Below are 93,875 nucleotides of genomic sequence, written 5' to 3'. Positions count from 1 at the left end.
AAACAATGTAATTAATGTCAGAATAATATTATTTTTATTATTTTTTTTCAATCTGTCCACTCCTCTTACTGATAGACTTCATCCTTAAGGATTCCAATGTAAGGTAATTGTCTATATTTTTCGTTAAAGTCTAAGCCAAAACCGATTACAAATTCATTAGGGATTTCAAATCCGATGAAGTCCGCGTAAACATCTACCTCACGACGTGAAGGCTTGTCTAGTAATGAAATTACTTTGACGTCATTAGCCCCTTTGTTTTTAAGTAATTGAATAATCGCTTTAATTGTATGTCCTGTATCGACTATGTCTTCGACTAAAAGAATATTCACGCCCTTAATTGAGCGATCTAAATCTTTTAAAATCTTAATATCGCGTGATGATTCAGTTCCTGCATAACTTGACACATCCATGAAATCATATTCCATGTCTAAATCCACATGGTTAATGAGTCTTGCCAAGAAAGGTACTGATCCTTTTAGTAGTGCAACAAGTACAATTGGTTCTTGTGCATCTTTGTAGTGGTCAGTGACTATTTGGCCCATTTCCACACATTTTTCATTGATTTGTTCTTCACTAATTAATATTTCTTTTACGTCCTTATGCATCCTAAAAACTATCCTCCTGCGATAACTATAATTCTATCACAAAAATATTGTTATTGTTAGCGTAATGATGAACATCACAACCCAATCCCACGACAAATACAATATGTTTCGCAGAATTTTCAACTACAAGCCATTTTTTTCGCTGAAATCGCGGAATTTTGCGATCTATGAAGAATCGGTTGAGTTTCTTGGTGCCATATTTCATCATTATTTCATCTTCAGGCAATGCATAACGCACTGTTATGGGAAAATCATCATCTTTTAAGCAAACTGCTTCAACTCGTTCTCCGGACTTTGATATCTTAAATTTATCATAGGTCTTAAACTCAAGCTTGTCGATTTGCATTTTGAATTCTTCATGGGGACTCACGTTCATATACCCATAACTCACTGACAATTCCAAGTTATCAAAAGTTGCTTCATAGGTCCCTTTTTCTATACCTTGCAATATGGCGCCAACATGTTTTTTACTCATCGCATGGACATCAACACCTTGATCATTTAGCCAATAGCGCAATACATCTTCTGGATACTGATGTTCCAAAATTTGGGTTGTATCAATCGTACTTCCCAACGCCATAACTGTTTCCTTAAGTTTCTCTTGTTTATCATTATTTAGAGAGCGCTCATAATTGAGTTCTTCAATTAAACGGTTCCACTGTATCGCATCACTATGTTGTAGATTTTTTCGAACACGATTTCGAGTATATGTATCCTCGAAATTACTTTCATCAATTCCATACTTTATTGAGTTTTGTGATGCATATGCTAGAATGTCATTTTTACGCCACGATAAGAGTGGGCGCCACACGTAGACTCCCAAAACAAGAGCATTTGGAGCAAGCCCGACAAAAGCACTTTTCATATTTCGGGATTTCTGCATTACATATGTCTCGACATCATCGTCAAGATGATGTCCGACCACAACTCCGTTCGCATTATACTTACTTACAAGCATTTTAAAGAATGCATAACGAAAGACTCGTGCATTATGTTGGAAATTATTATTATCATTCGAATCATCACTATAGTTGATTGTTTCAAAGGGAATACCGTATGTCTCACAGTATTCCGCCACAATTTCTTCGTCACGATCGCTTGTTAATCGTTTCTTGTAGTTGACATGCGCAACCACTAATTTATATTTTTTCGTTCTCAGTGTATCTAATAAAACCATTGAGTCTGGGCCACCTGAAACAGCCACTATCCATTGTTTCTTTTTATCCATGCTACTCACCCACGTATTATTCTATCATATGTGGTCCAAAGATTATTTCCTTTACACATGTACGTATTTTATCAAAAATAGGACCTTTTGGACAAATATGACCATTAATCGATATTATCCTGCCTGAATTAATAAACTTACAATCGTTCAAAAATAACACCGAAGGTTTATTTAAGCCTTCAACCTTACCAATATAATACAGGTGACCTTTGGTAGGATCGTGTTTGTTAACGGATTGACTGATTGTATTAGTGTTGGATGTCATTGGAACTACCAGTAATTTATGATTGTATGTTGCAATCACGAGTCCAAAATGCTGATAACCTGCTTCATTGATATATGCTTGTCCATAATCGATATAACAAATATCGCCGACACTAACATCGATACCTAGAGATGTGGATGACCAAAATTTCATGCGTTTGAATCGGTTGTATCCGCTGACGCATTCTCGATTCTGTTGTGACAATGGCATACTTAATATAAATGCTTCATATTCCTTGAGATATTCTTGAATTAATTCATCGGTAGGTGCCTCCCGACATTCAAGATGTTTCGTTAGCGACTCTTTGTATTTCATAGTGTTTTTCAACCTCCTACCTGTAAATTACGATATTTTCCTTAATAATCCTAACACTTTTCGTAAAAAACGCTGATTTTCGTCATTTTTTTACCACTTATACATAAAACACGAAAAAAAACAGGCTTTATTGTGATTCACAATAAAGCCCATCTTTATCTGATATTCTATTAATTAAAGACCCATTGCTTCGAGGTTTTCAAGCATAATACCTGTTCCCTCAGCAACACAAGTCAACGCATTTTCTGCAACATATACCGGAATACTTAATTCATGTGAGATTAGTGAATCCAATCCATGAAGTAATGCTCCACCACCTGTCAACACAATACCGCGTGTCACGATATCAGCTGATAATTCAGGAGGCGTTTGCTCGAGCACTGTACGGCATGCACGTACAATGTCCTGAAGACTTTCATGCATTGCATTTGCTGTTTCATCTGCACGTAGCGTAATTGTATTTGGAAGTCCTGTGACTAAGTCACGACCACTTACTGCAAACGTTTTTGTTTCCATTGTGTCAACAGCTTCAACACTCGCTGCTCCAATATGAGTTTTGATTTCCTCAGCAGTACGATCACCAATCAAAAGTTTATATGTATCTTTAACATACTTGATGATATCGTGATCCAAACGGTCACCCGCTACTTTTAAAGAAGTGCTTGTAACGATCTCACCTAATGATAGAATTGCAACGTCTGTTGTTCCTCCACCTATGTCAAGAACCATTGAACCTGTAGGCTTCGAAATATCCAAGTTTGCACCAATAGCTGCAACTTTAGGTTCTTCTTCGATATAAACACGTTTTGCCCCTGCACGGTATGCAGCATCACTAATCGCTTTACGCTCTACTGATGTAATGTTTGATGGGCAGCAAATAAGGATTGTAGGACGTGAAAATACGCCTTTTAATTTTAATTTACGAACAAAATATTGAAGCATCATTTCTGTCACTTCAAAGTCAGCGATAACACCGTCTTTTAATGGACGAATTGCAAGAACACGTCCCGGTGTACGACCTAACATATCTTTAGCCGACTGGCCAACTGCTAGGCATTTTTTTGTATTTGCGTCAATAGATACTACTGATGGTTCGTCAAGAACTACGCCCTCACCTTTAACATAGATGAGGATGTTTGCAGTACCCAAGTCAATTCCAACTGCTTTTGAAAACATAAGTATTCCTCCGGTATTTTTTTATATGAGATAGTTAGTTGATAATCCGAGTAAAAACTGTGCTACGGCATATCCTAATGCCAATGCCAATAGAATATAGAGCACTTGCATATGCATTTCTTTTCCCTTACGGGTAAACTTGCGAAAATCCACACCGTATAATGCGTACGCTGATATAAAGAAAGACATTAAATATAGTATTATTCTTGGATAATCACTCATTTTCTTCACCTATATTACTATACCAAATGTCATGATTAATTTCCAATATTTCCTTTTATTATCATGAACTTCACACACATACCCTTAATCCATTAAATCTACGGTTCTTTTTCGCATATATAATGTTGTTAGTGGTGTGGATAAAATGATTGCCGTTACACCAGTTACAAAAATTAAATTTCCGTATGGCATCCCCATCGCAAGAGGAACCGATGCCAATGCCGCTTGAACTGTAGCTTTGGGTAAATAAGCGATAGAGATGTATCTTTTTTCGTTTGCATTAAAACCACCATCTTTAATCGACAACCTAATTCCAACAATTCGTGACATAATTCCTATTGATAAAATCACAAGGATTAGCCATAAATTTTCTGCGGCAAATGTCTCAATTGAAATCATCGAGCCCACAACTGAAAACAGTAATATTTCGGCGATAATCCACAATGATCCAGCGTCTTTTTGAACTTGTAATGTATCTTGCTGTTCACTCAATGTTATTCCAAATGTCATGACACTGATAAGTGCCGATACCGGCAACAACAAATCGCTATAGCCAAGTAGCAGCGCAATTAATGCAATTAAAATCGTCTGTTTTGGTCGTATGATTTTCGCAACTACGACACCAAGTAGACCGCCCAAGATAATCTCGATTGGAATCATGATTAGTGTTTGGAGAATTTCATTCGATTGTGTTGCCATACCAGAGAATATCGAGAAGATGGTTATTGCCGCAATATCATCAAGGGATGCGGCACTCATGATCATGGTCGGAATATGTTTCTCGGTTCCGATATTTCGTTGTTGGAGCCAAATCATCATCGGAATTACAACAGCAGGCGACACGGCTCCTAGCATAAATCCCATCATTCCCGCTTCCGCGACACTCATTCTCGTTAGCAATAACGCCATTCCCAGCACAGCCAACCCTTCAAATAATGCCGGAACAAAACTTAAGAATGCCGTTTCTTTCCCAACTTGCTTCAATGTGCTTAAATTAATCCCTAATCCTGATCGCAGCAGAACTAGCACCAAAGCAACATGACGTATATAATCACCATACGGTAATGTCGTAAAGTATGATAAAACAAATCCGACAAGCATATAGAATAATAACTGTGGAATTTCGAGTTTCATTGCTATCTTTCTGAGTAATAGACCAATTCCAATTGCAAGTATGTAAGCCATTTATAGTTCCTCCATAAAAAAACTCCTACAAGTCAAAAAGACTTGTAGGAGTCATCAGCAATTTCTTGCGGTTTGGGCGAACTCCATCGCCATTTCTTTAATTTTATCAAGTTATCTCATGCTGTGCAAGTTCAAATAGCAGATTTGATATATGATTGTAAATCCGGAGTTTGCTTATATTTTTGGGAAGCTTGTTTATCCTTTTCAAGGAGTGTCTTTTCAAAATCGATATCGTTTACAGCTGCGATCGCTATCGCATAATGAACAACGTCTACAAGTTCGTCTGCAAGTGAACTTTCGCCATCATCATATTTTCTTCCCGTTTTTTTATTTATTGCTTCTGCAACTTCGCCTATTTCTTCGACCAATTTCATAAAGAGTGCTTGGGTATGGCTAGCATCTTCATACTTTTGTTTAAGATAGTTTTGATAGTCATAAATATTTACGCTTTTCTTCATCATGTCCTTACCCTTCACGTTTCATGAGAACTTCCATAAATGTTTTAAGTTTCTTCGCATCAACGCCTTCGTAATCTCCGGATTGATCGTATCGGTATGATACTTTTGAACTTGATGTTGTTGGGTCATCAAACCATCCTTTGAATGACGAATGAACTTGGGTCGCTTTTGTTTCATCAAGAATCTCATTGATATTCTCTTCATTCACTCCCGCACCAACACAAATTTCAATTTGCGTACCGTAGTTTTCTTGGAGCATTTTCAACGTTGGAATCCCTTTATCCGCTGTGGTTTCTAATCCACTCGTCAGCACCCGATCAACGCCGCATCGAATCAATGCTTCAATTGCTGCTTGTGCATCTAGGGTTCGATCAAACGCACGATGATAGATTGCTTCGATACCATGTTCATGCGCAAGGTCGACAAATACTTTAGTCCAAATCTCATCTATTGTATTGTCGGCATTTAAGAAACCAAATACAATCCCATCTGTACCATACTCAATGAGTATTTTCGCATCTTCAAACATCGTTTTCATTTCAACATCAGTGTAATGAAAACCACCAGCACGAGCACGAACCATTGTGATAATTGGAATTGCGACATGCTTTTTCGCTTCGGTTAGTGTTGCTACACTTGGGGTCAATCCCCCAAGAAACAATGCATTATTTAACTCAATGCGATCGGCACCTTGCGCTTGAGCGGTGATACAGTCTTGTACCGACCCTGCACACACTTCAACTTTAATCTTCATTTTAAATCCCTCTATGTACTTTCTACTATACCGCTAAGCATCAATAGCGAACGGGTATAAATCTCCATATTACGGCGTAGCAACTCTCGTGTATCTTTTGTATCACTATGTCCGCTACATTGAATTAACCTTGGTCCAAAACTCACAGTATTCTGAATTAATGATGCGTAGGTTAACACGTCGGATTTTCTCGGCTCAATACGTTCGCCAGTAACCTGAGCATAACTCTTTGTTAGTGGTTCAATGTAATGACTATGCATGGATGCCACAACGTGCTGTGGCATTGGATGAAATGTATCAACTTGATTTCCTAACATGTTTATTTCAACGAATGACTTAAGATCACTGCTATTGATTGTTTCCGGATACGAAAATTCGACATTCATGTGGTCTTTCGCCTCATAAATTTTCGTAATATTAATGCCATAAATCGGCATGTTCTTTTCTAAATTCTTATGATTTCGCATATTTAATTCTAGGATTTCTCTTATAGTTTCAGTATCTAGATAATTCGTAGATTCTTTCGAGTTTTTGCTTTGAATCCTTATCTTGGCGTGTTGGTACGTTGGATATGTAACACTCCATGTTGATGTCGGCGTCCATCCAAATAGCGGTACAACCTCAAGTCTGAGATAGTCTTTAATATGCTCAAATTCGCCATCTTGATCCATCGTGACAACAATCCGCACAGGCACATCAAACGTTATTTTAAGTTTCTTGAGTGCGTAGAGCGCAAAAAGATTTGTTATCATGGCACTTGTATTATCGGTAAACGTTGGCAATGAATTTGTTACATGATTTACAGTCTCAACATTCGTGCCAACATTCCCGAATATTCCAATATAATCATCCGATTCAGCACCTTCGCCATATTGAATATACCCTACCCCTTGGGTCACATTTTTGATTTTAAAACCAAGTTCTGCAGCTTTATCCAAAATATAGGCAAGTGTTGCTTGGGATGCGGATTCTTTTGAAGATACTGATAGATTTTCACTTTTAATGGTCTGAATTATTTCTACTGTTTTAACTAACTCAGAAGTCAGACTATTCAGAGTAGCTTCTAGTTCTATTATTTCCATCGTGAATTCCTCACTATTCCGTAAACTTTCTTATTTTCTTACAACACCCATTGCAACAGCTTTCTCAGCTACCGCTCTAGCAACCACATCCGCAACATCTGCATCTAGGATATACGGAAGAATATTTGTATCTGTCAGCTCATTATTGGGAATCATCGACGCAATGCCATAGGCAGCTGCAATCTTCATCTCTTCGTTAATTTCTGTTGCCTTAGCTTGAAGGGCACCTTGGAAGATACCTGGGAAAGCCAATACATTATTCACTTGATTGGGATAATCAGAACGTCCTGTTCCAGCGATACGGGCTCCTGCTGCAATCGCATCATCATAAGATATTTCCGGTACCAGATTGGCCATTGCAAAAACAACAGCATCAGATGCCATCACGCGAACATCTTCTTGAGTCAGAACGCCCGCAGCAGATACTCCAATGAAAATGTCAGCATTTTGCATCAAATCATGCAATGTCGTTTCATCAGTGATGGGTTCAATATAATTGCATATTTCCTGAACAACTGGATCGTAGAATTTTGCATGTCGAATATCCACCGGTCCATCAATATTAAAGGCATAAATATTACTTAAACCATAACGATGGAGCATTCGAATAACCGAACTTCCGGCAGCTCCTGTTCCTGAAACAACAACTTTAGCCGTTTTCAAGTCTTTATCAATAAGTTTAAATGCATTCATTAATGCCGCTAAAACGACAATTGCGGTTCCGTGCTGATCATCATGAAAGACAGGAATATTCAAGCGTCGTTGAAGTTCTTGCTCAATATACACGCATTCTGGTGCCTTAATGTCTTCCAAATTTATACCACCAAAAGTTGGTGCTATTATTTCAACGGTTCGAATCAGTTCATCAGGATCTTTAGTATCCAGCACAAGTGGAACCGATCCAACATTCGAGAACGCTCTAAAAAGCATGGATTTCCCCTCGATAACCGGAAGGGCAGCATTTGGGCCAACATCTCCTAAACCGAGGACTGCAGTACCATTACTTACCATAGCAATCGTATTTTGCTTCCATGTATAGTCGTACACTGTCTCCGGGTTCTTTTGAATTTCACGCGTTGGTTCCGCTGCTCCAGGAGAATACAACAATCCAAATATTTCACGAGAGTCAATTGGCATCTTATTCGAAATTTCAACTTTGCCTTGCAAATCTTTATGAATCTTCAGTGCTTTTTCTTTAAGTGTCATATTACCGCTCCATTCTATACGCTAATCTTATCACTTTCTCCAGTTTGATAATTGCGATTCTTTCGCTTTTCAAGAATTGGACACAATTTACCAGTACATTTTTTGCACTTTGTTCTATGAATGTTTCATGGAAATACTTAATTCCACATCGCATTGTTTCTTTTATTCGGTATAATTATGTTATATAGAGAAGGAGTTCTTATGATTAGACATTTTATTTTTGATATGGGCAATGTTTTGATTGATTTCAACCCGGATTATATTTTATCCCATTTTACAACAGACATTCACGAGCTCGGAAAACTAAAATCATACGTATTTGGTGGCGATACTTGGCTAAAACTTGATAACGGTGATATCTCTATGGATGATGCTTACTATGAAATTGCAGCACGTGCACCGGAACTTTATCATGAAACACTTCACGAAATCGTACATTCATGGTCTGACTATACCCCTAGTCGCGAAGCGATGATTGGTCTTATCGAAAACCTCAAAGAACAAGGCTATTCATTACATCTGTGTTCAAATGCAGCAAATACTTTCTACGACTACAAACATAAAATTAAAGCCCTTGAATTATTTGACAGTATCACGATATCAGCAGATATTAACATTTCAAAACCACAACCCGGTATTTATGAGCACGTACTCATGGAAAACAATCTCAGCCCGCTTGATTGTATTTTTGTAGATGATTCTATGGCGAATGTTCAGGCAGCGTCGAAACTTGGCATGCACGGTTTCCACTATACCGGAAGCCCTGATATCCTTCGCAAATACCTTACAAATCTAAAACTACTATAAAAAAAACTCGCATAGGCGAGTTTTTTATTTTGTACCGTAAATACGATCACCAGCATCTCCAAGACCTGGTTCAATATATCCGTTATCATTTAATTTTTCATCAAGTGCTGCTAAGAAAACATCTACATCAGGGTGATTCTTTTTAATAAATTCAACCCCCTCTGGTGCTCCAACAAGACATACGAGTTTGATATTTTTAGCACCACGACGTTTTACAATTTCAATTGCGGCGTCAGCACTACCACCAGTTGCGAGCATTGGGTCAAGAACAAGAATTTCTGCATCTTCTAAATGCTCAGGAAATTTCGCAAAATATTCGTGAGGTAAAAGCGTTTCTTCATCACGATAGACCCCAACATGACCAACTTTTGCAGTTGGAATAAGATTCAAGATTCCTTCAACCATTCCAAGTCCTGCTCGGATGATTGGAACCAGAATCACTTCTTTTTGAAGTTCAAATGTCTCATATGGTCCACTATGTGTTTCGATGGTTACTTGTTCCAGTTTGATATCACGTGTAATTTCGTAAGCCATCAAACCTGCAATCTCATCAAGGTTTTGACGGAAGTCTTTAGTTCCGGTATTAATGTTACGCATTTGTGTGAGTTTATGCGTAATCATTGGGTGGTTAAGTACTGTAATCATTATTGTTTTTCCTCTCTCATTGGAAAGTTACGTGTGAATGTTTTAACGGTCTCATTGATGCGTGCAAGCGCTGCATCATCGTCACGATTCGTAATCGCATCATCTATGAAATGTGCAACTTTACGGAAGTCTTCTTCTTTGAAGCCACGTGTTGTCATTGCAGGTGCACCGATACGAATACCGCTTGTAACCGCAGGACGTTCTTTATCAAATGGAATCGCATTTTTATTAAGTGTAATGCTTACTTTTTCAAGAATCTTTTCAACATGGGCACCCGTTAAATCTTTGCTCCGTTTCACATCAACCATGATTAAATGGTTATCAGTTCCACCACTTACTACACGGTAACCCATTGTTTCAAATTCTTCTGCGATTGCTTTGACGTTTTTAAGCACTTGTTCCTGATAGACTTTGAATTCTGGTTGAAGCGCTTCATGGAAACAAATTGCTTTCGCGGCAATCACATGCATAAGTGGTCCGCCTTGTGTTCCTGGGAACACCGAACGGTCAATTACTTTCGCATATTTTTGCTTACACAGAATAATACCACCACGAGGTCCACGTAATGTCTTGTGGGTTGTGGATGTTACAAAGTCTGCATATGGAACTGGGCTTGGGTGAAGACCAGCAGCAATCGGTCCTGCAATGTGTGCCATATCTACCATAAGATATGCGCCTACTTCATCCGCTATTTCACGGAATTTCTTAAAATCAATGGTACGTGAGTATGCGCTCGCACCTGCAACAATTAATTTTGGTTTGACTTCTTTCGCAATTTGCAGAACAGTTTCGTAGTCAATCATTTCTGTATGACGATCGACGCCATAACCAAAGAATGTATAATTGACACCTGAAAAATTCAGTTGATGACCATGTGTTAAATGTCCACCAGCATTAAGATCCATTCCTAAGACAACATCGCCATGTTCTAGGATTGTCATATAAACTGCCATATTGGCTTGAGAACCACTGTGCGGTTGTACGTTCGCATGTTCAGCCCCATAAAGTTCTTTCAATCGCTCAATTGCTAAATTTTCTACGACATCAACATATTCACATCCACCATAATAGCGTTTTCCAGGATACCCTTCTGCATATTTATTGGTCATAATGCTGCCTTGTGCAGCAAGTATATCTTCAGAAACAAAGTTTTCTGATGCAATTAACTCAATATTTTCCAATTGACGTTGTTGCTCGTTTTGAATTGCTTCAAATACTAAAGTATCTCTCATTAGCGTCCCTCCATGGTTTCAATATCTTTAATTTTATTAATACGACGTGAATGACGATCGTCTTCACTAAATGGTGTTCCTAACCACGCTTCCACAATATCTTTATTTGTTTCGAATGGTGTTGTGCGTCCTGCCATTGCCAAGATGTTTGAATCATTATGTTCACGAGTTAATGTTGCGACTTCTGGACTTGTAACGAGGGCCGCACGGATTCCACGAACTTTATTCGCAACGATTGACGCCCCTATTCCTGTTCCACAGAGGATAATTCCACGTTTGAATTCACCATTTGCGACAGCTTTCGCAGCTGGATAAATAACATCTGGATAATCCACACTATCAGTTGATGGTACACCAAAGTCCACCACCTCATATCCCAATGCTTCAATTACAGGTTTCAATGCTTCTTTTTGTTCAAATCCACCTTGATCACTTGCTAATGCTATTTTTTCCATTGCTCTGCCTCCTTCTGAACCGCTTCAAGTGTGACGATTCCTTCTCTTAAGCATACTATTTTATCACCTGTCAGGTCAAACACACTTGACGATATTCCACCACTTATTTCGCCATTAATGACACCATCAATTTTTCCATCAAGTTGCTCTAAAACCATATGTGATGACGTTGCTGTAGGGAATCCTGATCGATTCGCTGAAGGAAGCCAAATTGGATTCCCTACTTTCGTAATCATAGCCTGTACCCATGGGTCATCGGCCATTCGAATTCCGAGAGTATCTTGGTCCTTTAAGAATTGAAAAACGTCTGGTTTGCGTTTAAAAATGAATGTGACAGCTCCCGGCATAAATGTATGCATCAAGTGCCGTTGTAACTCAGTTACATCAGCCACCGATTCAATTTGTTCCAAACTGGAAACCATTAATGGAAATGGTTTATCAGCAGGACGTTCTTTAACCATTTGGAGTTTTTCGTACAGTTCATCATCGTGACTGCTAGCAGCCAGACCATAAACGGTATCCGTTTTTATGGCAACGAAGCCGCCTTCTCGAACCGTATTCGCAACCACCTCTAAATCCTCTAGTTCATATATGTTTGTTTTCATCATTCTAACACCTCGATTTTTACTATTTTATCATAAAAAAAGATACTAATCTTCAATAAGATTAATACCTTTATACACAAAAACCATACGATCTAATCCATTCATGTCCTGACGTAAGATAACAGTAGCGTCGCTGAAAAAAGACTGTGCTAATGCCACAACTGCATCCCCAATATCAAAACCAATTTCAAATGCGATCATTGCTTTTTCATTTAATACCTTATGCGCATTGGACAATACACTACGGTAAAAGAAAAGTCCATCTTCACCACCAAACAATGCAACATGAGGTTCATTATTGAGAACCGCAGTCTGGATATGTTCAGTATTTTTGATGTATGGAGGATTACATACCAGAACGTCAAGTTTAATATTTTGGTCAATAAGCGATTGGAGCATATCGCCTTGCATGATTGTCATATCGGCATCGTTTTGTTGTGCATTTTCACGTGCAACAACCAATGCTTCTTCACTTATATCGGTTGCGTAGACATGCGTACCTAAATCTTTAGCCAGTGCGAGTCCTATTGCTCCACTTCCACACGCTACATCAGCAATCACGGGATTTTCAAAGTAACTGTCGATATCTGCTAAGACATTGCCAACTAATTCTTCTGTTTCGCCACGTGGAATTAACACACCCTCATTTACGATAATCTTATAACCATAGAACCATTCATAACCCAGAACATAGCCTAACGGTATATCTTTTGCAAGTTCTTGAATTTTTTGTTTGAAGTCGGTAGCAACAGCTTCTTGAGCTTCGTGCTCATATTCTGCGTACATATCTATATCTTGTTCACGTAGGAGTTCAAGCATTAAAACGCGAGAAAATCCCGCGTAAATATCTGCTTTTTCTAATATATCAATACCTTCATTGACTAAGTCTCTATACGTCATTTAATTATACGCCTTGTTCAAGGATTTCACGTTGCTCTTCTGCGAGAAGTGCAGCGATAATTTCATCCATTTTACCTTCCATAATAATATCTAGTTTTTGTAAAGTTAATCCAATGCGGTGATCACTCACGCGGTTTTGTGGATAGTTATACGTTCTAATTTTTTCTGAACGATCGCCTCGACCAATTTTTGATTGACGATTTTCGTTTCGTTCTGCTTGAAGTTGTTGTTGATGGTGCTCGAATACTCGCGCACGAATAATACGCATCGCTTGATCACGGTTCGCATGTTGAGAACGACCATCTTGGACCTTAACGGCAATACCTGTTGGCTTGTGAACAATACGAACAGCAGAGTCCGTCTTATTAACGTGTTGTCCTCCGGCTCCAGATGAACGCATTGTATCGATTTCAAGATCGTTTGGATCAATATCAATTTCTTCTTCTTCAACATCCGCGAGTACGAGTACTGTTGCTGTTGATGTATGAATACGGCCTTGCGTTTCTGTTTTTGGTACCCGTTGAACACGGTGAGCCCCAGATTCAAATTTAAAGTGACGGAATGGTTCTTGTCCTTTAACGATAAATGAAATCAGAGTATAACCACCATTTTCAGATTGTGATGCTTCCACAACTTCATATTTGTAACCAAGACTTTCTGCATATCGTGTATACATACGGTAGAGGTCTCCCGCGAAAATATTTCCTTCATCACCACCTGCAGCACCACGAATTTCAATAATTGCATCGAAATCATCTGATGGATCGCGTGGAATCAGAAGTACACGGAGATCTTCCGTTAATTTTTCAATTTTTTCACTGTTTTCGGCCATTTCCATCTCGGCCATTTCTTTTAATTCAGATTCGGATTCTGTTTCGTACATTTCTTTTGCTTCTGCATAGAAACGTTCTGCAGCTTCATATTGTGCAAACGCTTGAACTGTTTGTTGTAGTCCAGATTGTTCTTTTCCATACTTAGCCATCAATTTATGATCTCCCAATACTTCAGGAGACATCATAAGTTCTGTTATTTCAGCGTCTCGGGCTTTAATCCGTTCAAGCCTTTCACGCATCGCGCTATCAATCATTATTTACCACCTTTACTATATCCATTAATTCCTGGTTTATTGTAGACGATATGGTCGTGGCGGCAACGAGCCTCATAGGCTTCACTTGCTCCGACCATTACAATTGGGTCATCATACGATGCAGGTTCTCCATTAACAAGTCTTTGTGAACGTGTCGCCGGACCACCGCATACGGTACAGACCGCTGTTAGTTTTGTTACAAACTCTGCTGTAGTCATAAGTTTGGGAATAACTCCGAATGCTTCGCCTCGGAAGTCCATATCTAAACCCGCTGCCATGACTCGCTTCCCACTGAGTGCAAGATATTCACACACTTTGAGTATTTCATCATCAAAGAATTGAACTTCATCAATTGCTACGACATCAATCTCTGGTGTCACAATGTCCAAAATTTCTCGTGCATCTTTAATTACATAAGAATGAACGCGTGTTCCTGCATGGGAAACTACTTCATTATCACTATAGCGATTATCTATTTCCGGTTTAAATACTGCGATATTCTTATTTGCAAATTTTAACGTGTTAATCCGTCGAATGAGTTCTTCAGTTTTCCCTGCAAACATGCATCCTACGATTACTTCTATATACCCCTCTTGATATTGATGATACATCATATTCCGTCACCTCTTGCTTCTAATTCTATCGTATTTTCCCAAAAAAAATAAGGGGAGAGCCCCTTATTTCATACCATATTTTTTGTTGAACTTGTCAATACGTCCAGCTGCGTTAGCAAAACGTTGTTTTCCTGTATAGAAAGGATGGCAGTTTGAGCATGTATCTACACGTAGATCTGCTACTGTTGAACCGACTTCGATTTCTGTATTACAAGAAGTACAGACAATTTTAGTTTGATGGTATTCTGGATGAATTCCTTTTTTCATTTGGTTTGTCTCCTTCCGCCTAAGACGATTGGCTCATCTTAGATAAGTGCGTAGTAATAATATCATAAAGCATGTAAATACGCAAGCATTGGTGCTTGTCTTTATATTGATGTTTGTTTAAAGTATGGCGCCTGCCATTTTTGTGTCTTCTGTGCGCTAGAATTCAGTTCTTTTTCCCATGTTGGATAAATACGAATTCCCATTTTACCGGCTTTCTCTTGGCTACGGAGAATGCCTTGTTTAAGCAACACTTCTTTAGGAAATTTGAAGTATCCGCATTGATGCTTATCTTTGACGATTATGATAATAAACGTTGGACTCGTTTCATAAACATATGCCTGATTGGTGTTTGATTCATTTTTCTCCCAGAAAACTACAAAGTAACCATTCTTTTTGGGCGTCTTTTTCGCAAGACGACTCCGGTAGCTAACTCCATCAGCCTGGAAACAAAAACCTTCATAATCTGCATTTTGAGTTTCTAGTTCGATGTCGCTAATTCCTAGAATTAATGCTTCACTGGTTAGGTATTCAATCGATTGATTTATCATGATTTATGACGCTTTCTTATTGAGTTCGCCATTGAGAATTCTCATCACAAGACGATAGAACACCTCAATCATAACAATCGCAAAGGCCATGGTCATTGAGATTGTGAAGGTCTTCATCAGTAATTCAACGCCGCGGATGTACTCGGCACTTACAAAGCTTTGGATTGCCTGGTAAGCTGAAATACCTGGAACTAACGGAAAAATACCTGGCAGATTAAACACTGTTGTTGGCATTCTCAATTTTCTTGCGAACATAATCGCACAAATTGAAACCGCAACGGACCCCGCAAATACGGAAATATATGTATTATAACCGATAAGGAGCAAATACCAATTCACGATCCAGCCAACCATACCTGTAATGCCACAGTGGATAAGCACACGACGTGGTGCGTTCACAATTATTCCAAAACCCAACGAACTTACGAAACTTGTTACTACTTGAATTAGGAAAGCCATTAGAACACCACCCCACTCATAACACCCGCACCAATCATCGCAGCAATCATCATCGCTTCGACCAAGAAAATTGTTCCTGAAATAGTGTTTCCAACAAGGAAGTCACGAATCGAGTTCATAATTTGGATTCCTGGTACAAAAATGATGATACTTCCGATTATTACTGTGTCTACATTATGAATAATTCCTACCTTCGCGCATACATTCGCAACGGTTGCAACCAAAAATGCTGCTAAAAATTCTTGTAAGAATCGTACTTTGAGGTAACGGTTTGCCATATAGTAAAAAGCGTAACCAAGAGCACCAATCACAAATGTTAATCCGAAATCTTTCGCAGATCCTTGGAAAATAATCATCATGCATGCGCTTATTACCCCAGAAACGATTACCCGTAGCCACAACGGAAAATCGGTAACAGAAGTACTTATTTCTTGCATCCGATTATAGAACTGAGGCACATCATAAATACCACTGCTGAATTGGCGGGAGGCTTCATTGACTTGGGCAATTTTCTCAACGTCTTGTTTTCGACTACTAATTCGTTTCATTTTTGTGCTTTCACCTTTATGTGTCGTCACAAAAATACCGGTTGGGATTACAAAACTCATCGCTTCGTTTGTACCATACTCTACAGATAGAATGCGATTCATTGTATCTTCAACACGGTGCATTTCGGCGCCATTCTCCATGAGAATCTTACCAGCAAGGACACATGTATCTAATAGCATTTTTTCTTCATTTGCGTTCATCCTATCCACCTCTTCTTACCGCTATTCTAACACTTTTTGATTATTTTTAAATAACTACCTTGCGTTACACAGTACTGTGTGATACATTGTTGTTAAGGCGGTGATGATATGAACACACAGTTCAAAAAGGGTGTTCTTGAATTATGCGTCCTTGCTTTATTATCGAAAAAGGAACATTACGGTTATGAAATCGTAAGTCGCGTTTCGGAAACAATTGAAGTTTCAGAAGGTACAATTTATCCTTTGTTACGTCGCTTACGTAATGATGGTTACGTAACGACACGTCTTGTTGAATCAACACAAGGGCCTTCTCGAAAATACTATACACTAACATTGCAAGGTCAAGCATATACGGAAACAATGATCAACGAATGGCTTTCATTTACGGGCCACGTTAACGAAATATTAGAAGGAGATATTGTATGACACGAAATGAATATTTATATATATTAAGAAAGAATCTACAATCACTCCCAATTGATGAAATTGATGACATTATTAATGATGTCGCCAGTCATTTTGACTTTGGGGTGGAGGAAGGAAAGAGTGAAGAGGAAGTCGCAAAGCAATTAGGTGATCCAGTTGATATGGCGCGCCAATTTATCGGAGTTACCCCGAAACAACAATCTTACACTTATACCCAACCATCAAAAAGTTCGATTCCCGTTTGGTTGAAGACATTAATAACTGTTTTCGCAGTTTTATTTCTTGCACCACTGGTCTTAAGCATCTATCTCTTGATTTTATCTTTTATTCTCGTGGGGATATGCTTAATTATAGCTGCAGTCTTACTCTTACTTGCACCTGTCTTGGCACCTCTTGCACCTGCATTTGTCTCAATGCCATTATCTTTTGCTAATGTAGTTTTACTGGTTTTAGGATTCTCATTATTAGGAATCGGAACCGCTTGGCTTTCGGTGTTTGCCTTCCGTGGCTTTACAGCCTTAATCCGAAAAGGATACGCAAGCCTCTCCCTTAGTTTGGAGGCGTTATAGATGAAACGTTCTGCGAAACGTCTTTGGATTCCTGTGGTCATGGTTATTGTTGGACTGATATTTACAGGAATCGGGATGACATCACTAATTACTGGCGTCGTGAATACTACATTCAAACCCGAAATTGTAGATGCCAATTTCCAAACTGAAACATTTCAGCTTAGTGCACTGGACACAAACTTTATTATAAAAACTAATAATATCAATAATGTCCGGATAACATTCGATGATTCGAAACCATATGGCGGAGAAGCGATTGGTGATTTGAGCGAATTTAAGGTTACAGAATCTTCAAATACAACGACGATTCAAACCGCACGTGATATTTGCGCAATTACTTTCTCAGGGTGTTTCAAATCCAATTTTGATCAGATTACATTAAATCTTCCAGAATCATATACTGGTTCAATTACTGTAAATGGTCTTGCACAGAATGTGTCTGTCCACTCACAATCATTGACGACATTAAGAAGCCTTGATATAAATACACTCAACACGCGTGTTGAGCTTCAAAATATTGATGCTAAAACTGAATTAAACGCCATGAATCTAGATGTTTCTTTATCTAATGTTTCTGGTCGTACCGAAGTAAATAGTATCAACAGCAAAAACGAAATTAGGGAACTTCAACGACCACTCTTTATGGACGTGAATGGAATGAACTCTACGGCAACAATATCTGACCCAACTGGTGAATTGGGTTATCATGTCTCTTTCGAGAGTTTAGCAGCATCTTTCTCAGATAAGCAAGCAGGAATAGAACGTGATCGATTCTTCAGTTCAGGACAACCGATTATTAAAAACACTTCGAATAACTTGTTAACGCTTGAACTCGATGGCCTCAACCAATCTGTCGTTGTACGGTAAAAATAAAGAACGCCTTGAATATGGCGTTCTTTTTTAGTGTTGGTCTCGATTTAAATAATTTGTTTTAGTTTTTTGGGGACTTTCTATGTTATTCACTATATATATTGCGTACATCACAGACGCAACACCTATCATTGCAATCACACTATTGCGAATTGTTGCATTTTCTACTCTTAAAACATTTGTTGCAGCAATTAATATAAAACACAATGGGATAACTGAGATAGCATGCTTATCTGAAAATAATCTTATTTGTATTTGCCCTCGAAAGAACCCTCTCACAATTATCAGAAGCATCAAACTTACAATCACCGACGAAATCGTGATTTGGTTAAAACTCTTAGGAAATACAAACCATACTATTCCAGCGATGCTTATGGCAACTGTTGTTTCTATCTGCGTCACGTAGCGCATCGTCAATGAGAGCATAGATTTCTTCGATAGTCCCTGATTTAACCACAGTGCCTGCATTTCTCGGGATAACCTTGGACCGACGAGATTTTTCATTGCCCGCACTAACATAAGGTACATAATCATTACCACAGTCAACACCAAATATGGCACAGAATACTGAAACCGTGCAAAATCATCGTAAAAAATTTGAAATGGCCAGATCAATAGTGATGTGAATACTGCTGGGAGCAGTAAGAACCCTATTCCAAAACGAACTGGATGTATTTTTATGTATCGATTAAAATGTTTCTCCATAGATGCAATACACTCCCCTTATTTGCTAATTATTTTCAGAGATATAGTTTGCTTCAATATCGTATCGAAGTCGTAATTTTGAAATTATATAAAGAAGATATGAAAACATAATTAAGAACATAACTATTAGAATCTGTTGGCGCGCCATTATGAACTTTAAGATATATTGTACTCCTGAAATAACTATCAACACATATAATGGGGATATACGGATGAGTTTCTCCTCCACTAACACCGACAAGAGAATCCAACGAAACACCAGTAACCGTAGTAATAAAATGCCGCCGACTGTAATCACAATCATTTTAGTGTCGATGATTGTGACTATTCCGGGATAGAATAACAACGTAGTTATGGTAAAAGAGAGCAATTGCGCCCATTCAAGCCAATATATCGTTAATTTTAGTTGTCTGTAAATTTCAGTTTTTGTGAACCCCTGATTGATGAGCAACTCTTGCATGCCCTCAGTCAGTCGTATTTTACCAAAATTCACAACAGAGGATGAAACAACACTATATCCCACCGCAAAGACACAAATTATCGCGATACTCAGAAACGGAAACGCAGGTACATTCAGAGCTACAACTTGAAAGGAAGCAACAAACACTAACGAAAGTATAAACATGATGCCCATAACAAGTGATGTACGACCAATTCTTCCAGTGTTAAAGTAGTGAGATAGCCTTAATTCCTTTCCCATAATCTCCTCCTAATCTACATCCATTCTAACAAACGCATCCTTCGACACTTTCCCTCGAATTGCTAACTTCACGGTAATTGCGAGAATAATAGCCCCATAAATTAAAGGTATCATGATGTGTCGTTGAGCATCCGTCAATTTTAGAAACTTGCCAAGATTGTTCAAAACCTCATATCCAAAGAATAGAATTACTACCGCCCCTGCTTGCAATATTTTTTCGAAGGGTGATTTATCATCTTCAGACTTAGTTCCATCTTTAATTCCAAACATAAAGTAAGGAATAGACATGAACACTAAAAGCGTTGATAAAACAATGACAACCACACCTGAAAATAGCCGTTGTTGAATCGGTACATTGTAAAATAGTAGAAAACCCAAACAAGTTGTCGGAATTAGTGCTAAAGCAAGTTTTTTTAAATATACCTCGGCTGCGTGGTACATATCTTCTTTTTTCATCCCGACACTTAACAGATATGCTTGCATTTTGGGTTGAAGACTTGAAGAGAAAATCATACCCGCTGCTCTTTGCACTAATAGAAATGGAATTCCAATTGATAGAAACATGATTAAATTGTTCCCTTTGATTTCAACCACTTGATTTCCGACAATTTCATAGTCTTTAAACGATGATACCAATCCCAATAGGAAGGACATCACCACAGACATGATTACCGTGAACCCAAACAAAGCGATGTGGTATTTCTTTAAATATTGTTTCATATCAATCTTCCTTTCTGTTAAGAAATATCGCACTTAAGATATAATTCTTTCGGGTTTAAACTTCGTTTCATTCTTTTAACAATTGTTCCAAGTAGGACTACCAACATGATGATTATCATGGAAATTGCCAACACATTTCGATCAAGGTTATATGTTTCAATCAGAAATGTTATGCCATAGATTACCAACATAGTTACAATATATGCGGCGACCCCATACCATCGATCTTGACCTGAAACTGTATCTTTAGCTATCTTTCCATTAGATAAGTCATTACTTCCGTAATATCGATACGCAAACCCCAATAGTGATGAGAGGATAACAACAATCATCGTCCCCTTAACTCTCAGCATCGGTTCTACGTCATAGAGTAATCCAAAACATATCCCAGTGACTATAGTTGATAGCCAAAGTAAGCGATTCATTTGCCACTGATATGCGGAATAGATATCCTCTTTAGAGTGTCCCGCGCTCATAAGGTAAGACTGAATTTCTAATGTTAGACTTTGGGATATAACATGTGTACTTGCTATCATAAGCACAAACGCTGGTATTACAATCGCCATATACAACATTACGAACGAATTTCCATCACGAGACATACTCGAACCTAATCTAAAAACCATCATTAATACTACTATTCCGATACTACTTCCAAAGAGTAAGAATGGATGCATCATACTCAAATATTTTTTCATAATGTACTCTCCTTTCCTTAACCAATGTCGGTATCTAGATAGTTCTGCTCTGCACTCATTCCTCTTCTGATGCCCTTTAATATGCAATAAATGAGATATACAATCGCTACAAACCAAATAATTATCAGCATGGCTTGGTATCCTATGTTTGCATAGCGGAAAATTATTGCAATCAAACCCAGCATTAGAAGTGTAACAACTGAACATCGCTGATTCTGTTGGTCATCACTTGGTGCACTGATAAGATTACCTATTACTGCATTCGCCAATAATAGATGAAAGGCACCTCGCACAATTAACATTGTCACCGCAAGCATGATTCGCTCAAAATTCACCGGTCCGCCATAGGAGAATAGAAGGAGCATACTGTTAAATCCACTTGATATCATTGCAAGCACGTAAATGTATTTGCGTAACTCATCTACAATTTCTTTTTTTGAAAGTCCTGCCCCTACTATGTAATTCTGCATATCTAGCGTCAGTGATCGTTTACGTACACTTTCGCACATCGCATAAACGATAAACGGTGCGACCAAAGCCTGTCCAAGCATTTCAAAAAAAACTCCATGTTCTCCTGCATAACTTGAAGGTATACTTATCAAAACCAAAAGTTGTGTCATCATCGCAACCACAACTGTAAATGGGATGATGAACAAGACACTATAGGGATGACGATTTCGGAGATAAGAGTACATAGAAGATCCCCCCTGTCATTGCGTCGTAAATCGACGTGTTGGTTTTCGTTCTAGAAAGTACATTATTTTCTCTAGAGATAACAGTTCAAGGTTTTCTAGGGAATTATTTATATGTGTATCGATTAATGCTTGAGTTCCAAATTCTTGGCGCCATATATTAATAACACCTTCCGAAGGAACGTTATCAGCATCTCCTTGCCAAAGCTTGAATCGCTCGATAATTTCGATCGGAGCTGCATCAAATTGAATCTGGCCTTCTTTGAAGTAGATGATACGATCTGCAATCCGCTCAAAATCTTCAACATTATTGGTGGCAACCACCACTGTTTTTGATTCATCAATGAGGTAATCCTGAATTCCTGTAATTGTGTCATTTAAGGACGTAGTGTCCAACCCAAGCGTTGGTTCGTCTAAAAGCCAAACATCTGCATTCACTGCTTGAACTGCCGCAAACATTAGCATGCGAGACTGACCTTTTGATAAATCACTTACTTTGATGCTGATTGGTATCTTATAGTTAGCTAACTTCTCATACCAAATTTTTTTATCGTACGTTCGATAGATTACGCTTAACATATCGTGAATTGTATAGGAATTTGATTCACTAGGAAATGGTGTTTTATCCGGCATATATGCCACGGTGTGATTTCTTATATATTCTGAATAAGCGAGACCTTCATATGTAATACTTCCACCATTTGGCTCGAGTATCCCTGCCATGACTTTCAGCGTCGTAGACTTTCCTTTGCCATTTTTTCCTGCAAGTAATACAAGCTCACCCTGATGTATCTCAAGGTTAAGCGGGCCAATTGTAATGGCATCTCTTTCTTTAATTAGTTCATTCAGCTTGATCACGTTGAATTCCTCCTTGCATAAGTTCAACAAAACCTTCTACAGTTATCTTGTCGTACGTCACATTTCTTAGTGCCAAGATATTTTTTGCTTGATCTTGAAATGACTCAATATCAGTAAACATAAGCATTTGACCTTGTTCTACATATGAAACAAAATCAATCATAGAACTCAATTCCCGAACTAGGTGTGTTGAAATAATTGCGGTGGCCTTATGTTCGAATACGTAATCATAGAGATCCTCCATGATTTCTAACCGAGTAGCAGGATCAATTCCAGTCGTGGGTTCATCGAATACAAGTAATTTCGCATTGTGAGATAGTGCAAGTGCCATCAAGAAACGTTGTTGCAATCCATATGACAACGTTTTTATTTTCTTGTCTAATCGCAATTCATATTTCTGCGAGTAAAACTCAAAGGCTGTTTCGTTCCACGTATTTTTATAAACAGATTTCATGATTTTTAGGACTGCATTCCCCGTCAGGCTTTCGTTGAATGGAAATGAATCTGGTATATACGATAAGGTCTCTCTGAAGTCTACGACCTCATCAAACGTCACACTCCCTTGCTTATTATCTCGATTGCCCATAAGCATCTTGATGATTGTAGTTTTTCCAGATCCGTTACCACCAAAGAGACCAAGGATTCCTTGTGGTAATGTAAAAGATACCGGTCCAATTTGACTAAATTGGTATTCTTTTTTTATGTCGTGAACTACAAGCCCTTTATTCATATTTGTTTCCCCCTTTGTTCCAAACCTGATATCGATTTTCTTTCCATTGCATATAAACTCCAGCAATTAGCGCCAAAGTCCCAATTACATAATTACGTGTCATCTGGAGATTCATGGTCTTAATATTGAAGAGATACATAGTAATCACAATAATAGCTACGATTACAAATGTTCCCTCTAGTATTTTTCCTAATGTATCATTTTTTTTAACGTGAGTTTTATACAGACTCATCGATAAAAAGAAATAACCAAAGAAAACGAATAATTGATTAAAAGAATTGAAGTAGTAACTAAATCCGAAGTAAATCCACGGTAGTGCAATTAGGGATGTCATTATGAGCGCAATTACCGCCGAAAATACAGCAGTGCCCAGGATGCGATTACAAAGCGAAATTGGCATTACTGAGTAAAAATCATCACTCGGTGGAGTCATATATATTCCATACAAGATCAACCATTCGCCTGCGCTTGTATAATAGTCTATTAATGATTTTTCCTGCTTAAAGAACAAGGGCACTAAGTGCAATACGTTGATTACTAACACAATGATGACTACTTTTCGCCACTTATGCTTACTTTGAAGTAAATACTGTATTTGTCCGCTCATTATCTTCTCCTCTCTATTGCATAAATTTCGTAAAATTGTTTCTTTTATAGATGTAATAGAATCCATATAGTATTACAGTGATAATAATCCCTGCCCCAAAGATTTCAATACTGTTGAAAATCATACCTAGAAAAGCAAACACGAAGAATGCAACGAAACCAAATGCCACTTCATTTTCACTACTCTTTTTCTTAACACCTGTGATACTAATGTATGAACCTTCAACTAAGGACCAGCCAAAGATTATTCCGGTCATAAAGAATGTGCTTGTTGAGCCATTTCCTGTAAAGGATAGTATTAAAAAAACAAATAATCCTTCTACAAGCGCTATTCCCAGGGTTACCAACGTTCGATCACGTGCCGTTATTGGAAGTGCAAAATAGGATAGTTGTCCTTCTTTTCTAAACAGACGCGTTGTTAGCCCAGAAAATGCAATATAGAATGGAAAATAACTCGCATCATTGTTTCCGCTCATTGTACGTAGAAAGATAAAAATCGAAAGGGTGATACGAATGAGGATTGTTCCCCATCGTTCTCTTATTTGAATATTGAGTTCTCCTACCATAGCTATTCTCCTATCTCTTCCTCTAAAATCCGCAACATTTCATAAACTTCCTTATAATCTATCGCTGCCGTCTTCGCAAGAATTAATGCTTCCTCCAACTTTTGTTGAATTTCTGATAGGTACTTTTCTTGGATAAAATCCTTGTTTTGCTCAGCAACATAGCTTCCTTTTCCAGGAACTGTTCGGATTAGCCCTTCACGTTCTAACTCTTCATATACGCGCTTCGTCGTAATCACACTTACTTTTAACTCTTTCGCTAAATGCCGTATTGAAGGCATCGGCGTTCCTGGAGTCAACGACCCGCTCGCAATCTGGTCACGAATTTGAATCACAATTTGCTCATATATTGGTCTGCTATCGTTATTCTTTATATATATTTGCATGATACCCTCCTTGTATATACATTATATACACAGTATATATACACAGTATATACACACTGTCAATACACGTTATATACAGTTGTGGAAAATATAATAAAAAAACTTACAGCATTGGACGAGCCCATATGTTGTAAGTTTTTCGATTTCTTATGCATTACTACGAATTGTCGCTACTTTCTGAATTAAGTATTCTTGTAACTCCATTGCAGTATCTTTGTTCATTGCAGGTACACCATCAAGCGGGTACTCTTTATCAATCAATTCATATTTATTAACACCCATAGTATGATATGGCAATAATTCAATACGCTCAATATTATTCAACGGTGCAATGTAATCCTCAAGTTCGTCCATGTATTTATAGGTATCATGGAAACCTGGCACAATCACAACCCGAATCCAAATAGGTACATTGTGTGCCTGTGCTTTCTCCAGAAATTGTTGGGTTACCCGAAGTGGCGCACCCGTCATTTCTCGATATTTTTTTTCTTCTAAACCTTTAATGTCATAGAGGATAGTATCGGTAACACTTAAGATATCATCAAATGTATCTGGTCTTCCAAATCCTGATGTATCTAAGCATGTGCTGATACCTTCAGCTTTGCATGCTTTCATGGCTTCGTATAGAAACTCCGGTTGATTGAGAGGTTCTCCACCACAGAATGTTACGCCCCCTTCTTCTCCATAGTAAGGTTTATAACGTTTGAGCTTATCGACTAACTCATCGACTGTGATTGCATCTTTTGGGTCTGTTTTCCACATATCTGGATTGTGGCAGAACAGACAGCGAAGGGGACAACCGGATAAGAACGCAATCGTTCTTATCCCAGGGCCATCCACCATCCCCATTGTTTCAAATTTACGAATGTAGCCTGTGCGACTAGATTGTTTCATGGAAGGTACGGCTGATAACTTCACGTTGTTGTTCTGTCGATAGACGGTTGAAGTTGACTGCGTATCCTGAGACACGGATTGTTAATTGTGGGTATTTTTCTGGATTTTGCATTGCATCTTCCAACAACTCACGGTTCAATACGTTTACATTTAAGTGGTGTGCTTTTTGGTTAAAGTAACCATTCATTACACCAACAAGGTTATTTACACGTTCGTCTTCACTCTTACCTAATACTTGAGGAACGATTGAGAATGTGTTTGAAACACCATCTTCACAAACATCTGCATATGGAATTTTCGCAACAGAGTTCAATGAAGCAAGTGCTCCTGAACTGTCACGTCCATGCATTGGGTTTGCACCCGGTGCAAATGGTTCTCCAGCCTGACGTCCATCAGGTGTTGATCCTGTTTTCTTACCATAAACAACATTAGATGTAATTGTAAGAATTGATAGTGTATGTTTTGCATTGCGAATTAACTCATGTTCTTTGAGGTATCCTGAGAAACGTTCAACGAGGTCGACTGCAATTGCGTCAACTGCATCGTCATCATTTCCGTATTTTGGATAATCACCCTCAACTTCAAAGTCTACCGCAATTCCTTCTTCGTTACGGATTGGTTTAACACTTGCATACTTGATTGCTGAAAGTGAGTCAACTGCAACTGAAAGTCCTGCAATACCAAATGCCATGAGGCGTTCAACGTTTGTATCGTGAAGTGCCATTTGACCTTTTTCATATGCATATTTATCATGCATGTAGTGAATTATGTTCATTGTATCAACATAAACAGCAGCTACTTCTTTTAAGACATCATCATAAACTGCCATAACTTTGTCATAATCTAAGATTTCATCTTTCATTTCCGGAACATTATCAATAACTTTAATACCCTTAACTTCATCACGTCCACCGTTCATTGAGTAGAGTAAAGCTTTTGCTAAGTTTGTACGTGCGCCAAAGTATTGCATTTGTTTTCCAATTTCCATAGCTGAAACACAGCATGCAATTCCGTAATCATCGCCAAAGTTTGGACGCATAATGTCGTCATTTTCATATTGGATTGCTCCAGTTTCGATTGACATTTTTGCACAGTAACGTTTGAATCCGATTGGTAAATCTTCTGACCAAAGCACAGTCATATTTGGCTCTGGTGCTGGTCCTAAGTTTGTAAGTGTGTGTAAGTAACGGAATGAGTTTTTAGTTACAAGTGTGCGACCATCTTGACCCATACCACCAATTGATTCAGTAACCCATGTTGGATCACCTGCAAATAAGTCATCGTATTCTGGTGTACGTAAGTGACGAGCCAAACGTAGTTTCATAATAAATTGATCAATGTATGCTTGTGCTTCCATCTCTGTAATTTCGCCTGCAGCGATATCACGTTCGATATAGATATCTAAGAATGAAGAAGTACGTCCAAGTGACATCGCAGCACCGTTGTTTTCTTTGATTGCTGCTAGGTATGCAAAATAAGTCCATTGAATCGCTTCTTTTGCGTTAACAGCTGGTTGGCTAATATCGAAACCATATTTTGAAGCCATTGATTTAATCTCTGCTAATGCACGAATTTGTTCGTTTACTTCCTCACGTAATTGGATGCCTTCTGCATTAATTTTACGAATCTTAGCTAAGTCTTTTTTCTTCTCAGCAATTAAGAAGTCAATACCATAAAGAGCTACACGACGGTAGTCACCAATGATACGACCACGTCCGTATGCATCAGGAAGACCTGTAAGTAATCCTGTAGTACGGTATTTACGAATTTCTGGAGTATATGCATCAAATACACCTGCATTATGTGTTTTTGTATAATTATGCCAGAAATGGCTTGTTTGATCATCAAGTTTGCGGCCATAGATATCTAGGATATTGTCCACCAAACGGATTCCACCATAAGGGTTGATAATACGTTTTAAAGGAGCATCTGTTTGAAGTCCGACAATTTCTTCGTCTTCTTTGATGATGTAACCAGGACCAAAGTTGTCGATTCCTGACATTTCGTTCATTTCGATGTCAAGTACGCGAACTTTAACCTCTTCTTTTAACAGCTCTAAACTCTTATTCCATAAACGATCTGTATTATCGCTAATTGGTGCTAAGAATTTGTCATCGCCTTCATATGGTGTAACGTTTTGTTGAATGAAGTCTCTAACATTAATTTCCTCTTGCCATGAACCTGGCTTAAATCCGTTCCATGCTTTTGTCATAGTAACATCTCCTTTGTTTCTACCCCTATCTTACCAAAGGAATAATGGGTTTTTCGTGTGTTGATGATTATTTTTTATCATTTTCGTATTTTTGATAATCAGACATCAAATCTATGTTTGATTTACACGCATTTGATAATAAAGTTTATATTTTCACAATGTTTCTTTCAAAAGGCGGTGATACCGCTTCACAACTGGATATTACCGCCTCTATGCAATCCACTTGTATATCTAAATCACAAACTTTAGCATATTGGGTTATGTTGTCACAGATAGCGTTTTCTTATATAATAAGAGCACATGAATGGAGGTAGTGTCGATGTCTGTTGACGCCCGAAAATATTTAGAAACTTTTATTCCAATGATCGATTTTTTAGCTGAGTTATTAGGAAAAAATTCAGAGATCGTATTACACGATCTTACCAACCTCGACTCATCGGTTGTTGCTATTCGCAATAATTACATTACAAAACGTGAAATTGGTGCTCCAGCGACAGATTATGTGTTGCGTGCCCTGAAAGCAGGTATTAATGATACTGTCGACTACACGATCCACTATCGTGAAGTCAGCAATCGCGAACACAAACAATTACGGTCTGCATCTTATTACTTGCGTAAAGACGGTGAGTTGTTTGGTATGATATGTGTAAATACTGATGAAGCTGTGTTCAAACAATTAAATCAGAGTATGGACGCTATTGAATTACTGCTTCGTACATACAAGCAACACCAACCTGAAGAACAATCCGCAATCCCCGAATCATTCTCACGCTCAATTGAAGAAATGGCCGAGAACACAGTTCTTGAGTTATCAGTAGCAAAAGGTATTCCCGTTGACAAATTTAAACAGGATGATAAATTTGAAACTATCGAAGTTCTTTATGATAGTGGCTTCTTCTTGTTAAAAGGTGCGGTTCCAGAAATTGCGCGCATACTTAAAATATCTGAGCCCACAGTCTACCGTTACCTACAAAACGTTAAGGCTAAAGACCAGTAAGCACAAAGGCACTCAATGAGTGCCTTTTCATTTATCCAATCATAACGATTACAATTCGTAAAATGTACACAATGCATGTAAAAATCATCAGGATAACACTTATTGAATTCGCCAAATACTTACGCATGCATATTAGTATCATGAAAGTCGCATAGTACAAAGTATGCATTAATACAGTTCTCACTAACATTAATGTTGTCATCACCAATTCATTTAAAATTAGTTGGAGAACGATTAAGACGGCCATGGTTTTTATACTTCTTCGAAAGATTAGAGCTAAATACGCCTCTTCATTCAATCTAATCTTTAGGGATAGTTCCATTTGGACATACTGATACACCGTATCCGCATAGCATAACCCTACGAACAAAATTGCACAAAGTATCACAAGTGTGTCAATTGGTAATTCGGAAATCCCAAAATTAAGCAACTGAAATTGCCGTGCAACTTCTGACGAGAATAGCGTATAGAGACTAATCGAAAGAACGAGCAAATATGATTTATATTTACTAAACTTATATCTCACGAATTTCCCCATATTCTAACTCATACACGGCATCAAAATGAATATTTGATACGCCATCATGGGCACAAATTATACAAGTCTTTTTCGCATCTCGTAGCGACTCAATGATTTCATTAAACACCGCTACGCTTTTTCGATCCAAACCGCGAGTAGGCTCATCTAGCAGTATCAAGTCTTGATTTTCCATGATTGCTTGTATGATTCCAAGTTTTTGACGCATTCCTAAACTGTAACTCTTGACAGGTTTTTTGTTTGATATTTCGAGATCAAACTGTTGCATAAGATCTCGGGTTTTTTCCCAATCAAACGTTCCCGTTAATTCAGCCAAAAATTGTAAGTTGAATAAAGCAGTCTCATGTTCAATGAACATTGGATTTTCAATCAGACCACCAATTTTTTGCGTCTTTTCTACATAAACACTTCCCGAATCAGGTTCAATAAGTTTTGCAATGAGCTTCAAAAGTGTTGATTTCCCAGACCCATTACCACCTCGAATATGAATCAGCGCTCCTTTTTTCACCTCTAAACTTAACCCATCTAATACGATCATTCCTTTAAATGATTTTTTCAAAGACCTAACTGCTACACTTTTTTTCATTGAATTTCCTTTCTTATGTCAATCTAATACCGGACAAAAACTCAACAACTTTTACATTAATATTCGAATAATGAAGCATTAGACTCATCACAATAGGAATCGTAATCACTATTCCTGATACAATCCCTTTGAAAGATATAGAAACGTTAATGATAAGGCACCATAAAAACATACTAATCGCAATCCAGCCTAAGAATATAAATACAAGTTGTTTCTCATATATTCCATCCCAACCAATTATGATAAGTGGGCCAAATCCAGCGACGCAATATAGCATCGTATCTACAACTGCTTGTACCCGTAACGACCGATCCAAAGCATCCTTCCCGATTCGAATTTGAATAGAATCACGCATTCGTTTAATCAGACGTGCGTTGTGGATGAGGTAAATGAAAAACGTTGTTGTCACTAACATAGGAATAATATTGGAACTCATAATAAAGCTTTCTACTTTTAGTTTTTCTTCCACTTTCAAAGTCGTACTGATGTGGGGGTAAAGGGTATACATCGAATAGGACACTGCACACATGTAGATAACAAGGTATCGTGATTTTTTTATTTTAATCCATGATTTACCCATTGAAGCTTCTCCGTTTCAATGTAAAGTGATAGAGAATGTACGACAAAACACCATAGAGTGCCGCAGCTGATAGGAAACTTTGAAGCACATACCCATAGTGTGTCCCCGGCGATAAGATTGAGGATGGCATAATGCTCGATAATATTGCTTTCATCGGTGTTCTCTCACCGATGTTAGGGATCATCGTAACCATAGATGTAAAAGCTGCAATGTATATAAATATACTCAAGAATTTTTGAATTATTGGTACAAAAATATAGACATACGCATTGCGAATGTAATCTGCCATTAGGAATACAAATACAACGTAAATCCCAGTCCCTACCGACGCAAGTATCCAATGTGCCAAAACAATACCTATATTCGCATGATTAATCAATTCTGACATCGTCCATAGTGATTCAATCTGAAACGGTTCCACTGTAAATGGGTTCCACCAATGTACTGCCGCGATGTTTAGAAGTTCAGTTAAAAAACGAATGATACACGCACTCATAAATATCTTTACGATACTACGTCGATACAGATGCTCCCACCCCATTCGTATTGCCATACTCGATACCGCTTGAGAATGAAATATTCCATAGATAGGATACAAAGCAATCCCGATCGTGACCCACATTATTAATGGGTACAAAACAGTTGTCGCACTTTCCTGCAGCACAACGTATTGAAATGGACCATTTCCGGGGTGCGGACTCAGCGAAGACGTCCAAAAACTTACGTTAAAACTAACAGCATTTATAAGAACAAGGATACATCCAATCTTGATGAGTTTGAATCTCATTGGCTTAATCTCCATTTTCATTGATATACTCCGTGTAATCTACGGGTAGAACCAATAGCTAACTTGGTTTGGAAGTGGCTCCCAATTTTCCGACGATATTCTTCCCATATGGTAACTTCCCAACCCTCCAAATGATTCATTATAGTACAGAGTTTGTCTAGTTCCATCTAACAATATGTAGTCTGTGACCGAACGCGTTCCCGTTACAGGACTAACTAGGTCTGCATAAATATTCATGGCAATTGATTGGGTATTTTTTTGAATCCACGCAGTATGCGCATAATTATCTTTTTGTACGCCGCGGGATGTCTCTGACCATTTCCCAAAACGTGGTACACTAACCCATATAAGTGGACTCCATGCTGCACATATAGAACTTGTGCAGAGCATCAGTAAGATTAAAAACAACAATAACTTATTTGTAGATTGTTTCATTATTTTACCTCCTAGTCGAATTATGACATCACCATCCTTGCATAGTTTTATTTAGTCTTCAATCTTCTATGGTTTAGTGGTCGTATTACACGCCCTATCGGTTTTGTTACTTCCATTCAAGCATAAAAAAACCTACATTCATCGTTGAATGTAGGGTCAAAAATTAGTTTTAGATTGTTTCTCGCCAGAATTTAGCGCCCAATGCTTTGAGTTTACTATCAATTTCATCATAGCCACGATCAATGTGATAAATATCATGAATTTCAGTAATACCATCTGCCATCAGACCGGCAATTACCAATGATGCTCCAGCTCGTAAGTCAGTCGCTGTTACTTTATTACCAAATAATGGTGTAACACCTGTAATGGTTGCCTGTGCAGTCCCTACGCTAATTGTAGCACCCATACGTTGGAGTTCTGCCGTATGTTTGAAACGTTCCGCATAGATTGTTTCTTTAACGGTTGAAGCCCCTTCCGCACGCGTCAGCAGCGTTGTCATTGGTTGTTGAAGATCTGTAGCAAAGCCTGGATACGTTTGCGTCGTAAAATCTACAGCCTTCAACTCTTCTGATTTCAAGATACGAATTGAATCAACACCAATTTCCATATTGACTCCCATCTCAATTAATTTAGACGTCAACGCTTCGACATGTAATGGGATAATGTTTTCAATGGTCACATCATCAGCCATTGCAGCTGCCATAATAATGTAAGTCCCAGCTTCAATACGATCAGGGATAATATCATGAGGTTTTCCACTCAATGAAGTAACACCTTCAATGGTGATTTCATTAGTACCTGCACCACGAATGTTTGCACCCATTTTAGTCAAAAAGTTTGCGAGATCAATAATTTCTGGTTCTTTCGCAGCATTTTCAATCACTGTTCGACCTTCCGCTAATACAGCCGCAAGCATGATATTAATTGTCGCTCCCACTGATGCAAAATCAAGATAGATTTTAGCACCAACAAGATGGTCTGCTTTTATCGTGTAGTATCCTTGAGAATAATCAACCGTTGCTCCCAAAGCCTCAAATCCTTTTAAATGTAAGTCAAATGGACGTGGTCCTAAATAGCATCCCCCTGGCATAATCATTCGCACTGATTTAAACTTGCCAAGCAATGCTCCCATAAAGTAATACGATGCACGTAAGCGTGTGACTGCATCAATATCCAAGTCAACATTTTTCATATTTGAAGTGTTAATTTTATAATGGCCAGACTCCGGAGATTCAACTGATACTCCCAATGATTCAAGAATCTCAGTCAATGATTCAACATCTGAAATGTTTGGAACCCCATAGATATTGACATCACTGTTATCCGCTAAGATTGCTGCAGGTATTAAAGCGACCGTTGCATTCTTTGCCCCACCAATTGTTACTTTTCCGTTTAGACGTTTTCCACCTTCGATTTTAATAATTTCTACCATTTGTACAACTCCTTTAGTCATAGTAATTATACCCCAAATGGTCAAACAATTATAGTCTAAGCACCGCATATAAAAAGAGTCTTTTGTGAAGACTCTTATTTTACTGGCTTATGGCGCGCTGCAAGTGTGTAAGCAAGACCCACTAAGACACCACCACCGATAATATTACCAAGATATGCGAATGTAAAGTTGAAGATAAACCCTCCAATTGATACACCACCCATTACATTACTTGCAAGGAGCAAGAAAATGTTCGCAACACTATGTTGGAATCCAAGTAATGCAAACAACATAACCGGGAACCAAATACAGAAGATTTTAGCACTCATATCTTTAACCCCAACGCTCATCCACGATGCGAACCCAACAAACCAGTTACACATCACGCCTGAGATAAAGATTTGAAATGCAGTATAGTGCATTTTTCCTTCCGCAATCGTATGCAGCTGATCCACATACGGGTTAAGCATACCTAGAATTTGTACACCAACTAAAACCACAAATAATGAACCTAAGAAGTTCCCAAGCGTTACAACTGCCCAGTTTCCTAAGAGTTCTTTAATTGACACTTCTTTGTTAAAGAGCGCAGTGGAAACAATTGTCATATTTGATGTAATCAGTTCTCCTCCAGCTACTAGAATCACAATGATTCCAACTGGGAAAATTGAAGCACCTATTAATACCCCAACTAATCCCGGGATACGTGCTGTCACGATAATGTAGGTTAAGTAGGCGAACGCAACTAGTGCCCCTGCCAAAAAACCTAAAATTATTTTCGCCATAAATGGTTTATCAACTTTTTTACGGCCCAGTTCAGTTACTTTTTGAACTGTTTCTTCCATTGAATACATATTCTCCTCCAAAAAACTTTCCTTTGATATCTTATCCATGCGGCGCACTTTAATCAAGATGTTTTCATCACAAGACTGTCTTTTTGAGGTATCTTACATTCTTTTTTCGATATTTGTTGTTACTTACGTGAATTTATTCCTTCTTACGCATAAAAAAAGAAACCGCCGAAGCGATTTCTTTAGAAGTTCAATTAAGCTTTGTTAGCTGAACCGAAGATTTCGATTTTTTCTTTAACAGCTTCTTTCATTGCTTCAAATCCTGGAGCTAAAAGTTTACGAGGATCGTAGTTTTTACCTTCAAGGTCTTTACCAGCAACGATGAAGTCGCGAAGTGCTGCAGCGTTAACTAATTGTAATTCTGTGTTAACGTTGATTTTTGAAACACCTAAATCGATAGCTTTTTTGATTTGGTCTTCAGGGATTCCTGAACCACCGTGTAATACTAAAGGAATGCTTCCTGTAGCTTGTTTAATTGCATCTAATGTTTCGAAGCTTAATCCTACCCAGTTTTCTGGATATTTACCGTGGATATTTCCGATACCAGCTGCTAAGAAGTCAATGCCTGTGTCAGCCATTGTTTTACATTCTTGAGGATCAGCTAATTCACCTGTACCGATGATTCCGTCTTCTTCTCCACCGATTGATCCAACTTCTGCTTCAACTGATGCACCTTGTGCATGAGCGATTGCAACGATTTCACGAGTTTTTTCCAAGTTTTCATCGATTGCTAAGTGTGATCCATCGAACATTACAGATGTAAATCCAGCAGCAAGCGCTTCTTTAGCACCTTCAAAGCTACCGTGGTCTAAGTGTAATGCAACAGGAACAGTAATGTTCATTTCTTCCATCATACCTTTAACCATACCTACAACAGTTTTGTAACCTGTCATATATTTTCCAGCACCTTCTGAAACTGCAACCAAGATTGGTGAGTTCATTTCTTGTGCTGTTGAGAGAACTGCTTTTGTCCACTCTAAGTTGTTGATATTGATTGCTGGAACCGCGTAATGTCCATCACGTGCGTTTTCCAGAATTTCTTTTGCTGAAACTAATGCCATAGTTATGCTTCCTCCTAATTTCTCTTCTATTTTACTCTCTTTTTAGAATTTTGCAAAGAGGCTGCCACAAATCCTTTGAATAAAGGATGCGAACGGTTCGGTCTTGACTTAAATTCAGGGTGATATTGTGAAGCAACAAAGTGAATATGGTCTTTCAACTCTACAACTTCAACTAATTGCCCGTCAGGACTCAAGCCACTAAATACGACACCTGCTTTTTCAAATTGTTCACGGTATTTGTTATTAAATTCATAGCGATGGCGGTGACGTTCGAAAATAACATCTGATCCATAAAGTTCACGTGCTTTGGTACCTTCTTGCAATTCACAAGGATAATCACCCAAACGCAACGTTCCACCAAGGTTTGTTTTATGAATTTGATCTTCCATAATATCGATAATTGGGAATTTTGTATCTGGATTAATTTCCGTAGTATGGGCACCATCCATACCTAAAACATTACGGCCAAATTCAATCATCGCAATTTGCATTCCTAAACAAATCCCGAAGTACGGTACATTGTTCTCACGCGCAAAACGAGCAGCTGTAATTTTTCCTTCAACTCCACGTTCACCAAATCCACCCGGAACTAAAATACCATCATACTTCGCAAGCATATCGTCTTTATTTTCCTCAGTGATTGTTGTTGAATCAATCCAGTCAATATTAACGCGACTGCTTACTTCATATCCTGCATGCATTAATGATTCTGCAACTGAAAGATATGCATCTTTTAATTCAACATATTTACCAACCAACGCAATTTTGACATCGTCTTGAAGATGTGATGCGCGATCAATCATTTCATTCCATTCTGTCATATCTGCTTGTGGTAAATCAGTAATGCCAAACTTATGAACAATATACTCATCAAGTCCTTGTTTTTGGAACATCAATGGTAATTCGTATAAATTTTCAACATTACGTGATTCGATAATGGCATTCTCGCGAACATCGCAGAAAAGTGCAATTTTGTTTTTCATATCGCTTGTAAGTGGCTCATCACAACGTGTAACAATAATGTTTGCTTTGATTCCATGTGACATTAGCTCTTTAAAGCTGTGTTGAGTAGGCTTCGTTTTGTACTCTGAACTCGCAGGTACTTTTGGGATTAAAGTTGTGTGGATAAAGACAACATCTTCAGTAGCATTTTCGGCATGAACTTGACGAACCGCTTCAAGGAATGGGAGTGATTCAATATCTCCTACAGTTCCTCCAATTTCGGTGATTACAACATCTGCACCAGACTCTTCAGCCGCTGCATAAATTTTATTTTTAATTTCATCTGTAATATGTGGAATAACTTGTACAGTCGCACCATTATAATCACCACGACGTTCTTTATTAATAACGTTTTGGTATACACGTCCAGTTGTAATGCTTGCATTACGTGTTAATTCCTCATCGATAAATCGTTCATAATGCCCAAGGTCTAAGTCTGTTTCGGCACCATCACGGGTTACAAAAACCTCGCCATGTTGGTATGGTGACATGGTTCCTGGATCAACGTTAATGTACGGATCAAACTTTTGCATAAACACTTTCATACCACGGTTTTTAAGTAAACGTCCTACTGATGCTGCAATGATACCTTTACCGATACCTGATACAACACCACCAGTGACAAAAATATATTTTGTTGTCATATTATCTCCTTCTAAAAAATAAAAAAGCTCCCATCGCTGGAAGCCTACTGCCCTTTATTATTCTATCAAACTCGTTATGGGTATTCAACCATAAAAATCGAGACACTACAAAAAGCCACTTATATAGCGGAAAATTTACACTTAGGGTTTAAAAACCTGCATTCGCTAAAATGCAGGTTTGGGTTATTGTATTAATTACTCGTCGTCTGAAACGCTGAGTTCAATTGGGTAATCTTCAAACTCTTCTTCATAGTCATCATAACCATCAAGAAGATCCGGGTCAATTTGTAAACTTTCAAGGGTATGACGTTCACGAAGGTCCCATTTGTTTCCCTCTAACGAGATGAAACGTGAGTCCATCATTAACGCATTGTAAAACGATGCAACTTTTCTTTTAGCTGCTTCTTCGGGTAGCTTAACTTCTTCTGAAACTTCTGCCCATAATTTTTGGAAAGTAGTTTCTTTCTTTTTCTTTTGTAATTTATCAAATGCAATATCGCTTAACGATTTAGATGCCATAATGTTATACCTCCGGTTCCCACCAACATTCAAACTCAAGTGTGTCAACACGCTGACCTTCTTGGTCTAAATGATACCTAATATAAAATACATTGTTGTCAATCTTCATTTCATCTACACTTACATCAAATACAATTGTTCCATGTTCGTTTTTAACGAGCATTTCTGTCGATTCATCTCGGCGAAATAGACCTTGTGTTAGCCAACTGTCTTGGCGTTTGAGCGAAATTTCATGGTCCGTAATGTCGAGTATCACAACTGCGCCATTTTTTTCGACATAACTAATACGCTTGTACACACCTAAATCTTGTAATGTTGCGTTTTCATCAACTGTCTTTGCATTCGCTTCTCGTGATTTTTGTATAACTGTAATTTTCAAAACGGATAGATTGCCCCCTTACTTATTTACCATTGCATTATATGAAAATACGGTACAATGTCAATACATTTTAACAAAAAAAAATGAAAGTGCACGGATATCGTTGCACTTTCATACAGAATTCACATTTCTTATTGTTTGCTTTCGAAGTAAGCTTCGATATCTGAAACCTCACGGATTATTTGTGGGGCAAGATCTTCGTTGCTTTCTTCAGTTACCAAGACATCTGTTTCAATACGGATTCCGATGCCTTCTTCAGCGATGTAAAGGCCTGGTTCATTGGTGATAACATTACCAGCTTGGAGCGGCTCCTCACGGTCAATCCAGACATCGTGAGTATCTAACCCCAATGAGTGTCCAATACCGTGATAGTAGTAACGTGAGACGTCTTGAGGGTCTTCTATGAGCCCCAATTGGATACATCCCTCAGCAAGATACTCTTTTGCAAGATCATTCAATGTTTTAATGCTAATGCCTGGACGAATTGCTTCATTAACTGCATGGAACGTATCCAAGACAACTTGATAAACATCACGTTGACGATCTGTAAATTTACCGTTGATTGGGAATGTTCGAGAAATATCTCCACCATAGCCATTAACACGGATTCCTAAATCGAATAAGACAAGGTCTCCATCTAATAGTTCTTGATTATTTTCGATATAGTGGAGGACTGTTGCATTTTTTCCTCCGGCTAAAATCGTATCAAACATCAAGTCACCGTGTTGCTTCATACCTTCATAGTAGAAACGAGCGGCAACATCATTTTCATTATTTCCTGGTTTCACTTCTTCAAGAGCACCCATGATGGCATCATTTGTAACAACAAGTGCATGCTTAATCGCTTCAACTTCTTCTGGAAGTTTGACCATTCGTAGTCTAACAAGTTCTTCAAAGATATTAACAACGCGATCTTCACTCACAAAATCCACAAATGCCAAACCAGAACCGTGGAATTCTTCTGTTATTGTATCGTGATCAAAATCCAGACCGATTTGTACGTCTCGTTCCATGACCGAATTTACAAAAGCATCAAATTCATCGAAGTATCGAATATCTTCAATTCCAGAAATGAGTTGTGCCTCTTCTTCAGTCATGTAGTGACCGACCCATTTTTCCATATTAGGATCAATTTCGCGAAGGAACAACGTCACATCTTGGGTAGTCTTATCAAATACAACTACAGCCTCTGGTTCTTGAATCCCTGTTGCATAGTAGAAATTACGGTTTGCTTGAAATGGATACTGTGCATCTGCTGATTTGCGCACACCTTTACCACTAAATAAGAACGTTACAGTATTTTTGGGTAGTGCGTTCATAATATTTTCACGAATTGTGATGTATGTTTGACTATTCATATACAATCTCCTTTGGATAGAAAACCTTTCGATCTTCTTTATCTTCCCCTTGCACAAATCCCCTTACAATCGATGATGCTTCAGATAACTCAACGAGGTCACCTTTGATCGATACATAAATTCCTGAATTTGTGTCTTCTTTGCGATATGGCTTTTGATACAAGGTCTGTGTTGTGAAATCCTCAACAACATAATAACTCGCATCATATCCATTCTGTGTCGTTGCCCGACGAATTTTTTCAAGTTGGTTCGTTCCCGTTAAATCTTCATATTGAAAGAGAACTCGATTTAAAAGACGTAACGCTAAGTCTTTTAAAATTGGATCATCACTGTCTGTAAGCACAGTGAAACCATGGGTAACCGCTGGCTCATCAAGTTTGAAATGGTCTTCAAGTGATATTTCTGTATTATTCAAAAATGGCTTGAAGAACGCAACGCAATCCAATAATTCTGGATTGGTTGTCATCAAATCACGCATTCTTAAGAAGATTGAAAGTAAAATTCCTTCAAAACTTCGTGATGCAGGGTGAAGATAAACTTGCCAGTACATTTGATACCGCGCCATGATGTAATCTTCAACCGCATGAATGCCACTTTCTTTCATGACGATACGATCGCCTTCCAACTTCATAGTTCGAAGAATTCGTTGTAGGTCAAATTCTCCATAACTAACGCCTGTGAAGTATGAATCACGCAATAGATAATCCATACGATCGGCATCAAGTTGACTTGAAATAATCTGTGTTAATAATGTTCGTTCATGGCGATGCGCAATAATATCACTCACAATGTCCGGTAGATCAGGACTCGCCTGTTTTAAAATCCGATTAATTTCAGACGGCTCACGGATAATTCGATCTGTGAATGTTTCATGGTGAACCGAGGTTACGGATTCAAACGCATGCGAAAAAGGACCATGGCCAACATCATGCAAAAGCCCTGCACAAAGAAGGGCAATTTGCTCTTCTTCGGACAGACTTTCTTTCAGACCACTAACTTTTTCAATCATTTGGCGTACGACTTCATAGACTCCTAATGAGTGAGAAAACCGTGAGTGTTCCGCAGTATGATAAACCATGTAGGTACCGCCCAATTGGTGGATTCGACGGAGTCGTTGGAATTCTGGTGCGTTAATCAGATCCCAGATTACTTGGTAATTTACATGGATATACCCGTGAACCGTGTCACGCATCACTTTCTGTTCAGCACAGCGTTTATTAAGCGTTGACATAAGTTTCTAAACGTTTTTTAACCACATCATAACCTGTTAAGTATAACGCACTCATGAGATCAGGTCCGTGTGATTGATGGGTAGCACTGACACGAAGGCCCATAAATAATGGTTTTCCTTTAAGTTCAGTTTCTTTTTTAGTTGCGTTAAATGCTTCTTTAAGTGCTTCAACTGACCACGCTTCTGGTAGGTTTTTCAAGAATGATGCAGCCACTGTTTTAGTTGTTTCCCATGAAAGCACTTCTTCTTCAGCTTCTGTAATAACTGGCTCATTGAAGAAACTATCAATCAAACTTCCAATTTCTGAACCATATTGCGTTTGGTCTTTATAGAGTAACAAGAGTTTCTCGACCCATGCTTCATCTTTTGATGCAAGATCATGACTTGCAGCAGCATAAGGTCTCACAAATTCAAGCCATTCAGCATCTGATTTTTCTTTTAGGTATTGGTGATTCATCCATGTTAATTTGGTGACATCAAACATAGACGGTGCTTTTGATAAACGGGATTCATCAAATTCAGCAATTAATTCTTCTTTGGTGAAGAGTTCCTTCTCACCTTTTGGTGACCATCCAAGAAGTGCCATAAAGTTAAACATTGCTTCTGGAAGATATCCTTGATCTTTATATTGACTGATAAACTGCATCACTGAGTTATCACGTTTTGAGAGTTTTTTGCCGTTCTCGTTAACGATAAGTGTCATGTGACCATATCGTGGAATTTCCCAATTGAACATCTCAAAAATCATCATTTGTTTTGGTGTATTCGAAATATGCTCTTCGCCACGGAATACATGTGATATTTCCATCAAGTGATCATCAATTACAACAGCAAAGTTATACGTTGGAATCCCATTTGATTTAACGATTACCCAGTCACCAATATCCTTAGATTCAAAAGTGATTTCACCACGTACCATGTCGTCAAACGTGTACGTTTGATCTTCTGGAACATGGAGACGAATTGAATGTTGGCGTCCTTCAGCTTCATAAGCAGCTTTCGTAGTTGCATCAAGATGTAAGCATTTTTGATTGTATCGTGTTGATGCATATCCAGCTGCTTTTTGACGATTATAGTCTTCTTCGAGTTCTTCTGAAGTACAGTAGCATTTATATGCATGTCCACTTTCAAGTAGTTTTTCTGTATATTCTCGATAGATATCCAAACGTTCCATTTGACGGTATGGCGCATATTTCGGGTTGGGTTTATCAGGAGACTCATCTGCTTCAATCCCTAACCAATTTAAGAAATATGTTTGTGACGCTTCGCCACCTTCAACATTACGTTCTACATCTGTATCTTCGATACGTAATACGAAATCTCCCCCATAGTGTTTTGCAATTAAATAGTCAAACAACGCTGTACGCGCGTTTCCGATATGTAAAAACCCAGTTGGGCTTGGTGCATATCTAACTCGAACTCTTTCCATATTTTTACCTCTTTTCAAAAACATTGCATTTATTATATCACGTTCTGTGTTTTCCCTACAATTTAAGTATGTGCTTTTACATGGTTTACCTTGTATTTTCACGTGATATGTTTGTATATTTCAACGAAAACAAAAAGATTGATACATTGTGAAGTTGTCAAACAAAAGTAGACAGACATAAAAACTAGAAGCCCTTATCCAATTTATATTGGATAGGGGTTTTATAATTAAGACAATATGCTGGTCTTTCGTTGTTGAAGTATTCTACATATTTCTCAATGAAATTTTCAAAGTCATTAATTTTCCAGTATTGGAAGTCACATGCCATTTCTGCTTTAATCCATCGATTTAAAGATTCAATAATTGGATTATCTGTAGGTGTTCCGGAACGCGACATTGATCTTTTTATGTTATAATTTTCATGAGCTTTAAAGTATGCTTTAGAGTGATAGACAGCTCCTTGATCTGTGTGAAGTATCGTGGGAGTTGTCTTTTTATGTTTCTCTATAAGCTTAAGAAGATCATCTAAACATTTATAATATGGCTTTGGGTCGCCTGCCGTACGTGACAGAGCAGAGCTAATAATCTCATTATTAAAAGTATCTATCATGAGTGTCCACTCGTAGTTAACGCCTTTATTTCTTATGTGAGTCATATCTGACACAATAATCTCGAGTGGTTCAGATGCATCCCAATTATTCTTCACTATATTTGGATAAATGAGACTTTCATCGCCGGATTTCTTATATTGATAATGTTTTGCTTTTGATTTTATACTTAGTTGTTTGCAGCATTTATGAACGAGATTATCTGAAAAATAAAAATCCAATTCATTATTTTTTCGAACGACTGAAGCAATATCATGATACCCATAGCTTGGATAACGATGATGACAGTCGCTAATACAAAAATTTAGAATTTTGCGATTGGCTTCATATCTATTATAAGTACCTTTTCTTCTGAGCCATTTATAGTAGCCCGACCGATTGATGTTCATGATTGATAGAATAAATGTAATAGGGTATTGATTTGATAAATTATATGCTATTTCATATTCCAGTCTTTTGAAGTAACGAACTCCTTGTTTGCACCAACTCCTTTCACTAAATACCCTTTTTTTAACCGTTCGATCTCTATGTCACGCCTCAATATTTCTAATTCTAAGCGTTCGACTTCTGTAAGTGACTTACTCGAATGTAGAGCAGCAAATTGGTTACCTGTTTTCTTCTGATTGACTAGACCCTCTTCACCTTTTTCAAGGAATCTATATATCCACCCCCGAACAGTGCCCAACGGAATATCCTTTTTATTTGCGATTTGAGGCATACTCAAGTGTTCATCCAAATATAAAGATATTACGTGTGCTCGATCTTCGTAAGTCCATTTTCTATTTTTACCACCCTTGGGTCTTCCCATAAGAAATCCTCCTATATAAATATAATTATTACACAGAAAAAGTAGACATGTTTTTTTTACATGTCTACTTTTAGTTTACAACTTCAACATTGTACCAACCTTTTCTTATTGATTGTTTTAACGGTCCAACAGCATCGCAACGCCCATTCCACCACCAATACATAGTGATGCAACACCGCGTTTTGAGTCGGATCGAAGCATTTCATAGATAAGTGTAACCATAATACGTGCTCCAGAAGCTCCAATTGGATGCCCCAAAGAGATTGCACCACCGTTCACATTAACTTTATTAGCATCAATGTTTAAATCACGAATAACCGCTAATGACTGTGCGGCAAATGCTTCGTTTAATTCAAAACGATCAACACTGTTTAAATCAATCTTTGTTTTTTCAACGAGTTTTGAAACCGCAAGATAGGGTGCATATCCCATAATTGAAGGATCCATACCAATTTCCGCAAACCCATTAATAGTTGCCAGAATTTCAAGATTCATAGCTTCTGCTTTTTCTCGGCTCATAATAACCAACGCAGCTGCTCCATCATTAACTCCAGATGCATTTCCTGCAGTTACAGAACCACCCTCACGAAAACTTGGTTTTAATTTCTGAAGTCCTTCAAGTGTTGAGTTATGACGAATGTATTCATCTTCCTCAAAAATCCCTTTTTTTGTTTCTACAGGTACAATTTCTGCTTTAAAGATACCTTCGCGTTGTGCTTTGCTTGCACGAAGTTGAGATTCCAATGCAAATGCATCTTGGTCTTCGCGGGTCACATTGAATTGATCCGCAACATGCTCTGCTGTCATTCCCATTAATTCTTGTGTAAAGGCATCCGTAAATCCATCAACTGTTATCGTGTCCTGTGTTTCAAGATTCCGCATTTTCGAACCGAATCGACCGTTTTTTACAATATGTGGGGCCTGTGATAGGTTTTCAAAACCTCCCACAACTGCAATATCACTTTCTCCCAGCAAAATTGACTGCATTCCAAGATGAATTGACTTCATCCCAGAACCGCACATTTCATTGATTGTCATCGCTGGTGTGCTGTATGGAATTCCCGCATGAACGGATGCTTGTCGCGCTGGGTTTTGGCCCAACCCCGACTGAATCACGTTTCCCATAACAACATAATCAACGTCTTCCGGCTTGATTCGTGCACGATTCATCGCTTCTTTTATTACGGCAGTCCCGATTTCTACGGCTGTGGTTCCAATGAGGCTTCCCCCAAATTTCCCAATAGCAGTACGGGCCGCGCCTACAATTACTACGTCGCGCAAATAGATCACTCCTTTTTGTTTTATAGTGTTAGCCTGTATATTATACCTTTTGTTTAATCCAAAAACAAAACTTTTCGTATTCTTTGCCTATTTGGGCAAATCTCCGTATAATAGTTTTACTATTAAAAGGAGTACTTTATGAAAATAGGTATTGATAAAATCGGGTTCTATTCTCCAGAATATTTTCTGGATATGGCCGATTTAGCTACAGCGCGTAACGCTGACGTGAACAAGTATACCATTGGACTTGGACAAGATAGAATGGCAATGCCTCCTATCACACAAGATACCATAACCATGGCTGCGAATGCCGCCGTTGGAATCTTATCTGAAGAAGATTTAGAAGCAATCGACTTGGTTATCTTAGGTACCGAAAGTGGCACCGACCAGTCAAAAGCAGGTGCGACTGCAATCCACCATTTATTGGGTATTAACCCCTATGCTCGTGCAATCGAAATGAAACAAGCTTGTTATGCTGCAACGGCAGGAATTCAACTTGCAAAAGGTCATATTGCACTAAACCCTACCAAAAAGGCTCTGATTATCGCATCAGATATTTCCAAATACGGCTTAAATTCAGGTGGTGAACCGACACAAGGTGCCGGTGCTGTTGCAATTTTAATTGCTGCAAATCCACGCATTATGAGTTTGGATAATGATGCCGCATATTTTACCGATGATATTTTGGATTTCTGGCGTCCAAATTACAGCGATTATGCATTTGTCGATGGGCAGTATTCGAACGAACAATATCAACGCTTCTTTGAAGCAACATTTAATCGCTATATGGAGAATACAGGTCGCACACTTGATGATTTCAGCGCATTGACATTCCATATTCCGTATACCAAACTAGGACTTAAATCACTACGTATGGTCGCAGATATAGATACTCGCCCCGATCTGTTTGAGAATTTTAATTACGCTACTTACTACAACCGAACGGTTGGAAATATTTACACAGGTTCGCTCTATTTGAGTCTTATTTCATTACTGGAAAAAGGGTCATTAGCCGCAGGTTCGCGAATTGGATTGTTTAGTTACGGTTCAGGAGCCGTTGGAGAATTCTTCAGTGGTGTTCTTGAGGACGGTTACAAAGACCAACTTGTTTCAGATCATCAAACCATGATTGATGCCCGCAAACGCCTATCGATTCATGCCTATGAAGTGATGTATAATGTATCGTTAATTAAAGATGGTTCCCACCAAATCTTGGATACAACCCACGAAACATCACCATTCTATCTTAAAGAAATCAAACACCACAAACGCATTTATAATAAATAAGAGGAGCTTTCGCTCCTTTTTTGTTTGTTTTTTATTCGTTATGTTGTGATTTTATCACCTTAATACACAAAGTTTCATGTGTTATGGCTCATTGATATAAGCAATTGTTAGTTCAATCATCGTTTGCGCAAGCATTATCAATACCCGTTCATCAGCTTCAAATTTAGGATTATGTAAAAAATATGGAGATGGCGTTGCCGACGATCCTACAAATAGAAACGCACCTGGAATTTTTTTTAAATACGTTGCGAAATCTTCTGAGAATGGTACAGGTTCAATTGCTTCAACCGTATCAAGAAAGGCTGCTTTTTTAAGAACTGGAATTATCTTCGATACCACTTCAGGATGATTTACAAGTGCTGGGTATCCTCCTAAATGATTCATTTGGACCTCTACCTTGTACATAGCGGCAATACCATGACACAGTGCTTCAAGTTCTGATTCAAGAGATTTTTCAACACTTTCCTCGAAATAACGCGTGCTTAAAGCAAGATGAACATGCTCCTGGATGACGTTATCAGCGCCTTTCCCTTCAAACGATCCGATGGTAATTACGGCTGGTTTTTGAGGATCAATACGGCGAGACACAATGCTTTGGCTCGCTACAACAAATTGACTTGCAGCAACAATGGCATCATTCGCTAGATGTGGCGATGCCCCATGACCACCTAAACCAGTAATATCAACTGTGATTGCGGCATTACCGGCCATCATTGATGCCTTCGCATAGCGGATGGTTCCGAGCTTTTCATCAGGCATAACATGTGCTCCGTAAATACGAGTTACGTCATCAAGAAGTCCGGAATTCATGAAATCTACAGCACCCCCTGGAGGTGTTTCTTCGGCATGTTGATGAATAATCTTGATAGTAATCGGTAACTGGTCACGTAGCGTGATGAGGCTATCAGCAGCGATCATAAGAGCTGCTGTATGTAAATCATGACCACACGCATGCATAATACCATCATGTTGAGACTTAAACGAACTCTCGACTAACTCTTGCATTGGCAAGGCGTCAAAGTCTGCTCGCAATGCGAGGACGCGTTCTGATTTTCCTGGGTTAATCGTAACTACAAAACCGTGACGCTCTGAAATCGTATCTATTTGTACAGGTTTTCCCGCATAGAAGTTTTTAATGTATGCTGCTGTCTCAACTTCTGCGAATGATAGTTCTGGAAATTGATGGAGATGCCGACGGATTGCAATCATTTCATCCATCCGGTCCTCAATCATTTTTAATAATAATGCTTTCATAACGTCTCCTTAAATAAAAGTACCGCCGCAGCGGTACTTGATTATAGTTTGTGGAATGCTTCGACATCTACAACAAATACTGTTGCACCACCCACTTGAACTTCAACTGGGAATGAGGCATAGCGTCCGATGTCATAAGATGCTGTGGAAGGAACCACTTCGGTGCGTTTTTTACCTTCACGACCGATAATCTCTAAACAAGAATCAACACGATCATCATCACAACCAATAATTAGAGTTGTGTTACCTGCTCGTAGGAATCCTCCTGTCGTTGCAAGACGTGTTACTTGGAAATTCTCTTTGTTTAGCGCTGTTGAAACAGATGAACTATCATCGTTTGATACAATTGCGAGTACTAATTTCATAAGTATTCTCCCCTCTTATTACGTTTATTATAACACAAAGAAAAATATCACAAGTCAATGACTTGCGATATTTGGTGAATTTTTTGTTAAGTTTAGTTATTAAAGCGGAAATGGACAATATCGCCATCTTTCATGACATACTCTTTACCTTCCGAACGTAGTTTCCCAGCTTCTTTAACGACTTGTTCGGAACCGAGTTCCACAAGATCATTAACATGGTAGACTTCCGCACGAATAAATCCTTTTTCAAAATCAGTATGGATTACTCCAGCACATTGTGGTGCCTTCATGCCTTCAGTAAATGTCCAAGCACGAATTTCTTTCGGACCTGCTGTAAAGAAAGTGCGCAAGCTTAGAATATCGTAGACGTTTCGTACTAAAACGTCAAGACCACTCTCTTCGACACCAAGTTCACTTAAGAACTCATCTCGTTCTTCATCCGCAAGACTTGACAAGTCTTCTTCTACTTTTGCACATACAGTAACAACACGACTATCTCGTGCCTCAGCATATGCTTTAACTTTTTGATACATTTCATTTTCTTCAACATTTGCGATACTATCTTCATCAACGTTCGCAACATAGATTACAGGTTTGATCGTTAGAAAGTGGAATGTACGAATTAACTTCATTTCATCATCGGTTAGTGACAAATCAGAAAGCGGACGGTTGTCTTCAAGCACTGCTTTACACTTATCAAGAACTTTAAGTTCGTTCTGTGCATCTTTATCGTTTGATTTCGCTTTACGGCCGACACGATTTAATCGATTTTCAACTGATTGTAAATCGGCAAGCATCAATTCAATTTCTATAATTTCGATATCAGAGATTGGATCTCCGACAACCCCGTGTTCATGCACGATATCTGGATTTGCAAAGCAACGAACGACGTGCGCGATTGCATCCACTTCACGAATGTTTGAAAGGAACTGGTTTCCTAAACCTTCCCCTTTTGATGCACCCTTTACAAGTCCTGCAATATCAGTAAATTCAAATGTTGTTGGAATAATTTTTTCAGATTCAATTTTACTTCGAATATCTTCCAAGCGTTTGTCGTTTACTTTAACGACACCCACGTTGGGTTCAATTGTCGCAAACGGATAGTTCGCTGCTTCAACTTGTGATTTTGTAATTGCGTTAAATAGTGTTGATTTTCCAACGTTTGGTAAACCAACAATTCCTGCTGTTAATGCCATATTTATGCCTCATTTCTTTCAATTATTTTTTTGAGTTTCTTTTCAAATTCGTGGCGTTCCATCATGATGACAGCACCACAGCCTTCACATTTTATTTTAATATCCGCACCCATACGTGTAATTTTGAAGTATTGTGATTTTTTACAGGGATGGTCTTTTTTCATCTGAACGATATCACCAAGGCCATATTCTTTTTTAATCATAGGGTCTCCTTATTATTGCGCATGATGCGCACGGTATGCTTGCAGTGTGTTTTCCAATAAACTTGCGATAGTCATCGGACCAACACCTTTCGGTACTGGTGTCGCATAAGCAACTTTTTCATATGCTTTTGGATCAACATCTCCCACAATCTTGCCATCAATACGATGAATTCCAACATCCACCAATACTTGATGTGATTGAACTTGAGATGCCTTAATGAAGTTTGGTTGCCCAATCGCTACAACTACAATGTCACTATCTTGAATCAACGCATCGAGATTTTGAGTGCGAGAATGTGCTAGGGTAACTGTTGCATTTGCATGGGTTAGGAGTGTCGCAATGGGTTTCCCCACAAGACGACTTCGCCCAATGACAAGCGCTCGTTTGCCTGTTACATCAATATGATACCAGTTCAATAAGCGCATAATCCCTTTGGGTGTACACGAAACGAACTGAGGGCGTTTAATTTCCAATAGGCCAACATTAAGTGGATGAAGTCCATCAACATCTTTACGTGGGCTGATGGCATCCACAATTATGTCTTCATTGATATGTTTTGGTAATGGCAGTTGGACGAGAATTCCATCTACATCTGCATCATCGTTTAAGGCATGGATATGACGTAGTACATCATCTTCAGACGTATTTTCTTCTAGGCGAATGGTATTGGAAATCATCCCAACTGCACTCGCTTGCTTCATTTTCGAATTTACATAGGTTTCAGAAGCTGGATCGTTCCCTACCAAGATAACTGAAAGTGATGGGGCGCGGTTTCCTAGCATCGTAATCTCAGAAACTTCTTGTGCAATTTGTTTTCGAATTTCTTTCGAAACATGCAAACCATCAAGACGTGTACTCATACTTATCCCTCCTTAGCGATTTCCACCCATAATAATATCACACCTTAAATGACCTTACCATCTTTGATCGTTAGAATCACGGTAACCGGTCCATCATTGTCTAATATGACGTTCATATGGTGTTGAAACTTGCCTGTTTGAACCTCAATCCCATGCGCTCTAAGTTTCGCATTAAACTGTTCAAAATATTCATTTGCCAACTCTGGACGCATTGCACCAATAAAACTGGGGCGATTTCCTTTGCGGGCATCGGCTGCAAGTGTAAACTGTGAGATTGATAGAATTTTTCCACCGACATCTTGAATGCTCCGGTTCATCTTACCGTCGGTATCTTCAAAAAGGCGAATTTGCGCAATTTTATCCGCTGCTTTTTGGATATCACGTTCGTCATCATCGACTTCAATCCCTACCAGTAACATAAAGCCCTCTTGAATCGCTCCAACACTTTCCGAATCAACAATAACTTTTGCTTCTTTAACTTTCTGAATTACTATTTTCATGGTGTCACCTCTATGCCTTATTTTACATGAATCATGATACAATATATACAAGGAGATTTGTATGAATAAACCTTTAGCACATACTGTGAGACCACAAACTATTGATGAAATTGCCGGCCAAGACCACTTACTCGGGGAAGGTCAAATTTTACGCAATCTTGTCACCAACAAAGAAATTCCATCCATGATTTTTTTCGGTCCTCCGGGCACTGGAAAGACCACTACAGCGATGGCAATCGCAAACACTTTAGGACGTCCGTTTCGACTTTTCAATGCGGTCACTGATAATAAGAAAAAATTAGATCAGTTATTTGTTGAGGCCGAGATGAGTCAAGGACTTGTTGTGATTATTGACGAAGTCCACCGCCTCAACAAAGACAAACAAGATGTCCTTTTACCTCATATTGAAAGTGGGCTCATTACGATGATTGGAGCAACAACCGCCAATCCTTATTTTTCGATTAATCCAGCAATCCGTTCACGTGTTCACTTATTCGAATTTAATCCGATTGATACCACGCATTTAGAAGCTGTTCTTAAACGTGCTTTCAAGCATTATCCGGATAAATCGATTGATGATGATGTCATTGCAACCATCGCTAAAAGCGCAAACGGTGATGCTCGTTATGCTTTAAACGCCTTGGAAATTCTGACCAAATCAACATTAGATACAGACCTCACAGCACAGCATCTTAACGCACTTTCTTTATCCATGAATATTTCAATGGATAAAGATTCTGATAATTACTACGATACTTTAAGCGCCTTCCAAAAGTCGATTCGTGGAAGCGATGTTGATGGTGCCTTATATTATCTCGCTAAGTTAATCCAAGTCGGGGATTTTGATTCCATTGAACGCCGCTTGATTACGATTGCCTACGAAGATATCGGTCTAGCTAATCCTGCATTATGTGCACGTGTCGCTGAAGCAGTTGCTGCCGCACGCAGAATCGGTTTTCCAGAAGCACGGATTCCGTTAAGTGTCGTCGTTATTGAGTGCGCCTTATCCCCAAAATCCAAGAGTGCCGAACATGGCATTGATCGTGCCTTAGATACAGTTCGTAATACCGCGTACCAAGTTCCTAAATATTTGCGCTTGAATGCTGTCGGGGTCGATCCGATTGATATGTACGATTATGATCGTGCCGATTTATGGAATAAAATCCAGTACTTGCCCAATGAACTTAAAGATACTGAGTTCTATATCCCTGGAAATGAAAACTCTGCCGAGAAAACCTACAGTGCCAATCGCACTGCACTTAAGAAGATTAAGCGTACGAACAATTTACGTAAGTTGAAACAAAAAGTATGAGATTTGACTTTTTCGTTATCCACTTGTACACTTATTTTGACTAGAGAGGTAGCACATCGCTAAACTGGTGAATCAATTGGGACAATTTCTTATTATTTAAAATCAAATATTTAATAAGGAGGAGTTTTCTAATGTTTACTTTTAGTCTCAACACTAAGACAAAAGAAGGACGTGAACTTGTCACGTCTTTTTCTATGTCTGTAAATCAACATGACCGCATCGCTCTCATCGGTGAAGAAGGCAATGGCAAGAGTGTCTTTTTAAAAACACTTATCCAGCACCCTGATGTAATGGATCTTGAAATCCAACGGTCAATATCACAACCAAATCTTGTTTTTGGCTACGTATCCCAAGATGTATCACTGGGCGATCTTGATCTCAGTGTACTCGAATTCGCATTAAATAATCAGTGGGATCGTTACGCCGTATTTCTCAAACTATTTCATAAACTTTTACCCAATCTTACGGAAGAAGATTTTGACCGTACACTTGCCACCTTAAGTGGTGGTGAGCGTGTCAAGTTACAGTTGGTCAAACTCATGCTCGAAGATGTCGATGTTTACGTTCTTGATGAACCTACCAATAATCTCGATGTCGATACCTTGCAATGGCTCGAAGCTTGGATGCTAGAACAAGATGCGCCGATTCTCTTTGTATCGCATGACGTTACACTCATCACTCATACTGCAAATCGTATTATCCACTTTGAGTTACTCAACAAAAAGACCACGCAACAAATCACACTCTTTGAAGGATCGTACGCAGATTATTGGGATATTCGCCAACGAAAAATTGCCCATCATAACCAAATTGTCGCAAGTCAAGAACGTGAACACAAAAGACAACTTGATACGTGGCAGCAACAGTATCAAAAAGTAGGACATCAATTGCAAAACGTCAATCGGGCAGACCCAGGACTTCAAAAGAAAATGAAGAATCTTAAGGCCCAAAAGGCACGTTATGATAAACAGCCACATATCGAACAGCGTACTGTCGAGTCGCCAAGTACTTTTGTACTTGATACTGTCGCACCGATTTCACAGCGTCATCTTGTCGATGTGGATGTGTCTCACCCGATGATAGCTACGCCCATTCATTTTTCGATGACGAGCACCAGTAAGATTGCTTGCACAGGTTCGAATGGAATTGGAAAATCTACATTCATTAATTTATGGATCGAATCGCTCGCAACTTCCTCAATTACATATCAAGTCGTGTATCAAGATATTTGGAAAAACTTGGATTTATCGTTAAGTCCTTTGGATCATTGCGCACCCAGTGGCATGCGTGATGCCCTTGAATCAACACGAAATGCACTCTCACACTTGCGTTTTTCGCGTGAAGAAATGACACTTCCCTTGCATAAACTATCGGGAGGACAACGCACAAAGGTTGCCTTGCTCCATGCTATGAATCAATCACCCCAACTCTTAATTCTTGACGAACCAACGCGCAACCTCAGTCCAGACACGCAAAAGGAAGTCACCGGAATGCTTGAAGCATTTCCTGGAGCAATTTTTTGCATTACACACGATCGTGGATTGATGGCAGCCATTTTTGATACCTGTTTTACGCTAACTACCGAGGGATTCACGTCCTCCTCCACAAATTTTTAACCGCTTTATCACATTGAGAATGCTATAATGACTAAGATGTACAAAGAGGAGACATGTATGAAAAAACTGAGTGTATTGCTGATTCTCGGCATTTTGTTGGTGGGGTGTTCATCCAAACCCAAAGAAGAACCTGTTTCACCACCAGAAACAAAAAAAGAAACCGAAACAAAAACTAATTATAGTAAAGAGACCAATCCAGTTGCTACAATTACAATGACTAATGGCGATGTCATCACCGCTGAATTGTATCCTGAGGTTGCTCCAAATACCGTCAACAACTTTATCACGTTGGCAAGTAGTGGCTTTTATGATGGCGTTATTTTCCACCGGGTAATTCCGGGATTTATGATTCAAGGGGGAGACCCTGATGGAACTGGAATGGGTGGACCGGGTTATGGTATCAAAGGGGAATTCGCAAACAATGGCTTCCCAAATGATTTAAAACACAATCGTGGAGTGCTTTCAATGGCACGTGCGCAAGATCCAAACTCTGCAGGTTCACAATTCTTCATCATGCATAAAGATTCACCACACCTAGACAAAGACTATGCTGCATTCGGTATGGTCACTAGCGGCTTAGAAGTTGTCGATAAAATTGCTGCATTGGATCGTGATCGAAGTGATCGTCCAACAACAGACAGTGATAATGTTATCGCATCAATTACTGTCGATACTAAAGGTGTAACATATCCTGCACCTGAGAAAAATTAAAAGCTCCATACGGAGCTTTTTTTAGAGTAATAAGCGATTTATGTAAATCCCTGGATTTAATTCAAAAATCATCTACACGTAAAAACAAGCCCGAAGGCTTGTTTTTTATAATTATTTAACGATTGCGATAGCTTTTTCGTTGTTAACTTCAATTGGTGATAATAATGGTGTTTTACCCATTGTTACTGATGATTTAAGATCTGCATCTGCACCTTTTTTGACTTCTTCTGGTGTTTTTCCGATAACATATTCGTTAAATGCTGCAACTTGTTCGTACCATTCTTTCCCGATTGAACTTGCAATCTTCATACCATATTCATCTTTTTTCTGACCTTTTGTACGTTGAACTTCTTCGTTCAATGTAGCAACACCGTTTTCAACTTTTCCGGTAACTTGTGCTGCATCGATGAATGAGTACACAACTTTTCCATTTGGGTCGTATGCTGTTGCTGCTACTGTTGTTGTTAGGTCAAGTTTGTCAGCTGCGCCTGTTGTGAATGAAACATTTCCTACTGTTGCTGCATTCTTTACGTCAACTGCATTTTCAACTGCTAATTTTACAATTTCTAAGTAGTTTGAAACATCAATTGAAACTGATGATGTTAAATCTGCATTTGCAGGTACAGCTGGGTGAGCTGCATCTTTTTCTACTGTTTCCATTGCCAATACTTCAGCAACTGTTTTTCCTGTCATCCAAGTTTCAAGATTTTCCATTTGTTTGTACCATTCTTGACCGATTTTACTTGCTTTGACCATTCCGTATTCATCGCCTAAAACTTTCTTTGAACCGTCAAATTTGAATGGTTCAATTGAGTTGTCTGCGTTGTACGCTTGTTTGTTTTGAGCAACGTCAATTTGCACTTGAGCAATTTTGTCATCTTTCAATACAACTGTTCCGTAGTATACGTTTGTTTCGAAGTTTCCTTTTTTGTCCCCTTCTGGTGCTGCGGCTTTTGCCTTAACAGTAACTGCAGTTCCAATTTTTACATCTTGCCCTTTTGGCTTTGATGCGCCACATCCTGTTAATACAAGAAGGCCAACTAATAATAAAGCAACTAATTTTTTCATTGCATATTCCTCCCGTGTCTGCTCTTCCATTGTACGAATTTTATGTTTATTCGGTCAATTCATATTATTGAGATTGTTAGGTTATACCCATACTTTTCACAAGTTACATCATTTTTTTTACTAACTTGTGAAAAAATACATAATATTTACTAAGGTATTTTTAAGTGCTTTCATACACATCGTATTCAATGTGCACTTTCAATTCCCGTTCATAAAATCTCAGATTTCATTCATTGTCTCTAATTCACTTTTCACAAGCGGTCGCCAAATACCAAACATTCTCTTTTATAGATTATCAATTACAGTCGATTCGTCACTATCAGGTAACTGTTGACCACAACATGGACAATATTTATGGTGTGGTTCGACTTTAAGTTTTGGTGCTTTTTGCGCTTCTAGTTTTCGTGACTGTTCGATAAATCCAGCGGATACAATACCAGTCGGAATGGCCGTTAAACCAATTCCTAAAAAGGTAATAATTGCACTTAAGATTCGCCCTGCCGTTGTAATTGGATAGATGTCGCCATATCCCACAGTTGTAATTGTTGACATTGCCCACCACATCGCCGAAAATGCGTTTTTGAATTTATCGGGTTGAGCTTGATGTTCAATGTCATACATTAACATTGAAGCAATAAACATTAGCAAAAGTATAATTACTATCGATGATAACAATTGTGATGCTCGTGTTTTGAGGACGTTTCCAATTAAACTTAATGATGACGTATAGCGATTAATCTTGAACACACGTAACAATCGAAGCAATTTGATGCCGCGCATTGCTCCCGCACTGAGCCCAAACATTGGCATGTAGAATGGTAAAATCGACAATAGATCAACAATTGCCATACCACTCTTTGCATATTTTAGTCGTGCTTTTGTGGGTGATAGTTCTGGATACATTAAATCAGCAGTCCAAAGTCGCACGGCGTATTCTAACGTGAAGAGTACGACAAACACCATTTCCATAGTATTGATCGCTGTTGTGTAATGGGTTGGTAAATCAAATGTGCTGATAAACGCAACGACAACACTCACTAAGACAACAATCATTAAGAAGGCATCCACAACGTTCGCGAGTGTAGAATGTTCATCTTGGCGAATCAAGTTATAAATTTGATGTTCGAGATACTTGTTGTACTTTTTATGATGTTTTTTCTCCACAGTACTTCCCCCTTTTGTCACTTATGCACATCATACCATGTATTCATAAATATGCGCTGAATTACTTCCACAAAAAAACTCATAGTGAACCTATGAGTTTTGATTTTACTATTTTCCGCGGTCTTTACGACGGTCATTGTCGTAACGACGTGAGCGTGCTTGTTTGGAGTCTGAATCTGACCCACGACGACGGCGATCGCCACCACGGTTTCCGCGGTCACGGCCTCCACCACCATCACGACGGCGAGAATCTCCGCCACGGTCACGACGACGTGGTTCACGAATTGCTTCAACCTCTAACATCTCCGTATCGAAGTTTTTGCCTTTAATGGTTACTTTTTTCAAGTCTTCCATTATTGAGGCTGCATGTTCACGAGGAACTTCAACTGTGGAAACAGTATCGTCAATTATGATGCGTCCGATATCTTTTCCACGAATTCCTGTAGCTGTTGCAATTGCACTAACAAGGTGTGATGCCGAAATACCTTGGCGTCCTCCAATTGTTAATGCGATTTTTGAGAATTGGTCACGGTTTTGAACACGTTTGCTTGCTGCTTCACCTTTAATTGCTGCTAAGTTATTTTCTGCAACAGATTTGTTGATGAATGCAATAATGATTTCTTCTTGTGTGAAGCCTTCTTTTGAAAGACCTTCATATGCTATATCAAAGAGTTTACCACGTTCTGCCGATGACCATTGGCGAATATCAGCTGCAAGTTTTTGCACCAATACTGCGTTAAGTTGTTCTTTAGTAGGAAGTGGTGTTTCTTTAATTTCTGAATTTGAAAGACGTTCGATTTGACGAATTGCGTAGCGTTGACGGCGTGTTACAAGTGTAATTGCCAATCCTTCTTTACCCGCACGTCCAGTACGTCCAATACGGTGTACATAGTATTCAAGTTCTTGCGGTACATCATAGTTAATAACAACATCCATGCTGTCAACGTCGATTCCTCGAGCTGCAACATCTGTCGCGATAAGCACTTTAACCATGCCTCGCTTGAAGCGTCCCATAACCATGCTTCGCATTTCTTGTTTCATGTCACCATGTAATCCTAAAGCGGGGAATCCAGCTTTATTTAATTCTGTTGTGAGCTCGTCAACCATTTTCTTCGTATTACAGAAGATCATGATTCCGTTTGCGTCGTGAATTTGTAGTAATTGTGTTACTAAACTAATTTTTTGGTTTGATTCAACTGTATAGTAACGTTGCTCGATGCGTGAGACCGTTAGGTTATTGCGTGATAATGCAATACGTTCTGGCTCAACTAAGAAATCATCACTTAAACGAATAATTTCTTTAGGCATTGTTGCAGAGAAGAAAGCCATTTGACGTTCTTCAGGAAGATATTCGAAAATTTCACGAATATCATCAACAAAACCCATGTTCAGCATTTCATCGGCTTCGTCTAAAACAATTCTTGTTGTGTGATTTAAGCGAATCGTACGACGACGGATATGATCCATCAAACGTCCCGGTGTTGCTACCACAATATCTGCACCACGTTTCAAATCTTTAATTTGACGGTCAATTGGTGCGCCTCCGTATATACTTACGACACTAAGTTTTTTGTATTTAGCAAAGCTACGAATTTCTTCGGCAACTTGCATACTTAGTTCGCGTGTTGGACATAAGATCAAAGCTTGTGTTTGTTTATCTACATGTTCAACTGCAGTCACGATTGGTAATCCAAACGCCGCAGTTTTACCTGTTCCTGTTTGAGATTGCGCTAATAAATCATGACCATTTAATAAAATAGGGAGTGCTTGCTGTTGAATATCGGTTGGATTTTCATATCCTTTTTCCGTTATCGCGCGAGCGACTTCCTCTGATAATCCTAATTCTAAAAATGTCATTTATTTTCCTACTTCTTTTCTAGTACACGCGTTAAAGTATAACATAAATAGAAAGGCTTGTCATTTTCTGTACTTATTATAAAAAAAGAGTAGAATCCTACTCTAGACTTGAAGTTCTAACATGACCGGACAGTGATCACTTCCAACAACTTGATCATAGATATCCGCACCTACAATCGCATCACGCAAGCGCTCTGAAACAACAAAATAATCAATCCGCCACCCTACATTTCGACTCCGCGCTGCTGCACGGTAGCTCCACCACGAGTAGCGATCTGTGACATCTCCGTGGACATGACGGAATGAATCAAGGTAACCTGCATCCAACAAATTCGTAAATTGCCCACGTTCTTCATCTGAAAAACCAGGATTTTTCCGGTTTGTACTTGGATTTTTGAGATCGATTTCTTTGTGCGCAACGTTGAGGTCACCACATATAACAACTGGTTTATCTGCTTCTAGTGTCGTAATAAATGCACGGAAGTCATCTTCCCACTTCATACGATATTCTAAACGTTTTAGTTCTTGCTGACTGTTTGGGGTATATACACACACTAAGTAGAACGCATCAAATTCGCATGTTATGACACGACCCTCTTGATCGTGCTCAGAAATTCCAATGCCATATTTGACCGATAGTGGCTCTTGGCGCGAATATACAGCAGTTCCTGAGTACCCTTTTTTCACCGCATAATTATAGTATGCGTGATAGCCCTCAGGATGATAGTCCAATTGACCTGCCTGCATTTTCGTTTCTTGAAGACACAACACATCTGTATCTAAACTTTCAAAAATACCTACAAAATCTTTTCCCATTACTGCTCGTAATCCATTCACATTCCAAGATACCAATTTCATGTCTATTGCCTCCACATTTCACTAAATGGTTTGAATTCAATGCTTGAACTCATTTGTTTAGCACTCTGACGGTGCTTCTTAATATCATTTTCATTTTCATTGATTAAGGTTTCGCGGTCTATCATATATTGAACGTAGACCATTTTTTTTATGAGATACCAGGATGCGATTGCATCGTGAATCCGTTGTGCACGTCCTTTCGGATCATTTTCAAAACTTAGTTCGAGAGTTTCTTTAATGCTTTGGCTCTTCGCATGACTTTGTACCAATAATTCTTGCGGTGTTGTAAAGTAGCGTCGGTCCTGCTCTCGCTGGAGCACTGAGCATCGTGCCTTTCCCTCAAACAGCAACGTATACAAGGCTACGATTCGTTCTGAATCGGACGTATCCATCACCATAACATTATCAACAAACGGCTCCAGCAATGCATCGCGCTCAGTCAAACTGAAGAAAATACCTTTTGCTTCATAATAGTTACGATCGACCAAAATCATAGCAAACTCGCGACCTTCTATTTCTGTATATAGTATAAGCGGTGCTTTAATATACCACTTTGGAATTTTATGAATATCTTTGTAACTTATAATTTTATTGGCAATCACTTCTTTATTAATAAAAACACTAAATGCCTCAATCACACGCACTTCAGAATCTATTTCCAAAATGCCCTCCAGCGTGTCGCTAAATTGTACATTGTCCCGGTTCAGATAATCTTCTACATATCCGTTGAAAGCACAGTCTTTAGCACCTACGCGGAAATCTTTTATTTCCTTCAAAGTAGTGTACAGACTCATTTATATATTTCCCCCCATGTACTCTTATTTTGGCACATTCTCAAAAGAAATGAAAGTGTGTCACACTCGAATGTGATTATGATTTATAATGGTGTATAAGGAGGCATTTATGAGACAAACCTATATTACTGCTTCTCATCTTGTTGATGATTATCGAAAGGCACTTTTAGAAGGTCGCGAGTTCGCACTTGGTGTACAAGTTCGTCCTTTTAACTTTGCATTTAGCGAAGCGTCTTTGGACCGTAAATCAATTGAAGTTGCTATTTATCATGCCTTAAAAAAACAAACATTTACAAAATTAAACGACGTTTTGAATTACCCGAAAACAATTCAATCGTTTATGGCTCTTTTGGATGAAATGGATGCCTATGGTGTATCCTTGAGTGATTTACCCAAAGCGACACCATTACAACGTGAAATTGCACAGGTGATGACAATTGTTCGCACTATGATTCCTGAACCGATTATAGGACCGCAATCATATATCGCATATGATCAAGGTCTCTCACATGCGCATCGTGCATTTTTAGCGCGACACGAGATTCCCCTTGCATCACGTTTACCAATGGAGCCTACTTCCATCCGCTTTCGAGTTGCTTTAAACATTCGGTCTGAAATTGAGAGTGTCATCCAGGATATTCTCGAAAGAGACATTAAAGACGCTGTCGTTGCAATTCCAAATTTTAATGCTCATCATGCATTGATTGAAGCAACACTCGCGCGTTATGGTTTACACCAAAAATTTTCAGACAAACGCTTTGATCTTGCGAAAGCACAATTTCTTGCTATGGTTACTCTTGCTTTAGATAATTCAGTTCAATCAGTTTTAGCTCTTATTGAAGCGAATCCATTGAAATTACAGTTTATCGATGACCTTGTTTATTACATTCAACATTTTGAATTAACGTACGCACAGTTGTTTGAACCGTTTAATCATGCGCAAGCACATCCTGATTATCCGCAAATCTATCGCCTACAAGAGCATATTCAATCTGATGTACTTACGTTACAGCAATTTTTGCTTGATCTTTCAACCAAAGATTATGTTGGCGCCCTAACCTTTGCCTACGATACCCTTGCCCTTAATTCGCGCATTGACATTCGCCCGATTAAGTCTTTCCTAGAATCTCACATGCATCTCTATGACGCTTCAACACATTTATTCTTTATGAATCACTTTAAAAGTGTTCAGAGTCGTGCATTAACACAACACGTCATTCGATGGATTGATATTCGAGAATTGCCGTATCTCGCACCACAGCATCTTTATGTTCTTGGTTTGAGTGCGAAGCAATTTCCGGCGATTGCTTCTCGAACAGGCATTTTGGACGAAAGCTACGTTGCCCAAATACAAAACTTTCCGAGCCTCGACGTTCGTACACAGTATCTTTTAGATCAACAAAACATAATCTTCACACACAGCACGCACCTCACATTGTCCTACCATGCGTCATCGTATGAAGGAAAGGGTATTGAAGTTTCCTATCCAATTGAACGTTTCTGTGCTGATCGTAACATTCAACTTGAACCGTGGACATTAAAACAAATTAGCGAACGAACACCCGCACTCCGCTCACTAAGTCCTGATCTTGCACCACAAATTTATTTAAAGGATGGAAAGATTGTTGGATCTATTTCGGCATTCCAAATGTATATCAACAACCCTTACCAATTTTTTGTAGAACGCGGGTTGGCATTACGAGAACCTGAAAAATTTACCTTTGATCCTCGTGTTATTGGAACGATCAATCATCGCATTATGGAAACAATGCATAAACAACTTCCTAATGATGCATGGGATACAATCGGACGTGTGTTCCCGCAAAATTCTAATAGAATCAAGATGATTCAACGGCGTAACGAAGCACTCATGACCATGAATATAGATTTTGTGAAGGAATCCATTGCAACGTCGACTTTTGATGTCGCCGATACTGAAAAGTGGTTTGAGGCCGATTCATTGTTCAAGAATATTCACCTGCGCGGTATTATCGATCGTATCGATTTGAACGATAACCATGCACTTATCGTCGATTATAAATCGACAGCTCAATCGCTAAGTCAAGGTTCGGTCCAATCGGGACAGCAACTCCAACTTTTAACGTACGCTATGATTTGCGAAACATTGTTCAGTAAATCTGTCCTGGGCGTCTTTTACTTTGGACTTCGTAACAGTAATATTTCACTTGCACCACTGTCCTATAATATTTCAAAAGGCGTTATTTACAACGAAGAACTTCCCGAAGATCTTTGGAAAAAGCAAAAGAAATATAGTGGCTGGATGTTTGACTTGCCCGAAGAAATGTTCGAAACGGATGCCTACTATGGAGGACTGCGTCTGGGTAAAATGGGTATGGGATTATGGCGTAAGCCGTTTGATATGGACAAAATCAGACCCCTCCTCCACCATGTTTACGATACCATTCAGTTTCATATCTTATCGGGTATCTTAGATCCTGAAGCAATTACTATTGATGTCGATAAAGACCTTAATCTAAGAAAGGATGATGACGCATGACAACGTTTAACCCGCAACAACAGCTTGCCATTGATGCATTGAATCAAAATGTTATTGTTTCCGCTTCGGCTGGAGCTGGAAAGACAACTGTGTTAATTGCTCGATTAATGAAACGTATCATCCATGATAACGTTCGCATTGATGAAGTGTGCGCTATGACCTTTACGGAGGCTGCTGCTTCGGAAATGAAAACACGATTACTTGCAGCCCTTAATCAAGAGTATGAAACGCATGCAACACCATTTATTGCCGAACAAATCGCACTCGTCGAGACAGCACAAATATCAACCATCCATTCCTTCTGCCTGACGATTATCAAAAACTACGGTTATATCATTGGTATGAATCCTGAACGTGCTGAAAACATCTTAGACGATGCATCGGTTACATTACTTCAAAATCGCGCTTTAGATGCGACTTTGGATGGGTGGTTGCAAACCAATCCTGAAGCAACAGAGCGTTTACTGGATATCTTTTCGACGAATCCGATTGATTTTGACGGATTAAAAGATGCTCTACAAACAACCGCATCATGGTTACTAAGCAAAAAAGAGCCGCTTGCGGAAGCAGCACGTACTTTAAACCTCTACCAAACAGATAACTTTGACGCACTACCACCTATATTCAAAGATTATTTTTTCCATCAATATTTACACGCAATTCAAGCAATCAAGACAAATATTCAGACTTTGGTTTCAATAGCGGATGCATCCTATGATGCTAACGACAAGAAACAAGTAAAGTTTTTTGACCAATCAACAATGCTTAATGATGTTTTTGGAAAGTTATTGGATGTTGAAACTGCAGTTAAGAATCACGATATTCTTTTTTATGACTTCTTCCAAGATCTTTTCAACTTCAAACTCCATGCAGACACTAAAAATGAAGATTATACCAAAGCCCGCAAACAACTTGGTGATAGCATTCATGATATTTTAGAATATCACCGACCTTTAGAAGCACAGTTTGCACTACTCCACGAACAATATGATGATGTCGCCAACTTGTTGCACATGACTCAAGATTTCATGAGCGCCTACAATAACATTAAAATTTCCGAGAACTGTCTCGACTTTAGTGACTTTGAATCTCTCGCTCTAGAAATTCTTACTGTTAATAACTTTGAAATCGCAACGTTGATTCAACCCCGCTATCAAGAGATTATGGTAGACGAGTTCCAGGATACCAATGAGTATCAAGATGAAATTATTCGCTTAATCTCTAATGGAACCAACATTTTTCGTGTCGGTGACATTAAACAATCTATTTATCGATTCCGTGGTGCAAAACCGAATATCATGCAAGACTTAATGAAAGATACAACGACTCAGAATTTGTTTTTATCTTTCAATTATCGTTCCAAAAAAGATATCGTAGATTACAACAACTATGTTTTTGATAAGTTGATGAACCTTTCTTTAGGGATATCGTATAGTGAACATGACCATGTAAATGTCGGAATCCCACAACAATCAGAAGACTCTCACCCTGTAGAATTTCACATTATCGAGCGTGGTGATCGTTACTTCGAGGCATCAGTTAACCAACAGAGAGCCGATTATATTGCCCAGGAAATTATTAAATTCCACAAGCAGGGCTATGCTTTCAAAGATATGGTCATCTTGGTGCGCTCCCACGCAAGCAAAGCGTATCTAAAAGAAGCGTTCGTCGCTGCAAACATTCCACATTACATTGATGACCGAAGTGGTTTCTACAATTCAGAAGTTATTCAAGATATTATCCACATCTTAAACTATGCGCTAAACCGTCACGATTTCTATCTTGTCTATGTTTTAAAATCAGTCTTTATCGGATATTCAGACGATAAGATTGCTGCTTTAAAGCTATCCGGACATGCTTCCATCAAGGAAGCACTTAAGATCATGGACCCTCAAACACACTTTATGATTCATGATGCAATTCGAACATGGCGTACTAAAGATGTCGTCTCGATCATTCAAGATATTATTGTGATGCGTAACACCTATCAATCACAATTATCATTACAAGATAAAACTAATGTTGATTTTTTACTTGAAAAAGCCGTTCAATATCAGGCTTCGCGTACCCCCACGCTACTGGGGTTCATCCGCTTCATCCGCGAATTCAAAGATGACACAAGCAGCGAAGCATCACCACTAAGTAAGGATGCTGATGTCGTTACATCGATGACAATTCACCAGTCTAAAGGACTGCAATTTCCAATTGTATTCTTATGGGGACTTGGCAAACATACGGTACGAGACCATACAAGCACGCTTGTCACTGATGATGCCCTTGGTCTTGCCTTAAATCATATTCAAATGCCTTATCGCACACAAGAAAAGAACATGCTTCGAACCATTGTTGAATACAAACAAGATCACGAAGAACTTGAAGAGTCTTTGCGTTTACTTTATGTCGCACTCACCCGACCACAGAAACACCTCATTTTAGTGGATGTTACAAAGGAATTTAAACCTGAACCACTTTCAAGTGCACTGCTACGTGGTCATCGCAATAAGACGGAACTACTCTTCGCAGCAAGTCCACCATCACGGATTCTTAAAGTCATCGATGCCGAAGAAATTGGAACTGAAAAATTACAAGGCCAAGTAACGACGGTTCAGAATGAATCCTTTGACAAAACATTTGAGATGGTTCCCGAACCTGTTCTTATTGCACAGAATACACTGCTCGACCCAGATAAATACTCCGAATTTGGAATGGTCTATGGAACGATTCTTCACGAATCGATTGAGGCACTCCCAAATCGTACATGGACGCACGATGACCTATCGTCTATTGAGGCGCGTTACCATCAACCGCTAATGACATACAACGCACATCCATTTACCCAGCAACTTTATCTTGCGCCAATCATCGAAAAAGAGATTCCGTTTATTGACGCCAACAGCGAGGGTATTATCGACTTTTTCGCGCAAAGCGATAAAGAAATAGTTATTGTAGATTTCAAAAGCGATAATGCAGATGCCGCAACACTTTGGCAACGCTATGCGCCACAAGTCGATGGTTACATCGCAATGATGCGTAGTTATTACCCGAATCATAATGTGAGTGCATATATTTATTCTTTCCATCTTCAAACATATTTAAAGAGAGATTACACATTGTAGTCTCTTTTTTCATTTGATTGGATTTCATTTTCTAATAACTGACACGTTGTATTCATTCAACATACATACTTTTACTTCATTCAATTTTAAAAATGTATATTCTTGTATGTAATACACATAAAAGGCCTTGTCTAAATGACAAGGCCTTCTTTTTGTTTGGACTCACGAATAATTTCTATCATATGTTTGATATTACCTTGACCCGCAAATTTGGTTTCATCTGCAAAGTCAGTGCCAATTATAGTTATCCAATGCAATGGGTGTTTTTCCGGAACTAATGTTATCGTCATATCTTGTAAAGTTCCATAAAATACTTGGAGCTCGATACCATCTTGATGATATTGAGTTGTGAAGAGCGGTTTTAATTCAATATTATTTTTTAAATTCCTGATTCTTCATAAAGTTCTCGGTAGGCACCCTCTAAATCTGTTTCCTGTGTTTCCTTTTTACCACCTAAAAAGTTATACAACCCGAGATAAGGATTCTTCATGCGTAAACACATGAGGACATCCGTTTCATCGGTATTGAAGACAATCACAACATTAACTTGTTTATAAGTTAAATTAGTCATTAAATAGGTCAAATAAAGTACTTACAGGAGTATGATCTTGGATCGCTTCGATTGCTTTCGCAAGCATATAACCAACAGAAATTTGTTTGATTTTTTCTACATGCTTCGCTTCTTCACGAAGTGGAATTGTATTTGTGATGAGTAGTTCTTTAATTTGTGAGTTTGCGATACGCTCAACTGCTGGTCCTGAAAGAATTCCATGAGTACATGCTGCATAGACTTCTTTAGCGCCTTTTTCATAAAGCATATCGATTCCACCCATGAGTGAACCTGCTGTATCAACCATATCATCGATAACAATAGCAATTTTGCCATTAACATCACCAATAAGGTTCATTGCTTCCGCAACGTTTGGTTTTGTACGACGTTTATCGATAATCGCAATCGTTGAATTAGGAATTGTATCTGATAATTTACGAGCACGTGTTGCACCACCATGATCTGGTGAGACAACAACAATTTCGTCCGCAAAATCTTTAGCACGGTAGTATTGTCCAATCATCGCTACAGCTGTTAAGTCATCTGTAGGGATGTCAAAGAACCCTTGAATTTGAGGTGCATGTAAATCAATTGTTACAACGCGGTCTGCACCAGCTGTTGTTAACAGATTAGCCATTAATTTTGAAGATATCGGTTGACGTGCACGTGCCTTACGGTCTTGACGAGCATATCCGTAATAAGGCATGACGATTGTTATTTCGTCTGCCGATGCACGATGACACGCATCGATTGCAATTAAGACTTCCATGTAAGTCTCACTTACTGGAGCACATGTTGATTGGATAATGTATACGTGTTTTCCACGTACCGACTCCAACGGTTCAATCAGAATTTCTCCGTCCGCAAAATGACGGACATCAATTTTTCCACGATTGATATTTAAATGTCCACAGATTTCATCTGCTAATTCAATATTTGACGATAATGCAAATACTACAGTGTTTTTTTCACTCATCATAATCTACTTTCCCTCTTTGTTTTTGAATCTCTCTCCATAGCCTGGCTTTGTCTCTTGGCGTGTGCGAGCGATGGCCATTGCTCCATCTTCGACATCATCCGAAACAGCACTTGCCGCGGCAACCAATGCGTTTTCCCCAATTGTAACAGGCGCAATTAGCGTAGAATGGCTTCCAATGAAGCTACCAGAACCAATTTCAGTACGGTATTTATTCTTTCCATCATAGTTGGCAGTTACAACACCACAACCTATATTAACATCTTTTCCAACTTTTGCATCGCCTAAATACGTTAAATGTGCACTTCTTGATAAATCTTCGAAGATTACATTCTTCATTTCGACAAAATTACCGATGCGAACCTTGTTTCCGATGTCTGAATGCATACGAATATGGGCATTCGGTCCGATTGTTGTTTGCGCACCAACTGTGCTATCCGTAATTCGAGAACTATCGATGGTAGTATTTTCACCGATGGTTGCATTCTCGATCCAACTATTTGGGTAGATTGTTGCACCCGAGCGAATAATTGATTTCCCATAAATATGCGTATTTGGATAAATCGTCGCATCTGGCTCAATGATAACATCCGGTCCAATATATGTATCGCTTGGACTTATAATTGTGACACCATTATACATATGCTGAGCATTGATGCGTTCTTGCAACCAACGCATTGAGGTATTGAGTTGGAATCGATCATTAACACCCATAAATTCTTGATAATCTTCGGCGCGTAATGATTGAATCTTATGACCATTTGTTTTCATTATTTTGACAAGTTGCGTTAGATTGATCTCTTCTGTATTGGTATCATCTTTAAATTCTGGTAAATATTTAAAGAGAAGTTCGTTGTTGACACAAAAGATTCCCAAACTAATTTCCTGAATGTTGCGCTCTGAGTCCGTCAGATTTCTAAAGTCGACGATATGATCGATTTGACCTTGGTTATCGCGAATAATACGTCGGTAGTTTCCCGGCTCTTGTACTTGTGCACTCATTATCGTCAAATCATGACCTTCGTGAGCATCAAAGAGTTGCGTGAATGTATCTGGCTGAATTAATGCTGCGTCACCAAAGAGAATAAGGGTTGATCCTGAATCGTCTTTGAGTTGTGTCGCTTTCGCAACCGCATCTGCTGTTCCTTTTTGTTCATCTTGAACTGCATAGTCGACACTATCGCCTAAGTATGCTTCAATTTCATCTTTTTGATGTCCTGTAACAACTACAATCTTATCAATATCAACTTTTTTAAGATTCTCTACAAGCATCCCAATCATTGGTTTGCGTAAAATTTCATGCATTACTTTGTTTTTATTTGACTGCATGCGTGTTCCTTTACCCGCTGCTAGTACAATTGCATTTTTCATAATTCATTGCCCTCCATTTTTATTTTAACATAAGAAAGCGTCTTTCACTTCCCAATTCGGCCATATTTCACGAATGGGTAGTCAAAGACGATTTTATTATATAGAGTCATTGCCTTACTTAAATCTTGCGTTAATCCGTAAATTGTTGTTCCACTACCACTCATGCAAACACCTTCAAGGTCTCCCTCTTTAAGGGTACGTATGACTTTGCGAAGGCGGCCATTCCGTTTAATGACAGCACGTTGAAAATCATTGTGTGTATGGTCAACAATTTGATGATAGTTATTCGTCTCTATACCTTCAAGAACTTGGTGAAAACCTAAAGGATCTTGAAAGTTATCAAATTTCTTAAGGAATGATTTTGTGCTCACTCCAAATCCCGGTTTCACAATCAAATAGAATAAATCCAAATCTAGTTTTACCGGCGTTAAAATTTCGCCGCCACCCTCAACAATCATCGGACGGTTAAAAAGGCAGAAGGGCGTATCTTCATCTATTTGTGCTGCAACATCAATCATTGCTTGGTCACTCATCTGTAACTGGTACATATCATTAATCATATGAATAACAGCTGCAGCATCAGCACTTCCACCACCCAGACCAGATTGTGCTGGAATGTTCTTAACGATACGTACTTTAAAGTTATCACTTATTTTGTAGGTTCGTTTAAGAATCATGAGTGTTTTATATACTGTATTTCGTTTGTCATTAGGGAGATAGGTTTTATCCGTCTCGATATGCATCGTTTCATGCTTATCCAAATAAACCATATCAAAAAGATCGATTGGCACCGTGATGTTTTGAAAATGTAGCACGCCATCCTTTCGATCTTTCGCATGCAAATATAATGTTAATTTTGCATACGCTTTTTTACGCATACAAGGCTCCGTAAAGTCTTAGGTAGTCATCAAAGCTCAATGCATCGGCACGAATACTTGGATTAATTCCCAGGCTTGTTAATACGTCAGCATAATTTACGTCAAGTTCTAAAGTTTTCAAGTTATTGGTAAGTGTCTTACGTCGGAACTGGAAACATTTTTTTACAAAACTAAAGAATGCTTTCTCATCATAAGGCATCGTATTATGAGTTGGTGTAAATTTAATAACACTTGATTCCACATTTGGACGTGGATGGAAACTCTCTTTGGATACATGCATTACTGTCTTGATATCAAAATAGTATTGCATTTGGATACTAAGTGCAGCATAGTCTCTTGTATTTGGAAGCGCAGTGAGTCGGTCAGAAATTTCTTTTTGGACCATTATGGTCATCGCAACCATTTGAACTGATTCCATTAATTTAAAGAGGATCGGTGTTGTAATATAGTACGGTAAATTCGCACAAACCGTTACAGGTTCTGTAAAATGACTTAAATCCGCTTTCAAAAAATCTTGATGAATGACTTCGATATTGGAGTAGTCTTCAAGCGTTTCTTGTAAAATTTCAACCATATGTGGATCAATTTCATACGCAATGACTTTGTCATAGCGTTCAGCAAGTTGTTGCGTCAATGCACCCAAACCAGGACCAATCTCAATGACTGTTCCTTTTTCGCCGCTGTGGGCTGCAATGTTTTTAACGATTGACGGATCAATAATAAAATTTTGACCAAAGTGTTTCTTGGCACGGCGTTCGTATCGTTTTAGCAACTCCATACTTACGGAATAATTAGCAATTGTTTTCATAGGTTACTCTCTTTCAAAATAGTGCGGCAGGTTGCTACGTCTATGTTCATCATATTCAGATACTTAAATGTAGTTTTTGCATTGGACTTGGGGAAATGTAAAGCTTCAGATAGTGTTTCCCGTTTTAATTGACTATCTGGGAGGCCTGAAAGGCCGCAATCAATAAATTCACCCCACGTCATGGATTCATTGTAAATGTCAAAAGTAGCCGCCTTAGCGAGCGCCTCAAGGATATCTTCGCAATCGGCATGCTCAATCCCGACTTTTTGTTTTTTCTTGGTTTGTATTACATGCAAGGATGCATGTTTTGTAGTACCTACTGTTTCAATAATCCGACGGCGAATCATTTCACCAGGTCCATCCGGATCGGTAAAGACGATTAAACCGCGAGAAGCATGCATCTTCTTGCATAACTCCAAAAATTCTTGCGACATGTGGGTTCCACTTGATGTAATAATATCTGCATCGATACATTTGAGTATCTTTTCACGGTCATGTTTTCCTTCGACAACAATAACCTCTTTGATTCGTTGTTTCTTCATACCAATATTATATCATGTTTGAAAAATGATGAAAACTGGGAGCTTAGGCCCCCAGTTTATTTTTTAATTAGATTCCGTTCATTCCAACAATGCGAACATCGGCAGATTGCATACCACCTTGTGACATGAGCATGTTGTGTTCACTTCCTGCATAGAGGTCAATCTTACTTCCAGTAATTGCCCCACCGCGATCAGCTACAATCGCTTGAAATGGAACACCTGGTGTAATTCCAGCACCACTAACAGTGTGATTTGAGATTTCTACAATTGTTCCAAAAGGAATCGCTGCAGATGTTGCGATAATATAATATCCATCATAGGTGAGGCCCTTTTTCCAAGTTCCATCACTTTGACGTACTTCGTCAAGTCCTACACCAATTCCAAGAGCTGTAGATCCACGCCCATTGGCACCCATGTTACAGCCATTACAGTCAACACCGTAACGGGTAATACGTGATGCGCGATAGTATGCATCAACCTGTGCTTTTTGTCCACCCTCATAAACAGTTGGTGTTGTGTCAGCAATTTCGACAGCATCGGGAATTTCTACACGTGATAATAATTCGTCTTTTTTGTTATAAATATTTTTGTATTTTGTAGTTTTCGTTCCAGTTGTTCCGTCTTGAGTTTTGGCATAGATCCATTCTGCACCTCCGTCAACAACGTAACTTGCTTCACGTTCTTCAATTCCTGGTTCTTCTAAAGGTTCCGTTACGGTTTCAATCTCAAACCTATAGGGTTCCTCATCAGTATCAGTTAGTTCATTCAGTTTTGGATAAGTTATTTGTGGTGTTGCATCCGCATTAACGGCGCATCCGCTAATGATTGTTACCATGACTAATAAAACCACAGTCATTATGTATTTCTTCATTAAATTTGTCTCCTTTCGAAAAAGACCACGAAAATATAGCAAATCTCACTCGTGCGGTCAAATAAAAGTTACTTTTTCGTGAAGTCATCAAAATACATGTATTAAAAAACCCACTGTTTTAGTGGGTTTAGTCATAATTAACGCAATTGTGTGAAATTATGTGATTAATTGAAGTATTGTTGCAATGCCTTATTATTACGGATGTTTGTTTTAAATAACATTCCTGGAATAAAGACTGCAATGATTTCTCCTGCGAATACGGTTGCAAGATTGAATAAAAAGGGTACTCCACCAAATAATATTGTGAGTTCAGCACCAACGATGACGCCATTAATAATGGCCGCCCATAACAGTTTCAAAACATCGTTTTCTGTTTTTGCCATTAAGAAACATGTCAATGCTGTTGCTAATGTACCAAAGATTACATCCGCCATTCCAAGTGGACTGAACAAATTCGTAATGAAACATCCGAGAATGATTCCGGTCGCATGTTTATTGTTGATCAGTAGTAGTAAGAGTGTTAGCTCGGCAAATCGAACTTGAACGGCTCCAAATGATAATGGTTGAAATGCCAAGGATACTGCTACATATACTGTAGCGATCATGGCTTGTATTGCTAAATCTTTTGTTTTCATAGTTTACTCCCTAAGTGGTTCTATTTTACACCACCCCTTGGTTTAGAGCAAACGGTTATTTTTACGTCGGACGCGTTTTGTTGAAGTCGGTGCAAAGTTGAGTAAGTGATTGATTAACCCCCAACTTGACCACAATGATAATCCAATTCCAATTGCGATATTGATAATAAAATTGGTTGCGATAGATCCGTTAAAAATCTGTGCGACCACAATTTTAAACGACATGAAGAATGGCACGCCATTCATGAACAAGGGCCATGCATACGTGAGTATTTGCGCAAAGACAATCATAACGACGGATAGACCAATTAATATCTTGGCAACACGTTTTGTAACGCTTCCACCCATTTTTTCATAGCCATTCAATCCAAATTTCAAGATGAAATACCCTGCAAGTCCTGTAACGATTCGAATCATTGAGAAAAGAATCCATACCACTACACCCAGTAGCATACCCCCGAGGGCTCCAAGGAACGGAATGATTGGCGCTGGCTCTTTGTGATTGTATTGTGCTTCGTTGGTATGAACTTGGGCACGATATGCCGCTTCACTGAGGATAAACATTTTAGTTCCGATTCGGAAGATTCCGATATCCTCTGTACTTCCCGAAATTGAGCATTGGTTTTGTGAATTATGATTACGCATCACTTTCGTGATTGCTTCCACAATATCGACAAGATCTTGCGAGTCATTCATGTTTACCATGTTTAGCTCTACAATTAGTTCTGGACCATCTGCATAAACCCCGCCATGAGGCATACTCTCGTATTGTGTTCGTAGCGCTTCGATTTCAGGCAAAATTGCATTCACATCCGTTACTGAGAATGTCAATCCGATCATATTTTTTTGATCGAGTTGAATCGCAGTAAAATAGTATCCCCCATGTTTGCCATATAATCCTTCAATATCTGACAGGTAGTTATAGTGGCGATTAAATTCTTTGATATGTTGAATCATAGTGACCATCCTTTTGTATTTATTGTCGCATACTTTCACGCAGATTCGATTGAGTATCTTGTGAAAGAACTAAAATTGGTGTGATGTATCAACATCACGATAAACTTCGTAATAGATTGTTGGGTTTTCAACAGATTTAATTTCTTCTTTTATGAGTGACCATGTTGAGAGTAGTGACAACAATATTCCAAACGAAATATCAAAGAGCATGATGCGAATGATTTCTGGATCTTGAATGAGTGTGGGCATTATATCGAAGAGTATGTATTGAAAAGGAATCAGTCCATCGATTGCTTGATAATACGAAATACTTATCGAAATGTATTCTGCTAAAATAATTCCAAGAATAGACATTATTGCAATGATGATAATGGACTGTTTTGATTTCTTACCACCAAACATTTGATATCCCTTGATTCCGGACAAAATCATAACTGCTCCAATGATTCCTACGATAAAGCCAATCAGACCCACAATTACCCAAAGCGCCATCCCCAGCAATACACCGCCAAGAGCTCCAAGGTACGCAAGAGGTGAACGTTCAGAACCACTGTTTCGGTTTTCTTCGAAATCACGGACACGTTGGTTGTAGACTTCAGCATTTAGAATTTCAACATTGTTATCAAGACGATAGATTGCAAGATTATCTGTACGACCACTCACACCGCACCGTTGAATATAACGACGTGTTGCGAGTTCCAAGGTAATTGCTTCAAGAATTTGGTCGAGCTCATTTTCCTGGTCAATCTGACTAAAATCTAGTGGTATATAAAGGCGACTGATATTTCCTTGAAATTCAATGCGTGAGCCAATTCCTGGATGAAAATCGCGATATCCGGACAAAAAATCCAAGAATGCGCCATTTTCTTCATCACCAACATTAATTTGTAACGTATTAAGTCGTTTTTTGGCATCATACTGGATAATAAAGTAGATGTCATTTTTGGATCCAACAATAACCCCAAGATCCTGAATAAATTCTGTTTTGTTCATAATTTCTCTCCTTAAAAGAATCTTCTAATATATTTATGATACCACTTTGAATAAGGTGGCATCATCATGGTTAAGGGAAAGCTCCCTGACTTCATAATCGCTTTTTGATGGGTAAATGTTTTGAAACTGTATTTCCCATGGTAGCTTCCGATCCCTGATGTGCGTACACCCCCAAAAGGTAATGCTTCGTTCGTAATGTGGAGCAGTGTATCGTTTATCATTCCACCCCCAAAACTTAGTTCATCAATAATTGCTTGATGTGTCTTCGTGAAAACATAGACGGCTAACGGATTAGGATGTATATTAACGGTCGCAATAATTTCTGTCTCTGTTCGAAAACTTCTGATTGGAAGTATCGGACCAAATATTTCGTCGTCATAGATCTCGTTGTCGATCAATGTTGGTTCTATATATCGACCATCATACATTCCGCCATACAAAATATTGTTTTTTTCTGCGTCAATCATTTGCTGTAAACGATGGGCATGAGATTCTGATACGATCCGTCCGTAATCAGGATTTTCACGTGGATTTGGACCATACAATTTCAAAATCTCTTCCTTAATATATAGGACGAGTTTTTCCTTGATATTTTCATGGACTAAAACATAATCTGGAGCGATACAAGTTTGACCAGTATTTACGAATTTTCCGTAGGCAATTCGTTGTGCTGCAAGCCGCAAATCTGCATCTTCAAAAATAATTGCAGGACTCTTTCCTCCAAGTTCTAATACAACAGGTGTCAGATGCTTGGAAGCGCATTCCATTACAATTTTCCCAACACGGGGACTTCCCGTAAAGAAGATTAAATCATAAGACGCTTTCAAAAGTTCTTGATTGACATGAACATCGCCTTCAATGACACAGACAAATGCCGGATCATAAATAGATGTAATCATATCTTTAAGTACTGCTGAAACATGGGGTGTCAGTTCAGATGTTTTTATGATTGCTGTGTTACCACCCGCTATTGCTCCTACTAAAGGCATGATTGCAAGCTGGAACGGGTAGTTGAAGGGACTAATTATAAGGATATTGCCCCGGGGATGGTGATAAATTTTACTATTTCGGCCGATTAGTATCCATGGTGTTCTAACACGTTTAGGACGTTGATACTTATGGAGATACTTAAGCATATGATCTATCTCACGATACACGATTGCAATCTCGGTGAGATAGACTTCCTGAGCATGTTTTCCGAGATCTTTTTCAAACGCTATATATAAGGAAGGCTCGTAGTCTTTTATGGCATCTTTCAAACGACGTAATTGTTCTTTGCGCCACGTTGGATTAAGCGTGTGCCCTTCCTTATAATAGTGACGCTGTCTTTCGATAATATCCATTGAATCCCCCTTCCCCAGAAATGTGACCCCACGTTTTCTGACGGTCACTAATTAATACTCTTATTATACATCAATGTGCCTTCTTCGCATATCTTTGAACCACTCATACATATTAATCGAAAAAACTACCGCTTACAATTTGACAATTTCTATGTGATGCATGATAATTACATCAAAGCAACGAAGAGTTGAGTATGTATCAAGTGTTTCTAAGAGAGTCTGACAAGGTGCGAACAGATAAATAACGGATACGGAAAATGGACTTGGAGCTATATGGTCAAGGGAAACCAAAATCATATCGGATCACCCGTTATCGTGTAAGTATTTCGTATACTTGTTAAGGCTTTATTCGTGAGGATAAGGCGCATTAAGGTGGTAACATGAGCGCGCTCATCCTTATGGATGGGCGCTTTTTATTATTAGAAAGGACTTCCTATGATTGAATTTAAAAATGTAACAAAAGAATTTCAAACCAATCACAGTGTTTTATATGCCGTTAAAGACGCATCATTCAAAATCGATGCGGGTGAAATATTTGGTATTATCGGATACAGTGGCGCAGGAAAAAGTACACTCGTACGCTGTATTAATCTATTAGAAAGACCAACCCAAGGCGATGTCATCGTCAATGGAGCCATCATGACCGATCTAAGTCAAAAAGAAATCTTAGAGCACCGTCGTGATATTGGGATGATTTTTCAGCAATTTAATCTTATGACATCACGCACTGTCAAAGAGAATGTTTTGCTTGCAATGCATAATACTAAAATGAGTAAAGCTGAGAAAAACGCAAAAGCGGAGTCCTTACTTGAACTTGTAGGAATTCCCGAAAAACAAGACGTCTATCCTTCTCAATTATCTGGTGGTCAAAAGCAGCGTGTCGCGATAGCGCGTGCCCTCGCCAATGACCCTAAAATTTTACTGTGTGATGAAGCAACAAGTGCGTTGGACCCACAAACGACTAAAACTATTCTTACACTGCTTAAATCACTGAATCAAAAGCTCGGTATTACAATCGTTGTAATTACCCACGAGATGGATGTCATTAAAGAGATTTGTGACCGTGTCGCAGTTATGGAAAGTGGATCAGTAAAAGAGATTAGTGACGTTGTCTCCATTTTCTCCAAACCGCAGGCACAAATTTCCAAGGACTTTGTTGCAAATACAACAAACATTAACCAACTGCATCAAATTTTCCAAGATAACCCCGAAATCATCAATCTTGCAGACGACCAGGAATTGATTCGCATCGATTTCTACGGTGAAAGCACAAAAGACTCCACTATTTCATATATTAGTCGTGTTTTTGATGTTGATACCTCGATTGTCTTCGCGAATATTGAAGTTATCAAGCATGACATTATTGGTTCCATGGTCGTGATTTTATCTGGCGAACGCCGTCATGAAGCACTTGATTATCTACAAACCATCGATGCGAAAGTTGAGGTCTACAAATAATGGAAGTTATTACATCACTTGCTCCCAACGTCGCAGCAAACTGGCACGAGTTTATCATTAGTATTATCGAAACCGTTTATATGCTTGCTGTGTCAGGATTCTTTTCCATCATTCTTGGTCTTATTTTCGGAGTTATTCTCGTCACTACAGGGCCTGGAAAGATTTATGAGAATAAAATCGTTCATCAAACTCTTAGTGCTTTCACGAATGTGTTCCGATCGATTCCCTTTGTTATCTTAATTGCCGTCTTAACCGGACTAACACGTGTCATTTCTGGAACGATTATTGGTGCCGAAGGTGTTATCTTCCCATTAATTGTCGCATGTACGCCCTTCTTCATTCGTCAAGTAGATCTCTCGCTTTCGGAAGTCGACAGCGGTTTGATTGAGGCGGCGCAATCTATGGGTTTATCAAGACTCCAAATCATTTGGAAAGTCTATTTACGTGAAAGTATTCCCTCCATCTTCAGATCTATCTCAATCACGCTTATTAGTCTTCTCGGTTTATCTGCATCTGGGGCCGTCGTAGGTGGTGGTGGACTTGCATCGTTTGTAATTCGGTATGGACATGGACGTTCAATGGCCGATGTCACATGGGTTGGCGTTATTGTTATCCTTGTGATTGTCTTCATTATCCAAATTGTCTGTGATATTATCATTAAAAAGACAACTCACTAACGAAACTCCACAAAAGTGGAGTTTTCTTTTGTCCCCAATTTTAATCTGAGCGTTGGCATGGTATGATGGGTGCAGTTAATAGAAACCTTGAGGAACCTTATGAAATATATCATTACATGTAACGAAAATGCACAATCACATTTAATCTATGAAATTAAGCATCACCCTGGAATGGGAACGCTCACTTGGTTGACGGAGACCGAAGCAATATTAGACAGCAAACTTCCAATTGATAAACTCAACGAAGTTATCCGTACAACGCCAATTGTCTTCATCCGTCATTTATTTGAAATCATCGACCAAGAACCGTTTGAAACCGCTGGTGATTTAATCGAACGTGCTCATATCGACAAAAATCATTCATTCGCCATCCAGATCCGTTCAGAGAAAGCATTCCGTGAAGAGGCTGTTGCATTCCGTAATGATTGGGCTGACCAATTAGTAGCTCAAGGCTATACGCTCGATGTTAAAAATCCTGAACGCGTCATTTCGCTATACTTCCACGAATGGACAATCTACTACGGTTATAACACGCCACAACTCCAACTTTCAAAATGGTCGGGCGGAATGATTCACTTTTCCCGTGATCTTGCACTTATCTCACGTGCCGAATTTAAACTTCGCGAAGTATTTGATGTCTTCAACATTCCAGTAGACCCTAACGGGCTTGCTGTTGACCTTGGTGCAGCTCCTGGTGGTTGGACTTGGGTCTTACAAGAACGTGGATACCATGTTATTGCAGTTGACCCTGCGAAGCTTGACCCACGTGTCGCAAAACTCAAAGGTGTTACCCACTACAAAGATACTGCACAGCATTTCTTAGATTCAGTGCATGATACCAAGTATGCAATGGTCGTCAATGATATGAAAATGTCATCCAAGCTAAGTGTTGAACTCTTTGCGAATGTTGCATCACACCTTGAAGATCATGGATGGGGTATTATTACAATTAAAATGGGGAAAAATTTCCAATATACCCATGTCTTACTTGCACTTGCACAATTACGTAAATCAGTTCGTATAGAAGCAGCACGTCAACTTTTCCATAACCGAAGTGAGTTTACGGTCATTGTTCGTAAGCGATAATCAAAACAGGAGGATCCTATGTATTATTTAGGAATTGATGGTGGTGGCACCAAAACAGCGTTTATTCTTACAAATCAGTATGGAGAAATCATTTACCGTAACACATATCCAACAATTCACTATATGCAGGTTGGCCTCAATGGTATCACTCATATTATTAGAGAAGGTCTTAACGACCTTCTTTCAGTAACTGGGCTTCATGAAACGCTCATCGATTATGCATATATTGGCTGTCCCGGATTTGGCGATATTAAAGATGACGAAGCTTTGATACGAGATGCCATTGCGCACGCTATGGGACCTATTAGGCACCGAGTCGGTAATGATATTGAGAATGCTCATGCTGGGGCGCTACAAGGATATGATGGTGTATGTATCATCGCCGGAACGGGTTCAATTGGCATGGGCGTACTTGGTAAAAAACGCATTATCAGTGGTGGTTGGCATCACGCATTCGGTGGCGATGAAGGTAGTGCTTATTGGATTGCTTCGCACTACATCGCATTACTTCATAAACAAATGGATGGACGCCACCCCCAATCAAGCATGTTTCAATTCGCAGTACAGGCACTTACCCACCATTTTGGAGATGCAGCCGTTAATCCTGATTTAATACAGCTCCACAATCAACGGACCCATACCGCAGCATTTTCTAAAGTTGTATACACCCTCGCAGAAGCGGGCGATCCGTACGCACTTGAGATATTTCAACGAGCAGCCTCTGAACTTATTCAAATAATTAGAGCTTGTTGTCTCGAACCAGATGCGTCTGTCCGAGTTTCTTATGCCGGAGGCGTCTTCGAAAGTGGTAATCTCATCCTCGACCCCATCAAATCTGTTTTCCCAAATACACAAGCTCCTGTGTTTACGCCGGATATCGGAAGTGTCATTCTCGCGTTCAAATATGCTGACATTCCACTATCATCCCGTATCTTGAATAACTTGAAAACTATCAACCGATAGTTTTTTTGTTATATCTTGAATTATACTTGTAGTATCTTGAGGTTCTACAAGTAAAACATACGCTTTTTACCATTGGTATGACATAATGAGTTCAACAAAGAAAGCGAGCAACGGTCTATGTATATTCTTGGAATAGATGGTGGTGGCACCAAAACGAAATTTACATTAGTACAAACTGATGGCACAATAATCCACGAATTAATCACCCCAACAATTCACTACCTTCAAGTCGGATTAGAAGGGCTTCACGATACACTTAAAGCTGGATTAGAAAACGTGATACATGATAGCGGTATTTCTCTTAATGAAATCAAGGGTTGTTTTGTCGGTTGCCCAGGATACGGTAATATTGCTGAAGATATGCAACTGATTGAAGCAAGTATTGCGCGTGCTTTGGCTGATATTCCGCATGCTATTGGCAACGATACCGATAATGCACTTGCAGGATCACTAACTGATGATCACGGAATTTGTGTCATTGCTGGTACCGGTTCAATTGGTCTAGGTATTGATGATAACGGAAATCGCTATACAAGTGGCGGTTGGTATTATACCTTCGGCGGTGATGAGGGTAGTGCTGCATGGATTGCGCAACATTATATGCAATTATTTACCAAACAAAGTGATGGCCGTCTTCCACGGACCGAACTGTATGAATACATGAAACAGAAGCATAGCTTTAAGGAAGATTCTGACTTAATTCAGAAATTTGTGATTGAGCATGGTGATAACCGAACTATTATTGCACAATTGGCAACGGATATTGGAGTTCTTGCGAAGATCGGTGACCCCTATGCTATAGCGCTATTTGAAGAAGCAGGAATAGAACTTGCTAGCCTGGTTCGTAGTATTTATAGCAATCTAAATTTCGAAGATACTGTCCGTGTTTCTTATGCCGGCGGTGTCTTCAACAGTGGCGTCTTTATACTTGATCCTTTCAAAGAAGCATTAAGCGACTTGAATGTCGAAATTGTTGCCCCTGTTTTCGAACCTTCCCTTGGTAGTGTTATTTTAGGGTTCAAAACTGCATCCATCTCCGTAACACCGCAGATTATCTATAATTTAAAACAAAGTATTGCCAATTGACCTTCCTTTTTCTCAATCTTTTGGCAATAACAACAACCATTGCTCCTAACACGATGGTTGTCATCGTACACATCAAGTCTATGATATAGGCTTATAAAGCAAAAGACTCCATATGGAGTCTTTTTATTGTGTCTTTGTATAGAGACGTTTATAGTTTTCTTGAAGTTGTTCGCGCATATCTTTTCCAAAGTGATTGTTCATATGTTTTCCAACATAGGATACAAACCCTGGTTCATTTTGCTTACCACGCATTGGAACTGGTGCTAAGTACGGTGAATCTGTTTCCGTTAGGATTCGGTTTATCGGCGTAACTTCTAATGCATCCCGAACATTTTGGCCATTTTTAAAGGTAACAACACCACCAAATCCGAGATAAAATCCCATATCTAAGAGTGTTTTCGCATTCTCAACCGAATCGGTATAACAATGAATGACACCATGATGATTTACAGGATGTTCTTTAAAAATACGAATCACATCATCAATTGCACTACTTCCGTCTTTTTCATTACGAACATGAATGGCAACAGGAAGTTCATACTCATTCGCTAACTCGATTTGGCGAATCAACATTGCTTCTTGGTGGGCCTTATACGAATCATCCCAATAGTAATCAATACCGATTTCACCAACACAAACTACTTGAGGATGCGTATAGTACGCTTCCATTGCTTTCAGTTCTGATTCATCCAACGCATTCAGTTCCATAGGGTGAGCACCAACCGATAAATCAAACAACGGATTCCCTTCGACTTTTGAAAGTGCCTGTTCTATTTCAGCTAATGTTCCACAAATAATATTAATTTTGGTAATTCCCATCTCTTGTGCGCGGACCACAATCTCATCAAATGATTCGAACAAAGGGTCGCTGGCGATGTGGGCGTGTGAGTCAATCCATCCTAATTCCATATTACTCCTACTTTCCAAGGCAAAATCTAGCAAAGATTTCATCTAAAACATTGATGTCCTCTTTCGCCATTACAACGGAAGCTAATTCCACATACGATTCATTAAGATCAATCGTAACAAGATCAAGTTCCATTCCAAATTCTAAGGCTTCAATCGCACGTTTCATTGCCAAATAACTGCGTTGCACTGCTGCGATATGGCGTTGATTGGACAGTGTTGGTTTGCTTAAAGCTTGAGTATGTTCAACATAACGAACGTTTATAGCCTCCTTCAAGGCCTCCACATCCCCATCTAACGCACTCACGTAAACACCATCTTCATCATGACTTTGAATGAGGTCTTGCTTATTGTAGACGATGATTCGTTCTTTATTTTTTGTTGCTTCAAGTAATTCTTGGTCTTCTTGGTCCCGTTCTTTAGAGGCATCAAACACAAGAATTGCTAACTCTGCGGATTCGAGAGCCTTGCGACTCTTCTCAATTCCAATACGCTCGATCACATCACCAGTTTCTCGAAGTCCAGCTGTGTCCACAAGATGGAGGGCAACGTTTTCAAGACGAATCCATCCTTCCACAAGATCTCGGGTTGTTCCGGCTATATCCGTCACAATAGCTTTTTCTTCATCTAAGAGTACATTAAGAATACTTGATTTTCCAACATTTGGTTTCCCAAGGATAACCGTCTTAACGCCTTCTTTCATGATTCGACCACTCTTTGATTCTTTTAAGATACGATCTAGATCCGATAAGAATTCTTTTGACAACGGTAAAATTACATCTTCGGTTAGCACTTGAACATCATCATATTCAGGATAATCAATATTAACTTCAATATTTGCAATTATTTGAATCAATCGCTCGAGCAGAGGATCAATCAGCTTTTTAACACTTCCTTGAACTCCGGAAATTGCCATCTCTTGAGCAAATTCATTGGGAGCTTGAATTAATTCCATGACTGATTCCGCTTGTGATAAGTCAATTCGTCCATTTAAAAAGGCGCGTTGGGTAAATTCTCCTGGCTCGGCCATACGAGCACCTACCGATAAGCATAGTTCTAATACTTTCTTTGTTACTAATACACCACCATGACAGCTTATCTCTACGACGTCTTCTCGTGTGTATGTTTTAGGCGCTTTAAAAACACTCACTAAAACCTCGTCCACGACATTGTTTGTGACAGGATCAACGATGTGTCCGTATTGCACAGTATGCGATTCTGCCTTTGTTAAATCACGAGAAAAAAGTTGATTGGCATGGGCGATTGCCTCAACACCACTCAACCGAATTACGGATATAGCACTTTCTTGAAGTGCCGTAATGATTGAAACTATTGTATCTGTTATCATAGGTTAATTATAAGGATATTTCTTTGTTTAATCAAATTGAATGCTATGTCATACGAGTTTATTATGTCGCTTTTTTTGTTCAGTTTCACATCCTAAGACTACATTCTCATTTTATACTGTATTTAATGGAGGAACTTATGATTCACAATAAAAATCGTTACATTCTTATCTTGATCATTGTTTTTAACTGTATCGTTACGGCTGCATGTTATGTCATGCTTACATCACTTATTGGTTTCAATTTAAACATGAACTATCCAACGCTATACGATCAAATCGGATTTACCTTGCCTTTTTTTCAGTCGCTGGCATTAATCGCAGTTATCGTCAATATTTTGGGTTTTATCTATATCGCAATAAAGACATTCGGAAGATCGTATTAATCTGACGAATGTCTTTATTGTAATGGTATTGGATTGAGCCATTGCTCTGCAGAAACAATGATAGATTCCCAGTAGGTTCCTGCAACCGCTTGATAGGCTTTATCATATGACATCCATGCATATGTTTCAATTTTTGGATGCTTTATAACTTCTTGCTCGGTGTCAATAGATCCCAAATATAGAATGATTTTCTTATGATACTGATCACGATAGTCGTACTCTAGCACAAAATGCGTTGTCTCGACACTGTCAACCGATAATCCCACTTCTTCGTAAAGCTCACGATTTGCGGTATCCCATGATAATTCATCACGTTTGATACGTCCTTTAGGTAATGACCAGTTCTCTTGGTCTTGGAGTCGAATCAACAAGTATTCACGCTCCGGTTGTTCACGATATACTAAAAACCCAGCCGATACTTTATAGAGTGCATCAATCGTAATATTGAAGTACTGTTCTTGAAAGTTTACTTGACGTAAAATGTCGTCATGATAGAAAATAGCTCCCTCTTGGGCCACTACCCACTTCGTAATTGGACTATTGTCACGGTGTATAACAGCGATAACTTGTCCCGTAAATTCTGACACCGGCCCTTCAACACCAACTAAGTAGGCGTCTTGGAGTTCGTTATTATGTGTATATACGCCCTCTACCTCACCATAATTAAGTTCGTAAAGTAACGAACTATACACAGGATGCATGCTTCCCATTGGGCGATGTATCTTAACGTTTACTGTGCGACCTAATATCGTTGTTTCCATACATCCTCCTTTAGGGATTTTATATCCCCATCAAGCATTTCGTGATAGAAAATCCCGTACTTTTGCAGTTGCATCATCTTGAATTTCTATGATGCTTGCGCCATTCATATAGGCAATTTCGCGTATCTGAACAGCAATTTGTGTATACCGCGATGCACCAACCACCAAAAGAATATCTCCAGATTCTAATTTTGAAACTTTCTGAATTGCTTTGGCATAATTGGGTGCTGGATCGCCATAAAGAACGGGCTTATGAAAGAGTTCATGTGCATACTCAATTTCATCTTCAGAAGGGAGTACTCCATGAACTTCAAGAACTTGGGTGCTTCCAGCACGTTCATGCAACCCATCAATATTCATCGTGATGATTGGAATTTTGTATTCAGCAAGGGCACGATGTGCATCATTAGGTTCCGCATTTTTGACTGCATTTACAAGGTCGCGAATCGTTTCTTGATACGCTTGAGGATGTGCCGTCGCAAATGTACGGTACAAACGATCACGTACTTCAGGCATCTCCATGAATGTGTTAATGCCTGAGTCTTTACTAATTCCTGCTCCTGTAAATGCTAATATCATACTTGTATACCCGCCTTTATAAGATTCTCAAGAACAATTCGAGTATTCGCAACCGCATTTTGTTGAATTTCAATAACATGGGCGCCATTTTCTGCTGCAATGCGGCGAATGTCATTGGATATGACGGTATACTCCGATGCTCCTATTACTAAAAGTATATCATCTTTTCCTAGCTTTTTAATAGCCTCAATGCCTTTTGGATAGTTTGGAGCTGCTTCACCATATAGTACAGGACGATTTTCTAGGTCCAAATCATTGTCAATTTGAAACTGTGTCGGAATTGTACCATGTAAGTTAATCGGCTTGCTTCCCGCCTTTTCATGCAATCCATCCACATTCATCGTCAATATTTGAACACCATATTCAGCTAATGCGAGATGTGCATCGTTGGGTTCAGCAACCATGAACAAATCATGCATGTTGTATACCGAATTACGGAATGCATCGGGATTTTTTTCTAAGAATTCTTTATTCAACATTTGGCGTACCCCCGGCATTTCATCAAATGTTTTTAGTCCTGAAGCTTTACTAATCCCCGCTCCGGTTAATGCTATAATCATATAATTTCTACGTCTCCTCGTCTTAATATTCATTATACGCAAGTTCCGGGGATAGTCAGTTCAAATGCACAAGCACAAAAAAAAGGATACAAAGTACCCCTTTAAATTAACGTAAGTCTTCCATTGCGACATGGTCCATGTCGTCATATGTAATATTTTCCCCACACATTGACCAGATGAATGAGTAGTTTGATGTCGCAACACCCGTATGAATTGACCAACTTGGTGAGATACATGCTTGTTCATTTGATACGAGTAAATGACGTGTTTCCTGAGGTTGACCCATAAAATGGAACACACGGTTTCCTTCAGGAATATCAAAGTAAAGATACGTTTCCATGCGACGTTCGTGAGTATGACTTGGCATGGTATTCCATGATGAACCTTCCTTTAAAATCGTATATCCCATTTGAAGTTGGCAGCTTTCGCATACATTTGGATGAATATACTGGAAGATTTCGCGATCGTTCATGCTCTTTGCTTCACCAGCAAGACGTGGTGTAATTTGATCGATGCTAATTTTAACGTTTGGATATTTTTTATGTGCAGGTACCGAGACGACGTAGAATTTTGCTGGGTGACTTGCATCGTTTGACATAAATTGAATGTCTTTCGTTTCTTTACCAATGTAGAAGCCATCTTGTTTTTCCATGGCAAACGTTTCACCTTCAATCGTGATGGATCCACTACCTCCAATGTTGATGACACCTAATTCACGACGTTCTAAAAAGTATTCCACACCGAGTTCTGTGCTTAAAACGATTTCTAATGGCGTCGTTGTTGGTGTTACACCACCAAAAATCATACGGTCATTGTGCGTATATGTTAACAAGATGTCTCCAGGAATAAAGATTGATTCAACTAAATATTGTTCGCGCAGTTCGGTTGTATTTAAACGTTCCATTTCGCGTGGACTTGCTGCATAGCGTGTTTCTAATTTCATAATAAAGGCTCCTTATCTTATTTGTTAGTTCCAAAAACTTCAAGTTGGGTGAGGGCTGGGAATGGTCCTGGCTCTCCTTTAATCAATGAATGCATTGTTAGTGAGGTAATAGTTTTAGCTTCGAATTTGAAGACTTGACGGGCATCCGTTTTAACGGTCTCAAAGACTGCTTCGGATCCATCATCGAATGACATCGATACTTGATTCCACCACGTATCATGAGGGAAGTCACAACGCAAAGTAATGCTAATCATATCCGTCACAATCTCACGTCCGAAATCAATCGTTAATGCTGCATCATCTTGTTGGTTAATACCCCAAGATTGATAGGGGTAAGCTCCGTGATCATCATTTGCCCAAACACCGTCAATTGCATTACGAGCAAAGAAAGTTGGGTCATTTCGCGTTTCGACATTTGCTGATGCATGTGGGTATACCCCTTTGTTGAGATATTCTGCATGGCGGTTTAATGCCAAGTTGCGATACTGACTAATTTCAAAATCATAGGCATAACGTGCATAAATATAGTGACCATTGCCAGTGAATGATGTATCTTTCAATGCACTACGTTCTAATTGTTCAAATGGAATTTGATAGTCCCATGTTATTGCATCTTTAATGTACACAAGGCTTGGTTCGAATGTATCATCGAACTTGACCCAAATGTATTGATTGGGTTGATCAACTTCAAGGCGAATAAAATCTCCTTCTTGAAGTGCAATTTTACGACTCCCAATGTGAACCGCTTCTTCCGATTCGCCATACAGTAAACGATCTGGCAATTCATATTTAGGATCAAATTTTTCACGTACGATCTGATTGTCTTTATTGTAAATACCTAATTTAATCATAGATTCTCCTTTTACCAATAGGGTTAATTGTGATGGCATATGCTTCATGTTTCGTTTTAATCAACGCAACGACACATGCAACAACATTTCTATCATACCATATACTTTTTGTAGAACTGCCGGGTTCAGACAATAGATTGCGAATAACGTGCTGTATCGCAATTATTTAGTAAACAGTGCTAGTAAACCGGTTATATAAATGTGTTTTTTTGTTACCAGTACGGCTTCCATGATGGATTGTTGAGGCGCATCAGAGCTTCAACATAAAAGTAATCTCCCCAAATATTTCCTTCTTCTATGCCAAACTTGTCATGCCACGAATATACACCTTCATTAAGAAGCGCATGACCTTTGACCGGTTGTTTATTGGAATAATTTTTGATGAGGCTAAGCATAATTGCATCAACTGCTGATACGATTTTCTTCTTATAGTTGGCATCTGTGATATGGGGTAGCATCTCGAGCATGCCACATACCGCAATAGCAGCCGCACTGCTGTCACGTGGCTGGTCTGATCCATCAGTAAAGATTAAATCCCAGTATGCTACCTGATCGTCTGGAAGTTTTTCGAGAAAGTAATCAGTAACTGCCATAAATTGGCTCATGGTCTCAGCATGTGGATAATGTTTATAGCCAAGAGCAATTCCATAAATTGACCACGCCTGTCCCCTTGCCCATGACGAGTCATCACTAAATCCTTGTCGCGTCAGTCCATGACTTGGAACGTGCGTTATTGGATCAACGTAATAGGTGTGATAACTACTCCCGTTATCTCGAATGAGGTATGTTAAGCAAATTTGATAATGTCGATCTGCTATATCGCGATACTCACCAATTCCTGTTTCATCATTAGCCCAGTATAAAAGGGGTAGATTCAAGAGCGAATCAATAATAAAGCGATGTTCTTGTGGGTCATTTTTAGCACCCCATGCTTGGATGAAACCTGGGTTTTCATGCCATCTTGCGATGAGTTTATCTGCAGCCCTGAGGGCAACATCTTTCGCTGCTTCATCCCCTGTTAGGCGATATGAGGCAACACACGATAATGAATAGAGAAATCCCATGTCATGATGATCAAGCACAATATTACGATCCATACGATCTATAAATGAGATGACATGACTTTGTGCCATCTCACGATAAACTGGTAGTTGTTGGTATTCAAACATCATCCACAATATACCTGTCCAAAAACCTTCTACCCAATCTTCGTTTTTTACCTTCTGATATTGGTTATGAATTGTCGAAGCTGACGGAAATGTGTCTACAAAGTATTCCATATTCAATGTTGTTTGGATTGCTACACGATCCAACGCTTGCTTAATTATTTCTGCTGTCATAAGTACTCCTATCGTATTTTTTCTTCATAAATAAGGGTCTCGCCATCAGTCACAAAATGGATAAGTGTCCCGTAAAAATAATGACCTGAAACCACGTAAACCTTACGGCCATCTTGAGGTTCTTGGTGTTGTATCAAAACATGTTCGTATACAGTATCAATCTCGAAGCGATAACAACTCACAATAGTCGGATCAATCAGTGCACCACGTTCGTCATAGACCGGTATACTCGTAATATCTCGATACTGAACAGGACTTAAGTATGTGACTACTTTTTGTTCAGCATGCTTTTTGATGATACGGATTGTTTCTCTTTTTTTATTATAAGTTTCAGAAACTTCTGTTGTTTCTTGAATCCAGGGCTGTGTTGAGCCAAAACTTTGAACTTGATACCCTGTTTCGTTATGGATTGCTGTCTGTTCTGAAATGGTGACCTCTTTTGAATTAAAGATAAAATGATGGGTTAATGCTTGATTTTGTTGACCGTGAGACGTATCAATGACGAGAATTCGCATATCTTCTAACGCAATTACCTCACGTTGTACATATACAGCATTGGCGACAGTACTATACCCAAAGTGTCCAGCCTTTAAATAAGTGAGACGTGATCCATTAATGAATTCACGATTCTCTGCCGCAACGTTTTTTAATGTATCCCATGCATCTTTGTGTTCATTGTAGTCCTGATCATCCAATAAAACAGTATTATGGGCACGTGAACTTTTAAATTTTAGACGTGATCGATTGGTTTCGAAATAGGTAAATCTTCCTGAATCAATGAGGACTGGTTTGAAACGATACATAAGTTCTAGATGCAACAAGTCGTCATGACCATGGCCCCCTCCTAAGGGACCGTGCGTAAACATAAGGAAGTTTCCAGATGCAGCATGCTTAATAATAGATATTCCTGACTCATACATATGCGTCGAGATTAATGCTGAATTTACATCGCCAGCGGTCTCGTTGATCCCTGAAAGCATGACTGAAAAGAGATTTCCTTTTGCGCCTTCGACTTCCCGACCGAGGACTGTTTGCGCAAAAGCCAAAATTCCATCCATAACCTCGACATCGCTATCTCCAAAATTACTTTGGGTACTATCCGGACGTCGTAGGTTTTCTGAAGCACGGGTCATCAGTTCCGCACTTTCAAGAAATAGGCTGTGTGACTTTAATCCATTTTGCTTTTGAATCCATAATGCTTGTAGTAAGACCATCAAGACTTCATGATGATACATAAACGATTGTTCCCACTGGAGTCCATCGCGGTTAATCTGCAGCTTCATACAGAGTTGTAACAACGATACCGCATTTTTATAAGTGCTTCGTTTGGACGCATCGCGATATCTAAATATTTCGTAGACAATGACACTGCTGGTTTCAATAGCAACCCAATTACTCTGTGCTCGAATGATACTGAGATTATCAGAGACATGTTTAGCTTGCTCATCCAGTGACACACAAAGACGGTTTGCCCATTGTGTATCCAAAACTTCCATCACGCGTAATGCATCAATAATCCGAATCCAATTGTTCATACGAATGGCAGTATCTATTGTTCGCCAACTGAATGGGTGATTTACTTTTGTATGCGGATTTTCCAAAATCCATAAATCAATAAAATCCATGAGATAGGCAATATATTTAAAGTCGTCCGTTAGCGCATAAGCAGCCCACAAATCATTTAGGAATGTATGACGGTGAAACATATACGACCATTCTAGATCACTATTATGGACATAGTTCCATTCACGATCCATTTTGGGTAGGTTAATTGGTTCATGAGAACGTTCCATATCCCATTCATTATCAAACACAAACGTGTCTGTAAGTATAAGCTCTGCACGCGCGATAAGTGCACGCCGTTCAGTACTGTCGAGAAGCATTAATGTTTGTTTTAATTTGTGACGTGTCAAATTAATATTTCCAACAAATGAATCATGCATAGATTCTTATCTCCTTTAGATTTTATTCATAAAAAGACTGCTTCAAGCCGTTTCGCTCCAAGCAGTCTTAGCATTATTTAATTGCTGAATCCAAATTGGTCGCTTTGAATTTTGTTTGTAACCAACCGTAGATTAAAATGATTGGAATTACTGATGTTGCAAGCAATGCCATTAAAGCACCGTAATTTAATGGATCGTAGAAGTTTTGTGTCATATTTTGAATGATAAGTGGCACTGTAAATTTCTTTGGATCTGTTAACATAATTAATGGCATGAGATATGCATTCCAGTATGCCATGAATGTAAGAAGTGCAGTCGTAATGATACTTGGAATTAAAATTGGAACTACAATTTTTGAGAATATTGTCCATTCGTTAGCACCATCAATACGTGGTGCCTCCAAGATTTCATCTGGAATCTGCTTGGCGTACTGACGCATGATAAACACAGAGTTTGTTGATGCAAGTGCAGGGATGATCACACCAGCATAGGTGTTTGTAAGTCCAAGTTTGCTTAAGATATAGAATTGTGGAATGATCACAGCAAATTGTGGTACCATCCGTGAAACCATAACGAGGTTAAACATCAATTTTTGACCTTTAAACTTGTACTTAGCCATAACATATCCCGCTAAAGTTGTGATGAACGTTGAGATAACCGTTCCGACAATTGTAATAATTGCTGTATTCATCAAGACGCGAACATAATCATACTTCTCTTGAACTTCGCCAATGTTAGCACCGAAGTGCGGTCCAAATTTGAAATTTAGTGTTGTTCCAAGAATGACTTCATTGGTTTGTGTAGATGAAATAATCATGTATAGGTATGGAAGCGCAAAGACAACAACACCACATATTAATACAAAATAAATTAGAGTTAATGATGGTAATTTACGCTTCATTATCTTTACCTCCAAGCTTGAACTGAATTATCGATAGAACTGCTGATACAAAGACCATTGTCCATGAAATTGCTGATGCACGACCGAAGTCAACCATCTCAAAACTTGTTTTATAGAGGTTAACCCCCACAGTAACAACAGATGATTCTGGACCGAATCCATTCTTGAACAAGATGTTTGGAACTTCAAATGCTCCCAAACCATTAATCGTCGATAGGATGATTGCCATCAAAATAACAGGTTTCAGCATTGGAATCGTAATACGGAAGAATTGTTGGACTTTGTTGGCACCATCAATATCTGCACTTTCATAAATTTCACCTGGAACATTTTGTAACCCTGCTAAGAAGAGGATTGTATAGTAACCAACATTGAGCCAGATCGAAACAATTATGATTGATACACGGGCCCAAAACGGGTCAGTTAGCCACGGAATAGGCCCTAACCCTACTAATGCAAGTACTTGGTTAAAGAGTCCCGTAGGATTGTAAAATGTTAAAAAGATAGACGATACTGCAACAATTGAAGTAATCGCAGGAAGATAGTAAACCGTACGGAAGAACGTACGTCCTTTGACCATCGGTTTATTAAGAATAACCGCAAAGATTAATGCAAGTAGTATTGTAATCGGAATTGAACCAGCCATAAAAATAAAGACGTTCACATACGATTTGAAGAATAATGGATCTTTAAAAATCCCTATAAAGTTATCGAATCCCACCCACTCAAACTGAGATGAAATTTTCATAAAGCTAAAGAAGAGAGATGCGATAGTAGGTATTAGCACCGTTAGGACAAAGAAGAAAATAAACGGCGACAACATTTTATAAGCTGATTTGGATTGTTGTGATTCGATATTGCTTTTCATATATGCTCCTTAATAATCAAAGAAGCACCCCCCGCAATAAACCTGAGAAGGTGCTCATAAATCAGAGTACTTAGTTCACTTTAATGCCATATTTTTGAGCAAAATCGTTTGCTTGTTTTTCGAGTGCTGTTTTAACATCTGCACCGTTATATTGAATGTCATAACTTGCTTGTTGAATATAGTTTGCAAGGTCTGTTGAGTAAGGGTAGACATAGCCATTCACGCTTGTTTTACTAATTTCGTTGAGTTCTTCGAGAATGCTTTGGTTACCGTAGTATTCGAATTGTTTCTTAGCAGCTTCTGTTTCATAGGCTTCCATGTTTGCAGGAAGTCCCATGAATCCCATGTATGCTTGTAAGGCATCAAGGTCTGTGAGTGCAAAGGTAATGAATTGGTATGCAGCCGTTGCATTTTCAGAATTTTTTGTAACATAGTAGCTTGATCCACCACTCATTGGAGCGACGTCTTTACCTTCAATCATTTGTGGTAATTTTGCGACACGCCAGTTTCCTGAATCATCTGGGAAATCTTTTGATTGCATTGACGCTAACCAACCACCTTGTAAGATAACACCTGTTTCTTGTCCAATTTTAATATAATCATTTGATGGTCCATAAGCTGCAAGATCTGCTTCTTGAATTTGGTTTACAACATCATATGCTTTGATGACCGCATCATTAAGTAAGTTCAAGTTTCCTGATTCATCAAACATGGATACCTCTTGTTGTTCGGTCAGATAGTTGATCATATCGACTTCACCTGTATCACGCATATACATTAATTTTTTACCTGTAGCTGCATTTAGTTTTTTACCTGCTTCAATGAATTGGTCCCATGTTTTGACTTCTTCCATGTTGACCCCAGCTTCTTTGAATGCTGCATCGTTATAGAACATTGCGGCATTACCCCAGTCATTAGGGAATCCAAATGTTTGTTTACTTGGTGCGATATTTTTTAGCATGTTCATTTTTGCAGGGTAGAATTTGCTTCCGTGTTCACCAACAAATCCGAATGCTTCAGCTGAGTAGAAACGGTCTTCGAATTTTTCAAAGATAGATCCTGCAACTGAATCTTGCATGAATACTAATTCTGGCATTTTTTCATCTGATACAAGCATTGGTGTAATTTTTTGTACCATTGGAATTGCTGGAGCAACATCAACTAAATCTAATTTTAAATTTGCTGAATATTTTTGATTATATAATTCCATTGACTTCGTAAGATAGTCAGAGTTTTTTCCTTTTGGCGCATAGATTTGAATCGTCCCTTCAAGAACGCGTTCTGCTTTGGCCATATCTGCTTCAGTTTGAGCACCACCGCTAGCTTTTGATCCACAAGCAGTAAGCACTAATAAACTCAATAATAATACTAGTATTTTCTTCATACTATTTCCTCCTGGGATACACCTATTTGTAATGACTCAAGTTGAGTCGCTACTGACTTTTAGTAATGTATGCACTTACATAATACGGCTTAATATCTTATCGAGCCATAATAATCTTGTGCTTGCTTTATGCTTTCTTGTTATAGACAAAATAACTTATAATTGTGCATGTAAGGGGTACCAAGAACATGATAACTTATAGCAAGATAATATATAAG

Annotated in this window: 101 protein-coding genes and 1 riboswitch; of the genes, 17 read left to right on the top strand and 84 right to left on the bottom strand. The window is 38.8% G+C overall.

The window, feature by feature from the left end; all coding sequences use genetic code 11:
• Window positions 1-65 precede the first annotated feature (65 nt).
• From hpt to GVV20_RS02675, 10 genes are all read right to left on the bottom strand, one after another.
• Complete coding sequence (gene hpt, locus GVV20_RS02720; RefSeq protein WP_159638462.1) at window positions 66-605, bottom strand: hypoxanthine phosphoribosyltransferase; 540 nt, start codon at window positions 603-605, stop codon at window positions 66-68.
• A 25-nt stretch (window positions 606-630) separates the two neighbouring features.
• On the bottom strand, window positions 631-1,833 hold the full coding sequence (gene tilS / locus GVV20_RS02715; RefSeq protein WP_159812710.1) for a tRNA lysidine(34) synthetase TilS: 1,203 nt from the start codon (window positions 1,831-1,833) through the stop codon (window positions 631-633).
• Between the two features lie 16 nt (window positions 1,834-1,849).
• Window positions 1,850-2,413, bottom strand: a complete 564-nt coding sequence (locus tag GVV20_RS02710; protein ID WP_236261766.1) for a hypothetical protein — start codon at window positions 2,411-2,413, stop codon at window positions 1,850-1,852.
• A gap of 174 nt (window positions 2,414-2,587) precedes the next feature.
• Window positions 2,588-3,589 (bottom strand): rod shape-determining protein, encoded by a 1,002-nt coding sequence (locus tag GVV20_RS02705; RefSeq protein WP_159638466.1) that lies wholly within the window; start codon window positions 3,587-3,589, stop codon window positions 2,588-2,590.
• A 21-nt stretch (window positions 3,590-3,610) separates the two neighbouring features.
• The gene (locus GVV20_RS02700; protein WP_159638468.1) at window positions 3,611-3,811 is read right to left on the bottom strand and encodes a DUF1146 family protein; all 201 of its coding nucleotides are present in this window, start codon (window positions 3,809-3,811) and stop codon (window positions 3,611-3,613) included.
• 84 nt (window positions 3,812-3,895) lie between these two features.
• On the bottom strand, window positions 3,896-4,996 hold the full coding sequence (locus GVV20_RS02695; protein ID WP_159741236.1) for a cation:proton antiporter domain-containing protein: 1,101 nt from the start codon (window positions 4,994-4,996) through the stop codon (window positions 3,896-3,898).
• A gap of 38 nt (window positions 4,997-5,034) precedes the next feature.
• A riboswitch (Fluoride riboswitch) is annotated at window positions 5,035-5,096 on the bottom strand.
• Window positions 5,097-5,127: 31 nt separating this feature from the next.
• On the bottom strand, window positions 5,128-5,457 hold the full coding sequence (locus GVV20_RS02690) for a MazG nucleotide pyrophosphohydrolase domain-containing protein (RefSeq protein ID WP_201287514.1): 330 nt from the start codon (window positions 5,455-5,457) through the stop codon (window positions 5,128-5,130).
• Window positions 5,458-5,461: 4 nt separating this feature from the next.
• Window positions 5,462-6,208: a copper homeostasis protein CutC gene (locus GVV20_RS02685; protein ID WP_236261767.1), complete on the bottom strand. Its 747-nt coding sequence runs from the start codon at window positions 6,206-6,208 to the stop codon at window positions 5,462-5,464.
• 11 nt (window positions 6,209-6,219) lie between these two features.
• Window positions 6,220-7,290, bottom strand: coding sequence for a zinc-binding metallopeptidase family protein (locus GVV20_RS02680; RefSeq protein WP_159741237.1), 1,071 nt, complete (start codon window positions 7,288-7,290; stop codon window positions 6,220-6,222).
• Window positions 7,291-7,320: 30 nt separating this feature from the next.
• The gene (locus GVV20_RS02675) at window positions 7,321-8,496 is read right to left on the bottom strand and encodes an NAD(P)-dependent malic enzyme (protein WP_159741238.1); all 1,176 of its coding nucleotides are present in this window, start codon (window positions 8,494-8,496) and stop codon (window positions 7,321-7,323) included.
• A gap of 201 nt (window positions 8,497-8,697) precedes the next feature.
• On the opposite strand from GVV20_RS02675, the gene GVV20_RS02670 reads away from it, so the two are divergent.
• On the top strand, window positions 8,698-9,303 hold the full coding sequence (locus GVV20_RS02670) for an HAD family hydrolase (protein WP_159741239.1): 606 nt from the start codon (window positions 8,698-8,700) through the stop codon (window positions 9,301-9,303).
• Between the two features lie 24 nt (window positions 9,304-9,327).
• On the opposite strand, the gene upp is transcribed toward GVV20_RS02670, so the two are convergent.
• The 11 genes from upp to GVV20_RS02615 all read right to left on the bottom strand — a co-directional run bounded on the left by upp (window position 9,328) and on the right by GVV20_RS02615 (window position 16,864).
• On the bottom strand, window positions 9,328-9,948 hold the full coding sequence (upp, locus tag GVV20_RS02665; protein WP_159741240.1) for a uracil phosphoribosyltransferase: 621 nt from the start codon (window positions 9,946-9,948) through the stop codon (window positions 9,328-9,330).
• A complete protein-coding gene (gene glyA / locus GVV20_RS02660) occupies window positions 9,948-11,180 on the bottom strand; it encodes a serine hydroxymethyltransferase (RefSeq protein WP_159741241.1) in 1,233 nt (410 codons plus the stop codon). Before glyA ends, upp begins: the two co-directional genes overlap by 1 nt.
• Window positions 11,180-11,635: an RpiB/LacA/LacB family sugar-phosphate isomerase gene (locus GVV20_RS02655; protein ID WP_159638482.1), complete on the bottom strand. Its 456-nt coding sequence runs from the start codon at window positions 11,633-11,635 to the stop codon at window positions 11,180-11,182. Before GVV20_RS02655 ends, glyA begins: the two co-directional genes overlap by 1 nt.
• The gene (locus tag GVV20_RS02650) at window positions 11,623-12,243 is read right to left on the bottom strand and encodes an L-threonylcarbamoyladenylate synthase (protein ID WP_236261768.1); all 621 of its coding nucleotides are present in this window, start codon (window positions 12,241-12,243) and stop codon (window positions 11,623-11,625) included. The genes GVV20_RS02655 and GVV20_RS02650 overlap by 13 nt, the downstream gene beginning before the upstream one ends.
• 42 nt (window positions 12,244-12,285) lie before the next feature.
• Window positions 12,286-13,140, bottom strand: a complete 855-nt coding sequence (gene prmC, locus GVV20_RS02645; RefSeq protein ID WP_159741242.1) for a peptide chain release factor N(5)-glutamine methyltransferase — start codon at window positions 13,138-13,140, stop codon at window positions 12,286-12,288.
• Window positions 13,141-13,144: 4 nt separating this feature from the next.
• A complete protein-coding gene (gene prfA, locus GVV20_RS02640; RefSeq protein ID WP_159741243.1) occupies window positions 13,145-14,227 on the bottom strand; it encodes a peptide chain release factor 1 in 1,083 nt (360 codons plus the stop codon).
• The gene (locus GVV20_RS02635) at window positions 14,227-14,838 is read right to left on the bottom strand and encodes a thymidine kinase (protein ID WP_159650001.1); all 612 of its coding nucleotides are present in this window, start codon (window positions 14,836-14,838) and stop codon (window positions 14,227-14,229) included. Before GVV20_RS02635 ends, prfA begins: the two co-directional genes overlap by 1 nt.
• Window positions 14,839-14,904: 66 nt before the next feature.
• The gene (gene rpmE / locus GVV20_RS02630; RefSeq protein WP_159638490.1) at window positions 14,905-15,108 is read right to left on the bottom strand and encodes a 50S ribosomal protein L31; all 204 of its coding nucleotides are present in this window, start codon (window positions 15,106-15,108) and stop codon (window positions 14,905-14,907) included.
• 101 nt (window positions 15,109-15,209) lie between these two features.
• Window positions 15,210-15,656 (bottom strand): MepB family protein, encoded by a 447-nt coding sequence (locus tag GVV20_RS02625; RefSeq protein ID WP_159740938.1) that lies wholly within the window; start codon window positions 15,654-15,656, stop codon window positions 15,210-15,212.
• A gap of 3 nt (window positions 15,657-15,659) precedes the next feature.
• Window positions 15,660-16,115 (bottom strand): threonine/serine exporter family protein, encoded by a 456-nt coding sequence (locus tag GVV20_RS02620; protein ID WP_159740940.1) that lies wholly within the window; start codon window positions 16,113-16,115, stop codon window positions 15,660-15,662.
• The gene (locus GVV20_RS02615) at window positions 16,115-16,864 is read right to left on the bottom strand and encodes a threonine/serine exporter family protein (RefSeq protein ID WP_159740942.1); all 750 of its coding nucleotides are present in this window, start codon (window positions 16,862-16,864) and stop codon (window positions 16,115-16,117) included. The genes GVV20_RS02620 and GVV20_RS02615 overlap by 1 nt, the downstream gene beginning before the upstream one ends.
• Window positions 16,865-16,972: 108 nt before the next feature.
• On the opposite strand from GVV20_RS02615, the gene GVV20_RS02610 reads away from it, so the two are divergent.
• The 3 genes from GVV20_RS02610 to GVV20_RS02600 are packed head-to-tail and all read left to right on the top strand — an operon-like array spanning window position 16,973 to window position 18,726.
• Window positions 16,973-17,290 carry a PadR family transcriptional regulator gene (locus GVV20_RS02610; RefSeq protein ID WP_159649963.1) on the top strand — a complete coding sequence of 106 codons (318 nt, stop codon included), beginning with the start codon at window positions 16,973-16,975 and terminating at the stop codon, window positions 17,288-17,290.
• Window positions 17,287-17,859 (top strand): DUF1700 domain-containing protein, encoded by a 573-nt coding sequence (locus GVV20_RS02605; RefSeq protein ID WP_159740943.1) that lies wholly within the window; start codon window positions 17,287-17,289, stop codon window positions 17,857-17,859. The genes GVV20_RS02610 and GVV20_RS02605 overlap by 4 nt, the downstream gene beginning before the upstream one ends.
• Window positions 17,860-18,726 carry a hypothetical protein gene (locus GVV20_RS02600; RefSeq protein ID WP_159740945.1) on the top strand — a complete coding sequence of 289 codons (867 nt, stop codon included), beginning with the start codon at window positions 17,860-17,862 and terminating at the stop codon, window positions 18,724-18,726.
• Window positions 18,727-18,759: 33 nt separating this feature from the next.
• On the opposite strand, the gene GVV20_RS02595 is transcribed toward GVV20_RS02600, so the two are convergent.
• The 12 genes from GVV20_RS02595 to pflB form a co-directional block, all read right to left on the bottom strand.
• Window positions 18,760-19,434 (bottom strand): hypothetical protein, encoded by a 675-nt coding sequence (locus GVV20_RS02595; RefSeq protein ID WP_159740946.1) that lies wholly within the window; start codon window positions 19,432-19,434, stop codon window positions 18,760-18,762.
• Between the two features lie 25 nt (window positions 19,435-19,459).
• The gene (locus GVV20_RS02590) at window positions 19,460-20,134 is read right to left on the bottom strand and encodes a hypothetical protein (RefSeq protein WP_159740948.1); all 675 of its coding nucleotides are present in this window, start codon (window positions 20,132-20,134) and stop codon (window positions 19,460-19,462) included.
• A gap of 9 nt (window positions 20,135-20,143) precedes the next feature.
• Entirely contained in the window at window positions 20,144-20,854 is a 711-nt protein-coding gene (locus GVV20_RS02585; protein WP_159740949.1) for a hypothetical protein, read from the bottom strand.
• A gap of 17 nt (window positions 20,855-20,871) precedes the next feature.
• A complete protein-coding gene (locus tag GVV20_RS02580) occupies window positions 20,872-21,552 on the bottom strand; it encodes a hypothetical protein (RefSeq protein WP_159740950.1) in 681 nt (226 codons plus the stop codon).
• 17 nt (window positions 21,553-21,569) lie between these two features.
• On the bottom strand, window positions 21,570-22,247 hold the full coding sequence (locus GVV20_RS02575; protein ID WP_159740952.1) for a hypothetical protein: 678 nt from the start codon (window positions 22,245-22,247) through the stop codon (window positions 21,570-21,572).
• Between the two features lie 15 nt (window positions 22,248-22,262).
• The gene (locus GVV20_RS02570; protein WP_159740954.1) at window positions 22,263-23,102 is read right to left on the bottom strand and encodes an ATP-binding cassette domain-containing protein; all 840 of its coding nucleotides are present in this window, start codon (window positions 23,100-23,102) and stop codon (window positions 22,263-22,265) included.
• A complete protein-coding gene (locus GVV20_RS02565) occupies window positions 23,086-23,832 on the bottom strand; it encodes an ATP-binding cassette domain-containing protein (RefSeq protein WP_159740956.1) in 747 nt (248 codons plus the stop codon). Before GVV20_RS02565 ends, GVV20_RS02570 begins: the two co-directional genes overlap by 17 nt.
• The gene (locus GVV20_RS02560) at window positions 23,825-24,439 is read right to left on the bottom strand and encodes a hypothetical protein (protein WP_159740957.1); all 615 of its coding nucleotides are present in this window, start codon (window positions 24,437-24,439) and stop codon (window positions 23,825-23,827) included. The genes GVV20_RS02565 and GVV20_RS02560 overlap by 8 nt, the downstream gene beginning before the upstream one ends.
• A gap of 13 nt (window positions 24,440-24,452) precedes the next feature.
• Window positions 24,453-25,004 (bottom strand): hypothetical protein, encoded by a 552-nt coding sequence (locus GVV20_RS02555; protein WP_159740958.1) that lies wholly within the window; start codon window positions 25,002-25,004, stop codon window positions 24,453-24,455.
• A 2-nt stretch (window positions 25,005-25,006) separates the two neighbouring features.
• A complete protein-coding gene (locus GVV20_RS02550) occupies window positions 25,007-25,387 on the bottom strand; it encodes a GntR family transcriptional regulator (RefSeq protein ID WP_159740960.1) in 381 nt (126 codons plus the stop codon).
• 147 nt (window positions 25,388-25,534) lie between these two features.
• Complete coding sequence (pflA, locus tag GVV20_RS02545) at window positions 25,535-26,281, bottom strand: pyruvate formate-lyase-activating protein (RefSeq protein WP_159740962.1); 747 nt, start codon at window positions 26,279-26,281, stop codon at window positions 25,535-25,537.
• Entirely contained in the window at window positions 26,268-28,493 is a 2,226-nt protein-coding gene (pflB, locus tag GVV20_RS02540; protein WP_159740964.1) for a formate C-acetyltransferase, read from the bottom strand. Before pflB ends, pflA begins: the two co-directional genes overlap by 14 nt.
• 319 nt (window positions 28,494-28,812) lie before the next feature.
• On the opposite strand from pflB, the gene GVV20_RS02535 reads away from it, so the two are divergent.
• Window positions 28,813-29,490 carry a helix-turn-helix transcriptional regulator gene (locus tag GVV20_RS02535; protein ID WP_159649978.1) on the top strand — a complete coding sequence of 226 codons (678 nt, stop codon included), beginning with the start codon at window positions 28,813-28,815 and terminating at the stop codon, window positions 29,488-29,490.
• A 515-nt stretch (window positions 29,491-30,005) separates the two neighbouring features.
• On the opposite strand, the gene GVV20_RS02530 is transcribed toward GVV20_RS02535, so the two are convergent.
• The 16 genes from GVV20_RS02530 to GVV20_RS02455 form a co-directional block, all read right to left on the bottom strand.
• Entirely contained in the window at window positions 30,006-30,614 is a 609-nt protein-coding gene (locus GVV20_RS02530; RefSeq protein ID WP_159740966.1) for an ATP-binding cassette domain-containing protein, read from the bottom strand.
• 13 nt (window positions 30,615-30,627) lie between these two features.
• Window positions 30,628-31,194, bottom strand: a complete 567-nt coding sequence (locus GVV20_RS02525; protein WP_159740968.1) for a hypothetical protein — start codon at window positions 31,192-31,194, stop codon at window positions 30,628-30,630.
• Window positions 31,187-31,981: a hypothetical protein gene (locus GVV20_RS02520; RefSeq protein WP_159740969.1), complete on the bottom strand. Its 795-nt coding sequence runs from the start codon at window positions 31,979-31,981 to the stop codon at window positions 31,187-31,189. Before GVV20_RS02520 ends, GVV20_RS02525 begins: the two co-directional genes overlap by 8 nt.
• A gap of 39 nt (window positions 31,982-32,020) precedes the next feature.
• Window positions 32,021-32,416: a hypothetical protein gene (locus tag GVV20_RS02515; RefSeq protein ID WP_159740970.1), complete on the bottom strand. Its 396-nt coding sequence runs from the start codon at window positions 32,414-32,416 to the stop codon at window positions 32,021-32,023.
• Between the two features lie 169 nt (window positions 32,417-32,585).
• Window positions 32,586-33,848, bottom strand: a complete 1,263-nt coding sequence (gene murA, locus GVV20_RS02510) for a UDP-N-acetylglucosamine 1-carboxyvinyltransferase (protein WP_159740971.1) — start codon at window positions 33,846-33,848, stop codon at window positions 32,586-32,588.
• A gap of 95 nt (window positions 33,849-33,943) precedes the next feature.
• Complete coding sequence (locus GVV20_RS02505; protein WP_159740972.1) at window positions 33,944-34,699, bottom strand: formate/nitrite transporter family protein; 756 nt, start codon at window positions 34,697-34,699, stop codon at window positions 33,944-33,946.
• A gap of 191 nt (window positions 34,700-34,890) precedes the next feature.
• Window positions 34,891-35,757 carry a class II fructose-1,6-bisphosphate aldolase gene (fba, locus tag GVV20_RS02500; RefSeq protein ID WP_159638540.1) on the bottom strand — a complete coding sequence of 289 codons (867 nt, stop codon included), beginning with the start codon at window positions 35,755-35,757 and terminating at the stop codon, window positions 34,891-34,893.
• Between the two features lie 26 nt (window positions 35,758-35,783).
• Window positions 35,784-37,403: a CTP synthase gene (gene pyrG, locus GVV20_RS02495; RefSeq protein ID WP_159645081.1), complete on the bottom strand. Its 1,620-nt coding sequence runs from the start codon at window positions 37,401-37,403 to the stop codon at window positions 35,784-35,786.
• Window positions 37,404-37,598: 195 nt separating this feature from the next.
• Complete coding sequence (gene rpoE, locus GVV20_RS02490; RefSeq protein ID WP_159741524.1) at window positions 37,599-37,922, bottom strand: DNA-directed RNA polymerase subunit delta; 324 nt, start codon at window positions 37,920-37,922, stop codon at window positions 37,599-37,601.
• Window positions 37,923-37,926: 4 nt separating this feature from the next.
• Entirely contained in the window at window positions 37,927-38,301 is a 375-nt protein-coding gene (locus tag GVV20_RS02485; RefSeq protein ID WP_159638546.1) for a DUF1934 family protein, read from the bottom strand.
• Window positions 38,302-38,432: 131 nt separating this feature from the next.
• Window positions 38,433-39,659: an aminopeptidase P family protein gene (locus GVV20_RS02480; RefSeq protein WP_159741525.1), complete on the bottom strand. Its 1,227-nt coding sequence runs from the start codon at window positions 39,657-39,659 to the stop codon at window positions 38,433-38,435.
• Window positions 39,652-40,890 (bottom strand): HD domain-containing protein, encoded by a 1,239-nt coding sequence (locus GVV20_RS02475; protein WP_159741526.1) that lies wholly within the window; start codon window positions 40,888-40,890, stop codon window positions 39,652-39,654. Before GVV20_RS02475 ends, GVV20_RS02480 begins: the two co-directional genes overlap by 8 nt.
• Complete coding sequence (gene gltX, locus GVV20_RS02470) at window positions 40,877-42,319, bottom strand: glutamate--tRNA ligase (RefSeq protein ID WP_159741527.1); 1,443 nt, start codon at window positions 42,317-42,319, stop codon at window positions 40,877-40,879. Before gltX ends, GVV20_RS02475 begins: the two co-directional genes overlap by 14 nt.
• Before the next feature lie 184 nt (window positions 42,320-42,503).
• Window positions 42,504-43,367: an IS3 family transposase gene (locus GVV20_RS02465; protein WP_236261776.1), complete on the bottom strand. Its 864-nt coding sequence runs from the start codon at window positions 43,365-43,367 to the stop codon at window positions 42,504-42,506.
• Window positions 43,364-43,735, bottom strand: a complete 372-nt coding sequence (locus tag GVV20_RS02460; protein WP_159741528.1) for a helix-turn-helix domain-containing protein — start codon at window positions 43,733-43,735, stop codon at window positions 43,364-43,366. Before GVV20_RS02460 ends, GVV20_RS02465 begins: the two co-directional genes overlap by 4 nt.
• A 117-nt stretch (window positions 43,736-43,852) precedes the next feature.
• Window positions 43,853-45,016: an acetyl-CoA C-acetyltransferase gene (locus GVV20_RS02455; RefSeq protein ID WP_159812712.1), complete on the bottom strand. Its 1,164-nt coding sequence runs from the start codon at window positions 45,014-45,016 to the stop codon at window positions 43,853-43,855.
• Window positions 45,017-45,154: 138 nt separating this feature from the next.
• Here GVV20_RS02455 and GVV20_RS02450 point away from each other — a divergent pair, with 138 nt between their 5' ends.
• A complete protein-coding gene (locus GVV20_RS02450) occupies window positions 45,155-46,303 on the top strand; it encodes a hydroxymethylglutaryl-CoA synthase (RefSeq protein WP_159741595.1) in 1,149 nt (382 codons plus the stop codon).
• Window positions 46,304-46,384: 81 nt separating this feature from the next.
• Here GVV20_RS02450 and GVV20_RS02445 read toward each other — a convergent pair whose 3' ends face one another.
• The 6 genes from GVV20_RS02445 to dtd all read right to left on the bottom strand — a co-directional run bounded on the left by GVV20_RS02445 (window position 46,385) and on the right by dtd (window position 50,682).
• Window positions 46,385-47,557 (bottom strand): M20 metallopeptidase family protein, encoded by a 1,173-nt coding sequence (locus tag GVV20_RS02445; RefSeq protein ID WP_159741596.1) that lies wholly within the window; start codon window positions 47,555-47,557, stop codon window positions 46,385-46,387.
• 41 nt (window positions 47,558-47,598) lie between these two features.
• Complete coding sequence (locus GVV20_RS02440; RefSeq protein ID WP_159638560.1) at window positions 47,599-47,922, bottom strand: cyclic-di-AMP receptor; 324 nt, start codon at window positions 47,920-47,922, stop codon at window positions 47,599-47,601.
• A gap of 92 nt (window positions 47,923-48,014) precedes the next feature.
• Window positions 48,015-49,118: a redox-regulated ATPase YchF gene (gene ychF / locus GVV20_RS02435; protein ID WP_159741597.1), complete on the bottom strand. Its 1,104-nt coding sequence runs from the start codon at window positions 49,116-49,118 to the stop codon at window positions 48,015-48,017.
• A gap of 2 nt (window positions 49,119-49,120) precedes the next feature.
• Window positions 49,121-49,321, bottom strand: a complete 201-nt coding sequence (locus GVV20_RS02430; RefSeq protein WP_159638564.1) for a DUF951 domain-containing protein — start codon at window positions 49,319-49,321, stop codon at window positions 49,121-49,123.
• A 12-nt stretch (window positions 49,322-49,333) separates the two neighbouring features.
• Complete coding sequence (locus GVV20_RS02425; protein WP_159741598.1) at window positions 49,334-50,182, bottom strand: bifunctional 5,10-methylenetetrahydrofolate dehydrogenase/5,10-methenyltetrahydrofolate cyclohydrolase; 849 nt, start codon at window positions 50,180-50,182, stop codon at window positions 49,334-49,336.
• Between the two features lie 44 nt (window positions 50,183-50,226).
• Entirely contained in the window at window positions 50,227-50,682 is a 456-nt protein-coding gene (dtd, locus tag GVV20_RS02420; protein ID WP_159741303.1) for a D-aminoacyl-tRNA deacylase, read from the bottom strand.
• A gap of 61 nt (window positions 50,683-50,743) precedes the next feature.
• On the opposite strand from dtd, the gene GVV20_RS02415 reads away from it, so the two are divergent.
• The 3 genes from GVV20_RS02415 (at window position 50,744) to GVV20_RS02405 (ending at window position 54,321) form a co-directional block, all read left to right on the top strand.
• Window positions 50,744-51,994 (top strand): replication-associated recombination protein A, encoded by a 1,251-nt coding sequence (locus GVV20_RS02415; protein ID WP_159741302.1) that lies wholly within the window; start codon window positions 50,744-50,746, stop codon window positions 51,992-51,994.
• Between the two features lie 131 nt (window positions 51,995-52,125).
• Window positions 52,126-53,610: an ATP-binding cassette domain-containing protein gene (locus GVV20_RS02410; protein ID WP_159741301.1), complete on the top strand. Its 1,485-nt coding sequence runs from the start codon at window positions 52,126-52,128 to the stop codon at window positions 53,608-53,610.
• 57 nt (window positions 53,611-53,667) lie between these two features.
• Entirely contained in the window at window positions 53,668-54,321 is a 654-nt protein-coding gene (locus tag GVV20_RS02405; protein WP_159741300.1) for a peptidylprolyl isomerase, read from the top strand.
• Between the two features lie 111 nt (window positions 54,322-54,432).
• Here the strand turns inward: GVV20_RS02405 and GVV20_RS02400 are convergent, their stop codons facing one another.
• From GVV20_RS02400 to GVV20_RS02380, 5 genes are all read right to left on the bottom strand, one after another.
• Entirely contained in the window at window positions 54,433-55,389 is a 957-nt protein-coding gene (locus tag GVV20_RS02400) for a hypothetical protein (protein ID WP_159741299.1), read from the bottom strand.
• A gap of 285 nt (window positions 55,390-55,674) precedes the next feature.
• Entirely contained in the window at window positions 55,675-56,553 is an 879-nt protein-coding gene (locus GVV20_RS02395; RefSeq protein WP_159741298.1) for an ion transporter, read from the bottom strand.
• Between the two features lie 108 nt (window positions 56,554-56,661).
• On the bottom strand, window positions 56,662-58,410 hold the full coding sequence (locus tag GVV20_RS02390; RefSeq protein WP_159635049.1) for a DEAD/DEAH box helicase: 1,749 nt from the start codon (window positions 58,408-58,410) through the stop codon (window positions 56,662-56,664).
• Window positions 58,411-58,512: 102 nt separating this feature from the next.
• Window positions 58,513-59,268 carry an exodeoxyribonuclease III gene (locus GVV20_RS02385; RefSeq protein ID WP_159741482.1) on the bottom strand — a complete coding sequence of 252 codons (756 nt, stop codon included), beginning with the start codon at window positions 59,266-59,268 and terminating at the stop codon, window positions 58,513-58,515.
• A 2-nt stretch (window positions 59,269-59,270) separates the two neighbouring features.
• Window positions 59,271-60,062: a hypothetical protein gene (locus GVV20_RS02380; protein WP_159741481.1), complete on the bottom strand. Its 792-nt coding sequence runs from the start codon at window positions 60,060-60,062 to the stop codon at window positions 59,271-59,273.
• 109 nt (window positions 60,063-60,171) lie between these two features.
• On the opposite strand from GVV20_RS02380, the gene GVV20_RS02375 reads away from it, so the two are divergent.
• Both GVV20_RS02375 and GVV20_RS02370 read left to right on the top strand, forming a co-directional pair.
• Entirely contained in the window at window positions 60,172-62,580 is a 2,409-nt protein-coding gene (locus tag GVV20_RS02375) for a PD-(D/E)XK nuclease family protein (protein ID WP_159741480.1), read from the top strand.
• Window positions 62,577-65,696, top strand: a complete 3,120-nt coding sequence (locus tag GVV20_RS02370) for a UvrD-helicase domain-containing protein (RefSeq protein ID WP_159741479.1) — start codon at window positions 62,577-62,579, stop codon at window positions 65,694-65,696. Before GVV20_RS02375 ends, GVV20_RS02370 begins: the two co-directional genes overlap by 4 nt.
• 131 nt (window positions 65,697-65,827) lie before the next feature.
• Here GVV20_RS02370 and GVV20_RS02365 read toward each other — a convergent pair whose 3' ends face one another.
• From GVV20_RS02365 to GVV20_RS02310, 12 genes are all read right to left on the bottom strand, one after another.
• The gene (locus GVV20_RS02365) at window positions 65,828-65,986 is read right to left on the bottom strand and encodes a hypothetical protein (RefSeq protein ID WP_236261769.1); all 159 of its coding nucleotides are present in this window, start codon (window positions 65,984-65,986) and stop codon (window positions 65,828-65,830) included.
• Between the two features lie 89 nt (window positions 65,987-66,075).
• Window positions 66,076-66,267, bottom strand: coding sequence for an NUDIX hydrolase (locus tag GVV20_RS02360; protein WP_236261770.1), 192 nt, complete (start codon window positions 66,265-66,267; stop codon window positions 66,076-66,078).
• On the bottom strand, window positions 66,260-67,225 hold the full coding sequence (locus tag GVV20_RS02355; protein WP_407925783.1) for a ribose-phosphate diphosphokinase: 966 nt from the start codon (window positions 67,223-67,225) through the stop codon (window positions 66,260-66,262). The genes GVV20_RS02360 and GVV20_RS02355 overlap by 8 nt, the downstream gene beginning before the upstream one ends.
• Before the next feature lie 3 nt (window positions 67,226-67,228).
• Window positions 67,229-68,593: a bifunctional UDP-N-acetylglucosamine diphosphorylase/glucosamine-1-phosphate N-acetyltransferase GlmU gene (gene glmU, locus GVV20_RS02350; RefSeq protein WP_159641763.1), complete on the bottom strand. Its 1,365-nt coding sequence runs from the start codon at window positions 68,591-68,593 to the stop codon at window positions 67,229-67,231.
• 44 nt (window positions 68,594-68,637) lie between these two features.
• The gene (gene ispE, locus GVV20_RS02345; protein WP_159740723.1) at window positions 68,638-69,471 is read right to left on the bottom strand and encodes a 4-(cytidine 5'-diphospho)-2-C-methyl-D-erythritol kinase; all 834 of its coding nucleotides are present in this window, start codon (window positions 69,469-69,471) and stop codon (window positions 68,638-68,640) included.
• A complete protein-coding gene (rsmA, locus tag GVV20_RS02340; RefSeq protein WP_159740722.1) occupies window positions 69,464-70,279 on the bottom strand; it encodes a 16S rRNA (adenine(1518)-N(6)/adenine(1519)-N(6))-dimethyltransferase RsmA in 816 nt (271 codons plus the stop codon). Before rsmA ends, ispE begins: the two co-directional genes overlap by 8 nt.
• A complete protein-coding gene (gene rnmV, locus GVV20_RS02335; protein ID WP_159740721.1) occupies window positions 70,276-70,821 on the bottom strand; it encodes a ribonuclease M5 in 546 nt (181 codons plus the stop codon). The genes rsmA and rnmV overlap by 4 nt, the downstream gene beginning before the upstream one ends.
• Before the next feature lie 67 nt (window positions 70,822-70,888).
• Complete coding sequence (locus tag GVV20_RS02330; RefSeq protein ID WP_159740720.1) at window positions 70,889-71,692, bottom strand: 3D domain-containing protein; 804 nt, start codon at window positions 71,690-71,692, stop codon at window positions 70,889-70,891.
• 164 nt (window positions 71,693-71,856) lie between these two features.
• Window positions 71,857-72,327 (bottom strand): QueT transporter family protein, encoded by a 471-nt coding sequence (locus tag GVV20_RS02325; protein ID WP_159641755.1) that lies wholly within the window; start codon window positions 72,325-72,327, stop codon window positions 71,857-71,859.
• 42 nt (window positions 72,328-72,369) lie between these two features.
• Window positions 72,370-73,284, bottom strand: coding sequence for a hypothetical protein (locus tag GVV20_RS02320; RefSeq protein WP_159740719.1), 915 nt, complete (start codon window positions 73,282-73,284; stop codon window positions 72,370-72,372).
• A gap of 69 nt (window positions 73,285-73,353) precedes the next feature.
• Window positions 73,354-74,277, bottom strand: a complete 924-nt coding sequence (locus GVV20_RS02315; RefSeq protein WP_159740718.1) for a hypothetical protein — start codon at window positions 74,275-74,277, stop codon at window positions 73,354-73,356.
• An 11-nt stretch (window positions 74,278-74,288) separates the two neighbouring features.
• A complete protein-coding gene (locus tag GVV20_RS02310; RefSeq protein WP_159740717.1) occupies window positions 74,289-75,620 on the bottom strand; it encodes an aldehyde dehydrogenase family protein in 1,332 nt (443 codons plus the stop codon).
• A 435-nt stretch (window positions 75,621-76,055) separates the two neighbouring features.
• Here GVV20_RS02310 and GVV20_RS02305 point away from each other — a divergent pair, with 435 nt between their 5' ends.
• The 5 genes from GVV20_RS02305 to GVV20_RS02285 all read left to right on the top strand — a co-directional run bounded on the left by GVV20_RS02305 (window position 76,056) and on the right by GVV20_RS02285 (window position 80,890).
• Window positions 76,056-77,078, top strand: a complete 1,023-nt coding sequence (locus GVV20_RS02305) for a methionine ABC transporter ATP-binding protein (protein WP_159740716.1) — start codon at window positions 76,056-76,058, stop codon at window positions 77,076-77,078.
• A complete protein-coding gene (locus GVV20_RS02300; protein WP_159740715.1) occupies window positions 77,078-77,755 on the top strand; it encodes a methionine ABC transporter permease in 678 nt (225 codons plus the stop codon). Before GVV20_RS02305 ends, GVV20_RS02300 begins: the two co-directional genes overlap by 1 nt.
• Before the next feature lie 99 nt (window positions 77,756-77,854).
• Complete coding sequence (locus GVV20_RS02295) at window positions 77,855-78,841, top strand: SAM-dependent methyltransferase (RefSeq protein ID WP_159740714.1); 987 nt, start codon at window positions 77,855-77,857, stop codon at window positions 78,839-78,841.
• 18 nt (window positions 78,842-78,859) lie between these two features.
• Complete coding sequence (locus GVV20_RS02290; protein ID WP_159740713.1) at window positions 78,860-79,804, top strand: N-acetylglucosamine kinase; 945 nt, start codon at window positions 78,860-78,862, stop codon at window positions 79,802-79,804.
• A 117-nt stretch (window positions 79,805-79,921) separates the two neighbouring features.
• Window positions 79,922-80,890 (top strand): N-acetylglucosamine kinase, encoded by a 969-nt coding sequence (locus GVV20_RS02285; protein ID WP_159740712.1) that lies wholly within the window; start codon window positions 79,922-79,924, stop codon window positions 80,888-80,890.
• Between the two features lie 123 nt (window positions 80,891-81,013).
• Here the strand turns inward: GVV20_RS02285 and GVV20_RS02280 are convergent, their stop codons facing one another.
• Window positions 81,014-81,799: a TatD family hydrolase gene (locus tag GVV20_RS02280; protein WP_159740711.1), complete on the bottom strand. Its 786-nt coding sequence runs from the start codon at window positions 81,797-81,799 to the stop codon at window positions 81,014-81,016.
• A 7-nt stretch (window positions 81,800-81,806) separates the two neighbouring features.
• Window positions 81,807-83,144, bottom strand: a complete 1,338-nt coding sequence (gene mnmE / locus GVV20_RS02275) for a tRNA uridine-5-carboxymethylaminomethyl(34) synthesis GTPase MnmE (RefSeq protein WP_159740710.1) — start codon at window positions 83,142-83,144, stop codon at window positions 81,807-81,809.
• Window positions 83,145-83,281: 137 nt separating this feature from the next.
• Here mnmE and GVV20_RS02270 point away from each other — a divergent pair, with 137 nt between their 5' ends.
• A complete protein-coding gene (locus GVV20_RS02270; protein WP_159740709.1) occupies window positions 83,282-83,527 on the top strand; it encodes a hypothetical protein in 246 nt (81 codons plus the stop codon).
• Window positions 83,528-83,541: 14 nt separating this feature from the next.
• On the opposite strand, the gene GVV20_RS02265 is transcribed toward GVV20_RS02270, so the two are convergent.
• The 10 genes from GVV20_RS02265 to GVV20_RS02220 all read right to left on the bottom strand — a co-directional run bounded on the left by GVV20_RS02265 (window position 83,542) and on the right by GVV20_RS02220 (window position 93,657).
• The gene (locus tag GVV20_RS02265) at window positions 83,542-84,288 is read right to left on the bottom strand and encodes an NUDIX domain-containing protein (RefSeq protein WP_159740708.1); all 747 of its coding nucleotides are present in this window, start codon (window positions 84,286-84,288) and stop codon (window positions 83,542-83,544) included.
• A gap of 30 nt (window positions 84,289-84,318) precedes the next feature.
• Complete coding sequence (locus GVV20_RS02260; protein WP_159740707.1) at window positions 84,319-84,867, bottom strand: SIR2 family NAD-dependent protein deacylase; 549 nt, start codon at window positions 84,865-84,867, stop codon at window positions 84,319-84,321.
• A complete protein-coding gene (locus GVV20_RS02255) occupies window positions 84,864-85,427 on the bottom strand; it encodes an SIR2 family NAD-dependent protein deacylase (protein WP_159740706.1) in 564 nt (187 codons plus the stop codon). The genes GVV20_RS02260 and GVV20_RS02255 overlap by 4 nt, the downstream gene beginning before the upstream one ends.
• Window positions 85,428-85,533: 106 nt before the next feature.
• Window positions 85,534-86,370, bottom strand: coding sequence for a 5-dehydro-4-deoxy-D-glucuronate isomerase (kduI, locus tag GVV20_RS02250; RefSeq protein ID WP_159740705.1), 837 nt, complete (start codon window positions 86,368-86,370; stop codon window positions 85,534-85,536).
• A gap of 17 nt (window positions 86,371-86,387) precedes the next feature.
• Entirely contained in the window at window positions 86,388-87,221 is an 834-nt protein-coding gene (locus GVV20_RS02245) for a hypothetical protein (RefSeq protein WP_159740704.1), read from the bottom strand.
• 212 nt (window positions 87,222-87,433) lie between these two features.
• A complete protein-coding gene (locus GVV20_RS02240) occupies window positions 87,434-88,561 on the bottom strand; it encodes a glycoside hydrolase family 88 protein (RefSeq protein ID WP_159740703.1) in 1,128 nt (375 codons plus the stop codon).
• An 8-nt stretch (window positions 88,562-88,569) separates the two neighbouring features.
• Window positions 88,570-90,504: a heparinase II/III family protein gene (locus GVV20_RS02235; RefSeq protein WP_159740702.1), complete on the bottom strand. Its 1,935-nt coding sequence runs from the start codon at window positions 90,502-90,504 to the stop codon at window positions 88,570-88,572.
• A gap of 73 nt (window positions 90,505-90,577) precedes the next feature.
• Window positions 90,578-91,405 carry a carbohydrate ABC transporter permease gene (locus GVV20_RS02230; protein WP_201287515.1) on the bottom strand — a complete coding sequence of 276 codons (828 nt, stop codon included), beginning with the start codon at window positions 91,403-91,405 and terminating at the stop codon, window positions 90,578-90,580.
• Window positions 91,395-92,273 carry a carbohydrate ABC transporter permease gene (locus GVV20_RS02225; protein WP_159634953.1) on the bottom strand — a complete coding sequence of 293 codons (879 nt, stop codon included), beginning with the start codon at window positions 92,271-92,273 and terminating at the stop codon, window positions 91,395-91,397. The genes GVV20_RS02230 and GVV20_RS02225 overlap by 11 nt, the downstream gene beginning before the upstream one ends.
• A gap of 70 nt (window positions 92,274-92,343) precedes the next feature.
• A complete protein-coding gene (locus GVV20_RS02220; protein ID WP_159740701.1) occupies window positions 92,344-93,657 on the bottom strand; it encodes an ABC transporter substrate-binding protein in 1,314 nt (437 codons plus the stop codon).
• Between the last annotated feature and the right edge of the window lie 218 nt (window positions 93,658-93,875).

It is taken from the genome of Erysipelothrix aquatica, assembly GCF_009828775.2.
GTDB lineage: Bacteria > Bacillota_I > Bacilli_A > Erysipelotrichales > Erysipelotrichaceae > Erysipelothrix > Erysipelothrix aquatica.
The sequence above is the reverse complement of the archived record's forward strand: the minus strand, read 5'-3'. Positions and strand labels throughout refer to the sequence as shown.

What these genes read in the sequence shown, in the direction of transcription:
- GVV20_RS02535 (WP_159649978.1), top strand. Translation starts at nt 28,813, where the DNA reads ATGTCTGTTGACGCCCGAAAATATTTAGAAACTTTTATTCCAATGATC.
- GVV20_RS02555 (WP_159740958.1), bottom strand. Translation starts at nt 25,004, where the DNA reads ATGGTAGGAGAACTCAATATTCAAATAAGAGAACGATGGGGAACAATC.
- GVV20_RS02560 (WP_159740957.1), bottom strand. Translation starts at nt 24,439, where the DNA reads ATGAGCGGACAAATACAGTATTTACTTCAAAGTAAGCATAAGTGGCGA.
- GVV20_RS02550 (WP_159740960.1), bottom strand. Translation starts at nt 25,387, where the DNA reads ATGCAAATATATATAAAGAATAACGATAGCAGACCAATATATGAGCAA.
- fba (WP_159638540.1), bottom strand. Translation starts at nt 35,757, where the DNA reads ATGGCATTAGTTTCAGCAAAAGAAATTCTGGAAAACGCACGTGATGGA.
- rsmA (WP_159740722.1), bottom strand. Translation starts at nt 70,279, where the DNA reads ATGAAAACAATTGCTAATTATTCCGTAAGTATGGAGTTGCTAAAACGA.
- GVV20_RS02355 (WP_407925783.1), bottom strand. Translation starts at nt 67,225, where the DNA reads ATGATGAGTGAAAAAAACACTGTAGTATTTGCATTATCGTCAAATATT.
- GVV20_RS02230 (WP_201287515.1), bottom strand. Translation starts at nt 91,405, where the DNA reads ATGAAGCGTAAATTACCATCATTAACTCTAATTTATTTTGTATTAATA.
- GVV20_RS02585 (WP_159740949.1), bottom strand. Translation starts at nt 20,854, where the DNA reads ATGAAACAATATTTAAAGAAATACCACATCGCTTTGTTTGGGTTCACG.
- ispE (WP_159740723.1), bottom strand. Translation starts at nt 69,471, where the DNA reads ATGCGTAAAAAAGCGTATGCAAAATTAACATTATATTTGCATGCGAAA.
- GVV20_RS02610 (WP_159649963.1), top strand. Translation starts at nt 16,973, where the DNA reads ATGAACACACAGTTCAAAAAGGGTGTTCTTGAATTATGCGTCCTTGCT.
- gltX (WP_159741527.1), bottom strand. Translation starts at nt 42,319, where the DNA reads ATGGAAAGAGTTCGAGTTAGATATGCACCAAGCCCAACTGGGTTTTTA.
- GVV20_RS02650 (WP_236261768.1), bottom strand. Translation starts at nt 12,243, where the DNA reads ATGATGAAAACAAACATATATGAACTAGAGGATTTAGAGGTGGTTGCG.
- GVV20_RS02600 (WP_159740945.1), top strand. Translation starts at nt 17,860, where the DNA reads ATGAAACGTTCTGCGAAACGTCTTTGGATTCCTGTGGTCATGGTTATT.
- GVV20_RS02530 (WP_159740966.1), bottom strand. Translation starts at nt 30,614, where the DNA reads ATGAAAAAAAGTGTAGCAGTTAGGTCTTTGAAAAAATCATTTAAAGGA.
- kduI (WP_159740705.1), bottom strand. Translation starts at nt 86,370, where the DNA reads ATGAAATTAGAAACACGCTATGCAGCAAGTCCACGCGAAATGGAACGT.
- prmC (WP_159741242.1), bottom strand. Translation starts at nt 13,140, where the DNA reads ATGACGTATAGAGACTTAGTCAATGAAGGTATTGATATATTAGAAAAA.
- GVV20_RS02525 (WP_159740968.1), bottom strand. Translation starts at nt 31,194, where the DNA reads ATGGGTAAATCATGGATTAAAATAAAAAAATCACGATACCTTGTTATC.
- prfA (WP_159741243.1), bottom strand. Translation starts at nt 14,227, where the DNA reads ATGATTGATAGCGCGATGCGTGAAAGGCTTGAACGGATTAAAGCCCGA.
- GVV20_RS02415 (WP_159741302.1), top strand. Translation starts at nt 50,744, where the DNA reads ATGAATAAACCTTTAGCACATACTGTGAGACCACAAACTATTGATGAA.
- GVV20_RS02620 (WP_159740940.1), bottom strand. Translation starts at nt 16,115, where the DNA reads ATGGCTTTCCTAATTCAAGTAGTAACAAGTTTCGTAAGTTCGTTGGGT.
- GVV20_RS02605 (WP_159740943.1), top strand. Translation starts at nt 17,287, where the DNA reads ATGACACGAAATGAATATTTATATATATTAAGAAAGAATCTACAATCA.
- GVV20_RS02285 (WP_159740712.1), top strand. Translation starts at nt 79,922, where the DNA reads ATGTATATTCTTGGAATAGATGGTGGTGGCACCAAAACGAAATTTACA.
- murA (WP_159740971.1), bottom strand. Translation starts at nt 33,848, where the DNA reads ATGGTAGAAATTATTAAAATCGAAGGTGGAAAACGTCTAAACGGAAAA.
- GVV20_RS02325 (WP_159641755.1), bottom strand. Translation starts at nt 72,327, where the DNA reads ATGAAAACAAAAGATTTAGCAATACAAGCCATGATCGCTACAGTATAT.
- GVV20_RS02675 (WP_159741238.1), bottom strand. Translation starts at nt 8,496, where the DNA reads ATGACACTTAAAGAAAAAGCACTGAAGATTCATAAAGATTTGCAAGGC.
- GVV20_RS02595 (WP_159740946.1), bottom strand. Translation starts at nt 19,434, where the DNA reads ATGGAGAAACATTTTAATCGATACATAAAAATACATCCAGTTCGTTTT.
- GVV20_RS02625 (WP_159740938.1), bottom strand. Translation starts at nt 15,656, where the DNA reads ATGATAAATCAATCGATTGAATACCTAACCAGTGAAGCATTAATTCTA.
- GVV20_RS02375 (WP_159741480.1), top strand. Translation starts at nt 60,172, where the DNA reads ATGAGACAAACCTATATTACTGCTTCTCATCTTGTTGATGATTATCGA.
- GVV20_RS02425 (WP_159741598.1), bottom strand. Translation starts at nt 50,182, where the DNA reads ATGAGTACACGTCTTGATGGTTTGCATGTTTCGAAAGAAATTCGAAAA.
- GVV20_RS02280 (WP_159740711.1), bottom strand. Translation starts at nt 81,799, where the DNA reads ATGGAATTAGGATGGATTGACTCACACGCCCACATCGCCAGCGACCCT.
- GVV20_RS02685 (WP_236261767.1), bottom strand. Translation starts at nt 6,208, where the DNA reads ATGAAGATTAAAGTTGAAGTGTGTGCAGGGTCGGTACAAGACTGTATC.
- mnmE (WP_159740710.1), bottom strand. Translation starts at nt 83,144, where the DNA reads ATGATAACAGATACAATAGTTTCAATCATTACGGCACTTCAAGAAAGT.
- GVV20_RS02390 (WP_159635049.1), bottom strand. Translation starts at nt 58,410, where the DNA reads ATGACATTTTTAGAATTAGGATTATCAGAGGAAGTCGCTCGCGCGATA.
- GVV20_RS02565 (WP_159740956.1), bottom strand. Translation starts at nt 23,832, where the DNA reads ATGAATAAAGGGCTTGTAGTTCACGACATAAAAAAAGAATACCAATTT.
- GVV20_RS02460 (WP_159741528.1), bottom strand. Translation starts at nt 43,735, where the DNA reads ATGGGAAGACCCAAGGGTGGTAAAAATAGAAAATGGACTTACGAAGAT.
- GVV20_RS02235 (WP_159740702.1), bottom strand. Translation starts at nt 90,504, where the DNA reads ATGCATGATTCATTTGTTGGAAATATTAATTTGACACGTCACAAATTA.
- GVV20_RS02255 (WP_159740706.1), bottom strand. Translation starts at nt 85,427, where the DNA reads ATGATTATAGCATTAACCGGAGCGGGGATTAGTAAAGCTTCAGGACTA.
- GVV20_RS02680 (WP_159741237.1), bottom strand. Translation starts at nt 7,290, where the DNA reads ATGGAAATAATAGAACTAGAAGCTACTCTGAATAGTCTGACTTCTGAG.
- GVV20_RS02430 (WP_159638564.1), bottom strand. Translation starts at nt 49,321, where the DNA reads ATGATTAAAAAAGAATATGGCCTTGGTGATATCGTTCAGATGAAAAAA.
- GVV20_RS02245 (WP_159740704.1), bottom strand. Translation starts at nt 87,221, where the DNA reads ATGATTAAATTAGGTATTTACAATAAAGACAATCAGATCGTACGTGAA.
- rpoE (WP_159741524.1), bottom strand. Translation starts at nt 37,922, where the DNA reads ATGGCATCTAAATCGTTAAGCGATATTGCATTTGATAAATTACAAAAG.
- GVV20_RS02300 (WP_159740715.1), top strand. Translation starts at nt 77,078, where the DNA reads ATGGAAGTTATTACATCACTTGCTCCCAACGTCGCAGCAAACTGGCAC.
- GVV20_RS02240 (WP_159740703.1), bottom strand. Translation starts at nt 88,561, where the DNA reads ATGACAGCAGAAATAATTAAGCAAGCGTTGGATCGTGTAGCAATCCAA.
- dtd (WP_159741303.1), bottom strand. Translation starts at nt 50,682, where the DNA reads ATGAAAATAGTAATTCAGAAAGTTAAAGAAGCAAAAGTTATTGTTGAT.
- GVV20_RS02445 (WP_159741596.1), bottom strand. Translation starts at nt 47,557, where the DNA reads ATGAAAGCATTATTATTAAAAATGATTGAGGACCGGATGGATGAAATG.
- ychF (WP_159741597.1), bottom strand. Translation starts at nt 49,118, where the DNA reads ATGGCATTAACAGCAGGAATTGTTGGTTTACCAAACGTTGGAAAATCA.
- GVV20_RS02480 (WP_159741525.1), bottom strand. Translation starts at nt 39,659, where the DNA reads ATGAATAGTCAAACATACATCACAATTCGTGAAAATATTATGAACGCA.
- GVV20_RS02700 (WP_159638468.1), bottom strand. Translation starts at nt 3,811, where the DNA reads ATGAGTGATTATCCAAGAATAATACTATATTTAATGTCTTTCTTTATA.
- GVV20_RS02475 (WP_159741526.1), bottom strand. Translation starts at nt 40,890, where the DNA reads ATGTCAACGCTTAATAAACGCTGTGCTGAACAGAAAGTGATGCGTGAC.
- GVV20_RS02225 (WP_159634953.1), bottom strand. Translation starts at nt 92,273, where the DNA reads ATGAAAAGCAATATCGAATCACAACAATCCAAATCAGCTTATAAAATG.
- GVV20_RS02400 (WP_159741299.1), bottom strand. Translation starts at nt 55,389, where the DNA reads ATGAAAAAATTAGTTGCTTTATTATTAGTTGGCCTTCTTGTATTAACA.
- GVV20_RS02515 (WP_159740970.1), bottom strand. Translation starts at nt 32,416, where the DNA reads ATGAAACAATCTACAAATAAGTTATTGTTGTTTTTAATCTTACTGATG.
- rnmV (WP_159740721.1), bottom strand. Translation starts at nt 70,821, where the DNA reads ATGAAGAAACAACGAATCAAAGAGGTTATTGTTGTCGAAGGAAAACAT.
- glyA (WP_159741241.1), bottom strand. Translation starts at nt 11,180, where the DNA reads ATGAGAGATACTTTAGTATTTGAAGCAATTCAAAACGAGCAACAACGT.
- GVV20_RS02670 (WP_159741239.1), top strand. Translation starts at nt 8,698, where the DNA reads ATGATTAGACATTTTATTTTTGATATGGGCAATGTTTTGATTGATTTC.
- GVV20_RS02410 (WP_159741301.1), top strand. Translation starts at nt 52,126, where the DNA reads ATGTTTACTTTTAGTCTCAACACTAAGACAAAAGAAGGACGTGAACTT.
- upp (WP_159741240.1), bottom strand. Translation starts at nt 9,948, where the DNA reads ATGATTACAGTACTTAACCACCCAATGATTACGCATAAACTCACACAA.
- GVV20_RS02690 (WP_201287514.1), bottom strand. Translation starts at nt 5,457, where the DNA reads ATGATGAAGAAAAGCGTAAATATTTATGACTATCAAAACTATCTTAAA.
- GVV20_RS02330 (WP_159740720.1), bottom strand. Translation starts at nt 71,692, where the DNA reads ATGAAGAAATACATAATGACTGTGGTTTTATTAGTCATGGTAACAATC.
- GVV20_RS02590 (WP_159740948.1), bottom strand. Translation starts at nt 20,134, where the DNA reads ATGGGAAAGGAATTAAGGCTATCTCACTACTTTAACACTGGAAGAATT.
- GVV20_RS02575 (WP_159740952.1), bottom strand. Translation starts at nt 22,247, where the DNA reads ATGTACTCTTATCTCCGAAATCGTCATCCCTATAGTGTCTTGTTCATC.
- GVV20_RS02440 (WP_159638560.1), bottom strand. Translation starts at nt 47,922, where the DNA reads ATGAAATTAGTACTCGCAATTGTATCAAACGATGATAGTTCATCTGTT.
- GVV20_RS02370 (WP_159741479.1), top strand. Translation starts at nt 62,577, where the DNA reads ATGACAACGTTTAACCCGCAACAACAGCTTGCCATTGATGCATTGAAT.
- GVV20_RS02290 (WP_159740713.1), top strand. Translation starts at nt 78,860, where the DNA reads ATGTATTATTTAGGAATTGATGGTGGTGGCACCAAAACAGCGTTTATT.
- GVV20_RS02520 (WP_159740969.1), bottom strand. Translation starts at nt 31,981, where the DNA reads ATGAGATTCAAACTCATCAAGATTGGATGTATCCTTGTTCTTATAAAT.
- rpmE (WP_159638490.1), bottom strand. Translation starts at nt 15,108, where the DNA reads ATGAAAAAAGGAATTCATCCAGAATACCATCAAACTAAAATTGTCTGT.
- glmU (WP_159641763.1), bottom strand. Translation starts at nt 68,593, where the DNA reads ATGAAAAATGCAATTGTACTAGCAGCGGGTAAAGGAACACGCATGCAG.
- pflA (WP_159740962.1), bottom strand. Translation starts at nt 26,281, where the DNA reads ATGAAACAATCTAGTCGCACAGGCTACATTCGTAAATTTGAAACAATG.
- GVV20_RS02270 (WP_159740709.1), top strand. Translation starts at nt 83,282, where the DNA reads ATGATTCACAATAAAAATCGTTACATTCTTATCTTGATCATTGTTTTT.
- GVV20_RS02315 (WP_159740718.1), bottom strand. Translation starts at nt 74,277, where the DNA reads ATGAACAAAACAGAATTTATTCAGGATCTTGGGGTTATTGTTGGATCC.
- GVV20_RS02580 (WP_159740950.1), bottom strand. Translation starts at nt 21,552, where the DNA reads ATGAAAAAATATTTGAGTATGATGCATCCATTCTTACTCTTTGGAAGT.
- GVV20_RS02365 (WP_236261769.1), bottom strand. Translation starts at nt 65,986, where the DNA reads ATGACGATAACATTAGTTCCGGAAAAACACCCATTGCATTGGATAACT.
- GVV20_RS02320 (WP_159740719.1), bottom strand. Translation starts at nt 73,284, where the DNA reads ATGATTCAACATATCAAAGAATTTAATCGCCACTATAACTACCTGTCA.
- GVV20_RS02260 (WP_159740707.1), bottom strand. Translation starts at nt 84,867, where the DNA reads ATGATATTAGCATTTACAGGAGCAGGAATTAGTAAAGACTCAGGCATT.
- tilS (WP_159812710.1), bottom strand. Translation starts at nt 1,833, where the DNA reads ATGGATAAAAAGAAACAATGGATAGTGGCTGTTTCAGGTGGCCCAGAC.
- GVV20_RS02295 (WP_159740714.1), top strand. Translation starts at nt 77,855, where the DNA reads ATGAAATATATCATTACATGTAACGAAAATGCACAATCACATTTAATC.
- GVV20_RS02220 (WP_159740701.1), bottom strand. Translation starts at nt 93,657, where the DNA reads ATGAAGAAAATACTAGTATTATTATTGAGTTTATTAGTGCTTACTGCT.
- GVV20_RS02310 (WP_159740717.1), bottom strand. Translation starts at nt 75,620, where the DNA reads ATGGATATTATCGAAAGACAGCGTCACTATTATAAGGAAGGGCACACG.
- GVV20_RS02265 (WP_159740708.1), bottom strand. Translation starts at nt 84,288, where the DNA reads ATGGAAACAACGATATTAGGTCGCACAGTAAACGTTAAGATACATCGC.
- GVV20_RS02405 (WP_159741300.1), top strand. Translation starts at nt 53,668, where the DNA reads ATGAAAAAACTGAGTGTATTGCTGATTCTCGGCATTTTGTTGGTGGGG.
- GVV20_RS02505 (WP_159740972.1), bottom strand. Translation starts at nt 34,699, where the DNA reads ATGTATTCAATGGAAGAAACAGTTCAAAAAGTAACTGAACTGGGCCGT.
- GVV20_RS02360 (WP_236261770.1), bottom strand. Translation starts at nt 66,267, where the DNA reads ATGACTAATTTAACTTATAAACAAGTTAATGTTGTGATTGTCTTCAAT.
- GVV20_RS02635 (WP_159650001.1), bottom strand. Translation starts at nt 14,838, where the DNA reads ATGTATCATCAATATCAAGAGGGGTATATAGAAGTAATCGTAGGATGC.
- GVV20_RS02450 (WP_159741595.1), top strand. Translation starts at nt 45,155, where the DNA reads ATGAAAATAGGTATTGATAAAATCGGGTTCTATTCTCCAGAATATTTT.
- pyrG (WP_159645081.1), bottom strand. Translation starts at nt 37,403, where the DNA reads ATGACAACAAAATATATTTTTGTCACTGGTGGTGTTGTATCAGGTATC.
- GVV20_RS02710 (WP_236261766.1), bottom strand. Translation starts at nt 2,413, where the DNA reads ATGAAATACAAAGAGTCGCTAACGAAACATCTTGAATGTCGGGAGGCA.
- GVV20_RS02615 (WP_159740942.1), bottom strand. Translation starts at nt 16,864, where the DNA reads ATGAACGCAAATGAAGAAAAAATGCTATTAGATACATGTGTCCTTGCT.
- GVV20_RS02385 (WP_159741482.1), bottom strand. Translation starts at nt 59,268, where the DNA reads ATGAAATTGGTATCTTGGAATGTGAATGGATTACGAGCAGTAATGGGA.
- GVV20_RS02705 (WP_159638466.1), bottom strand. Translation starts at nt 3,589, where the DNA reads ATGTTTTCAAAAGCAGTTGGAATTGACTTGGGTACTGCAAACATCCTC.
- GVV20_RS02655 (WP_159638482.1), bottom strand. Translation starts at nt 11,635, where the DNA reads ATGGAAAAAATAGCATTAGCAAGTGATCAAGGTGGATTTGAACAAAAA.
- GVV20_RS02380 (WP_159741481.1), bottom strand. Translation starts at nt 60,062, where the DNA reads ATGAGTCTGTACACTACTTTGAAGGAAATAAAAGATTTCCGCGTAGGT.
- GVV20_RS02695 (WP_159741236.1), bottom strand. Translation starts at nt 4,996, where the DNA reads ATGGCTTACATACTTGCAATTGGAATTGGTCTATTACTCAGAAAGATA.
- pflB (WP_159740964.1), bottom strand. Translation starts at nt 28,493, where the DNA reads ATGACAAAAGCATGGAACGGATTTAAGCCAGGTTCATGGCAAGAGGAA.
- GVV20_RS02305 (WP_159740716.1), top strand. Translation starts at nt 76,056, where the DNA reads ATGATTGAATTTAAAAATGTAACAAAAGAATTTCAAACCAATCACAGT.
- hpt (WP_159638462.1), bottom strand. Translation starts at nt 605, where the DNA reads ATGCATAAGGACGTAAAAGAAATATTAATTAGTGAAGAACAAATCAAT.